The sequence below is a fragment of the Iodobacter fluviatilis genome (assembly GCF_004194535.1).
GTDB lineage: Bacteria > Pseudomonadota > Gammaproteobacteria > Burkholderiales > Chitinibacteraceae > Iodobacter > Iodobacter fluviatilis_A.
This window is the reverse complement of sequence record NZ_CP025781.1, coordinates 865,071-980,413: the sequence shown is the minus strand read 5'-3', so window position 1 is coordinate 980,413 and position 115,343 is coordinate 865,071. Positions and strand designations below refer to the sequence as shown.

Sequence of the window (115,343 nt, the reverse complement as noted above, 5' to 3'; positions counted from 1 at the left end):
GTGAGCTCATCATTAGTAGTTATGTAATGAATAATGTTTATCTGCTCTGTGGATTGGCGATTATTGCCGCCAATCTGCCATTTTTTATAGAGCAAATCTTATTCTGTATTCCTGCTAAGAAGGTCAAAGGCTTTCACTGGCGATTGTTAGAATTGTTTATCCTCTATATAGCGTTGGGTTTATTAGCCAGAGTACTAGAGGGACGTCTATCCCCCGTACACGCGCAAAACTGGCCTTTCTTTGCCACCACTTTTGCGATGTTTCTAGTATTTGCTTGGCCTGGATTTGTCTGGCGTTACTTCTGGCGCAAACCAGGTATTTAAAAGAAAAGCCCAACAATGTTGGGCTTTTTTGTGTTTAAGGTATGCTTGCTGATTGATAAGAGGTAACTATGCAGAAACTTAGCGCTGTCTTATTTATGTTATGCACTACGCTTGCGCAGGCAAACGATCCTTTGACTGCACTTAAAAAGGAAGTGGGCAGGGCGGGTTGCGAGCAAGACTCTCAATGCCGAGTCCTTGCTTTGGGGCTTAAGTCTTGCGGTGGTCCTGAGCTTTACTGGCCTTGGTCTGTGGCAGAAGGCAATGCGGACAAGATTGGTTTTCTCGCTAAACAATACGCAGAAGCGCGCGCGGAGCAGATTAAAAACAGTGGTGAGTTGTCTGACTGCAGCGTAGTGAGCCACCCAGCCGTGGTATGCAGTAAGAAGCAATGCGTATTAAAGAGTGAGAGTGCTTATTAAAAGCAGATAAAAAAACGGCGAACAAAGTTCGCCGTTTTGCTTTGTAAGTCTAAGTGTTAAATATCAGCACCCACAGTGCGTGTTACGGATGTTGCTGTTGGTAGTGGATCATTGGTTTCTACCATTAGCACGGTATTAGCTTGTGATATACCATCAATTAGGTAAGCAACGCCGCCAAGATAACGTTTACCAACCTGTAGGTTTTTCCAGCTAAACCCTATAGAGGCAGTACCGCCAACGTAGATTTTGCTTGGAGCCAGTGCTTTAAACTCTGCAGCGGTATCTCCTGTGTTAATAATCCAGCTAGATAGTGCATAGCTAGTGCTACCTCCCTTAACGCCATAACCTACTACGCAAGCCTTATAGTTACCGACAGGTAGATTAAACAGCTGCACTGTTTCGTTGGAGCCATCGGTGCCACTGTTACCCACTTTAACGCCTGCAGAGTTCATGACCAGTAAATCTAAGTCATCTTCAGCACCATGCTGAGTGTCTGAGTTATAGAGTGCAAAACGGCTAACAAGATTGTTGCTTGGAACGCTGAAACTGTGGACTTTAACGCCATGGCTGCTAATGCCCGCCGCGCATTCCGCCAAGCCATCTTTTGCGCCGTTATCTGTGGCAATTGTACCGCGGCTCACTGTTGCTTCTTTTAGGCCTCCTCTAGCCAAAGTCAATTTGCTATCGCTGCCGGTGGCAATCGTAATGACCTTGCTGCCCGAAGTTTCTTCACTATTTAACTGTGAAACTGCAGATAAAAGGCTGGCCTTAGCCGTTAGCGGAGAGCGTACGGTATGGGTGCCATCAGACCAAACCAGCGAGCCGTACTGATAAACGTTTTTTGCTGCCGTTGTGCGGCTCAGCGTTACCGTAAAGGGTTTACTCTCTCCCGGATTCAGGCTCAGCGTTGTTGGAGAGACTGTGGCAGTAAAGCCGGAGATTGCTGCCTGTGCGGTATAGATAGAGGCACGATCGCTAACATTAGTCACCGTCCGAGTAAAAGTAAACTTACCGAGAACATTGGCGGTGGTTAATGAAGGCACATTCAGATTGTAAGGCTGAATGCTGCCGATCACGCTGCATTTAGCTAGGCTTAGCTGATTTTGTCCGCACAGGTAGCGGTCATAGTCAATAGCACTCACGTCGTAGACTAGGCCAGGATCCGCTGCTACATTAGGGTTTACATGCCCAGCACCTTGAGCCCATGGCAATAAACCATTTTGTAAGCGAGGTTGTCCATCATTTAGCGTGCTGTAGGCGCTAGTCATCAGGGCAGATTTAATTGCCGCTGGTGACCATGTTGGATGCAGCTGATGCAACAGCGCGCCAAGACCTGCAACGTGTGGGCTGGACATCGACGTACCTTGCATAGATTCCCATTCTGCCGGAGCCACTGCACCATTTGCGATTTGATTACGTTGCTCTACTGAAAGTAGCGGGCGTGATGCCGCAAGAATATCCACACCAGGTGCTGTCAGATCAGGTTTGAGCACATTTGCATCCGCACGGTTTGGACCACGGGATGAAAAATCTGCCATAACCGGTGCATTGCCTGCAGATGCCGTAACCGATACACCCAATGCCGCTTGAGCCGTATTGCCTGAAGCCGCGGCATAGGCTTTTGCCGTTATGCCATCCGCATCACTTAGATGTACGGTTGGAATTGTATGTGAAAACGCGGTAATGGTTGCCGCACCACCTGCTAGGTTGGTGAGCAGCATACCTACGCCGCCAGCGCTTTTTACCGCACCACTTTTGTTGACGAGCGCTGTAGTGCCGCGATCGCACAACACAATTTTCCCTGCGACTTTGGCAGGGTCAAGCTTTGCATCGGCAGGCACTCCATCTGCTTCGCCATAGCAGCGGTCAAGCGCTGTTTTGCTGGCAGGAGACAGGCTGGCGTAGTCGGCCACACCGGCGTTTTTAGCAACAATTAAATTTGCTGCCAACGGAGTCGGGTTAACCGAGCCACCTTTCAGTACTTTCGTGCCAAGGGTAACGGTACTTTCCTGCACACGGTCGTGAGTTGATGCTGCAACGGTGGTCAGCCATGGACCGATATGAGCCACCATATTGGCAGGCCCGCTATTGCCTGCAGATGCAGCAACAAACACCCCCGCATTGGCCGCAGCCAAAAAGGCCAGATCTACCGGATCGTTGAGCTGCTCACCGCCGCTAATGGAGTAGTTTAGAATATTTACACCATCGCTAACGGCCGCTTCGATGGCTTTAATACTATCGCCGCCGTAGCAGTTGTTTTTGCCTTCAGGCTTAAATGGCTCGTTGGAAGTCCAGCATACTTTATAGGTTGCAAGGCGCGCGCGCGGTGCAATCCCCGAAAGGTAACCAATGGATGCGCCGCCAATTTTCCCTGCCACTTTGCCATTACCACCCGCTGTTGAGGCTGTGTGTGAGCCGTGGCTATCACTGTCACGTGGAGAGTTGTAGTCGCTCCAGTGTGGCACTTTTACTCCGCTGTTAACCAAGGCTTCGTACTGCGCTCTAAATTTCTTTGCGCCAATTAACTTGTTATTACAATTAGCAACAGAAAACCCTTCGCCACTTTCGCAAGAGCCTTTCCACGATGCAGGTGGCGCATCATAAACTTGGCTACCGTTAGCATCATGGGTCGCTTCACCTTTGTCATTCACGCGGTCAGCAAAAGAAGGATCTTCTGGCCATACACCGGTATCAATCACACCAATGATGATGTTTTCACCAGCACTGCCAGCGCCATTGAGCTGTGGCCATAGGCCAGTGCTTGGTTTATCCAAGCCTAAGAATTTCGGTGTGTAGTTCGTTTGGACTGTGCGTGGCTGATCAAGTGTAATCGCCACAACATCCGCGCTGTTTTTTAGCTTTCTTACTTCAGCGTCGGTCAGCATGACAGAGAAGCCATTGAAAACAACTTGATAATTATGCACAACCGGCGCATTCGCGATGGTGGCAAGTAATTTGTTTTGTTTGGTTTCGATATAGTTGATATAAGCCTGCACATCGTAAGCATTGACATCAAGCAGCTGGCCTGTAGCTGGTTTTGTGGCTTTTAAACCACTGATGTCACCGGTGTAGGAAGCGGCAGGTTTGTCAGCTAGTTGAATGATATAGGGCAAGCGTGCTTCATCAGCAAAGGCAGAGTTTGTCGCGCCAGCACCCAGCAAAGCCACCACGGCTAAATTGATAATGCTGCGCTTCATCATGATGCAATCCCTGCAGAATTGTTCTGAGCTTTATTTCGACGGCGGATCACCATGCTGATACTCGCTAGACCCAGTGCCATTAATAACCATTCTGCAGGCTCAGGAACGGCGGTGACGTTAATATTATCTAGCCCAAATTGAGCTTGGTTATTACCAAACAGAACGCATTCACCTGCCGTGGTGGTTAGGCATGCTGCAAAACTGATTTCCTTAAATACACGGTTGCTTGCTGTGTATTTAAAATCGCTGAAAGACCATTTTCCATTTGTGTTTTGGCCAGGCAGGGTGAAGCTATCACTGAAGGTTTCCCCGCCAAGCCCTGTCCCATTGACAATCAAATTGGCAACAGTAAAGGGAATGCCAACGGATACTGGGGATGCAAAGCTGCTAGAAAAACTGCTGAGCTTAAAGCCATTCTGGTTAGAAATACTCAGTCCACCATCATTCAGGCCAAGGTAGTAGGGGGTGTTATTGTTAGCTGGGCAATCAAGAACAGCACATGTGCTACTGGTGGCAATTGCGCCTGCTAGGCCATTGCCCAGCACTTTAAAACTAAACTGCGGATCTGCATTGAATAATTCTCCGCCTTGGAAAATATCGCCTTTTAATGCATCAAAGTTAATTAATGATGCTTGAACAGCAGGCACCGCTAAGCCCATGGCTGCTGCAAGCAGTGCCATCTTGAGTGATTTCTTCATATAACTCCCTGTGTGTCTCTTAGATTGGAATGAACAGCGTGCGTGCTCAAAACTCAGACATAAAAAACATTCCTAAAGGTATGGTTTTTTGCCTGATTATTTTTTTAAGGAGAGACGTGTTTGAAACGACTTACATTGCTTTTTTATTTAGTAAGCTGTGTGAATAATAACAAATAAAATTGGCGCGTCTAGATGTTATGAGCATAAATTATTAATTTGTCTCTCTTTTGCAGCAGTCTTATCGAGTACGTGCCTATAAAACGGCATATTTACAGAGCCAATTGAGCGGGTGTAATGATTTGAATTAATGTAATAATTTTTAAAGTGGAGCGTTTTTGTGGGATGGCTTACTTAGGCTGCATGTTGTGTGACGGGCTATCGTTGTTTTAAGTGGGCGTGGATGCGGCTGCTAAAATATTTAATTTTCGCTTGTGTGGTGCACAAAATTAATCTAGAATCCGCTCTCTCTGATCTTGCTGAACAAGCAAATTAGTTAAAGCGCTAGGGTTGTAGCTCAGTTGGTTAGAGCGTTTGGTCGACATCCAAGAGGTCGTGAGTTCGAATCTCACCAACCCTACCAAAAAATTCATAAGGTGTGATTTGTAGTGTTCAAGTCATGCTTACATAAGATGGAGTTAAGCCCCATGAATCGAACTAGCACCACTGCAGAGTAACTCTGGCGGCGTGTGCGTGGGGCTTGATTTATAAAAAGTGCGGCGTAAGCCGCACTTTTTTTTCGTTCATTTTTTACGGCTTCTGTTACTCTTTTAGAAAGTATTTCAACCCCTCTCTTAACGCGCAGCACAGGACAAACTATGCCTATCGTGACCCTGCCAGACGGCTCTGAACGACAATTCGACGCCCCGCTTACCGTGGGTGATGTAGCTGCAAGTATCGGTGCGGGTCTTGCGCGCGCTGCTTTGGCAGGGAAGGTGGATGGCACCTTGGTCGATACCAGTTACTTGATCGATAAAGACGTTCAGCTTGCTATTATTACTGATAAAGATGGCGATGGTTTAGAAGTGATTCGTCACTCTACAGCGCATTTGCTGGCTCATGCGGTCAAGCTGCTGTTCCCTGATGTTCAAGTCACAATCGGCCCTGTGATTGAAAATGGCTTCTATTACGACTTTGCTTATAAGCGCCCATTTACTCCAGAAGATTTGCTCGTAATCGAAAAGAAAATGAGCGAATTGGCCAAGAAAGATATTCCTGTTGAGCGTTATGAGTTATCTCGTGATGACGCGGTGGCTTACTTTAAGTCCATAGGCGAGGCTTATAAGGCTGAAATTATCGAGTCAATTCCTGCCGATCAAGCGCTGAGCTTGTATCGTGAAGGAGATTTCACTGATCTTTGCCGTGGTCCTCATGTGCCATCTACGGGCAAGTTGAAAGTATTTAAATTAATGAAAGTGGCTGGCGCTTACTGGCGTGGTGATAGCAAAAATGAAATGCTGACTCGCATTTATGGCACTGCTTGGGCTAAAAAAGACGAGTTAGAACAGTACTTGCATATGTTGGAAGAGTCAGAAAAGCGTGATCACCGTAAAATTGGTAAGCAGCTTGATTTATTTCATATGCAAGAAGAAGCGCCTGGTATGGTGTTCTGGCACCCTAAGGGTTGGGCGCTGTGGCAGACGATTGAACAATATATGCGTAAGAAGCTTGATCAGCACGGCTATCAGGAGATTCGCACCCCGATGGTGATGGATCGTTCCTTGTGGGAGAAATCCGGCCACTGGGAGAACTATCACGATGCAATGTTTACTACCGAGTCGGAAAAACGTGATTACGCGGTAAAACCAATGAATTGTCCAGGGCATATTCAAGTCTTTAATCAAGGCTTGCGCTCTTACCGCGATTTGCCTCTGCGTTTCTCTGAGTTTGGTTCTTGCCATCGTAATGAGCCATCAGGTTCATTACACGGTATTATGCGCGTGCGTGGCTTTGTGCAAGATGATGCGCATATTTTCTGTACAGAAGACCAAGTTCAGTCGGAAGCCGCATCATTTATTGATTTGCTGCAAGAGGTGTATGCTGACTTTGGCTTTAATGAAATTTTGGTGAAGCTTTCCACTCGTCCGGAAAAACGTGTTGGCACAGAAGAAAGCTGGGATCATGCCGAGGCTGCATTGGCCGCTGCACTGGATTCTAAAGGTTTGGCTTTTGAGTACCAGCCAGGCGAAGGCGCATTTTATGGCCCTAAAATTGAATTTTCATTAAAAGATTGTCTCGGTCGAGTGTGGCAATGTGGTACTTTACAGATCGATCCAAATTTACCGGAACGTTTAGGCGCTGAGTATGTTGGGATTGATAACGCAAAACATCGTCCTTTGATGCTGCACCGCGCAGTATTGGGCTCAATGGAGCGTTTTATTGGTATTCTGATCGAAAATCATGCCGGTGCTTTCCCTGTTTGGCTTGCTCCAACGCAGCTTGTGGTCTTAAATATTTCCGATGCACAGCGTGAATATGCCGTAGAAGTGACCGAAAAACTCAAGTCTCTTGGTTTTAGAGTTCAAGCGGACTTGAGAAATGAGAAGATTACCTATAAAATTCGGGAACATAGCCTGCAACGTCTACCTTATCAGCTAATTATTGGTGATAAAGAGAAAGAGGCAGGCCTAGTGGCCGTGCGAAGCCGTTCTGGTGAAGACTTGGGGCAGTTAACGATTGAAGCGCTCGTTGAGCGTCTAAAATCAGAAATGCCACAGCTTTAACTCATGGCCATCGCACGGTTTTGATTTTGAACGACTTGGAGAATCACAATAGCTTCTCAGGATAAAGAACCACGGATTAACGGTGAAATCACCGCCCGTGAGTTACGTTTGCAGGGTGTGGATGGCGAGCAGCTTGGTATCGTCAGCCTTTCAGAGGCTTTGGCTTTGGCCGAAGAGGCCAATGTTGATCTGGTGGAAATCGCACCAACAGCACAGCCGCCAGTTTGCCGCATTATGGATTACGGCAAATTTAAATATCAGGACTCGAAAAAGAAACACGCCGCCAAGCAGAACCAGAAGCAGGTCCAGGTCAAGGAAATTAAATTCCGTCCAGGCACGGACGAGAACGATTACCAGATCAAACTGCGTAATCTGACTCGATTCCTTGCCGATGGTGATAAAGCGAAGATTACTTTGCGTTTCCGTGGTCGTGAAATGGCTCACCAAGAAATCGGTATGGCTCAGCTGAAACGTGTTGAAGCTGATCTGGGCGATTTGGTTGTGGTTGAGCAGTATCCGCGTCTGGAAGGGCGTCAGATGGTGATGATGTTGGCTCCTAAAAAGAAAGCCATCTAACTATTTGCAAAAATGACCGGGCTAGCGGCTGCGTCTGGCAAGGTTGATTGTTTGTTTAAAGTCAGCCAGCAGCCGTAATAAAAACGTGGTGGCAGGTATTAAGTGCAAAGCGGGCAACCGCTATGGCGCCTGTCGCCCTATCTAACTCAGTAGTAGGAGTTCATCATGCCTAAGATGAAGACCAAGAGCGGCGCTAAAAAGCGCTTCAAGGTTCTCGGTGGTGGTGGCGTTAAGCGTAGTCACGCTTTCAAGCGTCACATCTTGACCAAGAAAACCACTAAGACTAAGCGCCAGCTGCGCGGTACAAGCATGGTCGATCCGTCGAACATGCCTTCTGTCCGTGCAATGTTGCCCTACGCATAACTAAAGGAAAAGACTCATGCCTCGCGTTAAACGTGGTGTTACAGCTCGTGCCCGTCATAAGAAAATCATCGCTCTGGCCAAAGGCTATCGTGGTCGTCGTAAAAATGTCTATCGTGTAGCCAAACAGGCTGTCATGAAGGCAGGTCAATACGCTTACCGTGACCGTCGTCAGAAAAAACGTCAGTTCCGTCGCCTATGGATTGCGCGTATTAACGCTGCATCCCGTGAGTGCGGCTTGGCCTACAGCCGTTTCATGAACGGTCTGAAGAAAGCTGGTATTGAAGTTGACCGTAAGGTTCTCGCTGATATGGCTATTTTTGATAAACCGGCTTTTGCCCAGTTTGTTGAAGTAGCTAAGGCGAAACTAGCCGCCTAATCGGCTGGTCGACAAGAGGGGGAGGCTTCTGGCCTCCCTTTTTTATTCCTTTGGTTTAACCAAGGGGCTGCTTTTACCTGACTGCTTTCGTTTAAGTTATTAGGTTGAGCAAAACAATTTGCCTGAGATTGCCGCAAGATCATGGTTGATAATGTACAAGCGATTCTGGAAAAAGGCCTGGCTGCATTAAATGCAACCAATGACCCGAACGAACTTGAAAATGCCAAGGCGCAATTTATTGGCAAGCAGGGCGAGATTTCTGCGCTCTTAAAACAGTTAGCTACCTTGCCACCTGAAGAAAAAAAATCTTTTGGTGCAATCGTTAATCAGGCTAAGCAAGCATTTGAAGCGTCGCTTAATGCTCGCAGAGAATCCATTGCCCAAGATAAGCTGGCTAAGCAATTAGCGGCTGAAGCGCTGGATATTACCTTGCCCGGCCGTGGGCTGGCTGGTGGTGGATTGCACCCAGTAACACTGGTGCGTCAGCGTATTGAAACGCTATTTCATTCTATGGGTTTCGCTGTTGCTGATGGCCCTGAAATCGAAACAGATTTTTATAATTTTGAAGCCTTGAATCTGCCGCCGGATCATCCTGCCCGCGGTATGCAAGATACCTTCTATGTAGAAGGTGGCGAAGTATTGCGCACGCATACTTCCCCGATTCAAGCGCGTTACATGGAAAGCCATGAGCCGCCGATTAAAATTATCGCACCAGGCCGTGTTTACCGTGTTGATTCTGATGCAACGCATTCACCGATGTTCCATCAAATGGAAGGTTTGTGGGTTGATCAAGACGTTTCATTTGCCGATTTAAAAAGTGTGATTGTAAGCTTTTTGCGTCAGTTCTTTGAGCGTGATGATCTGGAAGTGCGCTTTCGCCCCTCTTTCTTTCCTTTTACCGAGCCTTCGGCTGAGATCGACGTAAAGTGGTCTAAAGGCTGGATGGAAGTGGGTGGGTGCGGCATGGTGCACCCTAATGTGCTGAAAAATGTGGGCATCGATAGCGAGAAATTCACAGGCTTTGCTTTTGGTATTGGCCTAGATCGTTTTGCAATGTTGTATTACGGCGTAAATGACTTGCGCCTCTTCTTCGAGAACGATATTTCCTTCCTCGAGCAGTTCAAGTAATTGGCACGTGGTGTTTAAAAAAGGAGTGCAGCTAAAGCGTAAAGCTTGCTTTAGCTGACTTGGCTTTTTCTAGCGGATGTTTAATTCTCCGCGTGTTCGTAGGTGCGAGTGATGAAATTTTCTGAACAGTGGTTGCGTAGCTGGGTTAACCCAGCACTAAATTCTGAACAACTGGCGCATTTATTAACAATGGCCGGTTTAGAAGTGGAAGAAAATGACCCTGCAGCGCCTGAGTTTACTCAAGTGTTTGTGGCAGAGGTGCTGTCTGTTACTAAGCATGAAAATGCAGACAAACTGAATGTTTGTAGCGTGAATATTGGTGAGGCTGAACCGCTGCAAATTGTATGTGGCGCACCTAATGTGGCCCCTGGTATTAAAGTACCTTGCGCCCGGGTTGGCGCAGCTTTACCTGGCGATTTTAATATCAAAAAAGCCAAGGTTCGCGGCGTTGAATCCTTTGGCATGCTGTGCTCTGGCGATGAATTAGGCATGCCAAGCGATGTAGATGGCTTGATGATTTTGCCTAGTGATGCGCCTATTGGCATGTCGATCCGCGAATATTTACAGCTTGATGATCGCTTGCTGACTTTAAAGCTCACGCCAAACCGCACTGATTGTCTTTCGATTAAAGGGATTGCGCGAGAAGTGGCTGCTTTAACGGATACCGTGCTTAATCCGGTTGAAATTAAAGCTGTCGCACCGACGTGTAACGATGTGATGGCCGTATCGCTGAACGCGGGCGTTGCATGCCCACGTTATGCTGGACGTGTGATCAAAAATGTAAACCAAGCTGCTGTAACTCCAGATTGGATGAAGCAACGCTTAGAGCGTTCGGGCTTACGCTCGATCTCGGCGATTGTTGATGTAACCAATTATGTGTTGTTAGAGCTGGGCCAGCCTATGCATGCTTTTGATGCTGAGAAGCTAGAAGGTGGTATTCAGGCTCGCTTTGCTCAGCCAGGCGAACAAATTACACTGCTAAATGAAAAAGAGCTAACGCTTGAAGCAGACATGCTGGTGATTGCAGATAGCGTGAAGCCTTTAGCGCTGGCTGGCATCATGGGCGGTTTAGAATCTGCTGTGGTGGCTGGTACGCGCCATATCTTTTTAGAGTCGGCCTTCTTTGCACCTAGTGTAATTACTGGGCGATCACGCCGTGTTGGTTTTAGCTCAGATAGCTCGCATCGTTTTGAGCGAGGTATTGATTTTGCCAATGTGCTGAATGCACTTGAGCGTGCTAGCCAGCTGATTATTGAAATTTGCGGCGGTGAAGCCGGCCCAGTTACAGAAGCGGTGGCGGAGCTGCCGGTTCGCCCTGCTGTGGGATTGCGCGTATCACGCGTGGCCAAGGTGTTGGGTGTCTCTTTATCCGCTGACGAAATTCTCGCGCTACTGGCTCGTTTGGGCTTGCCAACGTCCGTTGCAGGCGATGTCATTACCGTGACTCCGCCATCGTTCCGTTTCGATATTGTGATTGAAGAAGATTTAATCGAAGAAATTGCTCGTCTATTTGGCTACGACAATATTCCAGTTGCACCATCTGCATCACGTCAAGTGATCTTGCCCCTGCCGGGTAATGCTCGGGCAGCTTCTGCTTTGAAAAATTTAATGGTTTCTCGTGATTATTTCGAAGCGATTAGCTACGCCTTTGTTGAAGAAAAATGTGAAGCAGATTTTGCGGGTAATAGCACCCCAATTAAGTTGCAAAACCCAATTTCTAGTCAAATGAGTGTGATGCGTTCTAGTCTATTTGGCGGCTTAATCTCAGCCTTGCAAGGCAATATTAAGCGCAAGCAAGAGCGTGTGCGCCTGTTTGAAATGGCTCGTGTATTTTATGGTAAGGATCCAAGCGCCCAGCCAGAAAAACTAGCCGGGTTAGCTTGGGGGCATCGCACGGCCGAGCAGTGGGCTAGCGCTAAGCAGCAGATTGATTTTTATGATGTAAAGGCCGACGTAGAAGCATTGTTTGCTCCGCGCCAAGCAGAGTTCCGCCGAGCCGATCATCCAGCCCTACATCCTGGCCGCGCTGCCGAAGTGTTATTAAACGGTGTCGTGGTTGGTGTAATTGGCGAGCTGCATCCTAAATGGGTGCAATCGTACGATTTAGGCACAGCGCCCGTCTTGTTTGAATTGGATGTAGCTGCGCTTGTAAGCGTTGAACCGCTTACGGCGAAGCCTGTATCCAAGCTACAAGTAGTTCGCCGTGACCTTGCCTTACTGGTTGATGAATGCTTGTCGGTGGCAACACTACAAGCTGCATTCGCCAATCTGAAAAACCCGCTCCTCATAGCATCAGAAGTGTTCGATGTCTACCGTGGAAAAGGTGTTCCAGAAGGTAAAAAAAGCCTTGCTTTCAAGATGTTAATGCAAGATACTCACAAAACTCTTACTGATGAGGAAGTCGACGCCGTCGTCGCGGATATGCTCCGTGCGGCCGAAGTAAACGGTGCGACGTTGAGAGTCTAATGCTAATGCAGTACACCCCCCTACTATGATGACTCTTACTAAAGCTGACTTGGCTGATATGTTGTTTGACAAGGTTGGCTTAAATAAGCGTGAAGCGAAAGACATGGTCGAAGCCTTCTTCGAGGAAATCCGCACGTCCCTTTCTGAGGGCGATTCGGTAAAACTCTCCGGCTTTGGCAATTTTCAGCTCAGAGACAAGCCACAGCGTCCTGGGCGTAATCCTAAAACAGGCGAAGAAATCCCCATCTCCGCACGACGCGTGGTTACTTTCCACGCCAGTCAAAAGCTGAAGGGAATGGTCGAAAGTCACTATGCAAAGCACCAGCCTCGTCATACCGACCAGTGATCTACCCTCTATCCCAGCAAAACGCTACTTCACCATCGGTGAAGTTAGCGAGCTCTGTGGTGTAAAGCCGCATGTGCTGCGTTACTGGGAGCAGGAATTCACGCAATTAAAGCCTGTAAAACGGCGCGGCAATCGTCGCTACTATCAGCACCATGAAGTGCTGCTAGTGCGGCGGATCCGCTCCCTACTTTACGAACAAGGCTTTACCATCAGCGGTGCCCGCAACCAACTATCAGCGCTTCGAGGAGATGCTGATGGCGCGGAAGAGGGAACTACAGTGACAGAATTGCGTCATGAATTAGAAGAATTACTTGCGTGGTTGGATAACTAGCCAGGCAGTGGGCCGTAAGATATAATACGTGCCTGAGTTCGGAATGTGGCGCAGCTTGGTAGCGCACTTGCATGGGGTGCAAGGGGTCGGAGGTTCGAATCCTCTCATTCCGACCAATAGTATCAAAGACTTAGCCTCGCTTATGCGGGGCTTTTTCTTTGTGGTGTACCGGATTTTGTACGGATGGAGTTTTATTTTTATGTGACAACCACACATACAAAATATTCTTACTTTCCACATGGGCTCGCTTTCGCCCAGCATCTTGATACCCGTACTGTCGACCAATCATTGCAAGCCGCTCATGCTTTTTTTGTGCCGATATGACGACCTTAAGACGTTTTTTCGTCGGCAGATCGTGCGGGAGTCAGGCACTTTCCAATCTACACTGGCGAGTTGAAGTAAGCTTTCTACAAAGCCTGTTGTTTGGCGTAGTGGCAGATTAAATAGGCACTTGATAGTTAAGCAAAACTGAATGGCCGCATCGCTAAATTTAGCTTGCTATCCCCTTATTCCTGTTAAGAGTGCATGCCATTGCGCGATTTAAGTGCCGCGTGACAGGCGCTCCAATGTGTGGGATTTGCTCGGTTCAGGTTTGCTCATGCGTTTATTCTTACGCAGCTTAATAGATAAAATCACCCGCCAATCATATAAGCGGGGAGTTTATCGGCCTGAGCAAACTTCCCAAATGCTATTCAATTTTTAGATTTTGGTGACCTTCTTTTTGAGCGCCGATCCTTGTTTCATGGTGGCCAGCTCGTTGACTGCGCGCCAGGCTTGATCGATGGCGGAGTGGGCGTAGGGGCTCCAGGCAGAGTCGGAGTTGGCGATGGTGATGTTGCCGATCGGCTGACGGCCCAGCTCCATCCATTTCTCACTTTGCACCTCATCATCAAACAGGGTGTTGGTGGCGTAGGAGTAGCCGTGGGACCAACGGTTCACCGTGATAGCAAGGATATCCTGCTCATGGTTAAAGCCTGCGCCGCCCAACATTCCTTGCAGCTGTTCGCGGATCATCTGCTCGTGCTGCTCAAAAGGCATGCCGAGGATTGTGGCGCGCCCCATGCGGGATTGCTCGCGTGCGGATAGGCCGGTATTGGGCAGGGTGGGCACATACACCATGTGCAGGCAGATGGGCTGATCTGGGTTTTTAGGATGCTCGTAGCCACCGAGGTTCACAGGGTAGTCTAGCTTGACTCGGCTGTAAGGGGCCGTCGGTGAATAGATTTCATGTACCCCGAGCTTAACGAAGGCTTGCCAGTTTTTGATCACCACATTGGCGTAGACCAGCGGTGCCTTCACATTTTGGCGTAGCGCTTCCTTCTGAGGCTCTGGTAGCTCGGGTACGATGTGGGGGATCATCATATTGTAACCGGCCATGATCGATTGCTTGGCCCGCACCCGATAAAGTTTGCCCTCCTTGATGTAGGTAACTTCGACCCCTTTGCTTTTATCCGCGTGGTGAATGTTTTTTGCCTGCAGCGCTGCGCTACCAAGGCGCAACCTTACTTTGTGCTTAGGCTGGTCGAGTTGGCTGTAGTCAAACTTGGCTAACACCACATCCTGCATGGTGTGGCCGGGGGCTACCTGCGGGATTAGCTTGCGCACCATTAGGCGTGTCAGCCCCGCATTACCATCTGGTAAGTGAAAGATGTAAGGATCGTCCAGCTCTGCTTGTTCTTCAGCATCAAGGGGTGTCAGATTCATGCCGCCAAAACCTGGCAGATCACAGAGCCGTGCATCAGAGCAAGCGGTGGCATCGATACCAACCGCTTGGAAGTCACTGGTGCGCTGCTGGAAGTAAGCGATCGCTTGCTTACTCAGGCCCACCTTGTCACGCAAAAAAGTGGTGTAGCTATTGCGGGTCACCCATAGGTCTTTTTCTTTCTGAGTCATGCCGCTCAAGTAATCGGTTTTATCTTCATGTAGCGCTAGCAAAGCGGCCTTGTCGGCATCATTTAACGGGAAGTCGCCGATAAACGCGGCCAGCGAGCGGCCGTTGAGGCGATCGCGCGGGATGTCATCGGCCACGCTGTGGCTAGGATCGCCGCTTACTATCTTGTTTACGCCAAAGTGTTTCTCATCGAAATATACGCCGCGACTCAAGCCCAGATCTGGGTAGAAGGTCTGCTGGAAGCCCTTAGCCAGCTCATCGATATTCACTTCAAGCGCCTTAAGCAGGCCTAGTGCCACTGGGCTAAAGACCGAGCGCGGGGATTGCAGGGATTCACTGCCGCCGTAGCCCAGTAGCAAGCCATCTGGGGTGCTGAACTCGTTGCGCTTGGCGTGGCCGCCGAAATCATCGTGGTTATCGAGTAGCAGGATTTTTTTATCAGCGCCCAGTAATTGCTGATAAAAGCAGGCGGCCGCTAGGCCACTAATCCCAGCGCCTACGATGACTAAATCATACTCACCTTCAAGCGGGGCGGCCTTGAAGTTGTATTGCTTGCCGCCGAGGGCGATGCTGTGTGCCGGCTCAAAAGAACCGGGGTGGTTGCCGCGCAGGCCAGTGAGGGCGGGCGGGTAGTTTAGCGTTTTGTGGGCCAGCGCATTGCCGCCTTGTGCCGCCTGCAGCAGGCTAATGGGGGCAACACCCGCCGCAATTGCTATGGCTACGCCGTTAAGAAAGTCTCTGCGTGTGATACTCATGGCAGTCCTTGTTGTATGAAGAGTTGAATAAGTAAATGGGAAGTGCTTGGCTTTGTTATGAAGAGGCAAGCTAACGCCATATCCAAGTGAAATGAGATTGATAATAACTTATTCATCGATATGAGGTACCCTCAGGCTTTAACAGCTGTTGTATAAAATGCTTATGGCAGAATCTGATTCTTTGCCTACCCCATATTTAATTTAGAATTACATCTGCGTATCTATTTTAAAATGACTTAGAATGCAAAACGCCAGAGCCATTTGTTGTGTCCGCTGTATTTGCTTATTTAACGTGATTGATTGCTGTAATTGGGAAAAAATCGGTATTGAAGTTTATTTCTCTTTGCAAGCAGGCTGTGTGGTGCGCAGCCTGTATTAAATCATCGAATGGCGTGGCAAATTTAACAGAATCAGGTTTGATCCTGCCCCTGAATATATGAGTGACCTATTAAATGAGTTGGGCAGAACAAATTCGATTGAATTGGCCTATATTCAACCCAGCAATCAGCAGCAATATGCCTATATTGAGCGCTGTAAGCCACATCCTAGCTGGTGATGATTTTGCAATGATTGCTAAAGTACAAGAAACCACAACGCAATGGTTCTGGACTTACAATAACGAGCTTTGATACATTATTTTACTTACATAGTGTGATCAATCAAGTTAGTAAATATAGATAAATAAGGTGAATTACAAAACAGGCGGTTTAAAGCTTAGTGTAATATTAGCGATCGTCATACATCGTTGATTTATCATGAATCTTAGTGATCTGCTTGCCTCATTCGCCGCTGCCTTTAATCAAGATCAGCGCCTTATCTCTCTTCAATTAGGCGATGGTGCAGCTTGGGGCCAGCAGCTCTTACCCCAGCGCGTAACCGGTAGTGAGGGGATTTGCCAAGCGTATCGCTATCAGATCGATTGTTTGTCCCCCGACGGTGCGCTTGAACTTAAATCGCTGCTTGGCTTGCCGATTGTTTTGTCTATCGCAAATGCCAATGGCGATGCGATTGAGCGTTGCGGGGTGGTGAGTCAGGTGCAATTATTAGGCTCTGACGGAGGCTTCGCTCAATATTCCCTCACCGTAGAGCCGCCTTTTGCCTTGCTCAGACACCGCCGCACTTCACGAGTGTTTCAGGATTTATCCCCAGTCGATATTGTGAAACAGGTACTGGCCGAGCATCAGGCTAAAAATCCTGTGTTTGCCTCCGTGCAAACGCTGGATTTCAAGCTATCAGGCGAATATCCACCGCGCTCATACTGCTTACAGTATCGCGAAGACGATTTTGCGTTTTTATGCCGATTAATGAAGGAAAGTGGACTTACATGGCGCTTTCAGTTCTTGGCTGGAGACTCGCCCCAAGTGCAGCTGGTGGTGTTTGATGATGTATTCTCCATCCCCGAAGCTTTAGAGCCCATTGCTCGCTTTCACAGATCATCAGCAACGGAAAAAAGTGATTCTCTTACCCAATGGAATACCCAGCGGCAAATTGGCAGCAGCTCAGTTTCCCTTGCCAGCTACGACTATAAAGCGACCAGTACCAGCCACAGTTCAAGTGAAAGCGCGATTGATCAGGGAGATGGCGGGCAGCAAATCCAAGCCAGCCTAGAATATTACGATCCGCAAACGCATTACTACGCCAGCGATGTAGACCAGTTCAACAACGATGCCAAGCTGCGCCAAGATGCAATGGATGCGCAAAAGAAATCGTTTACCGGCTCTGGTACATTACGCAGCTTACAAGCCGGGCAATGGTTCCGCTTAGAAGATCACCCTGCGCACGAGTGGGATAACGCGGAGCAGCGAGAGTTCGCCATCACCGAGCTTAAATTCACCGCAAACAATAATTTTCCGGTGGATCTAACCCGTGCATTACTCCAAGCTGCGCCTAGCCTGCTTGCCACTTCCGCCAAAGATAACGCGCCTTACCAAGCGGACTTCACCGCGCAAAGACGCGGCCAGCCTGTGCTTAGCCATCTGGGGGAGCAAGAATTTACCAAGCCCACCAGCCTAGGCTTACAAACCGCCACGGTAGTTGGCCCCGCCGGATCAGAGGTGCATACGGATGAGCACGGCCGGATAAAAATTCAATGGCATTGGCAACGTACTGCCGAACACCCTGAATTTGGCGCAAATATGGATGACAAATCATCCTGCTGGGTTCGCGTCGCCTATCCATCAGCAGGCGCGGGCTTTGGGCATCAGTTTATCCCTAGGGTGGGCCAAGAGGTGACTGTAAGCTTTATAGAGGGCGATATCGACCGCCCAATTGTAACAGGTGTTACCTATAACGGCAGCCATTCAGTGCCCGCGTTCAGCGGTGCTGGCGCTCTGCCTGCCAACAAAACCCTATCCGGCATCAAAACCAAAGAGCATGAAGGTGGCCAGTATGGCGAGCTGTTGTTTGATGATACCAAGGATGAAGTTCGCACTAAATTATCGAGCGAGCACGGTAAAACCCAGCTCAACCTTGGTTATTTAATCCATCCACGTACCGATGGAAAAGGCGAGCCACGCGGCGAAGGCTTTGAGCTGCGCACCGATATGCAAGGCGCAATCCGCGCCAATGGTTTACTGATTAGCACTGAAGCCAAAGGTGGCGCTAGCGGCAAGCAGCTAGACCGCAGCCCCGCCCAAAGCCAGCTTGAATCAGCCCTTTCACTGGCCCAAAGCCTAGGCGAAACGGCCACCCACCAGCTTGCCGACAGCATAGAAACCGGCGACGAAGGCAAAACTGTTGAGGCTGATAACAGCGCAGGCAGCACCGCCAGCACTGGCCATCTTTATCACCACGTACACGCCAGCAAAAGCTTTGAAGCAGGCAGCAATACGGATAAAGACGGCAAAACAAAATCCAAAGATCAAGCAGGTCAGCAGAATATCATCCTGCTGCACGGGGAGGACGGCGTTGCCATCACCAGCCCGCAAAGCCAAACCCTTACCGCAGGCACCAACTTAGATCTGGTCGCGCAGCGTGACACCAATCAAACCTCTGGCCGCCGCTGGATTCACAACGTAGGCCAGCACATCAGCATGTTTGTGGCCGGGGTAAAAGACAAAGTTGCGCTCAAACTGATCGCAGCCAAAGGCAAAATCCAGCTGCAAGCTCAAAATGATGATATTGAAATCACTGCCGATAAAAACGTTAAAATCACCGCCTGCAAAGAAAGCATTATGGTAGTGGCCAAAAACGAAATCTTGATGACCGCTGGTGGCGGCTATATCCGCATAAAAGATGGCAATATCGAGATTCATTGCCCCGGTGCGGTCACGATAAAAGGTGCGAGTCATGAAATGAGCGGGCCAGCAAAAATGAACCCGTCTTTGCATATTTTTCCAGGGGAAGCGTGTATTACTTGCCTATTACGCGCAGCGAAAAATGCGGCCCCTTTTATTCCAAGGTAACTTATTATGCAATTAACTACATTACCTGCTTTTTTATCTGAGCAGCATGAAAGTATTAAATTAGATTTACAAAAGAATAATATCGCTACGCCTATATATGCTCTAATTGATTTAGCAAATACAGATAATCCAAGGCGGTGGCTACGGATTATGTTGGCTGATAAGGGTTATTGCTTGTTTGATGGCACGCCTGAATCAACGGCAAGGACAGAAGCCCCTTGGTTAGTACGTGTAGATCAAAATGAGTTTTTGCTGAATGAAACAATTACGGCTTCTTTATTGGGGGATTGCTGCAGTTGGATTTGCTCTGGATTACCACCAGCAGAGCTGGCACAGCGTTTAAATGCACGATTAGACGTGAAGTTAGAAGGCCAGCTTGCCTTATTGCGCTTTTATGATCCACGCATTTTGCCTAGCTTATTGGCCGTGCTAGCAGCGCCAGTGCAAAGAGATTTTTTAGCGCTGGGGGAGCATTGGTTCTGGTTGGGGCGAGATGGTTTGTTATTTAAGCAGGCAATTGATGAAGATGAGCATGATTTATTAAAATGGCCATTGGCGCTATCTGATAAGCAGCAAGAGCCTTTAATTAAGATGGCCGAAACAGATCAATTGCAGGTGCAATTAGGTGAGCAACTTCCTTCATTGTTTTATCCAATGACTAGAGCTGCTCGGTTTCAATTTGTGCAAATGCAGCGCGATCAGGCTATTCAAAATGGATTCACGCAATTTAATGATCAACTTGATTACTGTGCATTAGCTTTAGCGTGGGGCCCGCACTTTTTTCATGAAGAAAAATGGCAAGCTGTGCTGGCTGAAGGCCGGGTACACACATTGGAATTAGCGATTAAAAATGCAAAATAAGCTTTTCTATACCGTCAATATCATCATTAAAAATAATGCATAAGGGAAGTGATGAGCAATATTAAATATTGCCTAAGCCTGCTCGGGCTAATTCTTGCGGGCTGCAGTAGCTATGCTTCAGAAAGCGTTTCGCTTACCTTGCACGGATATAACTATACCAATCGCTATATCGATAGTTATGAAATTAATGGCCAAGGAGGGGGAAATATGGGTTTAAGCACCTCTACATCAGGTGGGGGAGGAGGTGTTTGCTGCGGGAGCTGGTGGCCGAATAGCCGCTTGCCGATTAAGGTAAAAGTGAAGTGGGTGGGGGATTCTTGTGAATACAAAACAATCAATTCGAGAGGAGAAGTGTTTTATTCAATACGCAATTTCTGGAAAGAGGCCGAAGCCTTGATTACCACGCCACCGCCTGCCGATGCCCGCTATTTAGAAGCGCATATTTATGAAGATGGCCATGTAGAGGCGGCAATAACCAATACCTTTTCACCGCCACGGCTTATTTTGCCTTTTAATGAAAAAACGCAGAGCCGTACAGGGGAGCCCTATGTGGTACCAATGTGCACCGCTGCCCAGTTAATTGACCCAAATGCCTACCCAAGATTGACTGATCGGCAGTTGAAAAATGCAGGGATAAACCCATGATTAAAATCAAACAATGCCTAAGCCTGCTCGGGCTAATTCTTGCGGGCTGCAGTAGCTATGCTTCAGAAAGCGTTTCGCTGACCTTGCACGGATATAACTATACCAATCGCTATATCGATAGTTATGAAATTAATGGCCAGGGAGGGGGGAATATGGGCTTAAGCACCCAGACAGCGGGAGGGAGTAAAAGTACTTGTTGTGGTAGTTGGTGGCCGAATAGCCGCTTGCCGATTAAGGTGCAAGTGAAGTGGGTAGCAAATTCTTGTGAATTTAAAGAGTATTCTTCTACAGGCGAGGTTTTTTCCTCTCTACGAAATTTCTGGAAAGAGGCCGAAGCCCTAATTACCACACCACCGCCTGCCGATGCCCGCTATTTAGAGGCGCATATTTATGAAGATGGCCATGTAGAGGCGGCGATTACCAATACCTATTCGCCGCCACGGCTTATTTTACCTCGTGATGAAAAAACACATAGCCGCACAGGGAAATCCTATGTGGCTCCAATGTGTACTTGGGCACAATTAATCGACCCAAATGCGTACCCAAGATTGACTGACCTGCAATTAAAAGAGAGTGGGGTTACACCATGAGTAAAATCAAACAATGCTTAAGCCTGCTCGGGCTAATTCTTGCTGGCTGCAGTAGCTATGCTTCAGAAAGCATTTCGCTGGCCTTGCACGGATATAACTATACCAATCGCTATATCGATAGTTATGAAATTAATGGCCAGGGAGGGGGGAACCTTTTCCTTAGTACCTCGACTGCAGGAGGAAGTAAAAGTGCTTGTTGTGGTAGTTGGTGGCCGAATAGCCGCTTGCCGATTAAGGTAAAAGTGAAGTGGACAGGGGATTCATGTAAATATAAAACAATCAATTCGAGAGGAGAAGTGTCTTATTCAATACGTCGTTTTTGGAAAGAGGCCGAAGCCTTGATTACCACACCACCGCCTGCCGATGCCCGTTATTTAGAAGCACATATTTATGAAGATGGCCATGTAGAAGCGGCGATTACTAATACCTTTTCACCGCCACGGCTTATTTTACCTTTTGATGAAAATACACAGAGCCGCACGGGGGTGACCTTTGTCTCTCCAATGTGTACCGCTGCTCAGTTAATCGACCCCAATGCATACCCAAGATTGACTGATCGGCAGTTGAAAAATGCAGGGGTAAACCCATGAGTAAAGTACGTAGCCCCTCGCTAAGAATTCAAGCCATCCCCTTGCAGGCCAGTGCAGATTTTGCCAAAGAAGAGGGGGCGGATTCGGTTTCTGCAGCAATCATGCCAGTATTGCCTATGGTGAGCACGCCTACTTTTAAGCCCGCGCAGGGGCTTAAATGCTGTATTACCCTGAATTTGGCGTTTTTCTTTGATGGTACGGGGAATAATGTAGACGCGGATGTGGGGACTTTTGAGCATAGCAATGTAGCCCGCTTATTTCGTGCCCACCCGCTGAGTGATAAGACATTGGGTATGTATGGTTTTTATATTCCTGGCTTAGGTACCTATTTTAGAGATATTAACGACAATGGGGGCGGCACCTTGGGGCTGGCTTTTGGTGGCGGTGGCAGAAAACGTTTGGATTGGGCCGAAGATCAGTTTAAGGCGGTGGTTGACCATACTCAGGAAGAAATCACTGAAATACGCGTGTCATTATTTGGCTTTTCGCGCGGGGCTGCTTTGGCACGGGCTTTTGCGCTGATTTTGGATAAGCTGTGCCCTGGTGGCTTGTATAAATTGCCCAATGGTAAAGATGCGCCATTCACTATTTATTTTATGGGCTTGTTTGATACCGTGGCTGCGGTTGGCTTACCCGCAGGCTCTGGGGTGGAAACCGCCTTGGCGGCTAGCAATGCCACCGCAGCCAAATGGGCTGCGTATGAAAAAAGCTTGGTTTCCCGCAGGGATAACCATAGTAATGGCTTGGCCAAGCTGGCCTTTGGCGAGCCAGGGGCCGATCCTAGCCCTACTTGGGCCGATGGCCATATGGAGTGGGCGAATGATTTGCGTATTCCACTCTCTGGTTTGGTGGCTTATTGCGTGCATATGGTGGCGGCGCATGAGCAAAGGCATTCTTTCCCGAGTGATAGCGTGAGAGTGGGCCAGCATTACCCTAGCAATTGTATTGAAATGGTTTACCCCGGCATGCACTCTGATGTGGGTGGCGGCTATCGCCCTGGTGAAGAAGGTAAAAGCTTGGGTCAAGATGAAATATTGGGGCAGATCCCCCTATTGGCGATGTATCAATTAGCCATAGAAAAGGGCGTGCCCTTAATGAACATGGAAAAGCTAAAAGAAAGTGAGCTGGATAAAGATTTTGATGTGTCACCAGATTTTTTAAAAGCCTATAGCAATTATCAAGCTAAAATTAGCAATAGCACCCTAGGTAGAACGGTGCTTTCACATATGTATTATTATTTTTTATGGCGATTTTTTAGAATAAAAAATTCACGGGCTGCGCAATTAAAAACCAATGAAGATCAAGAAGCCGAGTTTAAAATAGATCACGAAGAATTAGGAAAAAAAGTCGGTGATTTAGAAGGAAAATATAAGCAGGCGCATAAAAAAGCACAAAAATACAGCCGCCCCGTGCAAAACCAACGCAATATGCAGGCCCGTGTAGGCGGAGAAATAGACCCCCAGCTATTGCAAGATGAAGCACAGGCTAATAATGAGCTAGCAATTGCCAAAGACAATTGGCTTAAAGAAAAAGCAAAGCTAGATAGCTTGCCCAGTATTGGCAAAACAGGGGCGAGTTTGCCTATGTATGATCGATTGCTAGTACAAGAAACACAGCAAATTATTAAATTGGCTCAATCAGGCCAAAAATTGCGCCCGCACTATCAAAGCTTATTAAAAGCTTGGCAAGATGCCCAAGAGGGTAAAGGATTAGATGAAACAAAAGATGCCGAGCTGATTGGTTTTTTTGATCACTATATGCACGATTCGCTGGCTGGTTTTGCAACTGATTTAACCCTGCCCTCTGATCCACGCTGCATCTATGTGGGTTTGGATGAAGAGGCAAGGTATGCGGGTTTAATCTCGACCATAAAAACGCGCACGGCGTAAGGCATTGATGGGTCTATTTTTTTAAAGCGGCTTAGGTGGAGTAGGGAAGGGGGCGTGCTGCTGTGCAGCATGCCTCTGCCCGCTAGCCCGCTCACCCGCTGGCAAGTACGCCGCTAGGCTCCCGCCCAAACTAAGCATCCAGCAGCGCCTCTTGATAGAGATAGCTGTATCTTTTAGCGAGCATATCGCCATTGGTGGCGCTTAGGATATCGCTCATGCTGGTGATTTTAAATTTGAATTTACGCTGGCTATTGAGTTGCAGCGGCGTGTTTAGCGCGTGGGATGCGCCAAGTTCAAATAGCCAGTATTGGCCGGTGTCTGTGTCTTTGTTAATGCTTGCTTTATCGTTTTTTCCTGATTGCTCAGCAGTAATCTTGTGGCGCTGCACTAGTTTTACGGAGCGCACGTCATACACATAGTTGATCACTGAATGTTTGCCCGTGCTATGAATGGCAATTGCGCAGTGGGCGATGTCTTGCATGATGGCGTGCGAGGTTTGCTGCTTGTTAATGGTAGCAATGGGGATGTGATACCAGCGGGCTGTGCCTTGCCTAAAGCGCTCTAGATAAGCTGGCGTTCGGCCACCACCCGCTGGGGCAACAAACACCAGCTGGGCATTACGGCGCAGGTATAGCCCAGAAGGCGCGATGCGTACTGAATCTTGGGCAAGGTATTCGTCGGGCGCTTCGATTCGGTATTCGATAGCGTTTGGCTTGCCGCCTAAATGTTGCCGCAAAAACGCCGCCAACCAGCCATTTTCTTGCTCTGGCAGGGCGGGGAAAGCGCCGATGCCCACGGCCTCGATTGCTTGATGGTAAGGATTACCTTGGGGGTATCTTGCAGCGGATGCCAGCCCGGATACAGCACATAGGCACCGACTACAGGGCGGCTTTTTAGGATTGCGCCTTCAGGCGATTGGCTAAGATGAATCAGGGCATCGCGGTAGCGGTGCATTTGGTTTAGCGCATCGTCTGGGGCAAGGTCTGGCGTGTTGGGTTTATCTGACTGATCGATACGGTACTTAGCATCAAAAATCCAGATAATTTGCTCCCCATTGGGGAAGGTGGCTTCTAGCAAAATATCCGGCTTTTGCGTGGCATTCCAAGAGTAAATTTGGTTAAAGCGGCTGCCGGGTTTGCCAAACAAGGGCTCATGGGCCAAGCGTAGCTCTATGCCATCGCTGCGGCTAAAGGTAAAGGACGCGCCTAAGCCATTCTTTAAGACTTTTTCTAGGTTTTTTTCATCAAGCAATGCCTTGTTACTGGCCTGCTCTACAAAGCCAAGCGCGTGTAGTTGGCGGCGTAGTTCAAGCAGGCACCAGATTTCATACAGCTCGGAAACCGGCTTAACAGAGATCGCGGCATGGCGGCCAAACACATCGAGATAAAGCTTTAATTGCTGCCAGATTCGATAAACCCCGGCATAGCCAGCGCGTTGGTGCAGCACCAGTGATTCGCGCTCCATGCCATTAAAATGGCTGACTTCATCAAACAGTGGATGGGCAAGGCGCTGGGCTAGCTGCTTTTGCCATAGGGCCAACTCGGCAAAAAATGCGGGCGAAATCCGCTGGCGATCAGGGGCGGTATTGTGTGCTGCTGCGCCGCTGGCAAAGCGGGCCAAGCTGCGGCTGCTGTATTCTAAAACCATGCGAATAAATTGGTTTTCTGGGGTATCCACAGAAAGGCGTTGGCTGCTGGTTTTAAAGCGGCGATGCGTATCCCCTATGGCCAGTGCTTGGGAGACTTTTTCTTCTAAACGATAGGCCATCTTGCCATGCAGGCGGTCTGCACGTAGCGTGCGGTGGCTTGTTTGCAGCCGATTATGCGGGGCGTTGCAGATATAGTGGATTTCTTTATGTAAGGCCTCGCGCAGCGCGGTAAATTGCGCCAGCCATAGCAAGGGGAAGCGTTCATGCGGTTTTTTGGATTGGGCTAGCTCGTGATCGGTCTTTTGCGCTAGGGCAAAGCGCCAGAGTGGATAGCTGTGATCAATGGCGGCATTGATTTTTTCTAGATCATCCACCATCAGCATTTTAACCGGCAGCACTTCAAACGCCAGCGCCGCCTCTTGCCATTGGCCGTGGCGGCAGTAATGCAGGCCCAAGCGCAGCCAACCTACATCGTTGCCGGTGTTTAGCGTGCCACGCAGTGCGCTACCAGTGAAGCGAAATGCATCGCAAATGCTGGTGAGCCGATGGCGGATTTCTGCCGTGTCCATCGCTTGGCTAAAGGTAAATTCAAATTCGTAGCTGCGGTTTTCAAAGAAAATAGGCTCGCGCAGCAAAAGCACGTGTTCTGCAATGCAAGGCAGTGGGGTGCAGCTTTTAAATTTAGAGGGCCGCAGCTGAATCGCCATAGGCTGGGCCGTGGCTTGCCTAGCGGCCAAGGTGGCCGAGAGCTGCTTTTGCGAGGGCGCAATATCGCGGCTCCACACATTAAGCGACCAATCGCTGGTTTCTAGCTTAAGCAGATCAGGCATGGCTAGGGCCAGAAGCAAGTAAAGCGATCGCGCTCAAGGCGCTCGCTCATCCAAATCAGCTTTTTAAGCGAGCGAAATTCAATCTGCGGCGGAACATCATTCTGGGTGTTAAAGAGATCAGGGCGGGTGGTATGGCCTTGAAACTGCGCGCTTAGTAAGGCTTGTAATTGGGTCAGTATATTGCCTTCTTTATTGCTGAGCTTGTCTTCGTCGCCCTCTAGCCGGGGTAGCAATTTAGCCATTAAAAAATCATCCCACACGGCATACAGCGCCGATTCATCTGGCGGTGAAAAGCATTTCAGCATTAGCAGCAGCTCGTTAAGCGCACGAAATGCCAAGGAAAAAGGGCTACCTGCCAATTTTTGATTGATCTGTTTTAAAAACTGGATACTCTTTTGGCCATCAGAATCTGCTTGCACTTCGGCCAGCTCAGTAGGGCTGGCGATGCGTGAATCAAGCGGAAAGCTTAGCGTGATGGCCTGTAATTTTGGCTCAAAGTAATCGTTAAATTCATTGGGGAAAAACTCGCCAAAATCGATGCTAAAGGCGCGATCAATTACCTTGCGTGAAAACCCATGCGTGGTTTCATCCATATTGACCGTGCCCGCTACAATCAGGTTGGGCGGCAGCGGCATTCCATGCTGCAGAAAATACGCCCACAGGCCATCCCATGCTGCATCGGTAAATCCTAGATCAGCGCGTAGCTTGCTGATGACCTGGGGCGCTTCAGATTTCAGCAGGGCGCTTGGCGCAAAAATAGCCTCGCTTGTGTAGCCTTGCTGATCCCATTGCCGCGTTTCTAATACCGATAAGTAATCTGCAAAATATTGCTCAACCGGCGCTAAATTCATTTCATCTAAGCAAGCCCAAAATGGGGTGATGTGGCTGCTGTCTTTTAATACATAGCCCGCAGCAGGCTGCACCGCATCCCGCCAAGCCGCCGCCATAAACTGCAAAAACGGTGTAGCCACATAATGCGTGCCGCCAATTCTGGAAACATAACCTAGCAAATCAGATGGCTCATGCCAATCTGGCCGCACCGGAATCAGCGCGTAGTTTATTGTGCCAGCAGGGCAAGAAGAGCGCGCCTGCTCCCGAACAAACCGAGTTTTCCCCGTGCCGGAGATGCCAGCGAGGAGGAGGAATGGTTTGGGGAGGTTTTGTGATTTTGTGTTTACTAAGTGGCTGAGCGGATTGTTAATACAGTATTCGCAAATGGCCTTAATCGTTGATTCATAACCAAGAATAAAAGGATCGTGATCTAGTTTTAATTTTTGAAATAACTTTTCCGATTCGTTGTCGTCTCTTTTTCTATTAATCTCATCGGTTGACATCTTTTTTTCTGAAATAGCTTTCAGTAAGTCAATCACGACAATCGCCGGAATTAAACGCAAAGTGCCATTGGCATTTTTTGCATTAGGCTCAGAGCGAAGATAGATTAATTCTTGAGTCGTTTTTTCAATTGTATAAGTGGGTGATCGAGAGCCAATTTTTGTTCCTGGCTTCAAATAAAGGCTTAAATTATTCATAACCTGGTTTTATTGACCCTAGAAAGTTGAGAGGCTTTATTTTTAATTAAATTATCTTTTGGATTGTACTTGATGAGCGGTATTGAGCATAGCGGTTCAATTTTGCTTACTAGATTCTATTCAGTAAATTATTTTTAGTGCTTTCAGCACGTTAATTTTGGTGCGGGTGCCCCCGCGTGGGCCTCACTTTCTTGAACGGCCAAGAAAGTAAGCAAAGAAGGCCGCCCCACGAAGCACGAAGGCCCCTCGCTGCGGATAATCGGCTCGGCGACAAAGGCTGCGCGCTCGCTGCCTCGCTACCCCTTTGTCGAAACCCCGATCCGCTTATTCCTCGCTCGGCGTGCTTCAAGGGGATTTTTAAGCCCCGTGCCATGAATAGAGATAAAAGCCCGATCAGTGGGCTTGAAAATATTTTAATCAACAGAATACATTTTCTCGTAAAACGAGGTAAACCCAATCCGATTAACATGATCACTTGTAGCGGGGGCACTCGCACCAAGATCAGCGTGCCGAAGGCACTGAAAATAAACTGCTCTTGCCCACTAAAGGCGGCAGAGGCACTTTATATATTGCGCCATCTGATTTATTGCAGCGATTGGTGTAGTAACGATGTAAAACTTAGGGTGGGTAGGCAGCACCCACCCTAATGAACCATTACATCCCTGCTTCAACCAGCATTTCGCGTGTCAGCAAGAATACAAAGCCATCGCCACTTTCAGTTTCTAGCCATACAAATGGCAGATCTGGGTAGCTGGCTTCTAGCTCGTCACGGTTGTGGCCGATTTCTACGACTAAGACACCAAGCGGATTAAGGAAGCGGGTGGCTTCTTCCAGAATACGGCGGGTAATATCTAAGCCATCTTCACCGCTGCCAAGGGCCATTTCTGGCTCGTGCAGATATTCGGGTGGCAGCTCTTCTACCGAATGCGCATCCACATAGGGTGGGTTAGAGATAATCAGATCATATAACTCGCCTTCAACCGCGCTAAAGAGATCCGAATCCATTAGATCAATGCGCTCGCCAAGGCTGTATTCCAGCACATTGATTTCTGCCACATCAAGCGCATCTGGGGATAAATCCAGCGCATCAATAGCGGCATCAGGGAAGGCATCGGCCATCACAATTGCCAAGCAGCCCGAACCTGTGCACAGATCCATCGCGCGGTGGATGAGCTCTGGGTATTCGATCCACGGCGTTAAGCCACCTTCACGGATAATCTCGGCAATAAATGAGCGCGGCACGATGGTGCGCTCGTCCACGAAAAATTTATACTCGCCCAGCCACGCTTCTTTTGTAAGGTAGGCGGCGGGTTTGCGGGTTTCTACGCGCTGTTTAAGAATATCGAGCACTTGGGCTAATTCTTCGGGTAAGAGCTTGGCGTCGTACACCGGCTCTAAGCGATCAAGCGGCAATTTAAGCGTGGATAAGATTAAATAGGCGGCTTCGTCCCAAGCATTATCGGTGCCGTGGCCATAAAACAGCTCAGCAGCGTTGAAACGGCTGACCGCAAAGCGATGTAAGTCGCGCACGGTGCTTAAATATTGAGAAGCGTGATCAAACATGGCTTTATCTCGTCAGGTTTAAAATGGCGCTAGTTTAACTGATTGGCGGGCTGACAGCCTGCTAAGCTGCGGGCCCTTTGTCAGCTAGCAGCCTGTCGGACTTAAGACTGATCTACTTCGGAAAAGCCGGATTTGGCCATATTCAACGCATTTTTTCGTTGAATAGCCAGCTATTCGCCTCAAAAATCCGTTAAATCTGCCTCAAACCGGGCTTCCCCTCGCTACGATCGCTTAAGTCCGACAGGCTGCTAGGGTATGCAGGGAGGCTGGCTTCGTGTAAATTGGAACGTTGTTCTTAATTTTTCGGAAAGAAACACGCATGACATTCTCATCGCTCGGGCTGGCTCCGGAAGTGCTCAAGGCAGTCGCCGAGCAAGGTTATGAACATCCGACGCTGATTCAAGCGCAGGCCATCCCTGTTATTCTATCTGGGCGCGACGTGCTTGGTGCCGCACAAACAGGCACCGGTAAAACCGCCGCGTTCACCTTGCCGATTCTGACTAAAATCGCTAAGCATGCCAATACCAGTGCATCCCCAGCTCGCCACCCGATTCGCGTTTTGATTTTAACGCCAACGCGTGAGCTGGCCGATCAGGTTTCTGAAAGCGTCACCACCTATAGCAAATATATGCCACTGCGTAGCCACGTAGTATTTGGCGGCATGGATATTAAGGCGCAGATTCCTAAATTGCGTGAAGGCGTAGAGATTTTAGTCGCTACGCCAGGGCGCTTGCTAGATCATATTCAGCAAAAATCGGTGAATTTATCCCAAGTTGAAATTCTGATTCTGGATGAAGCCGATCGTATGTTGGATATGGGTTTTATTCTGGATATTCGCAAGATTTTTGAGCTTTGCACTAGTCGTAAGCAAACGTTGTTGTTCTCCGCAACTTTTGCGCCAGAGATCAAAAAGCTGGCCGAAGATTTTATGCACGACCCAGAAGTCATCGAAGTGGCGCGCCAAAATTCTGCCAATGAATCGGTAAAGCAAGAGCTGCATCCGGTAGAAAAAAGCCGTAAGAAAGCCCTCGTTGCCCATTTGATCCGCACGCATAATATGAGCCAAGTGATTGTTTTTTGCCGCACTAAAATTGGCGCAGAGCAATTAGGCCGCGAGCTAAAACGCACAGGTTTTTCTGCCGAAGCTATTCATGGCGATCGCACCCAGCAATCTCGTTTAGAAACGCTAGCTGCATTTAAAGATGGCAGTTTAAAGGTATTGGTCGCTACCGATGTGGCCGCGCGAGGCTTGGATATTAACGAGCTGCCGTTTGTGATTAACTTTGAGCTGCCAACAAATCCAGAAGACTACGTACACCGCATTGGCCGTACTGGCCGTGCTGGCGCTACGGGTATCGCAATTTCTTTGGTGGCCCCAGAAGAAGAGAAAGCTTACCTTGGCATTCAAAAAATGCTCAAGCGTGATCTGCCTTTGATCCCAGTACCGGGGTTTTCTCCTGGCACTACACCACTAGAAGTGGCTGCTGCGCCCCGCCGCGAGCGTGCGCCAACGCCTGCTTCCCCGGCGGTTGCTGCTTTAACTCGCAACCCAAACGCAGCACCAAGCAGCCGTGCTCGCGCACAAAGCTATGACAGCATGCCAGATGCGCCTTTATCTAAATTAAAGCGCGCACCGCAAATTGCAGCACTGTTCTTACCGCCTAAGTATCAAGTGGCTAACTAAAGCGATATGAACGATTTCTCCCAGCCTGGACCACACGGCTTCATCAGGGCTTGCCCCTGTTAAAAGCCATGCAGGTTCAGTTACTGGGGGATCAATCATGCTGGTCGCCCCTTACTGCCCCAATCAAAATGATCACAATAGCGTTTTTGGCGGCAGTATATTCAAGCGGGGCATTTAGTTGCCGCTAGAAAAATGGATCAACAATTACGGCCATTGATTAAATTACTTTTTGCCGAGCCTAATCTAGCAGCCTGTCGGACTTAAGTGATCGTAGCGAGGAAAAGACCGGTTTGAGACAGATTTCACGGGTTTTTGAGGCGAATAGCTGGCTATTCAACGAGAAAATGCGTGAAATATGGCCAAATCCGGCTTTTCCGTAGTAGATCAGTCTTAAGTCCGACAGGCTGCTAGGCCCCGTTAAAGCGGCTTTAGCTATGCAAGGTTTAATTCATGAAGAATTACGTTTGCCGATGACGGTTGTTTCGGCGGCAACAAAAGCGTAGTTAGCGCTTTTACTTGAAAGAGATAATGGCGATTTAACAAGAGCTTGTTGGCGTTTGATTTACGATTACTCGCATGCTGTGAATCAAGCCTTTGGGGGCCGAAATCCTCGGGTTTGTTTCGGCTTATTTTTGGGGCTGCCATTTGGCTTTTATTTGCTTTATTTTTTCATTATCAGTAATGGCTTTATAGCCTTCTTCAAATTTTTTCAATGCCCATAATCCCTTGGGATGTTGAGGGCTAAAGCCAATAAACACATCTTGTTTACTGCTAAAAAAGGTGGTTTCAACTTGGGCGGTTACCCCCGCGTTATCGGCCCAATACTGTGGAGTTTGTATTTCGCTGGCCATCACTAAGGCTGCGTTAATACTACCAAGCGCGAGTTGTTTTAAATTGATTTGTTCATTTTGGCCCTGTACAAAAATAATGCCTCGTTTGGGTAATTGACTGGCACTTGGCGGATATTCATAGCCACTGACCACGCCAATTTTTAAACCAACGCTAAATTCGGCTTCACTTTTAGCGCTGAGCGGGTGGGCTTTATTTTGAAAATAAATGGGGGTAACGGTATAGAGCGGCATACTAGGAAATTTAATTTTCCCAGCCATCGCAGGTTCCCAAGCCATATTAAAACAAGCAATCGCTTTGGCATCTAGTACCATTTTTTTGCAGCGGGAGTAGGGTACGACCTTTAGCTTTGCTTCGATCCCCACGGCGGCAAAGGCGGCAACAACTAAATCATTGGCGTAACCTGTGCCATCCGCTCTTGAGAAAGGCTCTGCAGCATTTTCAACGAGAATTTCTAGTGGCGTAGCTAAGCTGTGCGTACTACTTAGTAGGCTTATAACGCCAGCAATAAGGAAGCGGCTCTGTGTTGCATGCATGATTTTGCCCTCTTTGCTCTTGGCATTAAATCCAGGGTCTGTTGACGTTTCATTCACGGCTGCGTTTGGCCCAGTTTTGGGGCTGAACAAGGAGAAAATTGCGACATGGTACGAGTACCATCAGCGATTTTTAACGCCGTGCAGCCCCAAAAATGGGCTAAACCCGAAGGGCTGAGCCGGAAAATGGCCATTCACTGCGTTATGCTCCTCGACAATAACCCGTTATTGCCTTCGTCACATGCCTTGTGCCTGGCCGTTTTCCGGCTCAGCGCAATGGCGAATGAAACGTCAACAGACCCTAGACAAAATTGCTGTGCAAAGCCAATTAACCTGCAGCTTTTACAGACTAGCGCGGCTATCTAATGAGCAAAAGATAGCCGCGCGTGAAAGAGAGTAGATTTATTATTCGGGATTTGAACTGCAGCGGCGATTTAAGTATTCATCAACCGACCATTTTCCTGCGCCATAAATCGCCAATACTAGTAGCAATATTCCCCACAGATAATGATCTTTAACCGCAATAGGCAGTAAGGTGGGATAGGAAATAACCGCAACGGCATTGAGTATAAATAGCCCCACTGCAGCAAATCGCCCTAGCGTGCCACTAATCAGTAAGATGGGCAGCAATAGCTCACCACCTGTGCCCATGATTGCGGCGATTTCTGGTGGAATAATAGGAACTTGGTATTCGAAATTAAATAAAAATAAAGTGCCTTCCCAATTGCGGATTTTAGTTAGGCCAGACATAAAAAATACCTGTGCCAGATAAAAGCGTAAGCCTAAATTAAATAGCGGTGCGATATGGGCAATGCATAGTTTTTCAGCACAGCGATAGCTGCCGTAAAGTTGGCATATTAGTTTTTTCATTTGAATCACCTTAAATAAAAGGGGTTTATTTTTGTATTTGGCATACCAAGCCACAGCTAAATAGCTGTGCTAAGAGGGGGCTAGTGTCATCATTACTTGCCAGCATTGCCGTTTCAATATAATCGCCAGCCAATAAGCGCTCTAAAAATAGCGCCTCACTGCTTGAGATGATTTGCCAATGATCTCGCCATACCCAAACTTGCTCGCCACCTGATTGCAGGTTTGCTGGGCTTTCGCCGTGGTGCATCATTAAAATTTGGTAAATGGGCCATAATATCGATTGAATCACAGCACAGGCTGGATGTAATATAAGTTTTAATTGCCCAAATTGCTCTGCGGTATAGCTTTGTAATTGGCTAATATCGATTGGGGCCAGATCAATACTGTAATGCGCCTGATGAATGGCCCAATCTAATCTGGCCACATCGCTTAAATAGGGGAGATCGGCTACATGGGGAAAAGTACTTAAAAAGGCTGGAAAACCTACACCATCATCATGCAAATTACCCGAGTGCGCCGATGTTTCGGCTATATATTTAGCCGCCAAGGCGGCAAAGAACTCATCGCCCACTAATTGCACAATAGTGGGATAGGTGTTGGCTAAATTAGCACTGCGATTAGCTAAAACATTATTACGATATACATCTAAATAAGGCTGGCTTTGGGCTGTAATAGTAGCTGGCAGATAATGGGGCTGTTTAAAGATTTGGCTAAAATCTTTTAATGCATTAGCGTATATCATGCCAATGCCTCGATGGATTGTTTGGCGATTTGGCTTTGCAATACGCCGTATTCATCGAGTAAGCCTTCAAGCGTGGGCAGATTGGTATCGCGCTCCAGCAACACGGGCTTGGGGCCGGTTAGTTTAAGCGCGTCTTCTAGTAGCTTCCACACTGCATTGCAAACTGGTGCGCCATGAGTATCAATGACTAGGCCATCGCAGTATTCAAAGCCCGCTACGTGGATTTCGGCAACTCGGTGTAGCGGTAAGCGTGCCAGCTCGGCCCTAGCATCAATGCCATGGTTAAGCTGATTTACGTGCATATTATTGACATCCAGTAACAGGCCGCAGCCGGTGCGCGCTACTAGCTCGGCCAATAGTTCGGCCTCACTGAGCATTTCATCGCTAAAGGCGATATAGCTGGAGACATTTTCTAGCAAGATAATGCGCTTTAAGCGGCTTTGTACCAGATCGATATGGTTGCAGAGGGTATCAATCACGCCGGCATAGCGCGGCACGGGCAAGAGATCATTAAACCAAACGTCACCAAAGCGATTCCATGCTAAATGCTCTGAAATAGCGGCGGGTGTAATGCGCTGTGCAAGATCCGTTAGTTGCTTTAAATGGCGTTCATCTGGGGGCTCGGCATTACCCAGCCCTAGCCCTACACCATGTAGGCTAACGGGGTAATCTTGGCGAATTTTTTCTAAGGCGGCGGGTGCTGCACCGCCGCCAAAGTAGTTTTCGCTATGCACTTCCCACCAAGCTACCTTGGGGCGTGTAGCAAGAACTTCGGCCAAATGCGGCGAGCGAAGCCCAAGCCCAGCTTGGATGGGAAGTGTAGCCATGATGCTGATTCCTTAAGCCTTAGGTGCCATCAAGGAGCCGTTCATTTTTTCACAAGTCCCTTTTTTAACGGCTTTCCATTCGCCTTTATCCATGTCTTTGGTGCTCATACCGGCACAAGCATGGCTATTACCAGCGCAATCGTTTTGGCCTGCTTTGGCAATGCCATAGCATTTTTCCATTTTTTTCATTTCATCGGCACTGGGCGCTGCGCTGGCGGTATTGATAGCGGCGCAGCCAATCACGGCGGCAAGGGCGGAAGATAGCATTAGGGATTTTTTCATCGGTATAGCTCCATGTAGTTGATTGTGGTGCTGTTTGGGCACCTGCAGACTTTGTCGTGCAGCTGCTTTACTTCTGACAAAAAAAGATAAAAATATTTTTATGAGGCGGATTTACTCCCAATGAGCCGGGGCTCTGGCCGCATCACGCATAAATTGTAGTTGACGATTAAAGTTTCTGCACTTATTACAAAGCAATAAGTGCAGGCGCAAGCGGCTGCGTTGGCTCAATGTGAGAGGGCCATCTTGTTGGGCTGATAATAAAATGGATGCTTGGCGGCAATTCATCATGGCGTGTTTCCAAACCAGTTTTTTTCTAAGCAAAGACGTAAGCTCATGCGGGCGCGATAAAGCATGGCTGAACAATTAGTCGCAGTAATTTCTAATTGTTGACAAATTTGCTCAATTTCTAAGCCTAGCTCTTCGCGCATGGCAAATACCATCGCGGTACGGCGAGGCATAAGCTGGCTGCAGCGGCTGTAGGTGGCCCAGAATTGTTTGTCTTCTAAGCTGGCTTCGGGTTTTTCCCAGCGCCGTGGTGCGTCGCTCCCCCAGTGACCGGTTTTATTAAATAGCACATCAAAATCGCTATTATCGTCTTCGCCATCCACCGCTGCGACCAGCAGAGGATCACGGTAAATTCGGCGTTGAGTATCAATAATCTTGAATTTTAATATGCCGGTTAGCCACGTTTTTAAAGACGATTGGCCATGAAAGGAATCGGGTTTTTCTAGTGCTGCCAGCAGCGTTTCCTGCACTACATCTTCGGCGCTGCTGCTGTGTTGCAGCTGAAATAGCGCAAAGCGGTAGAGGTAATCGCGAAGGGGCTCTAGGTCTGTTATGCAAATGGCCATGGTGCTCTGCGTGGTAAGCGTTACTGGTTTTAGTGTATATGACTTTGCGTTAGTTACAAAGTAAATGAGAACTATTATTGTTTATTGACTTACATATCAAGTTGTTGCTGGCTCTCTACAGCGAGCAGCAAGCTGGTTTTATATTCTTTGACCACCGTTTGCCAAGGCAGGCTGCTAGCAGCCTGTCGGACTTAGCATCAGTCAGCTGCAAAATCACCTGATCGGCCTATATTTCACCAGATTTTTGACCTATAACTCGTTATTGGCGCTGCAAATCCGGCAAAATCTAGTCTCGACCATGCGATTTTTCGCTTCGACCGTCTAAGTCCGACAGGCTGCTAGTGCGTAAAGTAGATTTAGACTAGCTTGGGGATGGGGTTTTTTTGATTTGAAGATAGGTTTTAACCACACCCAAATCAAGTCGCCCTTGAATCGCAGTGATCCCTGCAGCTGCCAATATGGTTTCAGATTTGGGGCCATGTTGGCAAGAGTGCTTATTTGGCATAGGGCGTTAGTTTAGGTTGACCGGTTTAGGAAGGCTGCGTGGGCAAGAGAAAGCATCTTGCCCACTCTACAGATTGTAGGGCGCTCCCGAAATACTGCGTGCTATTCGCTTAGGCTGTTTTTTCTTCCAGAATGTATTTAGCGCCCTTGTTTTGCCCTAATACTTTTACTAGATAGGGCATGGTTTCTCTTAGGGTATTGGCAAGTGTCCACGGTGGGTTAAGGATAAACATACCGCTACCGTGCATGCCAAAGCCATCTGCAGATGGGCTTTGCACTGATAGCGCAACGTGCAGCCAGCTATTTACTCCTAGTTTTTTCAGCTCTTCGGGCAGCTGCTTCGCTTCTGCACGTTGCAATTGTGGGTACCAAATGGCGTAAGTGCCAGTGGCAAAGCGGCCGAGCGCCTCGTGCAGCATATCAATGACGTAATCGTAGTCATTTTTATCTTCATAAGGCGGATCAATCAGCGTGACGCCACGGCGTGGTGGTGGCGGTAATACGGCTTTAATCCCTGCAAAGCCATCCCCTGCAATCACTGCAACTCGGCGGCCTGATTCGGCAAAGTTGGCCTGCAATAGCTTGCTATCTGAGCTGTGCAGCTCAAATAAACGTAATCTATCGGTTGGTCGCAGGATTTGATCGGCCACATAGGGCGAGCCAGGGTAGAGAGTCAGCTTGCCATCAGGATTGAGTGCACGTACTACATTTACATACTCGGCGAGGGATTCGGGTAGATCGTCACGATTCCACAGCCTAGCAATGCCGCTTTCAAACTCCGCATTTTTAGTGGCGTAGCCTTCTGTCAGCGAGTAAACCCCCGCGCCAGAATGGGTATCGATATACCAATAGGATTTATCTTTTTGGTTAAAGTAAGACAAAATTTGCGTTTGGATATAATGCTTAAGCACATCGGCATGATTGCCGGCATGAAAAGCGTGGCGGTAGCTAAGCATAAAAATCTCTTTATTAAATCATTAAATAAAAATCAAAAACTTCAAAAAAAATCACAAGTCTGTGGACAAAAAGTAAGGGGATAACACAGAGCGCACTGAGAAAACTAAAAATTAAATTTCATTGCCTGAGGCGTTGGGTTTTCTTAGTGGCACTCTGTACCCCCTGTGTGTTCTGTGGTTCAAGCGGTAGCCATGCTATTGCTCACACAGATCCATCCATTGTTGCAGTATCTGGCTGGCAGAGTAGTGTTTTGCGCGCTGTTTTAGCCATGAGGATAATTCTGGGCGATGCTGGCTAATGATCAGCGTTGCCAGTGCTTCACCGCTGGCGGTGTTGGTGACAAACTCGGCGCGGCGTTTGCCAAATAGCTCGTACACCCCTCCGGCATTGGTCGATGCCACTACCACGCCCAGCGGCATGGCTTCTAGTACAACGAGCGGGCAGCCTTCAAAGTTGGAGGTCAGCAGCAGTACATCGGCGCTGGCTAAGTAAGCGCTGACATGGTTTTGGTGACCGGCAAAGCGGATCTGGCTGGCAAGGCCACGCTGGTGTGCCTCGCTGCGCAGCCATTGCTCCATTGGGCCATCGCCAACAATGGTCAGCTCAGCTTGCACGCCACGCTGATTCAGGCTGGCTAAGGTATCTAGCCATAAATGCGGTTGTTTCTCGCTGGCGATACGGCCAACGAAGAGGAGCTGCAATGCTTGGGAGGATAACGATTGATGGTTTTCGTTGGGCGGGCAAAGCGGCGTATCTTGCCCACGCGGTTCAAGCGCTGATGTAGCACTTATCACCCCTTCATCCACAAAATTAGGCAATACCCGCCAGCCATCTTGTATCGGCTGCTTTAACCAACGTGCTAGCGAGTCTCTGGCGTGCTCAGAGACAAAGATCAGCTCGTCCAGCCGCCGGTAAATAAACTGGCAGGCGTGGCGGTGGATGGGATTCATAGTGGCAAATCGGTCTAGCTCATAGAGCGGCCCATGCACCCATCCCATGATGCGGGTATTTTTTAATCCACGTGTTGCGGCATAAGCCATATAGAGCGGCATTAAAAAAGTGGCGGGGATGACCAGATCAGCGTCTTTGATAATTCGTCTTGTTGCCAGCCAGCCAGCCAGCCACGTCCACGGTTTTTTACCCTGCCAAACGTTGGATAAATCAATGACTTTAGCTGTGCCAGTGCGCGCAGCCCATAGATTACGGCTGCCGCCTAGCATCACAATGCTGACATCCATGCCACGGGCAATTAGTCCTTCAGACACTAGTGCCACACAGCGCTCAACCCCACCAAGACCTAGGTCTCTGACTAGGAAAACGATCTTCATGCGCGGGCTCTAATCAAAAAATGTGGCACAAGCAAGTATATCGCCTTGTCCCGTTTTGGCAGAGGGCTAGGGGGAAAAGGGGGACTCATGGTGCAGAGCGTCATGATTTTTTTACTCGTTTAAGCCATTGCCACAGCGTGTCACCAACAAAGCAGCGGATCAGCTGACGCTTTAGTTTAGGCCGCTCGCTGGCAGGCACTGGCAGGGCCTTGCTTAATGAGTGGATTTTAGCCAGCAGAAGCAGGTTGCTACCTGAGGTGCGTTGCAAGGTATCTACCCAGACTTCGCCTAAGATATCGCGGCTTGCTGGCCAAGCGGCGGCCAACGTTAAATAAAAATTACACATCCAGTCAAACTCAGTACGGGAAAGTACTCTTGCTGGTTCAGCGAGCTCTACAAAGTGAGCCGCATTTTTTTGCAGTGCGGCGGGTAGGGTGCGGGCGGCGTATTTACTGCGTATGCCCTGAGCCGTGCTGCGTAGCTGGTCTTTTTTACTTTGGGTGATTTGCCCTGTATGGCAGCGGTAATCCAGCAGCACTTCTGGCACGGCGGTAAAGTGCGCTCCCACCTCGGCGAGCAGGCACCAAAGCGCGTAATCTTCTGCGTGCACGGCGTGTGGCGGGTAAGGATACATTTTTAACAGCGTTGTACGGGCTATCACGCTGGGATGGGCAAAGGCGGAGTTAAATAACAGCATGGCTTTGATTGCGCCATCTGTGCTGGGAGTCATCCACTCACCGCTTTTGTCGCCAAAAAAACGAATCCAGCTGCCGCACACATCGCTGCCGGTGGCTTGCAAGCGCTGGAGTTGTTTCTCTATACGCTGTGGGTGGCAAATATCATCCGCATCCATGCGGGCAATCCACTCGCCTTTAGCCAGCGCAATGGCTTCATTTAGCGTGGCAATCAGGCCACGGTTTTCCCGCGTGATAATCGCAAAACGCGGGTCTTGTTTGGCGTGCTGTTGCAGTATGGCTAAGGTATGGTCGTTTGAGCCATCATCAACGGCAATACATTCAAAATCTTTAAAACTCTGCTGGCTGATTGAATCCAGTGTGGCTTGTAAATAGGCTGCGGAGTTATAGCAGGGCAATACAAAGCTGACTTTGGGAAGAGGCGTCATAGCGGTTTAATCTCTTTATAAATTTTTCTTGCCCGCCACCAGAATGCCAACACAATAAAGCCCTCCACCGTCAGCACGCTTTGCGCCGCACGCAGTGCCGCTTGGGGCGAGCCTGGCACCCACCAGCACATTAATGTCACATTTAAGAGGCCTGCTGCAACCAGTACTCGGCTGAAATAGCGCTCAAACCCAAACACGAGGAGTGTTTGTTGGCCGTATACCAGCGAGACTGCGCCGAGCAAGATCACCGGCGAGAGCCAAATCATCACGTCTTGCGAGTGACTTAAGGCCAGAAACGCTCGTGATAAGCCGAAATCAGCACCAAAGACTTGCACCACTAGCGGGGTAAAGAGCGGTAAAAACAGCGCCAACCCTAGCGTTAGAGCAAGCCCCACCGCGCCCTGTATGCGGAAGGATTTTTTAATCAGTTGCAAGGCGGCGGGCTTATTATTCACCGCCAAGCTGGCAATGCGTGGATAGGTGGCTTGAACCAGCGGGCCAATTAAGCCTTGGGCGATATAAACCAACTTATTGGCGGCGGCAAACAAGCCAACCTGTAGGGGGGCCGAAAACATCCCCAGTAAAACGGTGGTAGAGGTTGTGTAAAGGCTGGTAGAAATCGCAGATAGAAAAAATGGCCAGCTGGCGCGTAATGCGTCTTTTAGCTCGTGCCATTGCACCCGCACCCACTGCGGTTTTGCTACGCCAAGGCCGGTAAACCACCACAGCAGTCCGGCCAATATTTGCGGTGTGGCTTGTAAAATAACCGCTAGCGCCACGTCTTGCGGGCCGCTCACCCATATTAGTAAAAAGCCCAGCGTGGCGGCTCTGGCTAATACCATCAGCCCTGCGGCTAGCTGTAGTTTTTCAAGGCCTTGGAAATACCAGATAGGAAATAGCACCGAGCTAACAATATAAAGCTGGCTCCAAAGGAAAATACTGGAATGCGCCTCCCAACTGCCCAAGGTAAAGGTCAGTACTAACAACAGCAGGCTGGAGGCGATCATTAACAGTGATTTGGCCCAAGTAACCCGCCAGAAAATACGCGCAGCTTTTGCTGGATCATCTTTTGCCTGTGCCACATCACGCACGGCCGAAAGATTAAAGCCAAAATCAGTTAGCAAAACGCCGTACTGAATCGAGGCAAAAGCAAAGTTCATCACCCCAAAGCCTTCTGTTCCCAGCTGCACCAGCAGAAAAGGGAAGGTGACAAACGACACCAAATAATTCAGCCCCTGCACCAAGTACAGGGCAAAAATATTGGATTTAAGGCGAGAATCGAGCGACATAGCGGCGCATATTAAAAAATGAAGTCGCGATTGTACCGCATCGCGGCATCGCACTTGGCGGGCGCTCGCTTTTTAACAATTTGTGCACAGGCACTTATTGCTCGCGCAATTTATTGCATTGGCTTACTTCATCCTGATCTATGGCATTTTACCCCTAACAACACGCTATCGCATTGGTGTGTCAGGTTTGATCTGTGTTGATATTCTAATGCCATTACGTATTAAGACAGGAATTAGCAAAATGAATCAGCTCTTTGCCCATTGTTTGGATTTTTTGGCTCTTAGGCATGCTGATTGCCGCTGCAATGGGGCTGCTCGGCAAGCCTGAATTAGCACGTTTTAATGCCAGCTATTACACCGTAAGCCTGAAGGGTAGCGGTGTGCTTTTGTTGCTGAAGACGCTAAAAAAATGGCGACTGCATGTTGTTTTTGTTTGGCTAGTCAGGCGGATGTTGTGTAGGCTTTTACCAAGCCTGCCACCGGAAGCCACCATGCGTCTCTTGCGCTTACAAATCACTAATTTTCGCGGAATTAGCCAGATTGATTTGAGCCTAGAGCGAGAGCGGACCGCGTTGTTTGGTGAGAATAACTGGGGTAAAACCAGTTTGATTACCGCGCTTACCCGCTGCCTAAGCGAGGCCGTGCCGCTGGATACTTTGTTTACGCATGAAGACTTTCACCGCGTAGCCAATACACGGGCAACGATTGCGCGGCGCTTAAATATCACGTTGTTTTTTTGTGGGGATGGTCTAGCTGCTTTACCAGACTCTACATTAGAGGATTTAAGCTGGCAGGATGAAGCGGGCTGTACTTGGCTGGCGCTGCGTTTCTCGGCCGAGCGTTATGGCCACGGTGAGGTGCGTAGCCACCGCAGCTTTGTGGATAAAGTGGGTGCAGAAAGGCCGCATGCCGATAGTGATCTGCTGGCGGTGTTATTGATCCGCCATCATCCAGTGCTGCGTTTTCGCGATATGCAGCTGACCGATTGGTTAGAGCATCCGCGCCTCGCGCAAAAAAACCGATCGGATGATCCGCCCCAGCCCGCATCTGCCGCAGTGCAGGCTGTGTTTGAGCGCATTCTTACTTTACCGCACCAGTTACACCCGCAGGAGCTGACTCAAGGGCTTGATGCGGTTGAAGCTTTTCTTTCTGAACACGCCGAGCTACTGCAAGCCCCCGTGCCTTTGCAGCGCCTTGCCAAGCAAATTGCCAGCACCCCGTTTAATTTACGTGATGACGATAGCCTATTAGATATCGCCGGTAGGGCGGGCTCTAGTCAGCGGCGGGTGGCGCTCTTAATGCTGCTGGGGGCACTGATTAATGCCCGTGGTGATCTGCCTTTGCAACAGGGCGCTCATCCGATTTTACTCATGGAAGACCCAGAAACCCATTTACACCCGATTCAGCTAGCGATGATGTGGGGGCTGATCGAGCAATTGCCGCTGCAAAAACTGATTACCACCAATCATGGCGATTTGCTTGCGAGTTTTCCGCACCAAGCCTTACGTCGCTTAGTGCGCCGCCATCAGCATGTGCACGTTTATCAGGTTGGGGAACAAGCTTTATCGGCCAGCGATGCGCGCAAAGTGGCATTTCATATTCGTGCTAATCGCGCCAGCAGCATGTTTGCCCGAGTTTGGCTGCTGGTTGAAGGTGAAACTGAATTTTGGCTGATGCCCGAGCTTGCGCGGATTTACGGCGTGAATTTCCCTATGGAAGGCATACGCTGTGTGGAGTTTGCCCAAGCAGGACTCACGCCTTTGATTAAATTTGCTGATCGCTTAGGTATAGTCTGGCACTTGATTGCCGATGGCGATGAAGCGGGTCAGCGCTATATTGCCAAGGCCAGAAGCCTGCTCAATGGTAGGCCCGATGCCCTGCATATTACCGCCATTAGTTGTCGCGATATCGAGCATTATCTATGGGATAACGGCTTTGCCGATACTTACCGTAATGCTGCTAAGCCTAGGGGCCCGCTTAATCATTGGCACCAAGCCGCTATGGATGCTGCGCCCCCTCGGCCTGACGAAGAAATCATTCAACGTGCCCTGCGTTACCACTCCAAGCCAGGGATGGCTTTAGAAATTGCCGAAGCAGCGGAAATTGCCGGTGCAGAGGCCATCCCGCAAGAACTACAGCAGATGTTTGATACCTTGCAGCAGTTGGCGAGTTATAGCGAGTAAGTGCAGTAGGTAGATTTGAAAACCTCAAGTTTTTTTATAATAGGAGGATGAATTATGTTTTGGATTTTATTGTGGAATAATTCAAGCAGCTTATCTTTATGCATGCTCTTTCATTAACTCTAGCATTGCTTGTTTTAATAACGCAGGGCGTAATGGTTTAGTTAAGAATACATTCATTCCTGCTTCCATACATAAGGCTTTATCTTCTTCTAGGGCATTGGCGGTGAGCGCCATAATTGGTAACTGGCTAATAAATGGATTGGAGTGGGCGCGAATCCTACGCGTGGCTTCTAGGCCATCCATCTCAGGCATTTGCATATCCATTAAAATCAAATCCACTTTTTCATTATTTAGAAAATCTAAGGCAAGCTGGCCATTTTCTGCGCTAAATACGGTATGCCCTTCGTTTTCTAGTAATCGTGTTGCCACTATGCGGTTGATAGGATTATCTTCTGCCAAAAGCACCTTTAATTTGTGCGGCTGCTGTTGCCCTTCTGGGCTTAATGTTTCAATAATAGGCATTGCTACTTTGGGGCACCGTAATGTAAATTGAAATTTCGAGCCACTGGCCAGTTTAGATGTGGCAATTAAATCACCTCCCATTGCCCGCACTAAGCGGCGTGCAATGGTCAGGCCCAAACCCGTTCCGGGGTATTCTCGTGTTGAAGAGCCATCTGCTTGCACAAAGGCATCAAATATATAAGGTAGGCGATCTGCAGAAATACCAATTCCGCTATCTATAACCGCAATATCTATTTGATAATCTGTGGCTATTTCTTTTACATTAATATGTAACGTGATTAATCCTTGGTGGGTAAATTTTATGGCATTACCTATTAAATTAACCAATATTTGCCGCAAACGTAGGCCATCGCCAAGTAGGGTGATATCAATATTTCCATTATGCTGTAAAACAATATTTAAGTCTTTGCTTTTGGCTGCTTGCTTAAACATATTGAGTATTTCATTGCTTAAGCTGGCTAAATGAATGGGCTGAGAAGAAATTTCTAGATAATTAGCCTCTATTTTAGATAAATCGAGTACATCATTAACCAGTGCCAATAATAAATCCGCCGAGGTGCAAATTACATCAACTGTTTCTTTTTGCTTAGTTGATAAAGGGCTTTGCGCTAATAAATTTGCCATGCCTAATATGCCATTCATTGGGGTTCTGATTTCATGGCTAACATTGGCGATAAATTCGCTTTTAGATCGCGTTGCCATTTCTGCTTGGTTACGCATTTTGGCTAAGTCTTCAGCAAGGCGAGTTTGGCCAAGCTCTAGAATAAGGCTTTCTACAATTGTATCGTGATAAGAACGAGCACTTTTCATCAAGGTAAAAAAGAAAAATAAATTCATTCCGCCTAAGAGCATGTCCATTTGTGTTGGCAGGGTGCAGGCATTAATTAAAATGGGCAATACCATTAAAAAAGCATAAACACGCATTGCAGGAAGCATTGGTCCTAAAATAGGTAAAGAGCCAACAACTAATCCAGAAAAAACAAAGGCAGTAAACATCTTGAGCAAAATGGTGCTGCTGAGCATAAAGTAAATGCCACCTGTGCACCATAGCAAGCCAGTAAGGCATACACCGATTAAATGAATTCGTCGCCAATAACTAAAATGATACCTGGCCGCATTCTTTGCATATTGATTAAAAATAGAGAGGCGAAAGAGTGCTAAAGCACAAGTGCTAAGCCACCACGCAGCCAGAATATAAATTGAATGATCGCTACGGTGGGCAATAAGTAAAATGCTTGCAGCAATAATGGCAATCACTTGTCCGCTATGTGCATTGCGGTAGCTAAGGGCTGTGGTGCGCTGTAAGATGGTTGGGTCGTTTAAATTCATAGTGCTTTCATTATGTAGTGCTACAAGCGCGATGCTTGGTTACGTTTTTATCGCAGATACTTAATATAACACAATGAAATCATTACATAAAGATTAAGCTGTTGTACTGCACTGGGTTAGCTTGTACTTTTCATTTGATTGGTGCGAGGATTGAAAAAATAATATTCAAAAAAAGATCTCACATACACAGTAAGTGTTTAGTTTTGTACAGCCTTACTTCCATTTCTTGCTGGCCCTTACTCCTTGATTAATACGCAGGCCTTATTCCTAGCGTAAGTCAGCCAAGCCAATGTGGATTATACTTTTGTAGTTACCGGCTCACAGGTACAAGTCAATCCGTAAGCTACAAGAAAATATCCAGCAGTTCCTCGTCATTGGGCAGCCTAGCTCCAGTGGACTGTTAGTGCTGAGTAATCTGTTGAAATACAAGCGTTTTTTTAGTGTCTGTGGATGTTTCATTTGCAATTGCGCTGAGCCGAAAAACGTCAACAGACCCTAGCAGCCTGTCGAACTTAAGCGATCGTAGCGAGGGAAAGACCGGTTTGAGACAGATTTCGCGGGTTTTTGAGGCGAATCTGGCTATTCAACGAGAAAATGCGTGAAATATGGCCAAATCCGGCTTTTCCGCAGTAGATCAGTCTTAAGTCCGACAGGCTGCTAGGTGTTAGCTGTGGTTTTTTTATGGGGTAAATGATGAGGTCAGTAAAAAGGCGCATCAAAAGATGCGCCTTTGCTTATTTATCCGGATTTAATTAAAGCCATTCGGGTTTTGGCTTTGCCATTTCCAGCTATCTTGGCACATATCATCAAGGGTTTTTTCTGCTTGCCAGCCTAATATGGCGAGCGCAGATGCTGGGTTGGCGTAGCAGGCGGCGATGTCGCCAGCACGGCGTGGCACAATTTGGTAAGGCACGGCGTTGCCAGAGGCTTTTTCAAAGGCTTTCACCATATCCAGCACTGAATAACCCTGGCCTGTACCTAAGTTAACGGTAACAAGACCTGGGCTGGTGGCTAGCTTTTGCAAGGCTTTCACATGGCCACGAGCTAGATCGACCACATGGATGTAATCACGCACGCCGGTGCCGTCTGGTGTGGGGTAGTCATCGCCAAATACGGATAGCTTTTCACGCTTACCCACGGCCACTTGGGCCACAAAAGGCATTAAATTATTAGGAATGCCCTGTGGGTCTTCACCAATTAGGCCGGAGTGATGTGCGCCAACGGGGTTGAAATAACGCAGCAGGGCAAAGTTCCAGCGGGTATCGGATTTGAAAATATCTCGCACGATATCTTCAACCATCAGCTTAGAGCGGCCATAAGGATTGGTGGCCGATAATGGGAAATCTTCGGTAATGGGCACGGTGTAGGGGTCACCATATACCGTGGCGCTGCTGGAGAATACGAGGTTTTTAACCCCCGCTTCAACCATCGCTTCGAGTAGGCGCTGGGTGCCAACCACATTATTATCGTAATACATCAGGGGTTTTTCTACGGATTCGCCAACGGCTTTTAAGCCAGCAAAATGAATCACGGCGTTAAAGTCATAGCGTTGAAATAGTGCTTTTAAAGCGGTGGCATCACGGACATCGCCTTCTACAAACTCGGCAGCTTGACCGGTAATGGTGGCAATTCGGTTTAATACTTCTGGATGAGCATTATATAAATTATCAAAAATAACCGGTTTAAAGCCCGCGGCCATTAATTCAATATAAGTGTGCGAGCCGATATAACCCGCGCCACCAGTGAGTAAAACGTACATGGAAAGCTCCTATTCTAGGGGGCGGTTTTGCCCACACGTCGATGGTAGTTAAATGAGGTGATGCATTCGTTATTTCTTTTCAGCGCATTGGGCACTTTATTTTTGCTGCCGTTTTTTGCGACGTCTTTTCGTTTTTAAATTGCCCAGGAAATGATTTTGCCATGTTGGCTTAGTACTTTTCTAATCGTTAGGATTTTAACGCCGCTCTTGCCGCCATAACATGAACGCCGCAGCCGATAAAAACAGTAGGGTGGGAATTGATACCACGATCGGTGGTGGCCAGCTATATAAGTCGCCTAGATAAACCACAATTTGGTTTAAAAAGTGAAAAATTAAACCACAGGCAATACCAATAAAAATGCGTACCCCAACATTACTACTGCGTCTTTGGCTTTGGGCAAAGGGCAGGGCAATGAGCACCATAGATAAACAGGCGAGGGGGTAAAATAGCTTGCCCCACAGGGCTAATTCATAGCGTGATGTTTTTTGTTTATTGCGCTTTAAGTGCTCGATATAGCTCATTAAAGAGGTGGCCGACATTTGTGCTGGCTCTACCAGCAGCACGGCGAGCATGGCGGGCGATATCGACGTTTGCCAATTAAATGCACTTGGTTTACTGAGTAAAACGCCTGCGTGCTCAGGTAAAAACTGAGTAATGGTGGCTTTTTGTAGCGTCCAATTGCCTTTGCTTTGAAACCGGCCATTATGGCCTTCAATGATTTTTTCTAGTGTGAGTGTTTGGCCAAATTCGTAAATCCGTGCATGTACTACGGTTAGATCTGGCAGCATTTCGGCGATATTTACGATTTGCTTGCCGTCTTTAATCCATACACCAGATCTAAAATCACCCACTAACATCGATTGCGTGGCCGCTAGCCGATGTTGATTGGCCATACGATTACCCGCAGGGGAAATATACTCCCCTAAAAGTAGGGTGAGCGTGGCATAAAAGCTGCCTATTAAGCACAGCCAAAGTAATAAGCGCCGTAGCGATACGCCAGAAGCGCGCATTACGGTGAGCTCGGATGAGCCCGATAAATGCGAGAGGCCAAAAATGCCGCCAATCAGTACCGCAATTGGCAGTAGCTCATAAGCATTGGCGGGGGTGCGCAGGGCAACATAAATTAGAGCGTCTTTTAGCCCATAGCCGCCTACGCCTAAATCACCTAATTCGGCGATTAAATCAAAAAATGTATAGAGGCCCAATAAGCCAATCAGCGCGAATAATATAAATAAGGATAATTCGCGCATCAGATAACGAGACAATTGGGTCATATTAATTTCCCCTCAGCTTGCTGCGCCATATAAATAAACCAAAGGTAATCAATCCCGCCAGCCCATGTAGGGGCCAAATCCCCAGCATGGATGAGATCTTGCCATCTGCTATCCATGCTTGGGCAATATTGATACAGTTGTAATAAAAGAAATAGGCAAATACTGCGACTAATAAATTGGCCGCGCGTCCTCCACGCGGATTAAAAAACGCCATTGGAATGGCTGCCAAACTTAATATAAGCGCTGAAATAGGAATCGCTAAACGCCAAGCTAGCTCGGCCTTGTGCTCGGGCAGGCTACTCTTCCAAAGGGCGAGGGTGCTGGTGGCTTGGGTGGTGGGACTAGAGCGGGGTGTTTCGCCCGCTTCGATACGTAATCTGGCCGAGGCAAACTCTAGGGTTTCATACGATGCGGTACCGGGTAGGCCTTCATAAGAGCGGCCTTTGGATAGCCATAGCCAGCGTGAGCCATCGCTATCTAAATAGAGGCCGCCTTTTTCCGCCAAAATGACGGTGAGTTTGTCATCACGGCGCAGCTGTACAAAAACATTATTGCCATTACCGCCGGTAAAATTTTCCACAAAATAAACCCGATCGGCCGCAGGGGATTCGCGAAATACACCGGGGGATACTTGGGTGACTTCTTGGCGTGATAATGATTTTTCTTTGTACTCTTGGCCTTTTTCTAAGGCCCAAGGTGATAGCACCATCGATAGCAAGCCAATCAGCACCACTACGGGCAGGGTAAATTCGAGCACTGGGCGGATAAAGTTAACAATGGAGCGACCACTGACAAACCAGATCACCATTTCGTGGTCTTTCCACATCCGAGTTAATACGGCTAGGATCGAGAAAAATAACATCAGCGACAGCAGGATGGGTAAGTAACGCACGGCGGCAAAGCCCATCATGGCCCAAACCGCAGAACTAGCGAGAGCACCAATAGCGGCTTGGCCGAGCAGGCGTACAATTTGCGTGGTCATGATTAGCATGAGCAGCACAAAGAATGTTCCAAGGGCAACCCAGGACATTTCTTGAATTAGGCTTTTACGAAACAACATGGGCGTTTTTGACTTTTGGGGAGCTTTGGATTTGTCCAACAGCTAGGAAATAATTGAGCAAACAAACGCTCTTTTGTACCACTTTTTTTACAGAAATGTGGAGAAACCTAGATTCACATTACAAAATGCCTAAAAAACCTTATTTACAAGTGTAAACTTGGGTTTTGCTTAAAGCATGCGCAGTTAACTGCCATTGTAAAAAACGGAGTAATCAGCCCTAGGCCAACAAAAACCGCAGTATACCTGTGTAGATCGATGTTTTTGCGGCACTTTTAGCGAGTAATTGGCTTGATTGCCGTTTTTTAACGAGTAGCAAAACGCTGATGTCCTTTTCAACCACTGGTTCATCTTAGAAATAGGAAGCAATAATGGAATTTAGCATAAATCTATCCGTACCCGAAAAAACCGCAGCGGATTGTCTGGTGCTGCCTGTATTTGGTACACACTTATCCGCACTTGCTGCAGATTTGGATCACGATGGTTGGTTGGCAGAAACATGCAATGAACTAGGTGAGGCCGTGGGCTCCACATTATATATTCCATTGCCAGGCCGTCGCGTTTTGCTGGTGCAATTGGGGAGCGAAAAAAACCTAGATACCGAGGCGCTACGCAAGGCGGCGCTTGCCACTGCTAAGGTTTTGCTGGCTGGAAAATCAACTTCTGCTGATATCTTTTTAGCCATTGCCGCTGCTAAAGCTGTGGGTTTAAAAGATGCCGCTGCTATTATTTCTCAGGCATTGGTGTTTGAGGGTTATCGCTTTGTGCAGTTTAAATCGGAGCCAGATGCACCCGCTGCTCTGGTATCTGTAAATATTGCCGTAAGCAAAAAATCTGAAGTAGAAAAAGCCGAGCAAGGCTTGCAAATTGGGGTGGCGTTAGGCCACGGCATGAACTTAACCCGTGATTTGGGTAATCTGCCAGGCAATGTTTGCACCCCTACTTATTTAGCGAATGCTGCGCATTTATTGGCCGCCAGCTACAAAATGAAATGCACGGTGCTAGAAAAGCCAGAAATGGAAGCGTTGGGCATGGGCTCGTTTTTGTCGGTGGCACAGGGCAGCATCGAGCCGCCTAAGCTGATTTGCCTTGAGTACCAAGGGGGCAAAAAATCAGAAAAGCCTATCGTATTGGTGGGTAAAGGCATTACTTTTGATTCGGGTGGTATCTCGCTGAAACCTGGTCCAGAAATGGACGAAATGAAATACGATATGTGCGGTGCTGCCACGGTAATGGGCGTGATTCGCGCTATTGCTGAGCAAGGCTTGGCCATTAATGTGGTGGGCGTGATCCCAACATGTGAAAACATGCCATCTAGCAATGCCGTCAAGCCAGGCGATATCGTTACCTCTATGAGCGGCCAAACGATTGAGATTCTGAACACTGATGCTGAAGGTCGTTTGATTTTGTGTGATGCGCTGACCTATGTGGCGCGTTACGAGCCAGAATTGGTGATTGATATTGCAACCTTAACGGGTGCAATCATTATTGGCTTGGGCCATGTTGCAAGTGGCTTGTTCTCTAATGACGATCAACTGGCGGATGATTTACTTAAAGCATCGCGTGAAACCGGTGATAAAGCGTGGCGTATGCCATTGTGGGATGACTACCAAGAGCAGCTTAAATCCAATTTTGCGGATATGGCAAATATTGGCGGCCGCCCAGCCGGCTCTATTACCGCCGCTGCTTTCTTAAGCCGCTTTACCAAAGAATACACTTGGGCTCACTTGGATATCGCTGGCGTTGCACATAAATCTGGCGCAGCCAAAGGCGCAACCGGCCGCCCTGTGCCACTGTTGGTAGAATTCTTAACTCAGCGTGTCGCAGCTAAGAAAAAATAACGGTTAATTTAGATGTAAGAGGCATGGCTTGCCGTGCCTCTATGTGTATTAGCTAAAGCGATTATCACCAGTAAATACTATTTTTACTAAGGTGATATCGTTATTTTATGGCGGGTAAAGCCCGCCATTTGCGTTTTAAGGCTTAAATCTGGCGGGTTTCACTCCCCACACGCGATTCACTCTGTATGATATTGGCTGAATTCAATGCACATAGGGCACCGCATGCTTTGCCCCTATCCTCATAAGCTAGGGTCTGTTGACGTTTCATTCACGGCTGCGTTTGGCCCAGTTTGGGGGCTAAACCTGAAGGGCTGAGCTGGGAAATGGCCATTCACTGCGTTATGCTCCTCGACAATAACCCGTTATTGCCTTCGTCACACGCCTTGTGCCTGGCCGTTTCCCAGCTCAGCGCAATTGTAAATGAAACGTCAACAGACCCTAAGCCTATGACCGAAATCTCATTTTATTTTAATGTCCCTAATCGCGAGCACGCGCTTTGCCAGTTGGTGAGCAAAGCCTTAGCGAAGCATTTGAGCATAAATATCCTGACCAGTAGCCAAGCAGCGGCTTCGGCTTTGGATGGTTTATTGTGGGAAGTGCCACAAACAGGCTTTTTACCGCATTGCTTGGCTGATGATGCGATTGCTGCGGATACGCCAATTTTGCTCGATTACCGCCCTGAGCTATTACCTGTTCGCGATGTCTTATTTAATTGGACCAATGGCTTAGCGCCAGGTTTTGAGCGCTACCAGAGGGTTATGGAAGTGGTTTCGCTGGATGATGAGGCACGAACGCTTGCGCGTGAGCGTTGGAAAGCTTATGTGGCACAAGGCTTTAAGCCCACTTCTTTTGACATGATGGATAGGGCTGGATGAACGCTGCTACTGATCCTTCCCCGCTCTTCGATAAAATGGATGCGCTACTGGCGCGCCATCGCGGAGCCGGCCACTCTGAAGCTATTCCTGTGCTCTTGGATGAGGCAGACGATATTCCGGTACTGACTGAGGCTTTAGAGGAAACCGAAGCTGATGTAGCTCCTGTAGAGGAGCTAGCACTCGCATCGTTCAATCTAGAACTGGAGTCAGAACCAGAGATTCCTGCGCTAGATGTCCCCGAAGTGCTTAAAGAATTTATGGATTTGCCCTTGCTTGATTTGGATGCGCTATCCCAAGTCAACCCTTGGGGCAATCATGTGGATTTTGTAGAGATAAAGCCTGCTCCAGAGCAGGAATACCTTATCCCTACGCCAGTAGCTACTGAGACATCAATGCAGATTGTGGTCACTGAAGTGCCGTGGAGCGATGAGCTGATTTTTGATTTGCCAGTGCAGGATATCTCCGAGCCTGCAGTAGCCGCTCCCTTGCCACGGGATCCGCCTCTGAGTGAGCGGGCGATTGCAGAGCTAAGCGCCACCGTTGCCGCACAATTAGGCGTTGAAATTGCGACTGAGGTAGAGCAACTTACCCGACAGCATTTCGCCAGCTTGATGAATGGCTTTTATGAAGAGACGCTGAAGCGTTTAATCACAGATATGAGCGCCGAAGTAGAAAACAAACTCTTGCCACGGGTAGAAAAACTAGTGAAAGAGGAGTTACGTAAATCTGGGCATTAGGGGCTGTTGATGTTTCATTCGCGGCTGCGTTGGCTGCAATTTTGGGGCTTAACAAGGCAAGCCGTGTAGCTCCAAAAATATAGCCAACCCTTAGCGTGCGAGGGTTTTTTCCTCGCTCAGCAATGAGGCTGGGCCGGAAAACTGCCATTCACGGCATTATGCTCCTCGGAAATAACTTGTTATTGCCTTCGTCGCATCCCTTGTGTTTGGCCATTTTTTGGCTCAGCGCAATTGTGAATGAAACGTCAACAGACCGTGCTGATTTATTGGGTAGTTTGATAAAGGCGAGCCACGGTGCTCGCCTTTTTTAATTTTAATCACTGTGGCCAACATGGATTTTGCTGGGGTATTGGGCAGTCTGAGCTAAAATGGCTTATTCGAAGCTTTATAAATTCATATGAATCACTCTAACTTACTGGCACGAAGCTTAGCTGCGGTATGGCATCCATGTACGCAAATGAAGCGGCATGAAAAATTTCCGCTGATTGCAATCGCCCGCGCCCAAGGGGCATGGCTCTATGATGTGGACGGCAAGCGTTATTTAGATGCGGTTTCTAGCTGGTGGGTAAATTTATTTGGCCATGGTGAGCCTAGGATTAAAGCCGCGATTAGTCAGCAAATGGATAGTCTAGAGCATGTGATGCTGGCGGGGTTTACTCACCAGCCCGTGGTGGAATTATCCGAGCGCTTAGCCAAACTGACTGGTTTAGGCCATGCTTTTTATGGCTCTGATGGTGCTTCGGCGATTGAAGTGGCCTTAAAAATGTCGGCGCATTACTGGCGTAACCAAAATCAGCCGCAAAAAAATCGCTTTGTGTATTTAGAAAATAGCTACCACGGAGAGACGGCAGGGGCTTTGTCCGTGACCGATGTGCCTATTTTTCGGGAAGCTTACGCACCTTTAGTGCGAGATAACTTTGTAGTGATGAACCCTGATGCACGTCAAGCAGCAGAAGGTGAGTCGGCAGCAAGCGTGGCCGAACGGGCAGCTCAGTCGCTAGAAGCCACACTCACCGCACATCATCAAGAGATAGCAGCGCTGATTGTGGAGCCGCTGGTGCAAGGTGCAGCAGGGATGGCGATGTATGACGCGCTTTACTTACAAAAAGCCCGTGCTCTGTGTGATTTTTATGGTATTCACTTGATTTGCGATGAAATTGCCGTGGGTTTTGGCCGAACAGGGTCTATGTTTGCTTGTGAACAGGCTAATATTAAGCCGGATTTTCTTTGCCTTTCTAAGGGGATTACCGGTGGCTTTTTGCCTTTGGCTGTGGTGCTGACTAGAAATGAAATATATGCCGCTTTTTATCATGATGATATTAGCCGCGCATTTTTGCATTCTCACTCTTATACCGGCAATCCCTTGGCTTGTGCCGCTGCTTTGGCGGTGTTGGATATCTTTGAAGCGGATGACATTATTGCTCGTAATACCAGCAAAGCGCTGCGTTGGGATGTCATTTTTTCCCCACTGGCTGCGCATCCAAGGGTAAGGCATTATCGGCGCACAGGGATGATTTGGGCCTTTGATGTGATCGATGTCGCCCCTGGCTTTGCACAACGTTTTTTTGCCGCAGCATTAGCACAAGAGTTATTACTCAGGCCGATTGGTAATACGGTTTATTTTATGCCACCTTATTGTGTAACTGACGAAGAAGCGGCGCAGTTATTAGTGGGTACATTGGCAGCACTTGATGCTGCAGAACAAGAGAAGTCGGAGTTGATTGATGTTGCTGTCGCTTAAATTGCCGGTTTGCGATCCTAATCTCGCAAGTAGTGTGGAAACGAACCCCAAGCGGCTACGTGAGTGGTTGATCGCTTTGCCTATGGCCAATCCACTTGGGGCAGGCCGGCAGATGTGTGATGCACTGACGGCGTGTAATCGGGTAAAAATTGCCCCTGACGATAGAATTAAATTATTGGATGAATACGCTACTGCCTTGGAGCTGCTGTCAGGTGGTTTGGAGCGGGCCTATCGCGTGCCAGGTTTGCCATTAAAAGATCAAGGGCAAACGGCGGCCTTATTGGCGCGTCGCCTGTGTTTGGAATTGGCAGATGGATATAAAGTTGCCCTGACCGATCGCTTGGATAAACGTTTTGCCTTTGGCAATACCAAGCTGGCCCCTGTGCTGATTCAAAAAATATTAGCGCAATATTATCGTCTCTCTCAGCTTAGCTATCGGGTGTATATGCCTATGCCTGAGGGTATTTGGCTAGAGATGCATAAGCTTTTTCGCTATGCCGTTGAGTCGCAGCTGATTGAGCAAGCCTCCACCGACAAAAACGCCCCAAGCGTGGCACGTACGTATAAATATATTTTGTTGCTGGCTTTATCTGAGCCGCAGCGCTTTTCTGGGCTTGAGCTCGATAAAGTCATTGATATTGTTGAAAGTTATGCGGGTTATGCGCATTTTCAACCGGTATCCCAATTGGGCAGCTCGGCTGGTTTTTTCCTAGTTAGCTTGGATGAAGATAAGGCTCCGCAATATATCGGCGCTCGCACTATGGAAGGGTATTTAGGCGGGGGAGTCTTACTGGATACTTCAGAATTAGTGCGGCAATTGCATAAATCCTTGGTGGCTTTAGATGTTAAAGTGCCTTTGGCTAGCGATCGCAGCAAAGTTTTGATGTGGATGGAAATCCTGCGTCGGGTCTGTAGACAGTGGACTATTTCTGCCAAACGAACTTTCCAAAGAATTGACTCTGATACGCCGGTGGATATTTGTATCGGTATTCGTGCTGCTGTGCTGTGCGTGAACGCAGGTCATGCACTGCTCGAGCCAGAAGAAAACTTACTGGAAGACGCAGAGCCGAGTAGCGCCAATGAAGAGCTACCGATTACGCACTGGAAAGTGTTGAATGAAAGCCCTGGTGGCTACGCTGTTTCCGCAGAGCATATTCCCGTTGAGCGGGTACGGGCCGGAGAAATCGTGGCGATGCGCGCGCAGGGTAGCGAAAACTGGATGATTGCATCGGTGCGATGGTTGCAGCAAATGAATAGTCATGAGCTCGAAATTGGCTTGCAAATTATGACCGTGCGTGCTTCTGCCGTGATGTTTAAGCCAACGATAGGCTTAGCTGGGGTGAAATATCAGCCGGGCTTGCTGCTCCCTGAAGTCCCCGCTTTAAAACAATCGGCCATGATGCTTACGCCTAAGGGGAGTTATATTGCTGCCAAGCGTGAGTTATCTGTTTTAACTGTAAATGGCGAAATCCTGATGCGAGCAGGTAAGCTAATAGAGCAGCAAATGGGCTACGATTTATTTGAATATCAGGCCGAATAAGGCTGCAAGCTTGCCGTTTAATCAATGAACTCATGCTGGCTGTATCGCTTATGTTTGCGTGCTACTTGCTCACTTTTGTTGCCAATATTGTTTTTGCTTTTATAGCGGTAAATCGGCAATTAAAACTTTAGCTAAAAGGTCAAGCCGAATTATGCAGAATGGCATTCGCCACTTCACCGTGAGTTGCTTACCGTTTCAGGGTAAAATGGGCGGTTTTCTTTCGCTCGCTGCTGATAAATCCCTATGAACCTGCTTGTTCTCGGAGTGAATTACCATACTGCGCCTGTAGCAGTCAGGGAGAGGCTTGCGTTTACTCCAGCAGAATTGCCGACCGCGCTTGCCATGCTCAGCGCGGAACATGGCGTGACAGAAGCGGCCATTGTGTCGACCTGTAATCGCACCGAGCTTTACTGTAATACGCGTGATCCACAGCAAGTTTTGGCATGGCTGGCACAAACGCGTGGGCATAGTGTTCAAGATATTGAGCCGCATTTGTATTTGCTCAATGGTGGCGAGGCGGCAACGCACGCGTTTCGGGTGGCCAGTGGTTTAGATTCTATGGTATTGGGTGAAACGCAGATTTTAGGCCAGCTTAAAGACGCCGAGCGCTTTGCGCGTGATGCGGGCACGATGGGCGTGTTACTCAATGGTGTGTTTCAACGTGCGTTTTCTGTGGCGAAAGAAGTGCGCTCGCAAACCCGTATTGGCGCGGCATCGGTTTCTATGGCCGCCGCATCGGTGCGCTTGGCGGAGCGATTATTCCCCTCCGTGGCATCCTGTAAGGTGCTGTTTATCGGCGCAGGCGAAATGATCGAGCTCTGCGCTACGCACTTTCATGCTCGTAATCCTAAGCATATTGCCGTGGCCAATCGTACCATTGAGCGCGGCCAAGCACTGGCCAAGCAGTTTGGTGGCGAGGCCATTTTGCTTTCTGATTTACCCTTTCGATTAGCCGAATTTGATATTGTGGTGACCTCTACCGCCGCACCCTTGCCAATTGTGGGTAAGGGTATGGTAGAGCGAGCACTCAAAGAGCGTAAGCGCCGCCCAATGTTTATGGTGGATTTAGCCGTGCCTCGCGATGTAGAGGCCGAAGTCGGCGATTTATCCGATGTTTATCTGTATACGGTGGATGATTTGGCAGAGGTAGTCCGCCAAGGCCAAGAGTCTCGGGCGGGCGAAGTAGAATCTGCCGAAGCGATTATTTTCGAGCGGGTAGGTGATTTTCATCGCTGGGTAGCTAGCCGCGCCCTAGTGCCTACCATTCGTGATTTAAAAGATTACGCCGATAGAATTGCACGGCATGAATTAGAAAAAGCGCATAAAAAATTAGCCGCAGGCGACAATGCCGCAGCGGTATTGGAAGAATTTTCGCGGCAAATGGCGAATAAATTTATGCACGCCCCACTGGCAGCCTTAAATAATGTGCTCCCCGAAGATCAAGAAAACACCCTCGCCACTGTACGCCGCCTATACCGCCTGCACGAGTAGCTGCGCTTTCATTCGCTTTAAAAAAACTGTAGACACAGAGAACATTAAGAACACAGAGCACACAGAGAAAAGCATTAAGAATCTGTCTAGACAGCCTGTCGGACTTAGCATCAGTCAGCTGCAAAATCACCTGATCGGCCTATATTTCACCAGATTTTTGACCAATAACTCGTTATTGGCGCTGCAAATCCGGCAAAATCTGGTTTCGACCATGCGATTTTTCGCTTCGACCGTCTAAGTCCGACAGGCTGCTAGCTCGAAATAAATCCCGTAGTGACTTGTCAAACCAACGCGTCATCCCCGAGTGTTTTAGTCGGGGATCTAGCCGCGAAGCTGGATTCCCGCCAAAGGCGCGCGGGAATGACGACGTTTCGTAGCGGGAAATTAATCTGAATCAGATCCTAAGTGTTTTTCTCTGTGTGCTCTGTGCCCTTACTTCAGCTCTGTGTCTACAGATCTGCTTTTAAGATTACTAAATAATTTCGTGGAACTAAAATGAAACCTTCTATTGCTGCCAAATTGGCGCAGCTTGCTGACCGTCTTGAAGAAGTTGATGCCTTACTGGCGACCGAGGAAGCCACTCGCGATATGAATAGCTATCGCAAGCTCACCAAAGAGCGTGCCGAATTAGAGCCAGTGGTGGCGCTTTATCACCGCTTTACCCAGATTGAAGCCGATATGGCCGACGCTGCCGAAATGCTGAGCGATCCTGATATGAAGGATATGGCCGAAGAAGAAATCAAAGAAGGCAAGGTGCGCATCGAAGCTTTGGAAGTCGAGCTGCAAAAAGCGCTGCTGCCTAAAGATCCTAATGACGAGCGCAATATCTTTTTGGAAATCCGTGCGGGTACGGGCGGGGATGAAGCGGCACTGTTTGCAGGGGATTTATTCCGCATGTATAGCCGCTTTGCCGAGCGTAATCGCTGGCAGGTAGAAGTGGTGTCCGCCAGTGAATCTGATCTGGGTGGCTACCGCGAAATTATCGCCCGCATCGTGGGCTTTGGTGCTTATTCATGGCTGAAATTTGAATCCGGTGCGCATCGTGTGCAGCGTGTGCCGGCCACCGAAACACAGGGCCGGATTCATACCTCGGCATGTACAGTCGCGGTGATGGCCGAAGCCGATGAAGCAGAAGAAATCTACATTAACCCTGCCGATTTGCGCATCGACACCTTCCGCGCCAGCGGTGCGGGTGGTCAGCACATTAACAAAACCGATTCGGCCGTGCGGGTCACGCATATTCCAAGCGGTATTGTGGTGGAATGCCAGGATGATCGCAGCCAGCATAAAAACAAAGCCCGCGCTTTATCTGTGCTGGCCGCCCGCATTAAAGACGTACAAGACCGCGAACGCCACGCCGTAGAGGCCGCACAGCGTAAATCACTGGTGGGCTCGGGGGACCGATCCGAGCGCATCCGCACCTACAACTTCCCGCAGGGCCGTATGACCGATCACCGGATTAATCTCACGCTGTACAAGCTCGATTACATCATGGATGGCGACATGAACGACCTTACGCAAGCCCTGGTCAACGAGCATCAAACCGAGCTGCTGGCGCAATTGGGCGGGGCGGAGTAATTCCACAAAACCCAAATCTTGAACTACGAAGAGCACGGAGTTTTACGGAGAAAACCTAGTTTTTATTATGTTTGTCTCCGTGGTCCTCCGTGTTCTGCTTTTTCTTTGCGGTTTAAGATTCGGGTTTGATGAGGGCAGGCTTATCACCAGCAAGCGACGTAGGGCGGACCTTGTTATAATGCTTGGCTAAATCAATAAATGAATGCTGGCGGCTTGAGAATGAATGTTTTTTTTGAGGAAGATGGTAATTTCAAGGTAGCCACGATCAAGGAAGAGCAGGCTGCTAGCCTGATGCTTGAAGATACCCGTGGTAAACGTTTTAAAGTGAAGGCGGCGAATGTGCTGCTGCGCTTTGAGCGGATTAGCTTGGATGACTTTCTAAAAGCGGCTCAGGTCGCCGCAGATGAAATTGATATCGATTTTCTGTGGGAATGTTGTGGTGTGGAAGAGTTTGCGTTTAATGATATTGCCGCAGAATACTTTGGTGCTAACCCATCGGTGCAGCAGCAAGCGGCAGCGTTGATTCGTTTACACGCAGCGCCTATGTATTTTTACCGTAAGGGGCGTGGCCATTATAAGGCTGCCCCTGAAGAAAATCTAAAGGCCGCCTTGGCCGGGGTCGAAAAAAAGAAAAAAGAAGCCGAGCAAATGGCCATTTGGCAAGCCGAGCTGCAAGCTGGCGCTTTGCCCGAGTCATTTATTCCTTTGGCGAGCAAATTACTGCATCGCCCAGATAAAAACACCATTGAATGGAAAACACTGGCTGCCGCTGCGGACGCTATGCAAACGTCTACCTTGCGTTTGATGGAAAAAATTGGCGCGATTCCTGATGTGGCCGATTATCTACTCGATGGTTTCCTCGCTGAATCCTTCCCTAAGGGCCGTGGTTTTGCCCCAACCGAGCCGGTGACTTGCCCTAGCGATTTACCGCTGGCCGATGTGCGTGCCTTTAGTATTGATGACTCTACCACCACAGAAATTGACGATGCTTTCAGTCTGAAGCGTCTGCCTAATGGCAATTGGCAGGTGGGTATCCATATTGCCGCGCCTGCTTTGGGGATTGTGGCGGGCTCGGATGTCGATAAAATTATTCTGGATCGCCTGTCTACCGTGTATATGCCAGGCGATAAAATCACTATGTTGCCCAACGAAGTGGTTGAGGTGTTTACCCTGCAAGAAGGGAGAACCTGCCCCGCGCTAAGCATGTATTTAGAGTTGTCTCAGGGCTTTGATGTGCTTTCACATCGCAGTATCGTAGAGATGGTGCCGATTGCTGCCAACTTACGTCATGAACAGCTTGAGCCAGTGTTTAATGAAAACACCGCAGGTAAAGCGGATGCGCCCGATTTCCCTTGGAAAGAAGAAATCACCTTCTTATGGCACTTTGCCGGTGCATTAGAAGGCCGCCGTGGTAAAGCTGACCCGACTGCACCGCTAAAGATCGATTACAGTTTTTACATTGATCAGGTAGACGGCGAAAAACGTGTGCGGATTGTGCCGCGTAAACGTGGCGCACCGATGGATAAGCTGGTGGCCGAGCTGATGATTCTGGCCAATAGTACTTGGGGCAAGGATTTGATGCAGGGCCAAGTAGCGGGTATTTATCGCGGTCAAAATGGTGGGCGTGTGCGCCTCACCACGCAGGCGGGCCCGCATATTGGGCTGGGTGTGGAGTGCTACTCTTGGGCGTCTTCCCCTTTACGCCGCGCTGTGGATTACGTGAATCAGCTGCAACTTTTGGCTTTGCTGGGCAATACCAAGCCGCGTTTCCAAAAGAACGACGCCGAGTTGTATTCGATTATCGGGAGTTTTGACACTGCTTATGCAGCTTACGCCGAATTACAAGATAAGATGGAACGATACTGGTGTTTGCGTTGGTTGCAGCAAGAGAAAAAACGCGAAATGACTGCCGTGGTCATAAAAGAAAACTTGGTGCGGGTAGATGGCATGCCTTTAGTGATTCGAGCAGGTATACCGGAACTACCAGCGGGCACAACGGTCAGTCTACAATTGATGAAAATTGATTTATTAGAACTGCTACTTGAAACGCGTATGGCAACGATTTAAAGGCGGGGAGTAGGGCGTGAGCAAAATAGTGAGCATTCGTACTTAACTTTTTGCTCACCCCTTCGCATTTTCAAAGTCGTATAGCAATGATTTAAAAGCGGGGATAATGCGGGCGTGGAGGGTGGATTTTGTGCCCCGCTCTTTGCTCCCCACTCCCTGTTTAACACACCATGATGATCATAAATGCTACCTAATCAACGTCTTAAGCAATGTCTGCCATTAAAATTTAAAAATGGTGCGCTGGTTAAACAATTCTCTAAGCCCTGCGTGAGCTGTGGAGAAATGTTACAAGCCAATGATATGCTCGGTATTGCGCGTTTGGTAGAAAACCATATTGCCATCGCCGCCAAAGCGCATTGCCCTAAATGCGATGCAGAGTTCGGTGTGTGCTGCATTATTGATGATGAAAAAAAAGTACGTCGGCTGATCTTGCCGCAATTTGCTTTTAATTTATATTTACGTAATTTGCCGCTGCAAGCGGCCGAAATTGAAGCCGCTGCTGCGCCGCGTGAGGTTGAAACTACACCTGTGGTGGCCAGCCCAGCGCCTCGAATTATAAGCCCCGCAAATATTCAGCGTGCCATTGAAGTGATCGGCAGCTATCAAGCAAAGCCTATCCCTGCATGGGTGGTGGTTGATGGTCAGCAATTAAATTTTGACCGTGTCTCCCCCGATGCTCGCGTGGCGGATGGTGAGTTTTTGCTAGATGGTTGTTTTATATATCGAGGCTAAATTTACTGTTTGAGTTTGAATCGCATCCATATTATCAATTGCTGCGCTGCGTCAATTGATTTAAACCTTACCCTGTCCAATCGTCGTTTCTGGGATTATAATCTGATCCCTTCTGAAACAGCCCTGCCCAGAAACGGGCTGGAGAAACATCATGCAACGCTCCCTGCTTAAATCGAAAATTCATCGCTGTACCACTACTCATTCAGAGCTGCATTACGAAGGCTCGTGTGCGATTGATGAAAACCTGCTTGAAGCCGCCAATATCTTGGTGCATGAGCAGATTCATATCTGGAATGTGGATAACGGCGAGCGCTTCTCTACCTACGCTATTAAGGCTGAACGTGGTTCGGGGATTATTTCGGTTAATGGCTCTGCGGCGCGCCGAGCTGCAGTGGGTGATTTACTGATTATCGCCACCTTTGCTCAGTTTGAAGAAGCCGAAATCGCTAATTTTCACCCGCAGCTGGTGTTTGTGGATGGCGATAACCGCATCAAAGAAATTAAGCATGATGCGCCAGAGCAAGCGGCTTAATGCTGGCTTGTATGCCCATGATGAACAGGCTGCCTTAAGGGGCAGCCTGTTTTTTGCGCGGCATTAATGGCACGGTATGCCGTGCCGCTACAAAAATATAGGGATAATAATGAATTCAACTGCCGTTAAAGATTACCTCCTCAGTCTGCAACAAAATATTGTCGCCACCTTAGAGCAGCTCGATGGTTCTACTTTTCATACCGATCAATGGGAAAGAGAGGGCGGTGGCGGCGGTATGACGCGGGTGATTGAAGGCGGCAATTTATTTGAGCGCGGCGGGGTGAATTTCTCTCATGTGATGGGCGATGCCCTGCCACCATCAGCCAGCGCCGGTCGTCCCGAGCTGGCGGGGCGTGCTTTTGAGGCGATGGGCGTATCGTTGGTGTTGCATCCACGTAATCCTTATATCCCTACCGTGCATATGAATGTGCGCTTGTTCCGAGCCTATAAAGAAGGCGAGCAAGATGTATGGTGGTTTGGCGGTGGTATGGATCTCACCCCTTATTACGGGCTAGAAGCAGATGCGGTGCATTTTCATCAAGCTTGTAAAGACGCGCTTGATCCTTTTGGCACGCAACTTTATCCAGAGTTTAAAGCTTGGTGTGATCGTTACTTCCACTTAAAACACCGTAATGAGCCACGTGGCATTGGCGGCGTCTTTTTTGATGATTACAACGCCGCTGGCTTTGAAGCCAGCTTTGCCATGATGCAAAGCGTGGGCAACGCCTTTTTACCCGCTTATGTGCCGATTGTGGAGCGCCATGAAGACGCCGAATACGGCGCGCGTGAGCGTGATTGGCAATCTTACCGTCGTGGCCGCTACGTAGAATTTAACCTAGTGTTTGATCGCGGCACGCTATTTGGTCTGCAATCAGGTGGCCGTACCGAATCCATCTTGATGTCTATGCCTCCGGTGGTGAACTGGCGCTATGATTACCACCCGGAGGCAGGCAGCCCAGAGGCGCGTTTATATAGCGATTTTTTGTGTGATAGGGATTGGCTAGCAGCCTGTCGGGCTTAAGCGATCGTAGTGAGGGAAAGACCGGTTTGAGACAGGTTTCGCGGGTTTTTGAGGCAATAGCTGGCTATTCAACGAGAAAATGCGTGAAATATAGCCAAATCCGGCTTTTCCGTAGTAGATCAGTCTTAAGTCCGACAGGCTGCTAGGTTTGGTTTAAGCTTTCTCTTTAATTGAGGAGGTTTCCTAGGACAGTGCCCGCGCTGGCATCAGAAACATGCCCAGCCTCAAGGCTGCTGATCACAAAATAGGTAGATGCGCACGGTGAGGAGAATACTGAGTACACAGATAAAACTAAGCTTGCGCCGTACTTCTGGATATTTCACCCTAGTTTTAAATCATTTTTCTCTATGAAATTCTGTGCTGTCTGGGCGCAAGATTTGGGTTTTGCGGCAAAAAAAATCAGCTAGTAAAACTAACGCAATGGAAACAGCATGGCTGCGAGCCCGATTGGTTTTGATTTAAAAAGTTTGGAAGTTTTCGCCGCGATTGTTGAGGCGGGTGGGATGACAGCGGCGGGGCAGCGGCTGGGGATGACGCAGTCGTCCGTTTCCCAAAGCATAGCCAATCTTGAAGTGCAATTGCATGTGCAGCTACTTGATCGCTCGCAGCGCCCACCCATGCTAACCCCATTGGGGCGTAAGTTTTATGAGCAGGCGGAGCGCTTATTAAGCGAGGCTCGACGCGTAAGTTTGGAGTTTCGTCGCCAAGAAGCCACGCCGCTTAAGCATGTGCGGATTGCGCTAGTGGATTCGTTAGCGATTAGCGTAGGTAAAGAATTGGTTGCGGCGATTAAGCACCGCACTGCGCATTGGTCGATGGTTACAGGGCAATCGCATCTGCATGCAGATGCCTTACTTAATCGCCGAGTTGATTTGATTTTAACTGACGATGCAGTGAGTGGGCATGCAGAGCTTTTTCGCCGCCGCCTACTACGCGAGCCTTTTATTTTAGTGCTGCCGCTTGATTTTAAAGGGCCTGTGAATAGCTTACGCACGCTGGCGGCGGCATTGGATTTTATTCGCTACAACCAATCCACCGTGATTGGCCGCAGCATAGAAAACCAGCTGCAAACCTGGAGTATTCATCCACCATTGCGCATGCAGCTGGATAATTCCTACGCGATTTTACAAATGGTCAAGGCAGGCCTAGGCTGGACTTTAACCACGCCGCTATGCCTATTACATGGCGGCATTAAAACGGGTGACGTGCAATGCTTACCCGTGCCTGAGGGCGAATTTTGCCGCGAGCTAACCCTGCTTGCGCGGAGTGATGAATTAGGTCATCTCCCCGAGTTGCTTGCTGACGATAGCATTGCACTGATGCGGGAGCGTTACCTGCCTGTTATAGCCACCGCAGCTCCATGGCTATTGCCACGGATCGTGCTGGGCTGAGGTGTAAGTTGCCCCAGCCGCTTCGTCATTTTATTAAGAACAATTGCTGATCTGCAGTTGTGCACCCTTAAGCTGACTGTTGAGCTTTTCTAGTTTTTGTTGCTGCTCTGGGGTAATTTTACGCAGCGTAAATACGGTATGGGATGGGCTGTCGTCACGTTCTCTTACTACTGCCGATTTTACCCCTTGGCTTTTTAATTCATTCAAACGTCTTTCAGCACCTTCACGGCTGCTGAATACGCCGAGTGAGATGGCGTTTTGCCATCTACCACCATTATTAATCACGTAGTAATCTTGCACGCCCTGGCCGCTAAGCTGCTGGGCTTTACGATTAGCCAGCTCAAAATCTGTTTGTGGTGGAATATAGACCCAAACTTTACCGCTGATATTGGTTTCGCTGCTGGTTAAGCCGAGCGATTTAAGGCGCTGGCGCATGGTGTCGCTTTGCTCTTGCCCTGTGCCACTCCAGCGCATGCATACCGTGATTTTTGGTGGTGGGGTAGGGCGTGGTGTTGGCGTCGGGCCTGGGCTCGGAGTAGGTATGGGGTCCGAGAGTGGTGCTGCTTCAGTATCCGGTGTTGGGCTAGGGCGATTCACCACAATCATGGGCAGGCTAGCTATCAGTTTTACTTTATCGGCATTAATCTGCGCATTGGTTCGAGTACTGATGTGCGTGGTTTGCAATGAGTTGTAGCCCCAAAGGGTAAAATTGGCAGCAAGGAGCAGTGCGCACAACCATTTCATTGATAAATATCCTGAGCAAGTGCAGCTAACCCGTGTAGGACGAGCTGTTCGGCGATAATGGGTTGATTAGGTAAATGAGGCGCGATCAAGGCGGCATCGCCTCCAGAAATAATACAAAGCGGTGTATCGCCTCGGCGGGTTAAGCGCGTTTGCATGGCAATAATGCTGCCCGCCATTGCGCTGATACAGCCCGTTTCGATGGCATCGGTGGTGCAACGCGGAAAATCATGGAAAGCACCTTCACTTAAAGTGAGCCTTGCTGTTTGCTGGGCAAGAGCAGATTTCATCAGTCTTAATCCGGGCAAAATCATGCCACCTAGATACTCGTTCTCTTCGGTGAGTGCATCCACAGTAAGCGCGGTGCCCGCGCTAGCAATCACCAAAGCGCGCTCTGGAAACAAGCTGCGTGCGCCGAGCACTGCCGCCCAACGATCTGGGCCTTGTTGTTCTAAATGGCGATAGGTATTGTGTATTCCCAAAGCATTGCGGCTTACTTTTAGCCATTGAATGCTGTGACCCCATTGCTGCTGGCAAAATTGCTCAAGCAAAAGGGCAGCAGCGGGTTGGCCAACCGTACAGCCATGAATGGCATCGGGGCGGGGCAGGGTGAGCAGTTGCTGAAGCAATTGGGCTACGTCTGCGGTAAAGCTATAGCCCACAGAGGCCCAAGGGTGATCACCATAGGCCCATTTGATTCGGCTATTTCCAAGGTCTATTAGTAGTAAGCTCACGCTGCGGTCACCTTACGTAAGCTAATGTCTCCAGCATAAACCACTTGCAAGCCATTTTCCCCAGCGATGCGCAAGGCGCCATCATCGGCAATGCCAATGATTTTGCCACTGCTTTCTAGGCCGTCTGGTGATATTAATCTTGCTTGCTCGCCCTGCCAGATATGTCGGTCTTCCCATTCTGAGCGTAAGGGGGCAAAGCCGCTTTGATCAAAGCTTGGTAATAGCTCGGCTAGCTCATTTAAAATGCGGGCGAAAAGCAGATTACGTGCAGGGCTGGGGCCGCTGCAATCGCTTAAGTCTGCGGCATGATTGGCGTTTAGACGTTCGCTTTGGGATAGGCGTAAGTTAAGGCCAATTCCAATCACCGCATCTACGGGGCCTAAAGTATCGCCAGATAGCTCGATCAAAATGCCCGCCAGTTTGCCTTTGGCGCAGTGTAAATCATTGGGCCATTTCAACCCTATATCTTGATAGCCTTGTTTTTCTAATGCTCGGGTCAGTGCAATACCCACGGCAAGGCTTAAGCCAGCCAAACGGCTGATTCCGCCATTAAAGCGCCACACCACAGAAAATAATAAGCTACCGCCTAAGCTTCCTACCCAGTGGCGGCCTAGGCGGCCACGGCCCGCTGTTTGCCATTCTGCAGCCAATACTGAGCCAGTAGTGGCGCATTCTTGGCGTAAAGTGCGATTAGTCGATTCAATTTCGTCGATTAAATTCAGACTAAATGGGCTATGTCTGTTGAGCGCTTGTTTGATGCTTTCGGCATTTAGCCATTCAATGGGTTGGGTGAGTTTGTAACCTACGCCATGGCGCCGCTCTAGCTCAATACCAAATTCGGCACTGCGGTTAAGCGCGGCTGAAACCGCTGAGCGTGAGACGCCCAATTGTTTGGCAATCACTTCGCCAGAGGTGAATTCATCAGCATTGAGCTGACGTATGATTGTAAGTGTATGTAACATGGCGACATTCTAGCAGCTTGGCGGACTTAGGCGGTCGAAAGCGAAAAATCTCATCAACGAGGCTAGATTTTGTCGGATTTGAAGGCCATGCTGAGCCGCTAAACGTGTTTTTGGTCAAAAAAATGATGAAATATGGGCTGTTGAGGTGGTTTTTCAGCCGATTGATGCTCAGTTCGATAGATTGCTCGTGGTTTAAAGCAAAATCATGAACTGTAGAGCTAAAGAATCTATATAACAGCTTAAAGCTGTGAGGACTAAAGCCGGTGTTTTGGCTTTGCCTAAAGTAAAGCAAGCGTGAACAGCCTCTAAGGTTGTTGTTCTCGTAAGATTCGCTCAAGTAAACCGCGTACTACGGAGGGTTCGAAAGGCTTATCGCAGATGCCTGATACGCCTGCTTGAGTAACGGCGGCAAGCCGGCCACCATCACTTTCGGATGAAACCATTAGGATAGGGATATTGCTTTGCCAGCTATTTTTGCGTACAAATTCAATTAATTCTTTCCCATCCATTTCGGGCATATTGTAATCAGTAATTAATAAATCAAACACGCTCTCTTCTAAAAGCTGTACTCCTTCATGACCATTGCCAGCTTCTTTGATATTACGCACGCCTAGGTTTTCCAATACTTTGCGCATGTAATTGCGTGCGGCTTTAGAATCGTCAACTAACAATACGCGCAGCTTATCCAGCTCAAAATCGTCTTGATCTAACGTTAAATCTTCGGATAAATAATCCAGCGATACACAAAGTGCATGGTCTAGGTTTTCTGAGGTAAATGGCTTAGGGATAATTGCGCAAGCGCCAAGTTGCCGAAGCGGCTCTAATACTTTGGGTTGGGTTTCGCTAGAAATTAAAATAAAAGCGATGTCTTGCGTATCGGGGTTGTTGCGCAGCTGGGTAAGTAGCTCGATCCCTGTCATATCTTTTAAATACATGGCACTGAGGATCAGATTAGGGCTGCTATCCACTTTTAAGGAGGCTAGGGCTTGCGAACCCTCCCCAAAAGCAATGATATCGCCAATGCCAAGTAGTTTTAGTTTAGAGGTAATCAATTTATTTTGCGCTGGAGATGGCTCTAGCAAAATAACGCGTAGTTCGCCAATAGAAAAGTGTTTTGCCATGATGGATCGCCGCCTAAATTTACATCTCTTTATAGCTGGCTATGGGCATTTTGTTGGACAACATGATTTACGGTGGAATGATTGCCCTTAGATTTTTTAAAGGGGAGAATTGGCTAGCAGCCTGTCGGACTTAGCATTAGTCAGCTGCAAAACCACCTGATTGGCCTATATTTCACCAGATTTTTGACCAATAACTCGTTATTGGCGCTGCAAATCCGGCAAAATCTGGTCTCGGTCATGCGATTTTTCGCTTCGACCGTCTAAGCCCGACAGGCTGCTAGGCTCTGTTGACGTTTCATTCGCCATTGCGCTGAGCCGGAAAACGGCCAAGCACAAGGCGTGTGACGAAGGCAATAACGGGTTATTGTCGAGGAGCATAATGCAGCGAATGGCCATTTTCCGGCTCTGCCCTTTGGGTTCAGCTCCAAAACTGGGCCAAACGCAGCCGTGAATGAAACGTCAACAGGCCCTAGATGAAAGTGAGCATGCTTAATACATGATGTGTATTTAATACTGATGTAACAAGTAGGTTGGTGCTGAGCATGTGAAGCCCAACATTCTGAATAGAATTGTTGGGCTGCGTTTCACTGAGTACCAGCTACGCCAATTGAACCTTTAGCTTACATTGTTTCAATTGTATGGTTTTGATTGGTATATATACAAATATCGCCGGTGATTTCTAGCGCTTTTTTAACGATGACATCGGGAGCTAAATCGGTGTTTTCTAGGAGCGCTCTGGCAGCAGATTGCGCAAATGCACCGCCAGAGCCAATCGCCGCAATGCCGTGCTCGGGCTCTAGCACATCGCCATTGCCGGTGATAATTAGCGTGGCGGTTTTATCGGCCACGATCAGCATGGCTTCTAAACGGCGTAGCATGCGATCGGTGCGCCAATCTTTGGCTAGCTCTACGGCGGCGCGGGTTAGGTGGCCTTGGTGCTTTTCTAGTTTTGTTTCAAAGCGCTCAAACAAGGTGAAAGCATCTGCCGTGCCCCCTGCAAAGCCAACGATCACTTTATCGTTGTAAAGCTTACGCACTTTGCGTGCTGTGCCTTTGATAACTACATTCCCCAGAGTGACCTGACCATCGCCGCCTACTGCAACTAAATCCCCACGGCGTACAGAGACAATCGTGGTGCCATCAAATTGTTCCATCTTAAGCATCCTTAATAAGCATGTAGAACAGATGGCGGCTTGGGCTGCAAAATACAAGCATGATTGCGCTTGTAGCCAAGAAATACCTTTTCACGGGGGAGCTTGGGGGGCTTTATTAGCTAGATAGCGTCACGAGCTCAGTAATGCCCATAATCCGAAACAAGGCAACGACTAAGGCATTGGCATTGCAAAGGGTGATTTGCTGTGGCTTATCCATACAAAGACCCAGCAATTGCCCTGCGGAATCAAAATCTACTCGGCGTACATTACTAAAATCAAGCACTGGGAACTCGCTTTGCTGGATGTAATCGCGAATGGCCGCAATCTGTTCAGGCTTAGTATTTAGAATATCGCTTTCAATATATAAACGATCTTGCTTTTTGACGGGCTCAATTGGGGCCGCTGAGATAGGCGCAGCATGCTTATTAGGCTCGATCCAAGAAGGTGGCGAGACTTCAAAAGTGATCGCGTAATCAACGGCTAAATTTTCAAATTCATCCTGTAAACCTTGAATTTGCTGTAACTCAATCAAGAGCAACCAAAGTGGCGCTTCAGCAGGAATAGCTCTTGATGTTTGAATTCGGCTGCGCAGCAGGGTTTCTATTTCGTGATTGCCTAATAGCTGTAAGCGTATACCTTTTTTAACGCTACGCTGCCAAACTGCTAATAGTTCTGCCGCCGCAATAGTGTCTATTTCTTTGATTTTTGCCATATCAATACGCAAGCTGCTACAAGTTTGTAGGGCGGCGTGGAATGTGATGAGTACTTTATCGATATTATTATGGTTGAGGATGGCAGGAAACTGATAATAGTTTTGTGCTTCGCTACTGGCTTTTGCTGAATGTTGGTGCCAAGTTGGGGGTGTTTTTTCAAACTCTAAAACAAATAATAGGGCTACTTTATCGAACTGTTGTTTATCATTATTCTGCTGTAAAAGCTCAAAAAGCATGAGCCATGCTTCAGTTTGGTGTAATCCTGCTATTTTTTTTAGTTCTGAGTGCAGAATTTCTGCAGCAGCTACGCTTTGGCCGCTGGCGTGCAGCATGGCCACTTCTTCTTGGATGGGGGTAAGGAGTGAATCGTTATCAATCACTTCAATACTGAGCTGGTTTAAGTCAAAACTAGACTCCTCTGCAACGATGGGTGGGGTATCACTCTCGTTTTCTAAAGTGGTATTGCTTGAGGTATTTGGCGCAATGATTTTGCGGATAAATGAAAAAGCCACTTTTAGATTCCATTAAAATAGCTAATTTTTAAATATGCTAATTATAAATTATATCTTATTTTGTATGGTGATAGTCTTATTTGCAAGTAGTTTATTAATTAATAATTGCACTTTATTCTAATTTTTTTATTTTTAAATTGTTGTTGATCTTTCTGTTTTTTAACAACGAATATTAAATTTATGTTGTTTGTTTATGAAAATAAAGCACAGGGGTAACTGAATCATTATTGCAAATTATACAATATTTACCCATAGATAATTATAGTATTTTTTTGCATAAATTAATACGTACATTGAATTATGTATGAAGATTTATGATCTGCCATGCTTTTTTAGCATGCTTGCAACAAGGATGGGCTCTAAAAGCGAAAAGCCACAGTTTTTTCTCGGGTAGTTGCAGCATGTCAGCTCTTAATCTGGCACGCTGCTGGTTTTAGAGTTTATGCAGGATTTTTATCTGGCACCAAACACCATCCGCTTGGTAAAGCCTTTACGCAGGCTATCCATCTGATCCATCGCAATCAGCCCTAAGCTTCGGCCATGTTTAAGTAGTGGCCCTGGCTGGTCAAAAATGGTGATTAAGCCATCGGTAAAGTGGGTGACTAAACTGGCATCTTTTTTGCGTAAACGTGCATAGCGGGCCAGTTGTTTGGGCTCGCCTAATTCATCTTGGCGGGAGCAGATTAATAGTTCGGCCAAAGTGCTGGCGTCGCGCAGCCCCAGATTTAGCCCTTGGCCAGCTACAGGATGTAGCGTTTGCGCTGCATTGCCGATTAGCACTACTCTTTGCCCAACTACAGAATCTAAGGTTTTAAGCGCTAGAGGCCAGCTGGCTCTTGAGCCTACGCTAGAAAACCCTGCTAGACGCCCAGAAAAACGCTGCATGACGGCGGTGATAAAATCACTCTCACTCATGGCTAGGCGCTCGGCTGCAAGCTCTGGCGATTGCGGCCAAACCAACATAAAGTCTGGTCCATTGGGTAGTAGCGCCAGCGTGGCATCGTCCGCAAAGCGCTCATAAGCCATGCCGCAATGCGGTTCTAGCGGGGTTAATCTCGCCAGAATAGCGTGCTGTTGATAAGACTTAATCGTTTGCTTGATGTCATCAAGCTGGCTAATCAGCTGGCCTCCATCGGCAAGAATCACTAAACGAGCGCTGAGCTGTTCTTCGCCATGAGGGCCACTTACGTTGATTTGGGCGAAGCGGGCAAGGCGTTTGATACTGTTTACACGAAAGCCTAATGCGGCCTTAGCTGGGCTTTTGCTGAGCGTATTAAAAGCGTGGCTGGCGAGTTTATCGTAAGCCACTACAAAGCCTAGTGCAGGCAGGCCCAGCTCTTCGGCCTTTAGCTCGGTGCGGCCTATGCTGCCTTGTTGCGAAATATGTACGTGTTTAATGGCCGTAGCGTTTAAATCTTCCCCCCATAAATCCACCCGATTAAGCGCCTCAAAGCTGGCCCAAGAGAGTGCTAGGGCGCGTGGATCAGCGTCGATTTTAGGTTTTGCATCAACGAGCAAGGCATCAATGCCCGCTTGCGCCAGCCTTTGCAAGACCAGCGTGCCCACAGGGCCGCCACCAACAATCAGCACGTCTACATGAAGGGGAAGTTTTTCTAAAAGCATGGTTAAAACCTAAAGCTTGAATCACGGTGGCTATTGTAGGGCGATGTAAGCTTTTTGCCCATGAATAAGGGTGGGAATATTCTGTGGCTTTAATAAAGTGCGTGGATTTAGCATGGGCAAAACGTTTTTTTGCCCACGCGAATGCATAGCTGCAATGTGTGGGTACACCCACTTTATAAATCAGCTAACTACCTCGCCATTACCGCTTCAATTTCTGCTACGGTTTTAGGGCAAGAGGCGGTGAGGTTTTCCATGCCATTTGGGGTAATGAGTACATCATCTTCGATACGCACTCCGATGTTTTCAAAGTGCTTGGGTACATTGGGGGCTGGGCGGATATAAAAGCCTGGCTCTACCGTCATAACCATGCCCGCTTCTAGCTTGCGCCATTCACCTTGGATTTTGTAAGCGCCTGCGTCGTGCACATCTAGCCCCATCCAATGACCTGTGTTGTGCATATAAAACTGCTTATAGCTGAGCGATTCAATGGCTTCATCCAAAGAACCTTGGAGCAGGCCCAAATCGAGCATACCCTGCGTGAGCACCCGAACTGCTGCTTCGTGTGGGGCGTTCCAGCTTTGGCCAACGCGGCAAGCGTCTAGCGCGGCGTATTGTGCGGCTAGGGTGATTTCGTAAACGTCTTTTTGCGGGCCGCTATATTTGCCATTCACCGGAAAAGTACGGGTGATATCAGATGCGTATCCTTCGATCTCGCAACCGGCATCAATCAAGATTAAATCGCCATCCTGAAGTCGTTTGTTGTTTTCGCCGTAATGCAGGCAGGTGGCATTTGCGCCTGCGGCCACAATGCTGGAGTAAGCAGGGAAGCGGCTACCTTGACGATAATAATCGTGCAGAATTTCGGCTTCTACTTCGTATTCCATTTGGCCAGGGCGGGCAAAGCGCATGGCGCGGGTGTGAGCTACCGAGTTAATCAGCCCCGCTTTACGCAGATGCACTAGTTCAAATTCATCTTTAAATAAGCGCATTTCGGCAATCGTGCCGCGCACATCATGGATTTCATTGGGGGCGGTAACGCCACTACGCACCTTGGCACGCACTCCGTTTACCCAGCTGCTGACTCGGCTATCCCAGGCGGCATTGTGGCCAAAAGGGGTGTGAATGCGGGGCTGATTTTGTAAAAGCTCGATCATTTTATTATCGAGCTCTTCAATTGAATAAGCGGCATCAAAGCCAAACAGCTTGCTGGCCTCTTCTGGCCCATGACGATGGCCATCCCAGATCTCGCGTTCTAAATCTTTAGGGCGGCAGAACAGAATATTTTGCATGCTGCCTGCTTGATTTATTTGCACAAAAATAGCATCGGGCTCGTTAAAACCCGTGAGGTAGTAAAAGCTCGAATCATAGCGAAATGGATAAGTTGTATCGGCATTGCGAATGATTTCTGTCGTATTCGGCACAATAACCACACCAGCAGGTAAGCGTGTGGACAAGGTTGCACGGCGGGTTACGTAAGGCTGCATGGTGTCTTTCCCAAAGAATGGTAGGCAGATTATACGGCGAGGCGTAGTGCAGCACGTGTTTTTACTTACTTGTGGATTTTACTTATTGTGTTGGGATCGGAGAAGTCCGCATGTGCGCTAACTAAAGTCAAAAGACTTTTTATTAGTGCCTTCGGCACGTTGATTTAGGTGCGGGCGTCCCGCTGGACCTTCCTTTCTTGTGTGGCCAAGAAACGAAGCCAAGCCACAACTTCAAAAACACGAAGGCTCCTGCGCTGTGGACAATCGAGGCGGCGGCGGGCGGGATTGGCTCGTTCCTCGCTCCCAAGCGATCCCCCGCCCCGCTTGTTCCTCGCTCCGGCGTGTTTCAAGGGGACTTTAAAAGGCCCTATGCAAATAGCGTGGCTATTATGCTTTTTCGCTGTTTGCTAATACAAAAAGCTATGTGCTTAGCGCGTATGGGGTTTCACCCGACCTACATGGTGGGGCCTATTTTTTTGCCGTACCTAACGATGCTTTAATGGTTTGAAAGCGTTTGGTGCTTTCTGCTCCGCCGGCGTAATTTTCTAATTTGTCGCCAATGACGTTTTCAATGGTGTTGAGCCTGTCGCTTGGGCTGGGATGGGTGCTGAACATCAGCGCCACTGTGCCCTCCGCAGGGTTGATGCTGCCTAGTGTTTGCAATACCGAGACTAAGCCGTAGGGGTTGTAGCCTGCTCTGGCAGCTAAAACCATGCCGCCGATGTCGGCTTCAAATTCATCACCTTTGTCTAAGCCGCGAACGAATAGCTCTAAAGCGCCTCGGCTACTGAGCGATACCAGCTGAGAAGCGGCACTGTTTTTAACGTTATCAGCACCCGCTTTGGCAACATTTCCGCCTACTTTTTGCCATTTGCCAGATTCAATCGCCTGCATGTGATGGCGTTTCAGTGTGTGGGTGATTTCGTGGGCTAATACGCCTGCTAGTTCTGCTTCATTGCGAAAGGTATCAAACAGGCCTTTGGTCAGCAGGATATAGCCGCCGGGTGTGGTAAAAGCGTTGATGTTTGGGCTATCTATTACGCCAAAGTGGAACATCATTGTGGGCTGCTCTGATTGCTTAACTATCCACATGCCAACTTGGTTTACATATTGTTGCAAGGCTGGCGAGGCAACGAGTGGGGCTGCACCGAGTAAGAGCGAAGCGGCTGAAGAGCCAATTTCTTGCTCTTCAGCAGGGGTGGCTTTATGAAAGGCGTCGGCGGTGTTTTTTACCCCGTCGATTAAATTACTGATATCCAGTTTGCCAAAATCAAAGGCAAAGGCTGCAGCAGGGAATAAGCAGGCCAACATCATTAGACGGATACGCATGATTAGTTTCTCCTGTTTTTTGTGTTGCTGTCATCGCTGCTAGAGGCTTTTTCCATGGCGATATACGCCACTTCTTGTGCGATCAGCTTTTCTTTAGCGGCGCTTTTTTGCGCATCTGAGTCACTTGCCGTGTAGTTTTTTAGCTTGCTAAGTTCTTCAGGATTGGGCTGGGCATTTTGCAGCTGCTCGGCGGATAGCCCTTTTACGCCGGTGGTGACGGTGCTGCCAGAAGAGCCCGTTTTAAATGGGTTTAATGAGGCTAAGCTGGTGCTACTCTCGCCTGCTTTGCCTGTTCTAACATTGAGCAATTTAATCCAGCCGACGAGTTTGCTATCGCTCTTGACCTGCATCCATGCGCCTTGGCGCATTTGGATATCCACCACATTGTCTTTTTTAAGCTGGCCAATCACCGTTGCGTCCAGAAAAGGCTTGTCGCGTAAATCAGAATCGCGAATCACGCTGGCGGGCTCAGCCCAAGCGCCGCTGCTTAGGGCAAGTAGCAGCCATAGTCGTTTTTTCATGATGTTTTCCTTACGAATTTAAACGGGGTTCAAACAGCTCGACTTCTTGCTCGCGGCCTTTCACATGAAAGCTGCCGTGCGGTACAAATTGAAAATGTTCATTGCAGGCCAGCCTCGTGGCGTCAGATACCAAGACGCGGGAGATGCCCTTAGTCAGGCCTTCGATTCGTGACGCGAGGTTGACTGAGTCACCAATAATCGTGTAATCCAAGCGCGCATCCGAGCCAATAAAGCCGACCACGGCGGGGCCGGTGTGCAGGCCAATGCCGATATCAAAGTCAGCGCCTAAATCGGTTAGCTCGGTTTTAAATTTGACCAGTGCAGCCGACATTTCAATGGCGGCGGCAACGGCGTGTTTGGCGTGCTCGCTATCATTCATGGGCGCGCCCCAAAACGCCATAATGGCATCACCGATAAACTTATCTAAGGTGCCGCCGTGGCGAAATATAATCTCGACTTGCTGCGAGAAATAGCGGTTGAGCAAGCTGACAATGTATTCAGGGCTGCGGGTTTCAGATAGCGTGGTAAAGCCGCGAATATCAGAGAATAAAATGGTGAGTTGGCGCGATTCTGCCTGCTGGCTGGTATTAATTTCGCCTTGTGAAACCAATTGCTTCACCACGCGTTGGTCTAAAAATCGCCCAAAGAGGCTGATGGCTTGCTCGCGCTGGGCTTTTTCAGCCAGATAAGCAAATAGCGCCGCTAGCCAGTAATAAATCCAAGCCCATGTGGTGGCTGCGGCGATAGACCAATATTGGTTTCGGCTTAGCCCAAACCAAAATAGGGCTAAGCCCGCTAGCGTAATAAGCGTTAAATAGCCGCCCAAATACAGGGTATTTACTTTGTGCTGAAAGCCTAAAAACAACATGGCCATCAGGAATAAGCCTAGCGGGGCAAATTTGCCTCGATCCGGCGTTTTTAGCCAGTCGCCGTTACGCAGATTATCAATCGCGGTGGCAAGGATTTCTACCCCAGGAAAATTGGCCGATAAAGGCGTAGGGCGCAAATCTTGCAGGCCAGGAGCGGCTGTGCCAATGATGATGATTTTGTCTTTTAATTCATCAATGGGGCGCTGGGGTTTTTCGCGGTTGAAATCTAGATATAGATCGCTGTAGCTGATATGCCGGTGCATTTTTGACCAATTTAGCCGGATATCGGCCCCACTGGGCTTGGGCCAAGCTAAATCTGATGCTAGGCGCTGCGGCATGGATGGAATCCGCCAACCTGCGGTTTCGATATACATCCAATAATGGCGGCCAATGCCGTCGCGGTCTTCTTTGAAATTAATTAGCCCGCCGCGCCAAGATTCAGGTGGTAAAACTAAGGGCAAGAGCAGGGGGGCGCGGGCATCCAGCTTGGCTTGTTTGGTTTTTTGTAAGCCATAAATAGCAGGTAAATCGATCAACTTAGTGCCAATGCCATCCACCAAAAGCGTACTGGGTAGATAAATATTGTGCTGCTGCGTAACCGTGTCTCTAAAGAGCTGATCGCTGTCCGCACGAAAGCTGTCTGCTTCATTAAACAGCACATCAAACACGATGGCTTTAGGTTGGTGGGCGGCAATTGCGGTGAGTAGCTCGGCATGAATTGCCCGTGGCCAAGGCCAGCTACCCGCCACTTCATTCATAACTTCTAGGCTTTTCTGATCAATATCGATAATGACAATATCGGGTGCAGCGGCCCGCTGGCTGGCCGTTTTTGCCAACACCCAGTCGCCACCACGATCATCAATCACCGCAGTAAAATTCAGCCAGCCGTAATCCAATAACAGCAAACTGCTGAGTAAGACAAGAATTGAAAGGTAGGAGAAACGTTGCAGCATGAAGCGCTCGTCAGAATGTTTCCTGATCTTTATAGCGCATGAATGAAAAAGCCCGCATTAGAGCGGGCTTTCATTGTTGATATGCGGATGGAAAAACATGTAAACACCGCATAGGTGTTACCGATTTTTTTAGGCCTTAGCAATCATCAATCTTCTTCGTCCATCACTGCGGTGGTGTAAACCGCCTGTGCGTCATCGAGGTTTTCTAACATATCTAAAAGTTTTTGCATTTTTGCCACATCGTCACCCAGAATTTCGGTTTCTGCCTGTGGTTTCATGGTCACTTCGCCCATTTCTGCCTTAAAGCCGGCTTTTTCTAGCGCGTCTTTCACGGTGATAAATTCGTAAGGCGGGGTGATTACTTCGATGGAGCCATCGTCATTAGTGATGATGTCGTCCGCTCCTGCTTCCAGAGCCACTTCCATCAAGGCGTCTTCCGGTGTACCAGGGGCAAAGATCAGCGTGCCGCAGTGTTTAAACTGAAACGATACGCAGCCATCTGCACCCATATTGCCGCCGCACTTGGCAAAGGCATGACGCACTTCTGCCACTGTACGAACGCGGTTATCGGTTAGGCAATCAATCATGACTGCTGCGCCGCCAATACCGTAGCCTTCGTAACGGCATTCAACGTAATCTACACCTTCCAAATTGCCCGAACCACGCTCAACCGCGCGTTGTACATTGTCTTTAGGCATATTTGCGTCGTAGGCTTTATCAATGGCCAGACGTAAACGCGGATTGGTTTCAATTTCCGGGCCGCCCATTTTGGCTGCCACGGTAATTTCTTTAATCAGACGAGTAAAGAGCTGGCCGCGTTTGGCGTCCTGGCGACCTTTACGATGCTGAATATTTGCCCACTTTGAGTGACCTGCCATGCTCGAATGTCCTGTTAAAGCCAAAGTTTAATGGCGGATTTTAGCAGAGAGAGGGCAGAAGGAGGAGAGGGGGATTCTTTGCTTGTAGCGGATTTGGCAAAAAAGCAGCGCCATTTGCTTGATCTGGGGCAAATAGTGATTGATCTTTGGGTGTTTACAGCATGTCGCCTCAATAGTGGAATGTGGTTTTGAGTGCCATGTATTTTCGGGTTGCACTGGGTTAACGGCCGCTAATCAAATACTGGCAGGCTCTGCTTATATTTTTTGCGTAATGAAAAATATGATTGCTTTGGTACGCGTAGAAAAAATGAGCGGGATAAATAATGAAGTTCTTTTTTACTAAAAAGAGGGGCGTTGTTATTTTAGATGAAAAATGGAAAACGGCAGTGAATCTGCCGTTTTCCATTTTGTTTACTATCAATTACTTGGTATTTTGTTTGAGTACAGCAAAATGATCAAATGCAAGCATCCATCGACCATTTTTTTTAACCCATTTTTCTTCATAAATATCGCCGCCGCCAATATTCATTGACCATTTGGCAGAGATTAAAACCGTTTTCTCATCAACTTGCTCTGCTTTAATTGCTTCATATTGCAGATTGTTGGCCCCTTTTTGAATTAAATCGGACCAAAATGCCTGGATAGCGGGACGTCCCTTGTATACGCCGAATGGTTCTGCTTCCATTACAGCCTCTTCCATATAAGTCTCTGCGCATTGAATAGCATCTCCCTTGTTGAAGGCTGCAATCCACTGACGGCTTGCTTCCAGGGCTTCATTAAGTGCAGCTCTATTTTCTGTTTGAGTTTGCACCATATTGTTTCTAAGGCCTTCTGCATAAGTTGGAAGTGATATTGTGCTGATAGATAATAAGCAAATGGCTAAGGTTTTTTTTATCATCGTTTTGTTTCCTGAAAAATAAATTATATTGTTTATTTAAGGCTATGCCATAACATGGCATACATGATATTTTTTAATTTATCGATAACAGAAAAATTGTGATTGCTTTATCTTGATTAATCAATAAATTAATTTGTTTGCTGATCAGGTTTTAATTATTTTAATAAAATAAAGTCGTGTCATGAGTACGACTTTATTTCTAGATAAAGATAAACCCAATGGGCAGATGTTCTGATTTTTTTATAGAACAGCCAGCGTGACTTCAATATTGCGGCGAGTGGCGTTGGAGTAAGGGCAAACTTCGTGCGCTTTATGCACAAGTGCTTCGGCTGCGCTGCGATCCATACCTGGAATGGATACATTCAGCGTCACTTGTAAGCCAAAACCACCTTTGCCATTTGGGCCGATTCCTACTAAGCCATTGACTGAAGTGATTGCTGGCAGCGTGATTTTTTCTGCTGCAGCTACAAATTTCATTGCGCCGATAAAGCAGGCTGAATAACCTGCTGCAAACATTTGCTCAGGATTTGTCCCTTCGCCACCTACGCCGCCTAGCTCTTTGGGCGTGCTTAACTGCACATTCAATTTTTCATCATCAGAAGTGGCGCGGCCATCACGGCCGCCAGTTGCTGTTGCATTGGCTGTGTAAAGAATTTGCATCGGATGCTCCTTGGTTTTTATATAAAAGTAGCGGCCCTGTCAGGTCGATGAGTTAACTATATTACACAATTAAATTGTGCACAACTTAATTGTGTAAAAAACCCCTGTAAAAGGGAATAGGTGGGGACTAGATGGCGGATATAGTCAGCAGAAACACACTTTTTAGCGCAGTGTGTTTAGGCCATCACGGATTTGGGTCAGTTGGCCGCATAGCTGCACTAGCGTTTCAGTGCTTTGCCCGCTGGCGCATAAAAGCTGCCCAGGAATCGTTTGAGCCGCTTCTTTAAGCGCTTTACCATGAGGGGTGAGGGTGATACGCACCTGGCGCTCGTCTGCTTTATCGCGCTGGCGAGTCAGTAAAGCGGCGCTTTCCATACGTTTAAGCAGCGGCGTTAAAGTGCCTGAATCTAGAAAAAGCGCTTTACCGATGTCTTTAACTAATACATCGTCGTGCTGCCACAGTACCAGCATCACCAGATACTGCGGATACGTGAGGCCTATTTTTTCTAGTAGCGGCTTGTAAGCTTTGGTCATCGCCAGCGAGGCAGAGTACAAAGAAAAGCACAATTGCTTATCAAGGCTAAGTAAGTCTAAATCAGATTTCATATCGTCTTTCAGGCAGGGGTGAAGAGGCAGCTGCTAGTTTAGCGTGCTTGGTGTGAGTAACACGATCAAATTTATACAGAGGGCCAACTGATCATGCGGCGATGATGGTTGGCTATCCATTTTACGGGTAGCCACTTATTGGCACCCGCTGCAAAGGGACTTGAGAGTTAGGCAGCAAGCAGATGACGTTAAATGCTTTCGCCGAGTTTAATCATTTATTATTCTACTTTTGTTTTAACTAGCCATTCTCTGCCTCGTAATAGTCCATGCCAATACACAATGGCTAATAGATGGCGTTTGATAAACCAATTAAATCTTCTCGGGATATGTGGAGCCAGAAATTTAAATGTAGGATCAAGTACGCCATTATAGGCAAACTCAGCTAATACAATTTTGCCATTTTCTACCGTAAGTGGGCAGCCGCCATAGCCATTATAAATAGCTTTACTGCTTAACCCAGATAAATAACTGATGATATTAATGGCAACAACTGGTGCTTGTTTACGAATGGCTGCAGCTGTTTTGGCATTGGGGCTGGATGCGGCATCGCCTAATGAAAAAATATTTGCATAGCGTATATGCTGCAAGGACTGAGGGTCTATCTCTACCCAGCCTGCTGCATTGGCCAGCGGGCTATTAGCAATAAAAGGGTGGGCGCATTGTGGTGGCACAACATGCAGCATATCGAATGCTACTTCGGTAGATACAATACTGCCATCGGCATGAGTATGGGCAAAAGTAGCTACTTTTTTTGCGCCATCTACTTTTGTTAACGTGCTAGAAAAATTTAAATTAACACGGTAGCGATCCATATATTTATTAAGGATGGGAATAAAATAAGCTACTCCAAATAACGTTGCACCTGCATTATGAAACTGCACCTCAATATTGTTGAGTATTTTATGTTTTTCCCAGTGTGAACAAGATAAATAAACGGCTTTTTGTGGTGCGCCAGCACATTTAATTGGCATGGCTGGTTGGGTAAATAAAGCCACGCCACTTTCTAATTTTTTTACTAATTGCCATGTATAAGAAGATAAATCACTGCGATAATTGGAAGTGACTCCATTTTTCCCCAGTGTTTCTTCTAATCCTTCAATCGCAGACCAATTTAAGAATAAGCCTGGGCATACAATTAAAGCGCGGTATTGCAATATATTATTATTCTCTAACGTGATGCTATTTTTATCTGGGTGAAATATCTTTGCCGCTGATTGAATCCACTCTACAAAGCGTGGCATGACCTGACTCATGGGCTTAACGCTTTGCTTAATATCGAACTCCCCAGCACCCACGAGTGTCCAAGCGGGTTGATAAAAATGTTGTGTGGTCGGCTCCACAATCGCAATTTTTAACCCTTTCTGCCGTTTATTAATAGCTTGCGCCACGCCCAAGCCTGCAGCACCACCGCCAATAATCACAATATCAAACATATTTTCTCCTTTGTTACATGAGTAGTCAGTTTTATTGTTTGTAGCTGGTAAATGTGCCATTGTGTTGAAAGAGTTATCTTTAAAAAGGCTATTATTTTTTAAAATGATGATTTGTTTTGAAGGGATGCTGATTTACAGCATGCTTAATTTGTTGGCATTCAGTTATAGTTGGGAGCTATCTGGTTTTTTCTTTTGATCTACTCGATTAGAAAGTCTCTTTGTTTTTCACAAATTTTCAGCTTTTAGCTAACTGCCCATGAACCCAGACATTATCCTCCCGCCCTATCCCGGTATTTTGCTTAGCCATGTGCATCTGGTGCAATCCTTGCAAGAAGCAGAGCAGGCTTGGGGTACATTAAAAAACGCCGATGTACTGGGCTTTGATACCGAATCCAAGCCTGTGTTTTTTAAAGGCCAACAATCCAACGGCCCCCACCTTATTCAGTTAGCAAGCGATACCGAGGTATTTTTATTCCCCATTTTGCATGCCGGCCAAACTACGACGGTAGTAAAGGCCTTGTTGGAGTCCCCGCAGATTTTAAAAGTAGGATTTGGCTTAAGTGATGACCATAAACGCTTACACGCCAAGCTAGGGATTATGCCAAATCATGTTTTAGATTTATCCAGAGCCATGCGTGAAAAAGGCGCAGGGGATTTGGGGGCAAAAACAGCGGTGGCCCAATTTTTTGGCATGCGCTTACAAAAATCCAAAAAAGTGAGTACTTCCAACTGGGCGGCCTCACCCTTAAATGAGCGGCAAATGAAATATGCCGCTGACGATGCTCAGGTCGCACTCTTGGTGTATCGCAAATGGCTGGCTTTGAAAGCCCTTAACTAAAGGGATATCCGCTGCCTATGGGGAACGTGTGAGATTTTTTAATCGCGGGGTGATTTATTTAGGGCTATCTTTTTTTTGATTTTGCTAAAAACTAGAATTGAGCTGGGTGCGGGAGAGATTCTCTTAGCACCCAGAGTGATTTAGCTAGCAGCCTGTCGGACTTAGCATCAGTCAGCTGCAAAATCACCTGATCGGCCTATATTTCACCAGATTTTTGACCAATAACTCGTTATTGGCGCTGCAAATCCGGCAAAATCTAGTCTCGACCATGCGATTTTTCGCTTCGACCGTCTAAGTCCGACAGGCTGCTAGTGAGTAGAATACGCTCTACTACTTTGCGTGAAATGTCGGGTCTCGGGTAATCATACCCCCATGCGTAGTTGGCCCTTGTTCATGGCGAGGGACATCATGCATGATCTGATTAACCAACGGCCCCCCAGACAACATGCACCACTCCCCGAGTACGGGCTGAAATCCAAGCATCATCATTTTCTGTCGACGCGCTAGCCAAACAGTACAACCTTACCAAGACTACCGTGCGTAAATGGAAATCACGTACCGATACACAAATCGATCGCATTGCCCGCATACGCTTTACACCACGCTGGCACCTGCGTAGGAAGTTATTGTGGTCTAGCTGCGTCGATTGCTGTTGCTGCCCGTGGATGACATGCTGGTGATGACTAAAGAATTCATCAATCCTGCGGCGTCCCGCGCTGGCTTGTGTTCATGTTTTTCGCGTTATGGCGTGAACCAACTCAAAGAGCTGAGGCCGGTGGATGAGTTTGAGGTTAAACCCAGCAAGACCTTCAAAAGCGATGATCCGGGCTATCTGCACGTCGACATCAAATATCTACCGAAGATGCCCGATGAAACGCAGCGTAGCTATTTGTTTGTCTTGGTAAACTCGTTTCAAACTTCGCCCATACGCGGCGAAAATCTCTGATTGAATTAAACCCCGCTAATTCGGCAATTTTCTCTAGGCTATGGTTGGGATTATCCAGCAGTTTCATGGTGATTCCTAATGGACAGACGCTCAGCTTATAAGGTAACTGCTCTCTGTATAAGCTACAGAAAGGCATAAATTGATGGTAGCAGCAGGGCTTATACCCACTTAGTTTTAGCGGGCAGGGTGTTTGACCCTGCCCATGCCCTGCTTATAGTGAATTGATGCAAGCTTTGCTACTGACAATATTGGCAAAGCGCCCAGCCAGTACCACTTCGGTTCTTTCTTTGATCTCTGCGGCGCTGAGGGTACGGCCGGTTTGCGGGTGGCTCATGGCAAAGGTGAGCGTTGCGTCTGAGATAAAATCGACTTCATAACCTATATCACTGCCTACTCTGGCGGTGGTTTCGCAGCATTGCTCGGTGCGGATGCCAGTAATGAGCAGCTTAGTGATCTTACGTTTACGCAGCCAGTAATCTAAGCCAGTATCGCTAAAGGCGTTGTGTACATGCTTATGAAATACCACATCGTGCTGCGGTGGCAGCCAGTCTAGTGGGGTAACCAAGCCCGATTCAAGGGCAAACGGGCCTCCTGCAACATGAAAAATACGCACGATAGGGACATTTTTTGCCACGCAGGCTTCGATCAGTTGGCTGATGTTTTGCTGAAACTCTGGTACATCGTCTTCTACCCAGAATGGGCGTTGCAGGAAGGATTGTTGCACGTCGATCACGATCAGCGCTGTATTTGGCATGGTTTATCTCTCTGTAGTGCGTTGGGATGAGTGAGAGATTAAACCTGCATGCTTGCCTTGCTAATGGGCGGATTGGCCAAATTAGGGACGGATTACGCCAATATATCTTTATAGAAAATAAATGCCGTAATCCGTCTTAAGCGTGCTTCGCGGATGTTGGTTTATAAAGCTTATGGCCACTTAGGTGATTGAAAAACCAGCGTTTTGCCATCGGGCATGATTGCCAGCACGCTTAGTGCGGCAATGGTGTGCTCGCCTTCTTTAAATATGTCACTGCCAAAGTTAGCAATCAGGCGGGTGCCGTCGCTAAATATCGTTTCTTGCACGCTGCCAGCGCTGTTTTTCCAGCTAAAGCCGGTCATGGCCTGATAGGCCAGCCGCTGATGCATTGGGCGGAAGAAGGCGTCTAGCTGTTTGAGATAGGGTAGGCGTTTGGCGTTGGTTTCCAAGCTTAGATTAAGCAGTGGCGGCACATTGTAAAGCTGCTGCATTAACTCGGTACTGGCACGGCTTTGTTTGAACTTTAAGCTGTCGAGCGTCCAATGATGAGTGGTAATCACGCTGTCGTGAAACGCGGCTTGGAATAAGGGCACGCGTTTAGCTGGGTCAAAAAATAGTGATTGGTATTCTGGCTTAATAGAGACTGTTTTAAAGAAATACTCCGGTTGTTGGCTGGGCCACCAGCGGCCTAGGTAATAAGGTGAAGCCGTGTTTTTACGCATATCGGCATCGGTCCAGCCAAAGCCGCGTGTTTGTGTACCGTGGGCAAAAGCCACTTGGCTATTGGCAACGGCGTGGCCGTCTTCAGAGCCCACGATGATGCCCAGCTTTTTTGCTATCCATGCCATACCGTCTTCACGGTTTTTGGCGTCTTGTGCTTCTGAAGTGGGCTTGGCTGGGTCGTAGTCGTCAAAAATCATGCCGGTGGCGGCTACGTCTAAAAACCAGCTGTTATAAGGGCTGGCGGCTTGGATTTTTGGCACACGTTTTTCTAGTAGCGGGCGAACGCAATCTTGATTTACATACACGCCTTCGCCTTGAAAGCCCGTTTTACGCTTACCGTTTTTTAGCATAATGCCGCAGCGTAAAAACGCGTCTTGGCCAAGTTGGGCTGAGCGCCAGCTTGGGTTGTTATTGCCATCGGGCAGGGCAGTATCGTAAGAATCATAAGGGCCAACTAAATAGCCCGCCAGACGCGCCGCTGCAACCGCCTCTGGGTTGGCGTAGCCTGCTTCCCAATCGGGCAGGCCTATCCATAGTTTGGGCAGCCCAGCTTTTTCTAAGGCTGTGATCATTTTTGTAGAAGCGCCTTCGCCCCACTGCTTAGGATTGGTCAGCGCCTTGCTTAGATGCTGGCTTAGCCAGCTTTTACGCGTACTAAATTGCGCTGCATCGTGGCCAGGGATTTGCTGTTTAAGCGCTTCATCTAGGCTATTGAGCAGCACTCCCTGCTCGTAGTGGTTTTGTTTTAAATCTTTAGCCAGTAGCGCTTTGTGGCCCGTGCTGTCTAGTTTTAAATCTGTAGCGATGATGGCTTTTGCGAGCTGATTCCAATCTGTTACATCTGCCGTGCTCAGCAAACGCTGGCCCCATACATAAACATGGCTGGCCCCAAGCAGCTTTTCACCCTCTTTTGCTGCGGCTAGTTTTTCTTTTAATGAAGTAAACTTACCGTTGGCTATGGCCCATGCACGGTAGCGTTTGGCTGGAGATAACCAGTCTTTACCATTTAAAGCAATTTGCACTTCGTATGGGCGCTGAAAATCTAAGCGACTAAATTCATGTTTAGCGGAGATGGCTATCCCTTTGGCATCGGGGGCAAAACTCAGCTCATTATTAAATGGGTTAGCAAATAAAACAGACACGATATGCTGACCGTAATCCAAGCCTAAAACCGGCAGGCTTAAGCCTTCTGTGGTGTTGATTCCTGAGTATTCTTGGCCTAATGCCTTGCGCCAAGCCGCATCTTGCGTAGGAATATAACTGCCTTCAAATAGAGGCAGTAGCAAGCCTTTAGCCCCAGAAGGGATCAAAGGCCAACTGATTTGGCCGCTTTCTGTGTGGCTAAATTTAACGGAAAGCACCGCGCCATTAAGCTGAGTTTCTACTTTTACCCTATTGCCCCATAACCAGCTGGCTTGTGCTGCTGTTTGCTTAAGCTCGGTAACGCTGACGGCCTTGCTTGGTATTGAAAGCGTGAGCGGCGAGCCATCAGCCAGCTTTGCGGTTGCTGCCAACGTGGTTGGATCGATATCGATTGTCCAGTCGCTGCTGGCTAGGGTAAGGGCTTGAGCCAGCGGGCTAAGTGCCAGCAGTGGAAGAATAAAGTAGCGCATGGAGCCAGCCTGAAGTGAGGAGAGATCTGATTGTAGGGAGCACACGCAGGCTGGCAAGGGGACTAAGTTACTATTAACGCTAATTTCTCTGAGTGCTTGCTTAAGCTTGTCTAATTGACCAACTGCCACTGCAACTGCCAGCACAGTACCCAGTGCTAAGCCACAAGACGCGCAGTATTTTCCGGCCCAGCCCTTCGGGTTGCCTACATTTTTGGGGCGGAACGAAAGTTAAAAATCGCTCATGGAACTCGTACCATGTCGCAATTTTCTCTTTGTTCAGCCCCAAAACTGCAGCCAAACGCAGCCGAGAATGAAACGTTAACAGACCCTAGCAGCTTGTCGGGCTTAGACGGTCGAAGCGAAAAATCGCTTGGTCGAGATCATATTTTGCCGGATTTGCAGCGCCAATAACGAGTTATTGGTCAAAAATCTGGTGAAGTATAGGCCGATCAGGTGATTTTGCAGCTGACTGATGCTAAGTCCGACAGGCTGCTAGGAAGGGGCGAATTTAAACGCTATGACTGTGGTTATTTTATTTATTCAAGCCGCTGTACTTTTCCATCTCGCAGGCTTACTTTTTCCTTATTATGGTCTCTTGCTCAGGAACCCTTGATTTAGCCATTCGCGCGGCGTAAAAGTGAACGAACGTTCTACTTTGCGGAGGTGAATCATGCCCATTAATGGCATCCAGATGCAAAAAGGCCTGTCTTTGCCTGAGTTCATCCAGTTGTACGGCTCAGAGCAGCAGTGCGAAGACGCATTGCAAAAAGCGCGCTGGCCACAAGGGTTTCGCTGCCCAAAATGTCATAGACAAAATGCCAGCACATTTATACGCGGCAAAACGCGTATATGGGATTGTTGTCATTGTTCGCATCAAGCCAGTTTGACGGCAGGAACCATGATGCACCAGTCGCAACTTCCCCTGACCAAGTGGTTTCTGGCTGTTTATCTGGTGACGCAATTGAAAACCGATATCGCTGCTTTATCGCTACGCCGACAACTTGGAATCACTTGGAAAGCCGCATGGTTGCTGAAACATAAGTTGATGGAGGCCATGCGCCAGCGTGAGTCAGGCCGCCCCTTGAGTGGAGACGTTCGGATTGATGACGCTTATCTGGGCGGCGAGCGTAACGGAGGTAAGCGCGGGCGTGGCTCTGAAAATAAAGTCGCTTTTGTGGCGGCGGTCGAAATGCGTGATGGCCTTACTCATCACCAAGCCTTGCACTTACTATTTGAATTCACGCAACGTATTTGAACCAAGAGAAAAAGTCCCCCTCAGTCTGCAACCGACAGGGAATCCAGCATCAATACTAGATTCCCATCCATTGCACTGACGAATGACGATTTGACTCCAGCCGGCTGAAAATATAGAAAGTATTAAATCAATCCAGCAACATAATTAATATTGGCAAAATACCAACAATTAAACATTTATTATCTAAAGGGTCATCAGGAAATGGGTTCGATGAACATGAACGATATGGATAATCAGCCTTTAACAAGGAAGGGAAACCTATCTCATTTGGTGCATCTATCCCTGGTGATAAAGGGCCAATAAACATAGAACGAAATAAAGACTCCCTTACCTCTTTACGCCATGGCACAAAACCAGCGGGGCTTGCATATGAAGCAGACGCTGTATATGGCACACCCATCGCATTAGGTCGAGGGGGTGGGGTAGGCATCCATTGATGGTTGCCATCAATACTAGTTAATGACCCCGCCAGTATATTATCAGTTTCAAAAAATACCGATTTACCATTTATATTCAGCGGTGCACTTGCAATTTTCGCAAATCTAATCAAGCCCTCTTTATCAAGCAAAGATAACTTTGCTAAAGTGATGGCATTACTTACGACAGCATACTTCTGGGGATCAAAGGCATTATTTTTAATTTTCATTTCTGCACGTACCCGTGCCGAAATATCTGGAATACTTAATAATCCTTTGCTAATGCCATTTTCTGGCTTTGAAAAATAGGAATTTAAAGCCTGATCGTTCATGTCCTGGCTAAATAACTGCAAAATATCTCGAGCTTCTGCTGGTAATAAATCCTCAGCCCTTTGAGCAACTTCAGAGAGTAATCGCTCTTTAGCACGCTGCAACTGCGCATCACGCCAAGAACGAATATCCGAAGGCGATGGAAGATTTAACAGCGCCCCCGCAAAGCTCAAATCATCAGCCAATTTAAGTACGCGATCTACAGCCCAAAAAGCTTTCATCGCTCCATCACGTATTTCACAGCCAGATAGCTCTTGTGCTAGGCCAATAATACTTAAGTGATAACACCCAAACCACTGTCTCATAGGCGCAAATGCACTCCCAGAAGGCTCGGTCGTGTTTAACAACGATTGGCTTGTTGCTTTAACATACTCCCTCATCGCAATATCAATATCATTCCGCCACCCAATCAATGCGCTCTGAATAGGCGAAGTGGATTTCCCCATACGCTGACCAAAATCAATATGCGCATTGGTGATAATAATCATTAATTGCTCTGTTTTTTTAGTTGCATCGCGTAAAGCAACTACTGTCTGTAATAGCTCTTCTCTTTTTTTATTTTTACCCTGCTGCAAAGACCCAACAGCGCTCCATAATTTCTGATTCAAGCTATCAATTTCATCATTTAATTTATTACACAAATATTTCCCACCAGGATCCCACCAACCTGGGCAAGTACTTGTACGGCGAATTTTACTTTCTTCATTACTAATCTGAATATGTATCCTAAGAATCTCATCTTCCAGACTTAAAAGTTGCTGAGTAAGCCCCTTTACCTCTAAAAAAATATTATTGTCTAATCTCTGAACAATCGCATTTATTTCATTAGCCTGTGCTTGAATATTATCCTCACCACGCTGTAATTTAGAAATAACCTGATTAGTTTTCTCTATAATAATTTGTGCATTTTTTGTTGATAAAGGAAGCCCTGCTGAAGAAGAAAATAATTTTAAAACCTCTACATCTAATTTCTGCCAAAAAGGATCCTGAGCAATAGCATCAATCGTCCTGCGATATTCATAATATGCAGATAAATGACGCCCATAGCGACTGCGGTTATACTGATTTTGAACAGTATCATTCATTACAAGTGTATCGCGGACAAAAGTCCCAAATGCATCCGTAGGCTTAACTAAAGCCGACACACTTCCTAATGGCCTTCCCGTATGATCAAGCAGAGGCGGCGTCAATTTACTGATAAATCCTTCTAAAGCAATATGGCGTTGCTCCACAAGAGTTTCATCCGCCAAGTTGAACACGTCTCCTGCATACTGATTCACATAAGTATGTGCAAACATATCTGCAGCAGCATGGCCTAAATAACCATAGGTATAAGATTTACCTGCAGGGTTGTTTTTTGAGCTTTGTAATAGAAACTGTAACCAATCACTTGTGCTCCATGCCCCCTCAACCCCAGGATGAACAATTGTCTGACCAACCATTAAATCAGGCGCTGAATCAGGCCCCATATTGCCTAAAAGATATTCAGTTTTATTAGCAAGAATGGCTGCTTTTACATCTGCAGGAACATCAAGCACTATGGGCTTACCACGAAGATTAATCGTAATTTTCCCATCGTCTGCTAAATCATTAATAACCTGTTGCCCTACCCAAATATGCGTATCAATTTTAAACGCATGTGCAGTTCCTGATCCCAAAGAAAAAAATAAAGAAATATAAAAAATTCGACAAAATCGTAGCAAAATATCAAGCCTTATCATTTGATAACATTGTTGTTAGCCATTTAATTAAAAATATAAATATTTTTCAATTTGTAAGCTCAATAAAATACGCACTAGGCTGAGTGCTCCATTGCCCAATTTGAGAACAGGATGTCAAGCCAGGATCATTGTAATAAATCGTAACAGATCTACCTGCTAACTGATTAGCTAAAAGCGCCCCATAAAACATTCGGCATGCCTGAGGATTTATTTGATAATTTCCTACAGGAGTAATGCTACATATCGTATTTATTCCTGATCCATTAGCCAGGATAACCTGCCCAGCCTGATCCATACCGAGATACGCCACCTTACCTGCACAAGAAAGATTCGCGGAAGTTATAGGCGAAAGAAAAACAATCATAGCAATAAAAAATAATTTAATTATACTCATAATAATATCCTAATATGGTGAATTCTAAAACGAAGCTATCGCCAAATTAATAAAGTAAATGTAATGAATTTAAATACAGCACATCATTATAATTCATTTTCGTTTCCTCTGCGAATAATTCAGCAGGTGTTTTGTATCCAAGCATTTTTCTTGGCCGATGGTTTAGTTTGTTTGTTGAGTTTAATATTTGTTGTTCATCTATTTTTTCAAAACCACTTCCCTTTGGGAAATATTGGCGAATAAGTCGGTTTGTATTTTCATTACTTCCACGCTCCCAAGAGCAATAGGGTTTTGCAAAATAAGCATCAGATTTAAGTGCTGCGCTTACGAATTCATGCTTTGCAAACTCCAAACCGTTATGCATCGTGATGGTATGGACAAATTCTTTAACCGGCGAAAGTAATTGAATAATTCCTATAGCAATAATATCGGCATGCTTACTCGGGACGAATTTTTGTAACGACAACCCTGTCCGTCGTTCATTGGCGGTAATGATCATTCCTTTGTGATTTGCGCCAATAACCAAATCTACCTCCCAGTCGCCAACTCGACTTCTTTTATCAAAAATATCAGGGCGTTGGTCAATATCTACTCGGTTTGGTATCTTGTGTCTGCTGGGGGACTCACCAAGGTTTGACCTATACGTCGGTCGCTTTGAAACTTCTATCTCGACCAAAAGAAGGCGTTTCAAAGTGAAAGAATATCAAAGTTTGAGCCACACGAGATGGGACTGTAAATATCACATCGTGTTTATTCCAAAGCGGCGCAAGAAAGTGATTTATGGCGCGTTGCGTAAGCACCTCGGAGAGATATTCCGAGAGCTGGCAAAGCAACGGGAGTGCCTCGTTGTTGAGGGCCATTTGATGATTGACCACGTGCATATGTGCTTGAGCGTGCCGCCAAAGCATTCGATATCGAATGTCGTTGGGTTTATTAAAGGGAAGAGTGCTATTTCAATTGCACGTCAGTTTGGTGGGCGGCAACGAAATTTCACGGGAGAGGTATTTTGGGCTCGAGGATATTTTGTATCGACAGTTGGATTGGATGAAGAGATGGTTCGATCCTACATTCGTAATCAGGCAAAAGAGGATGATCGTTACGATCAAATGAAGCTAGGCCTCTAGCCGCCTTTAGGCGGCTCCTGATTTACCAGCGCCTTCGAGGCGCCCCAGCAATAAACCTCCGGCTTTGCCGGAGGTAATTTAATTCTGCCTGCCACTGGGCCAGCCCACTATCCAGCTGATTAATCGCAAGGCGGCTGGCAAATAGCATGCGGATAAACACCGGTATGGAAGCAAGCCAGCGCCAAGGGCGCTTCGGCATGGCTGGCGTGCTACCGCCAATTTCACGCGCATATTGCTGGCCATCCATGCCCCAGTCGGCCATTCTGGCAAGGAATAGATCGCTATTGATATAGCTTGCATCATTAAAAATGGCCGTAAAGGGCTCATTATCATCCAGCACCCGCGTGTCCCAGCGGGCGTAGACCTGAGGAATGCTGGCAGCTGCTCCCCGTTGTGCCATTTCCATCCACTGGCTGGGGGATTCGGGCAGGATTTCATCGATATTGGCCGAAGTGAGCCAGCGTTGCCACGGGTAAATCGTCACGGGCCGCGCCTACAACATCCAGAACTGCTGGCCATCCCATGCCCATTCGATATCTAGATGTGCTTGGTGAAACGTTGCCACAATACTTTGTAGAAAATCCCATAAGCGGCGCGGATCGGGGCCTACCTGATTAAGTATTTTGGCTTGCTGCCCCCATGCGCCACCTATGCGAGATAGCAGCATGGTGTGAGGGCTGGCTGTGCCGTCCACTAAGGCTGCTAAATGGCCTTCTACCCATTCAATATGTGCGGCCAGCGGGCGAACAAAGGCTACCCCCGATAAAACCGGCTCGATCATTGCTTGTACGGCAACGGTTCTAACACCACTCGCTAGAATATCTGCACTCTTCGCGGCGACATCACGGCTGGCAACGCGCAGAAAAGTCTGGTGGCGTCCGGCATTGGCAATATCAATGCCGTCTTCGTCGTCTCCTGATGAGCGCACGGCCCAGCCATGTGGCGCATCCGTTTGTAAAAAGGCGGTTAAATTAGGGTCATTCGCGTGTTGAATGCTGATTAAAGCGGGCACGGGCAGCCCCGCATGACGGGCAAGTTGTAAACGCCCAGCCTTGGTATGCGCTGCAAAGCCTGGCGGGCCTTGCTCTAGCCATTGCACAAAGGCGGCAGGCTGCTGCCAGAAAGGATAGTGGCCCCAGCCTGGCTGCAAGGTGACGGTTAAATTGGCGCGGCAGAGCACGGCCTCCCATGCTGCCGCGTGTGCGGGGCTGACAACCTTGTCATTTGCTCCCCAGACTAGCTCGATCGGATCATTGATCTGCTCAAATAAAGTCAGCGCCGAATCGGGCTGTACCCAGCCAAAGTAAGCTTGAAAAGCGCGGCAGCGACGATATCCGCTGGCGATTCTTTGATAGTTGGGTGAAAAGCCAGCGGCGGCATATTGGCGGTGAAACAGTTTGGGGTAGCGGGAGAGCAAGGTGTGTACCAGTGCTAATACACCAGGCACGGCCATTAGCCGAGGTAAACGCCGTTTCCAAAGTAAAACGCCTACCGGTGAAAGCAAAACCACGCGTGAAAAAAAGCCGGGGCGGCGCACCAGTAAATGCAAAACGGGCAGCGCACTAATGCCGCTGGCCAAAATAGCATGGCCAGGTTCTAGTTGTTTTTCTAACGCAAGCGATAGCGCTTGCAAGGAATCAGGCAGCGGCTCGGTATTGTCGCCAAAGCTGGGCAGCTCTATGGTCTGTGGCAGATAGGCTTCAAAATGCGGTAAAACATCGTCCCACCAGTCGCTTGCACTGCCATTACCGGCAAGTAGATATAGTTTTTTCATAGGTTTCTTTGTTTAAACGGTGGCTGACTGTTTTAGCTCGCCGGTGTAATGCAAAATCATGCCGCCTCGTTTGAAGCTTATTTCAACGTCAAAATACATCTTATCAGCGATGGCCCATTCCTTAGCCTGTACGTGTAAGGGCAGCGGCAGGCCAAAGTAGCGGGCTTGTTGGCTGATTTGTAGCAGCTGGCCGTTTATAACTTGGCTATGTAATTGCAGTGCCAACGGGCCCATTTGCTCCCAAAGCTGGCCATTGCGCCAGTTTTGGCGCGATTGCATTGGGTTTTTTGCAAAGCGGCGTTGCCAAGTTTCACCTTGGGCATCTGGGCTAATTCTTACTTGGCAGGGCACTTTGCACCCTTCTGCGGGCAAAATACGTAGGAGCATCGCCAAGCCAAGTAGGCCACGGATAAGCCGTGGCTTACCCCATTTTATATCGGCTTGCCCTTGCCAGAGCTGCTGCCCATTCAGGTGTAGGGTTTGCAGTAGGGGGCTCAGTAAAGAAAAATCCCTGCCGAGGGCTTGCTGATAAAGTGAGGCTTGGCTCATTGTTGTTTACCAATCTGCGCTTGGCTCATTTGGATTTACTAAGCTGCGCTTGTAAAGCGCTGACTAAGTCTGGGTATTTAAAGCGGTAGCCCGCATCAAGCAAGCGCTGAGGAATGATCCGCTGGCCCTTGGTAAACAGCGCGCCCATTTCACCAGCCAGTGCGTCGATCAGCCACGCAGGCGTAGTGAAGAAGCTTGGGCGGTGCAGTAGGCGAGCGGCTGTTTGGGCAAACTGGGCTTGAGTGGGGGCTTCGGGGGCGGTAAGGTTGTAAGCGCCATTAAAGCGGCTATCGCTGAGTGCTTGGGAGATGATGGCCAGCACATCATCTCGGTGTATCCAGCTGATTACCTGACGGCCATCGCCCATGCGCCCACCCAAACCAAAGTAGTAAGGCATTAAGAGCTTAGGCAGTGCGCCGCCTGGGCCAAAGACGAGCCCAAGCCGCAACCGTACTACCCGTAGACCAAAGGCTTCTGCTTGGCAGGCCGCAGCCTCCCATTCGCGGCAAAGTTGCGACATAAATTCATCTTGTGGGCCGGCATTTTCATCTAGCGGCTCATCGCCACGGCAGCCGTAATAGCCAATGGCCGAGCCATTAATGAGTACGCTGGGTTTGTGCGCAGCGCGGGCTAGCCAACCCAGCAGGCCTTCGGTTGTGGCGACGCGGCTGGCGAGTAAGATTTTTTTTCGCGCAGCGCTCCAGCGCGGGCCAACGACTGGGCTACCGGCTAAATTGATAACCGCGTCAAATCCCTCATTGGATGACAGCGCCTGCCAACTAGAAAAAGCCCGTACTCTGCCCTGAAAACGGCTATAGGTGGCCTGTGGATGACGGCTGTATAGGCAGAGGCTATGCCCGGCGGCCAGCAGTTGCTCTGTTAGCTCTGCGCCAATAAAGCCGGTGCCGCCAGTGATTAAAATGCGTTGCTGTGGCAGGTTAAAAAAGGGATTGCTTGTCATGATCTGTGCCTCCTTAAAAATTTTCCAGCTGGCAAATCCATCCCGAATGCCAGATAAACCCACGCCAAGCGCAAACAGGCTTAATACCCAGCTAAAGATGCCATAGCTTACAAAGTGTAAATCACTACTCTGGCTGGCCCAAGTTGGGGCAATACTGATGGCCCAGTGCCCAAAGAGCGCGCCGCCATTCATGGCTAAAACGGTGTGGGTGACCCGCTCGGTGGCGGGTAAGAGGCGGCTTTTGTCTTCTTCAACAAAATCGCAAAGCGTTAATATAATTTCGATCAGAATCAGCGCCGATAAGCCCCATAGCCACAGGCCACGCCATTCAAACCAAGCAAGGCCAGCAAATACCCCTGCATAAAGTAGCGAAGCGGACCGCATGTAAACAGAGCTCGTGCTGGGCGGATTTTTCGCTTGGCAAGGCCACGGTTAATTCATGGTGGTAGAGGGTATCAAACGCCCCCATCAGCCCTTGGATGACTAATAAATACAGAACGATGGTCATGGCTTACTCCTCGCAAGCGTTAATTTAAAAAGGCTTATTCACCATCAGCCAATACACCACGATCAGGCTAATAAACGCTGGGAACCCCAGAGCCGTCCAGATGCGCTCATAGCGCCAGTATTTGGCTGGCAAGGCGCTGTTATCTTGGGCTGCGCTTTGTGCCATATCGCGCATTCTGAGCTGAATCCACACTACGGGCAGCCAGCAAGCCCCTGCCAGTGCGTAGAGCGCCATAGAAATCCATAGCCAGTTTGCGGTCAGTGGATAGCCTGAGGAGTAAGCCATCAGCAGCCCAGAAATTGGCTGAAAAATTACTGCTGGCGTGGTAAATAACCAGTCCGCACGCACAACCCAGCGGGAAACCACGGCTATCGCCTGTACATTGCCGCTGCGATTGGTCACAAACATATAAAACGCAGTGCCAAGGCCAGTACCAAACATCAGCGTGGCGGACAAAATATGCAGAAACTTGAGGGTAAGGTAGTAGTTCATTTCTCAGGCCTTTTAAGATATGCAAGCTGATCAAACAGCATCAGCAGTGCCAGGATCGGCAGGTTTTTAAGCAAAGGGCCAAAGGGATGCCACAGAAACTCTGGCAGCTTGCAGGCAATAATGATGCTGTAAGCCAATACGAGGTAGAGCTGCATACGCCAGCCTTTTCCCAGTAGGCAAAGCACACCAAACAGGGAGTCCATTGCCACTGATCCATAAAAAAGCAACGGCTGCCACGCGCTTGGAATACCTGTCTTGCCAAGCAAGGCATAGCTTTCTGCACGCGGCCACGCCCATAAGCAAACTGCAGCGGTACAGAGCCAGACTAGAGCGACAGATATTTGTAAGAGCGGTAGCAGCCAGCCCAACAGAGCATGACGCTTTACCTCGGTTTTATCTTGTTGAGTAGGAAGGGCGGGCTGTGGAGCTCTTCCCAGCAAGGTGGCAAAGAGCTGCGAATCGGCGCTATTACCGCTGCGCAGCATGGTGAAGCTATCTGTGGTGAGTAAGGCACTTGGTAAGCATCTGGCCGCCATATTTTGTAGCCATGGTGCAAGTGGAATACTAAAGGCTGGGGCTAGCCCCATTGCCAGCCGTAAACTTTGCCACCAGTGGCTGAGTGGCATGGCTTCAGGCCCTATGGCGTTGATCACCTGTTTGATAGCAAGTGCTTGCACAGTAAGCTTGACTAGCAGCGTAATCAGGTCATCGATATGCACCGGCTGCACATTTGCCGCGCCGCTTAAGTTGGCAATACAGGGTAGCGTGACTAGGCTGCAAAACACTCGGCAGCTGGCCCCTTCCGGCGCATAAATCAAAGACGGCCTGATAATCGTCCAGTCTAAACTTGATGCTGCAAGGCTGGCATCGGCAATACCTTTGCTGCGCCAGTAGGCTGTAGGTGCATTAGGTGCTGCACCTAGTGCGGAGACTTGAATCACCCGCCGCACACCTGTCAATTCGCAAGCGGCAAATAAGGCCTGTGGTGCTGCAATATGAATATCGGCAAATTTTTGCCTTGCAGATTCAGCAAAAATGCCCACCGCGTTAATCACAATATCAATGCCTGCCAGATGGGGTAGCCAGTCATCAGCGCTTTGCAGCGCTGCAAAATCGGCCTGAATGTAAGTGTAATCAGCCGCGTTGCCTGCGCTGCGGCTAAGTAGCGTGAGGTTATGCCCCGCTGCTAATAAGGCCTTGCTTAAGCGGCTGCCGATTAGCCCGCTACCACCGAGTAATAAGATGTTCATTGCGTTTTACCTTAAAACAATTTTGGGGCGAGATTAAACGTATAAATGCACGTCACGACGGAGCAATTTTTGCTGGATGATGGCATTTTTTCTTTTGTTTCTGTATTAAGAGAAATACATGCATAAATTTTTACAGTTTGCAAACGCCATCGCGGCAGGCTGGGTTAAAGCCAAGCAAAACGCTAATGCCATAGCGATGGCGGGCGATGCGGGCGTAAATCCAGCTGGCTAAACCACGCGTTGCGGGCCAGATGAGCGGGCCAGTCCACCAGCCCTTGCCTATTGCACGGTAAAGCGTGGCAATGGCTTCTACTCCGATTAAAACTAGCCCGTCATCACGGCGGATATGCAGCAGGGCCTGCATTTTTTCCATACTGGCTGGGGCGGTGGTTAACTCAAAATCAGGCGCGCTAATATTACTCAGCGTAAAGATATTCAGCTTATCCAGCCGTTTAAGCCGTAGCATTTCATGGCGGCACATTGGGCAGGCATGGTCATAAAAAAGAGTGTAGGCAGACATTTTCTATTCCTTGTATCTAATCGTTGCTATGTAGTGAGGCAAAAAAATAGGAGCTTGGTGCTAGGGTCTGTTGACGTTTCATTCGCCATTTTCCGGCTCAGCCCCAAAACTGGGCCAAACGCAGCCGTGAATGAAACGTCAACAGACCCTAAAAGAAGCTTTGAGATATGATCAAAATGTTGGGCTTCGCCATCCTCAGTGCCAAACTATGCTGATTCATCTTTCCCAAACATCGCCGCCAGCTGGCCGATTTTTCCGCCCATTTTTAACAGTTTTAGCAATACGCTGGGCGGGAGGTTTTTAAAGTCGTCGTAGCCATGCAGCAGCACTTCTAAAAACTCCAGCACTTGATCCATTTTTACACGGGTGGCAGCTTCGATCGCCGTATCGGTTTCGGCTTCAATCGCACACTGGCGGAGCACGGTGAGCGTGGGATCTAGCTCGCGTTTTTTACGCTCTTCGGTGATCACACGGAATATTTCCCACACATCTTGCAGGGCAATAAAATAATCGCGCCGCTCGCCCAATATGGGTTGATCTTTTTTGATAAGCCCCCAGCTTTGCAATTCCTTTAGGCTATTACTGACATTGGATCGCACTAGGCTTAGGGTTTCACTGATTTCTTCAGCAGTTAATGGCTGGTTTACCAAAAACAGCAGCGCATGAATCTGCGCCACACTGCGGTTCACCCCCCATTTAGTTCCCATTTCGCCCCAGTGAGCGATGTATTTCTCCATAGTTGGGCTGAGCTGCATGTCATTTCCTTTGTTTCTGTCTTTAGAGAAATTATACTCCGAATGTAGATGAAATGCAAGTGAAAGATGTATGGGCAGAGGGAGGTTGCGGCTTGCTGCTAATTAATAGGTAATCTTGGTTGCTAAGGGATCGCTCCTCACCACCAATGCACTAATCTTGCCAGTGCGTAGACACAGACCGTGGCGAGGCCAACTAAGGCGGGGGTTTGCCATTGTCGGTTGACAAGGTAAGTGGCTGCAATTAGCAGCATGCAGCAGATCATCCAGCCCCAATCAGCGGGTAGTAAGCCTAGTAGCCAGGCGCAAGGCAGCAGGGGGATGAGCCAGCTGCAAGCTTTAAACGATTTGGCATGGCGGCTGCCCGTGGGTGGGATGAGCTCAGGTAGGTGTTTTTGTAACGAAGCGATAGCGTGTACTGACTGTTTGCGTAAGTCATGAAGCAGCTGTGTGGCAAGGGTTGGCGCTAAGCCCTTTGCAATTAACAAGCCATATAGACCAAGGCTGGCTTCAGCGCCGGGTAGGCTGTGTGGTGCTGGCTCGATAAAAGTAGCGCGCGCTCGCCAAGTTTGCCAGCCAACCCCACCAATAGCGAGTAGCCAGAGGGAAAACTGCAGCGATGCAGTAAGCCGCTCAAAGCCCGCCAGCAGGGCTAATAGGCTAACGTTAAGTAAGATAGTGTCGTTTAAACTCTGGCAGATGAGTTGGTAGCGATGTTGGGCGGCGTTTTGATAGAGTATTGCGCCGTTTAAGCCGCGTTTAATCAATGCGGGTGTAAGCAACGCTGGTCCTAACTTTGCCAGCAAAAAAATCCAAAAGCGTGCCCGTTTAGAGCGCGGCTCTTTTGCCTCTAGTGCGGCCAGCTCTAAGAAATACCATTGGCGGGGCGAGCCTGATTCATGATCAGAGAGCACAAGGTAGATGGCGGCTTTATCGCTGGAGGAGAACATAGATATAAATTGTAGGGGCGCGGCGTGCCCTATGTGAGCTTCATTGAAGCTATTGGTTTGGCTAATAAGGCACGGCATGCCGTGCCCCTAAGCTTACTCTTCGGTATCGCACATCAAGGCGGCTTGCACTACTTTGCGGCTTAAGTGCGGGGCAAATAGCTCAATAAAATCGTAAGCATAGCCACGTAAATAGGCATCTTTGCGGATACCGATGCGGGTGGTGGAATCGGCAAACAGATGCGACGCATCGATGGCAACGAGCTGTTGGTCACGCTCAGCTTCAAAGGCCATGCTAGCTAAAATACCGATGCCTAAGCCAAGCCCTACGTAAGTCTTGATGACGTCTGAATCGATGGCTGTCAGCACAACATTAGGAGTGAGATTGGCTGTTTCAAAAGCTTGGTTAATTTTATTACGGCCTGCAAAGGCAAAGTCGTAAGTAATCAAAGGCCAAGCAGCCACGTCTTCCAGTGTGATTGGTCGATCAAGTGTGGTTAGCGGGTGGCCAAGCGGCACCACAATGCTACGGTTCCAGTTGTAGCAATCCAGCATGGCCAGCTCAGGATAATGATCGATCCCTTCTGTGGCAATCGCAATATCGGCAGAGCCTTCAACCACCATTTCACTAATCTGGGTAGGGCTACCCTGCTTAATTGAAAAGCGCACTTTAGGGTAACGCAGCATAAAGTTATGAATGGGTTCTGGCAGGGCGTAACGTGCTTGGGTGTGGGTGGTGGCAATAGTCAGGCTGCCGCCTTCCACATTAACAAAATCTTCGCCGATTCGTTTTAAGTTTTGGGCTTGCATCAGCATGCGTTCAGAGATGCGTAAAATTTCTTTACCTGGAGCGGTAATATCTACCACGCGCTTCCCATTGCGAATAAAAATTTGTACGCCTAATTCGTCTTCTAGCAGGCGAATTTGCTTGGAAATGCCGGGTTGAGAGGTGTGGAGTTTTTCGGCGGCCTCTGAAACATTCAGGCCTTGTTTAGCCACTTCCACTAAATAGCGCAGTTGTTGCAACTTCATGGCAAATCCTTTCACAAAAATATCATCACAGAATAGGGGGCAAGTTGCCTTCCCTGATCCGCAAAACACGCGTCCTGCAAACCATAATAACTCATTCGTATAAAATCTTAACATATTCGTCTATGGGATTATAAAACCAGTTGCTATGCTGGCGAGCTGTTTTGCTTTTAGGCAACATCATGGAATTCGGATATATCATCGCAGGCCTGCTGGTCGGTTTTATTGTTGGTATGACAGGCGTGGGCGGCGGCTCCTTGATGACCCCTATCCTGCTCTGGTTTGGTATTAGCCCCGCTACCGCAGTGGGCACGGATCTGCTTTATGCCGCGATTACCAAGGGCAGTGGTATTTTTGTTCACCATAAAAAGAAAAATATTGATTGGAAAATAACGGGCTGGTTGGCTGCAGGTAGTGTACCTGCTGCGCTTGTTACTCTATTTATTTTGCACCATCTGCATTCCGATCTTCAAGCCATCAATGCGTTGATTAAACAATCCTTAGGTATTGCGCTGCTGCTTACTGCGATTGCGATTGTTTTTAAACCCCTATTGCTTAAATGGGGGCAGCAGCATGCAAAGTCTTGGTTTCATTTGCCTGCCGCTAGGCTAAACGGCTTGACCTTAGTTGTTGGGGTGATTTTAGGGGCGATTGTTACGCTTTCTTCAATTGGCGCGGGGGCCTTGGGCACGGTGGCTTTATTTTTGCTTTACCCATTGATCTCAACATCACGCTTGGTTGGTACAGAAATCGCCCATGCGGTTCCGCTGACCTTGGTGGCAGGTTTGGGTCATGCTGGTTTGGGGCATATCGATTGGCATCTTTTATCGTTTCTATTAATGGGGTCATTGCCTGGCATCTATTTTGGCAGCCATTTAACTGGCCGTGTACCTGAAGCAGTCTTACGTCCCTGTTTGGCGCTGATGCTGGCTTTGATTGGTAGTAAGCTGGTATTTTGAAATCAATTATTCACTAAGCTAAACACCAAAGGCAGGAGTAAAAGCAGCGAGTACTGGGGATACTATCTTGGTTTTTCTCTGTGATAGTTCTTGCATTTTGTGTGCTCTCTAGTGCAAAAAATAGTTTTTTGCTGAGCCATCTCGGCTCTTAATTAAGGGTTAATCACCATGACTTTTGAAGAAAAATTGGCCGAGACGATCGCGCTACTGCATAAAATTGCCGGTGAGTTTAGCCCCGCAGTATTTGCCAATTCATTTGGTGCAGAAGATATGGTGATTACCGATTTAATCGCTAAATCACAAGCAAATATCGATATATTTAGCTTGGATACTGGCCGCTTGCCAGCGCAAACCTATGCATTAATGCAAAAGTCAGCTGAGCAATATCCAAGTCAGCCGATTAAGGTGTTTTTTCCACAAACAGCGGCCACAGAAAATTTTGTAAATCAGCACGGAATTAATGCTTTTTATGAATCAGTTGAGCTACGTAAAGCTTGTTGCCAGATTCGTAAAATCGAGCCTTTAAAGCGTGCTCTAGCGGGAAAAAAAGCGTGGGTAACGGGGCTGCGCCGTGAGCAATCACCTACCCGCACCGATTTGGGCAATCAAGAATACGATAGCGGTAATGGCTTAGAAAAATTTAACCCATTGATTGAATGGACAGAAAAAGAAGTTTGGGCCTATTTACGAGATAACAACATACCTTACAATGCCCTGCACGATCAGCATTATCCTTCGATAGGCTGTGAGCCCTGTACCCGCGCTATTTCTATTGGCGAGGATGTACGAGCAGGCCGTTGGTGGTGGGAAGATCCAGCAAATAAGGAATGTGGATTACATGTGAAAAAATAAAACGATACCCGCTGCTGCGGGTATTTTTTTTCTGTTTCAATCCCATTAAAATGGTATTACTCTCTGCTTAAATTGGTGCTGTAACAAATGTCACTTGATGGCTAAATATCTAATTTATTAGGTATCAGGCGTAATTTCCTTGAGTAAATGGTATTAATTTGTATACTTAATTGGTATTAAAATCAAACAGGTGAAAACCCAGATGAGCAAAATTCAATATCTAATTGGTGTAGATGGCGGTGGCACGGGTACTCGCATCTGTATTGCGGGCTTGGATGGTGTTGAGAAAATTCGTAGTGATGGAGCCGCATCGGCTTTGGGCCAGGGTATTGATAAGGCTTGGCTGCATATTACTCAAGCGATTAATGCTGGTTTTGCCGCACTAGGAATTCAAGCGCCAAACTATGCAGAATGCGCGCTGGGCTTGGGGATGTCGGGCGTACATAACGCTGCGTGGGCTGCTGAGTTTGCGGAAAAAAATCCAGGCTTTGCCAAAATCATTGTGGAAACAGATGGTTTTTCTACTTTGCTAGGTGCGACCAATGGCCAATATGGCGGCATTATCGCTATTGGCACAGGCTCTATTGGTGAAGCGTGGCTACCCGATGGTCAACGGCTAGAGGTCGGTGGCTGGGGCTTTCCAACGTCAGACGAAGGTAGCGGCGCATCTTTGGGCTTTAAAGCAATTAACCATGTGCAACGCATCATCGATGGTCGTCGCCCAATCACTGATTTTGGCCGAAAATTACTCACGATTACGGGTCGCAGCAAGGCCAAAGTTTTTGCTTGGATGGGAAAAATGAAGCAGGGTGAGTGTGCTTCTTTATCGCCTGTTGTGGTTGAATTTGGTTTGAGTGATGAATACGCAAGGGCATTTTTGCTTGAGGCTGGGCAAGAAATCGAAGCAATTGGTAAAGCGTTGCGGGCGAAGCACCCCTATCTGCCGCTAGCAATTTGTGGTGGTGGCTTATCAGAAGCGATGCGGCCTTATATTTCTGCTGATTTTTTGGCGACAACCACTCGAGCACAAAAAGACTCATGTTCTGGTGCATTAATTTTAATTTATCAGTCGCTGGCTCATTAATTGTTAAGTAGGCAAGTGAGTGGTCTGTAAGTATTGGAAATAACTTAGGACAAAAATACTGTATTTATTCATTTATTACGCGTTTTTTGATAGGCTAGCTTAAGTTTGTAGCATGCTGTGTACTATTTCGTTTGATTAAGTGCTGTGTTAAGTTGCAAATCAAATATCAACAGAGCTTAGCAAAAAGCACTAAAACGAGAGGAGGGCTTTTAGCTCTCCTTTATTTTGAACTGTAATTGATGCTGGGCCGAGCCTAAAACGAGGCTTCACTCACGTTTGAAAAATTTTAAAAGCCTGAAGCCCCTGTTCATTTAGCCTACGGATGAAGCGATATCAGGATTTGCCGTGGTTTTAGCGTTTTTAGTGAATGAAGTCTTTTGGGTGAATGCAGCTGCGCTGGCTCAAATCGGCATAAACGCTGGATATTGGTATTTTCTCGCGTTCATCACTATAAAATGTTCGCATTATTTCTAAAATAAATCGCCGTAAAGAAGATCGATGATGCTGCCACAACAAAAACTACTTGCGCTTCGCCCTGACGCAGATAGCTCAACACCCCTTTATTTACAGCTTGGGCATAAATTAGCTGCGGCTATTCACGCTGGTTTTTGGCTGGCGGATGATCCGTTGCCTTCAGAGCGCAATTTATGTGAAATGCTTGGTGTATCAAGGGTGACAGCACGCAAGGCATTGGATTTACTTTTAGCTGATGGCTTGATTATTCGGCGTCATGGTGCAGGCACCTATATCACGCCAAAACTAGAGCAACCACTAAATAAGCTAACCAATTTATCTGAGATGCTTAAGCAGCGTGGCTTTACGCCAGGCTCTCGTTGGCTTAAACGGGAGGTGGCGCTGGCAAATGCAGAAGAGCAGCTCAAGCTTAATCTTGCTGCGAATTGTAAAGTCAGTCGCTTACAGCGCGTGCGCACCGCCAATGATGTGGTGATGGCCTTAGAGGAAACAGCATTGCCTTTTTTACTGGTGCCAGACCCCTCGCTTATTGGGGATTCTCTGTATGAATATATGCGCAGTGTACGTTTATCTGTTGTAAGGGCGATACAAAATATTGCAGCAATCAATGCAACCGAAGCATTATCTCAACTTGTTGATGTGGCACCTGGCGAGGCAATGTTGCATTTAACTCGAGTTGGATATCTAGAGAATGGAGTGGTTTGCGAGCTAACACATTCCTATTTTCGCAATGACTACTACGATTTTGTAGTTGAGCTACATAAGTAAGCTATTGTTGTGTATTGGTATATTTATTTAAATGATATGAATTAATGTAGTCATTTTAAAATATACCTTGTTGTTGCCTACATTTCTGTTTTGTGGGCCACTTCTGCCTTTTTCCGCCTCTCTGCTTCTTCCCCCTTCTTCCTTTGACTTGGGCTATTCACGATTACGGTAATTTGTTGTAATCTGGGTAGGTGTAAGTAAAACTATAAGTCCACTTTCTAGGTGTTTTTACATAATAAATGAATAAAAATCCTTATTTTTAGCCATTTTTTGGAGGTTGGTTGCTCGTTTGTTGATACCACTTTTCTTGTGATTCAAATTTTTAAAAGGTAGTCAATGGGGGCTTTTACCGGCATGGATATGCCTTGAATTGGCTGTTGGCCGTTGTACATAAATGAATTGACGTATAGCGAGATTGTTCATTATGGTAACCGCGCCCGAATAAGAAATAGCTAGCTCTGGCAGGTACTTACAATTTACTTTGGAGATACAGTAATGAAATTGAAATTCATTTTGGTCGTATCCGCTGCAGTTTTTTCTGTAACAACGATGAGTGCTTTAGCCGCTGAAAAAGTAAAGGTTGAGTATTGGTCTAATAGCCTGTCACCAAAATTTGATGGCGCAATGAAAGAGCTCACTACTAAGTTCAATGCTTCGCAAAGCGAAGTAGAAGCGGTGTGGGTTGATGTAGGTTGGGATGCCTTCCAGCAAAAGGTCATTACGGCTGTAGCCAGTGGCAATGTACCTGGCTTGGTGAATTTACCTAAGCCTTGGATGGATCAGCTTGCCCAATCAAAAATGATTGAGCCAATCACTAAACAAGTTGCCAGTTTTAAAAATGTTTACACCGAAGGTGCTTTGAAAGATGCAACTTACGCGGGTGATAAACAAATTTACGGTATGCCTTGGTACCAAGTGACTGGTGTGCTGTTTTATAACAAAGAGTTGCTGGCTAAGGCCGGTGTAAAAGAAGCGCCAGCCACTTTTAGCCAACTGCTGCAAGTGGCAAAGCAAGTTAAAGAAAAAACCGGCGTAGCGGGCTTTGCTCCTAAAGTAAACGAAGAATTCTCTGCTTGGTTTTTGTATGAAGGGCTAGATGTTGTAAAAGACAATAAGGCTGTTTTCAATAGCTCTGCACACATTAAACTGATTGAACAATTTAAAGATGCATATGCTTCAGGTGCGTTTCCAAAAGACGTGTTCAAAATGCAATTTGAAAATCGCATTGCAGCGTATGGCGCACAAAAAATTGCTATGTTTACCGATGGTGCACATGCTTTGAAACGCACTAAAACTGATGCGCCTAAAGTTTACAATGGCACAGGCGTAGCAGGCTTTCCATTAGCGGGCGGTGCAACACCATTTGGTGGTTTCTTATTTATGTGGTCTGTGCCTAAAGGCGCAAAAAATGTAGATGCAGCCATTAAATTGGGTAAATTCCTGACTAATGATGAATCGCAATTGGTATTTGCTAAAGCGTCATCAACTTTTCCATCAACGAATAAATCGCTGGATGATGCTTATTTCCAATCAGGTGCTCAATCAACTGATCCGGTAGAAAAAGGCACGGCGGTGGCTGCAACGCATATCAAAATTTCACGCACTCTTTCAGTGAGCGGATTGCCTGATGAAGCGGGCATGAATAAAGCGCTGGATGCTGCTGTTTTAGAAGCGGTAACAGGCCGCAAGCCAGTTAAAGCAGCTTTAGATGAAGCGGTTAATTTTTGGAATAAAAAATTGGCAACGGTTAAGAAGTAAAGATAAATTTGATTCTGCTTTGAATAAAATTCATCTGAGTCATTTCTGTTAGGGTTACTCAGATGAATAAAAAAACCACAATATTAATTGAGAATAAAATTAATTTAATGTGGTAATAAAAGTAGTGGAATATATTCCAACTAGATTGGTCGAAAACCCCAAGAGGAAGACAAGATGAAACTCAAAAAAATGTTGATTGTTGGCACGGCTTTGTTTGCTGGCGTTCATGCCCAAGCTGCAGATATGGAATTGGAATTCTGGACTATGAACTTAGCTAAGTTCAATACTTACTTTGATCAAACCATTGTTAAGTTCAATGAAGCCAATCCAGGCCTGAAGGCTAAATGGGTTGATATGAACTGGGATCAAATTCAGCCTAAGCTGATTGCTTCTATTGCTGCTGGAAATCCACCTGCACTGGTTAATTTTAATGTGCCTTGGGTACATGAGTTTGCTGCGCAAGGTAATATTTTGCCTATTAATCAATTCCTTGGTGCAAACAAAGCAATTTACTCTACAAATGCAGTGAAAGATGTACAAGTTAAAGGCCAAATGTATGCCTTCCCTTGGTACAACTCCACACAAATTATTGCTTATAACAAAGATATTTTTGCTAAAGCTGGTATCAAAAACGCGCCAAAAACATTTGACGAATTTATTGTAATGGGTAAACAAATTAAGGCAAAAACTGGCGTAGCCGCTTTCGCTCCTAAAATGAGCGATATGATCGGCTTCTTCTACTATGCAGGTTTGCCAGTTATTACTGATGGTAAGGCCGTATTTAATTCGCCAAAGCACGTTGCATTTATTCAAAAATTTGCTGATCTGTATAAAGCGGGCGTCATGCCTAAAGACGTTTTCAAAATGGCTTTTGAGCAAGAAATCGCTGCCTATAACAGCGGCAAAATAGCCATGATGACTACCGCTGCGCAAGGCCTGAAGCGTACAGAAACAGACGCTAAAGCCATCTACGATAAAACTGAAGTTGCTCCATTCCCACTTGATGCAGGTAAGCTGAACTTGGGTTCATGGATGATGGATTTCGTTATCCCTAAGGGCACAAAAGATCCAGCAGCTGCGGCTAAACTGGGTATTTTCCTGACTAACGATGAGCAACAGCTTGCTTTCTCTAAAGCCACTGAATCCACTATGCCTTCTACAAAGAAAGCTAACTTGGATCCATACTTCCAATCTGGCGCTAATAGCGCAGATGTAGTGGATCGCGCACGCTCGGTTGCTGCTAAATCAATGGACAATGCACGTACATTGACTCTGACTCCAGGCATATTGCCAGATGAAACAGTGATGACTAAGAAGCTGCAAGATGAAATTCAAAATGCAGTTGAAGGCCGTAAATCTGTGAAAGAAGCGTTGGATACAGCTGTAGCTGCTTGGAACGAAAAGCTAAAGAAGTAAAAATAATTAGCTGTTCTATGTTCTAATGAACGGAGTTACCCGCTTGGGTAATTCCGTTTTTTTCCCGAATATTAAAATTATAGTTGAGTAGCGCCGTGAAAAACTCCAGCAGCTATACAGGTATTGCCTATTTGTTTTTGGCGCCTGCTCTTATTCTGATGGGTATATTTACCTTTTGGCCTGTAGGGTATAACGCGTATTTGGCGTTTAACAATTACAGTATTGCAGATGGTGTGGCTACTTGGAATAACTTTGAGCATTTTAAATATATTGCTCATGAAGAGTTATTTCATAATGCCCTTAAAAATTCTTTGATTTACCTTTTAATTGTCCCCGTGATTCAAATTGCTGCTCTTTTAGTGGCTAAGCTGGTTAATAACAAATTGCCAGGAATGACTTTTTTTCGTGCTGCTTTTTATATCCCAGTTATTACTGCCGTTTCAATTGCCGGTGTGGTTTGGGTAAACGTTTATAAATACGACGGTATTCTGACCTGGTTTTTGCAAATGCTGCACCTGATTCCACAAGGATCGGATGGCCAAGTGGATTGGTTAGGTAATCCTGATTTCGCCCTCTTTGGTGTAATGATGTTTACCTTCTGGAAAGGGATTGGCTGGTTTATGGTTTTATATCTTGCAGGTTTGCAAGGTATTCCTAAAGAAGTAGAAGAAGCGGCTATTTTGGATGGCGCGAATGTATTTCAACGCTTTTGGAAAATAACCGTACCGATGGTTAAGCCAACCATCTTGCTTTGTACGCTGATGTCGACCATTGCAGCGATGAAAGTGTTCCAAGAGGTTGCCATTTTAACCAAGGGACAGGCCGATACTTATACCGCTATGTTCTACGTTTACGATCAAGCTTTCCGCAATTACAACTTCGGTCGTGCTGCTGCGGCTGGTCTGGTTGTGACCTTTTTCTGCATGATTCTTGCGGCCATTCAATTTCGCTTCTTAGGCGAAAAGAAATAATCGAGGAATAAGAAATCATGGCAATGGGTAAACAACTACAAACCGTCTTGACATTATCAGGGCAATACGCGGGTTTGATTGCGTTTGGTATCTTCACTACATTTCCGTTTATTTGGGCTTTGTCAGTGGCTTTATCGGGAGATCCTTCTAATACATGGCTTTTTCCACGCTCATTTATTCCTACAGATGTGAGTCTGATGTGGTTTAAACGCGTGTTCGATGAAATGCCATTTATGACGTATATGAAGAATTCGACCTTAATGACGATTGAAAGTATTTTGGGCGTTTTAATTGTGTCGATTTTAGCTGGCTATCCGCTAGCGCGTCTTAAGTTTCCAGGCCGTAACTTTATTTTTGTTTCGATTCTAGCCACGATGATGTTGCCATCTGAAGTGGCGATTATTCCTAACTTTATTACTTTAAAGCACATGGGCTTATTGGATACGCATTTAGGGGCAATTATTCCTAACTTTGCCGCGGCGTTCGGTATTTTCTTGATGAAGCAAGCTTTTGAAGCCGTGCCGCAAGATTTAGTTGATGCAGCCCGTGTGGATGGTGCTACTGAGATGCAGATTTTATGGCGGGTAATGGTGCCTGTAACTGGGCCATCTATTGCTGCGCTGGGGATTTTTTCGCTAGTGAATGCTTGGAATGATTATATTTGGCCATCGATTGTCATTTCCTCTCGGGATAAATTGCCATTAGCGGTTGGGGTGTTTAATGACCTAACTGGGCCATTTGCCACCTCATATAGCATGGTGATGGCTGCAATTATTATGACTGTGATTCCTGTATTGATTTTCTTTGCCTTTACCCAGCGTTTCTTTATCGGCGGCATGGATGGCGCGGTTAAATAAAAAATAGCGCCTTATTGGCATGAAATCACCTGCTTATTCGCAGGCCCCCTATTTAGACAGTTTGCAAGGAATCGAGAAATGGCTTCGGTTACGCTCAGTAAAATTAAGAAAAACTACACTAAAGACGTTTGTGTGATTAAAGGTGTAGATCTAGAAATTCAAGATGGTGAGTTTGTAGTGTTTGTTGGCCCTTCGGGCTGTGGTAAATCCACTTTGCTACGCATGATTGCTGGCCTAGAAGACATCACTGAAGGTGAGTTAAGAATTGGTGAGGTAGTGGCCAATGATTTACACGCCTCCAAGCGTGGCATCGCGATGGTGTTTCAGTCTTACGCCCTTTACCCGCATATGAGCGTGTATGAAAACATGGCTTTTGCGCTGAAGCTGGCGGGGACGGATAAAGCGGAGATTGATCAACGTGTGAAAGGTGCTGCCGAAGTGCTGCAAATGACCCACTTGTTAGATCGCAAACCTAAGGCTTTATCAGGTGGACAGCGTCAGCGTGTGGCGATTGGCCGCGCAATTGTTCGTCAGCCTAAAGTATTCTTGTTTGATGAGCCTTTATCTAACTTGGATGCGTCTTTGCGCCTGCAAATGCGTGTTGAGCTCTCTAAGCTGCACCAAGAACTTAAAACCACCATGATCTATGTGACGCATGATCAGGTAGAAGCGATGACTTTGGCGGATCGTATCGTGGTGTTTAATGCGGGGATTATTCAGCAAGTTGGTAGCCCACTAGAGATGTATGAAAACCCATCGAATCTTTTTGTGGCGGGCTTCTTGGGCTCGCCTAAGATGAATTTGCTAGAAGCAGATCTCGTTGCCATTGAAACAGGCTCGGCGCACGTTCGTTTGCCAGAAGGCATTCAGATTCGTGCGGCAGTGAATGCATCTACCTGCAAAGTAGGCGATAAAGTTACCATCGGTATTCGCCCAGAGCATATGCAATTGTCGACAGTGGATGCCGTTAATGCGGTGCCTGCTCGTGTTGATTTGGTTGAGCATTTGGGCGATATCGTGCTGGCTTATATCCAAGTTAAAGGCATCAATGAAATTCTTTGCATGAAGCTGCCTGCTGAATCGGGTTTAATTAAATTCGGTGATTCAATTCATGTAGTATTCCCTGAAAAGAATTGCTTGCTATTTGATGCGCAGGGCTTGGCGCTTAAGCGTGTTTAATTTTTTAAATTGGATATGCAAAAAAGCCCAGCAATTGATTTGCTGGTCTTTTTTTATTGTGCGTTATATTGATGGCGAGCTGTTGGCTGGAGCAAGAAAACTGAGAATGGATTTAACTTTGCTCTGACCCTAGTTATTTAGTTATTCTTTTCTGATCTTGCTTATTACTGGGTATTTTTGTAGAAGAAGCCAAGGCCAAGATCTATGCACTTCCCAGTGCAGAAAGTAAACTAATTACGTAAAGATAACAGACTAGGCAGTACGTTTACTAATTGTCTAAACAGTAAGTGAGGCTTAAAATTTCTGTACTAATTTCGATTCCTCATAGGTAACAAGCGTGAAAAAAGTAATACGTGAAGGTGACAGAACCAGCCACGGCGGCTTGGTGGTTAGCGGGGCTGCACACAGTAACTTTTTTGGCAAAGCCGTTGCACGAGTTGGGGATATGGTTAGCTGCCCTATTCCTGGACACGGCGCTTGCCCAATTATTGAGGGTGACCCTTCGTGGAATGTTGGCGGCAAGCCCGTTGCGTTAGAGGGCCATATGACGGCATGTGGAGCCGTTCTATTCTCCTCTATGCCAGAGGTAGATCGTTCGTATGAAGGCAACGGTGCGGCCTCATCAGGCTCAGCTAGAGCAATAGTCGCTAAAGCACTAACTGCCGCCTCAGCTCTTGCCGCCACATCCGGTAAATTCGACCAACACTTTCTATTGCATGATGAGATAACTGGCGCACCGCTAGTAAACCGGATGTACCGCATTAAGTGGAGCGGCGGGACAATAGAGGGCCGTACCGATGAACATGGCCATACTCAGAAAACCAGTAGTGGCACAGCTGAAGAAATCACCATTGAAATATTCGCGGAGAATGCTTAATGCTTCCCTTTGTGCCTATTGCAGTAATCACTGCCACAATGACTTTAAAATCTGACACATCGCCTGTAAAGGTTAAAGTTAATAAACCCAGAGGAACTTTATATTGGGGTGGAGCTGGGCTTGATGGTGATTACGTTAAACCTCAAATAGCCGCATTCATAAAAGCAGGAATTACACACTGTTTTGTAGGTAAAACCAATTCAAGCACGCAAACAATAGGCCAACTCGGAACACTTGTAGACGCACTACGCGCGGGTATTGATATTAGGTATGAGGATAATGGCCCTTGGACACTTGGCGGTATGGATGCTCCTGCGGAACAGTTCAATATGATAGGTTATTCATACGGCTCTTTACTCGCGGCACAAACAGCTAATTTTTATGCAAAACATGGACACTCAATTGACCACCTAGTCTTAATTGGTAGCCCGATTGATTTAGGTTTCTTAAATACCCTAAAAGAAAATAAGAATATCAAGAAAATTGTAATCATAGATTTAAAGCAACATGGCGATCCTATTTACGCGGGAATTACACAGTTTGAACTAATAGAAAATGCCATCACATTAAAAACACAAATGGGCAGCAATAAAGGAGAAGGACACTTCTACTACGCCCATGTGGTAGCAGATAGTTCGCGACGGTGGGAAGAACTCGCTAAACGCCTATATGGTGAAGGTTTAAGATGATGGCTACATTACCTCGTGGCGTAATCCCGTCTTGGCTTAGCATAGTAACTGGATGCTTATTAGTCCCTCTAACCGTCTGGTATATATTTTATTTATTAGGTGCGGAAATGACTAAGGGTTCTGTATACACGGGGCCGGTCGGTGCAACGAATGCCGTTTATTTCTTTTGCGGATTAACCCTCAGCCTTGTATCTACTTTTTCCGCTTACCTTGTATATATGCTTGCTAGCAAAGGCTCTAAAGAACGTGCTAGGACTTGGAGAGTTTGGCTAGGCTCTCATACTATATTTGTAATAGGCTCGATTACTGGGGGAATGATTATTAATTTTCGTATGGTATAAGGCCGTAAGTCGCAATGCATTTGTAGGGCGTAATAAGTCTGGTGATTTTTCCAGACGCATTACGCCGTATGAGTTAAATCGAAACGCCGGTGTTGGATTATTCCGCACTGGTTTTTTTATCGTGTGTAATTAAATAAAAAAGATTTATATGTTTAGTGCCTTCGGCACATTGATTTAGGTGCGGGAGTCCCCCGCAGGGGACTCCCTTTCTTGAACGGCCAAGAAAGGAAGCAAAGAAGGCCGCCCCACGAAACACGAAAGCCCCTGCGCTGCGGACAATCGAGTCGGCGGCGGGCGGGATTGGCTCGTTCCTCGCTCCCTTGCCGAAACCCCGCCCCGCTTGTTTCTCGCTACGGCGTGTTTCAAGGGGAGACTTAAGCCCCGTGCGATGAGTTGAGGTATGAAGTCACTGGAGTGAAAATATGTCAAAGTCAAAGTCCTGTGGAGGGGTAGATTTCTCAATCCCCGCTGAACGATGGTGGAGATGCAACAAAGCCCTTGCTTATTTACTGATTACCTAGCTGAATACTCCGCCAATTGAGGGTTAGGCCTCCGGCTAACCCGCCCTCAGGGCTCGTCAGCAAACCGCAGCAAGATATAATAACCACACTCTTTGCGCTGGGGTTTATACCCCCCTTGAAGCACGCCGAAGCGAGGAATAAGCGGGGCGGGGTTTTGGAAAAGGGGTAGCGAGGCAGCGAGCGAGTAGCCTTTTTCGCCGAGCCGATTATCCGCAGTGAGGGGCTTTCGTGCTGTTTGGGGCGGCCTTCTTTGGCTTCGTTTCTTGGCCGTTCAAGAAAGGAAGGCCCCTGCGGTGGCTACCGCTCCAAAATCAATGTGCCGAAGGCACTAAAAAGGTCTTTTTGCTTAATGGCAATGCAGCGGGTAAAAGCGGTGCGCAAGAAAATCGACTTGCACACCTTACGAACATTAGGTTTTAGTCCTTAATCCGTTCCACCAAATAAGCCTTAAGCGCCGCCACATTTGCTTCCAGTACATCAAAGCGTTGCGGTAAGTCTTCGAGGCCGACCAGTGCGGCTGGGCGCTGCGGTTTTTGGCCGATGGCTTCCAACATGGTGTCTTCAAACTTGGCGGGAAGGGCCGTTTCTAGGATCACCATGGCGATGTTTGCATCGCGATGCTCTAGTGCCGCTTTGAAACCGTCGGCGGTGTGTGGATCGATCTCTCGGCCATAGTTTGCAAATACGCTGCGGATATTACTCAGCCTATCGTCATGCGTGCTGCGGCTTGATCTAAAGCCATATACATCGTGCATTTTGCTAAAGTTTTCTTTAGATAGCTGAAAACCCTTGCCTGCATCAATGCCCGACCATAAATCGGCCAGCGTATCGGCATCGCGCCCTAGTAAATCAAATACAAAGCGCTCTAAATTAGAAGCCTTGGTGATATCCATCGAAGGGCTGGAGGTTTCATAGGTGCGATCCAAACCACGCGGGTGGTAGCCACCGCTGCTAAAAAACTCGTCTAGCACGTCGTTTTCATTGGTGGCTACAATCAGTTTGCGGATCGGCAAGCCCATTTGCCTTGCCATATGGCCCGCACAGATGTTGCCAAAGTTGCCGGAGGGCACGCAAAAATCGACCGGCTCGCCAACGGTTCTTGCCACAGCAAAATAGCCCTTAAAGTAGTAGCAAATTTGCGCAACTACACGGCCCCAATTGATAGAATTTACCGCGCCAATTTTATATTTTTGCTTAAAATCAGCATCGTTATTGATGGCTTTTACCATATCTTGGCAGGCATCAAACATACTTGTAACCGCAATATTATGGATATTGGGCTCTTGTAGGCTGAACATTTGGGCACGCTGAAAAGGGCTCATTTTGCCAGCGGGGCTGAGCATAAATACATTCACGCCTTTTTTGCCGCGCATGGCGTATTCGGCTGCGGAGCCGGTGTCGCCTGAAGTAGCGCCAACAATATTGATCTGCCGGTTGTCACGCGCCAGTACGTATTCAAACAAATTGCCCAAGAGCTGCATTGCCATATCTTTAAACGCCAGCGTTGGGCCGTTGGAAAGCTGCTGCAGATAGAGGTTTTTTTCGAGAGTAATCACCGGCGTAATGTCGGCAGAGCCAAATACTTCGCTGGTGTAAGTTTTTGCGACGAGGGCTTTAAGATCTGCTGCCGGAATATCATCCACAAACAGGCTGATAATCTCAAACGCTAGCTCGGGATAGGGCAGGGTAGCCAGCTGCGTAAGCTTGGCAAGATCTAGCTTTGGGCAGACTTCAGGCATAACCAAGCCGCCATCAGGAGCAAGGCCACCCAGCAAGATTTCAGAAAATGATTTAGGCGGCATACCGCCGCGAGTAGAGATATAGCGCATGGTTGCCTCTGATTTTTTAACCTTAAATCC

At 47.7% G+C, this 115,343-nt stretch carries 104 protein-coding genes, 2 tRNA genes and 1 pseudogene (1 of these 107 only partly in view); 49 read left to right on the top strand and 58 right to left on the bottom strand.

The features are described from left to right. The 3 genes from nuoN to C1H71_RS04245 all read left to right on the top strand — a co-directional run. A protein-coding gene (nuoN, locus tag C1H71_RS04255; RefSeq protein ID WP_130105461.1) for an NADH-quinone oxidoreductase subunit NuoN crosses the window boundary here: on the top strand, positions 1–27 show its final stretch. It extends 1,428 nt beyond the left edge of the window; 27 of the gene's 1,455 nt are visible here — the last part of the coding sequence; the start codon falls outside the window, past its left edge; its stop codon occupies positions 25–27. Then, a complete protein-coding gene (locus tag C1H71_RS04250; protein ID WP_130105460.1) occupies positions 27–323 on the top strand; it encodes a DUF2818 family protein in 297 nt (98 codons plus the stop codon). The genes nuoN and C1H71_RS04250 overlap by 1 nt, the downstream gene beginning before the upstream one ends. 68 nt (positions 324–391) lie before the next feature. Continuing rightward, on the top strand, positions 392–742 hold the full coding sequence (locus C1H71_RS04245; protein WP_130105459.1) for a hypothetical protein: 351 nt from the start codon (positions 392–394) through the stop codon (positions 740–742). A 56-nt stretch (positions 743–798) separates the two neighbouring features. On the opposite strand, the gene C1H71_RS21760 is transcribed toward C1H71_RS04245, so the two are convergent. Further along, positions 799–3,942 (bottom strand): S8 family peptidase, encoded by a 3,144-nt coding sequence (locus tag C1H71_RS21760; protein WP_130105458.1) that lies wholly within the window; start codon positions 3,940–3,942, stop codon positions 799–801. Continuing rightward, positions 3,939–4,640 carry an NF038120 family PEP-CTERM protein gene (locus C1H71_RS04235; protein WP_130105457.1) on the bottom strand — a complete coding sequence of 234 codons (702 nt, stop codon included), beginning with the start codon at positions 4,638–4,640 and terminating at the stop codon, positions 3,939–3,941. Before C1H71_RS04235 ends, C1H71_RS21760 begins: the two co-directional genes overlap by 4 nt. A gap of 503 nt (positions 4,641–5,143) precedes the next feature. Here C1H71_RS04235 and C1H71_RS04230 point away from each other — a divergent pair. From C1H71_RS04230 to C1H71_RS04185, 10 genes are all read left to right on the top strand, one after another. Continuing rightward, positions 5,144–5,220 (top strand) — tRNA-Val (locus C1H71_RS04230). Between the two features lie 235 nt (positions 5,221–5,455). After that, positions 5,456–7,360: a threonine--tRNA ligase gene (thrS, locus tag C1H71_RS04225; RefSeq protein ID WP_130105456.1), complete on the top strand. Its 1,905-nt coding sequence runs from the start codon at positions 5,456–5,458 to the stop codon at positions 7,358–7,360. A 42-nt stretch (positions 7,361–7,402) separates the two neighbouring features. After that, positions 7,403–7,936: a translation initiation factor IF-3 gene (infC, locus tag C1H71_RS04220; protein ID WP_374704451.1), complete on the top strand. Its 534-nt coding sequence runs from the start codon at positions 7,403–7,405 to the stop codon at positions 7,934–7,936. A 165-nt stretch (positions 7,937–8,101) separates the two neighbouring features. Further along, complete coding sequence (gene rpmI, locus C1H71_RS04215) at positions 8,102–8,299, top strand: 50S ribosomal protein L35 (protein WP_046352269.1); 198 nt, start codon at positions 8,102–8,104, stop codon at positions 8,297–8,299. A gap of 16 nt (positions 8,300–8,315) precedes the next feature. After that, positions 8,316–8,675: a 50S ribosomal protein L20 gene (rplT, locus tag C1H71_RS04210; protein ID WP_130105454.1), complete on the top strand. Its 360-nt coding sequence runs from the start codon at positions 8,316–8,318 to the stop codon at positions 8,673–8,675. Positions 8,676–8,816: 141 nt separating this feature from the next. Beyond that, complete coding sequence (pheS, locus tag C1H71_RS04205; RefSeq protein WP_130105453.1) at positions 8,817–9,803, top strand: phenylalanine--tRNA ligase subunit alpha; 987 nt, start codon at positions 8,817–8,819, stop codon at positions 9,801–9,803. Between the two features lie 111 nt (positions 9,804–9,914). After that, positions 9,915–12,269, top strand: a complete 2,355-nt coding sequence (pheT, locus tag C1H71_RS04200; RefSeq protein WP_130105452.1) for a phenylalanine--tRNA ligase subunit beta — start codon at positions 9,915–9,917, stop codon at positions 12,267–12,269. Positions 12,270–12,297: 28 nt separating this feature from the next. After that, a complete protein-coding gene (locus C1H71_RS04195; protein ID WP_046352592.1) occupies positions 12,298–12,615 on the top strand; it encodes an integration host factor subunit alpha in 318 nt (105 codons plus the stop codon). Further along, complete coding sequence (locus C1H71_RS04190) at positions 12,581–12,946, top strand: MerR family transcriptional regulator (protein ID WP_130105451.1); 366 nt, start codon at positions 12,581–12,583, stop codon at positions 12,944–12,946. The genes C1H71_RS04195 and C1H71_RS04190 overlap by 35 nt, the downstream gene beginning before the upstream one ends. Before the next feature lie 39 nt (positions 12,947–12,985). After that, a tRNA-Pro gene (locus C1H71_RS04185) sits at positions 12,986–13,062 on the top strand. A 109-nt stretch (positions 13,063–13,171) separates the two neighbouring features. Here C1H71_RS04185 and C1H71_RS04180 read toward each other — a convergent pair. Then, positions 13,172–13,480 (bottom strand): annotated as a pseudogene (locus C1H71_RS04180) (transposase); the annotation flags it as partial. Between the two features lie 165 nt (positions 13,481–13,645). Continuing rightward, positions 13,646–15,592: an NAD(P)-binding protein gene (locus C1H71_RS04175; RefSeq protein ID WP_130105450.1), complete on the bottom strand. Its 1,947-nt coding sequence runs from the start codon at positions 15,590–15,592 to the stop codon at positions 13,646–13,648. A 452-nt stretch (positions 15,593–16,044) separates the two neighbouring features. Between C1H71_RS04175 and C1H71_RS20595 the strand changes: the two genes are divergently transcribed. From C1H71_RS20595 to C1H71_RS04145, 7 genes are all read left to right on the top strand, one after another. Beyond that, a complete protein-coding gene (locus tag C1H71_RS20595) occupies positions 16,045–16,221 on the top strand; it encodes a hypothetical protein (RefSeq protein WP_188053581.1) in 177 nt (58 codons plus the stop codon). Between the two features lie 126 nt (positions 16,222–16,347). Further along, positions 16,348–18,996 (top strand): type VI secretion system Vgr family protein, encoded by a 2,649-nt coding sequence (locus C1H71_RS04170; RefSeq protein WP_130105449.1) that lies wholly within the window; start codon positions 16,348–16,350, stop codon positions 18,994–18,996. A gap of 6 nt (positions 18,997–19,002) precedes the next feature. Next, a complete protein-coding gene (locus tag C1H71_RS04165) occupies positions 19,003–19,857 on the top strand; it encodes a DUF4123 domain-containing protein (RefSeq protein WP_130105448.1) in 855 nt (284 codons plus the stop codon). A gap of 51 nt (positions 19,858–19,908) precedes the next feature. Beyond that, the gene (locus C1H71_RS04160) at positions 19,909–20,502 is read left to right on the top strand and encodes a DUF3304 domain-containing protein (RefSeq protein WP_130105447.1); all 594 of its coding nucleotides are present in this window, start codon (positions 19,909–19,911) and stop codon (positions 20,500–20,502) included. Beyond that, entirely contained in the window at positions 20,499–21,092 is a 594-nt protein-coding gene (locus C1H71_RS04155; protein ID WP_130105446.1) for a DUF3304 domain-containing protein, read from the top strand. The genes C1H71_RS04160 and C1H71_RS04155 overlap by 4 nt, the downstream gene beginning before the upstream one ends. Then, entirely contained in the window at positions 21,089–21,682 is a 594-nt protein-coding gene (locus C1H71_RS04150) for a DUF3304 domain-containing protein (RefSeq protein WP_130105445.1), read from the top strand. The genes C1H71_RS04155 and C1H71_RS04150 overlap by 4 nt, the downstream gene beginning before the upstream one ends. Next, positions 21,679–23,571, top strand: coding sequence for a T6SS phospholipase effector Tle1-like catalytic domain-containing protein (locus C1H71_RS04145; protein ID WP_130105444.1), 1,893 nt, complete (start codon positions 21,679–21,681; stop codon positions 23,569–23,571). The genes C1H71_RS04150 and C1H71_RS04145 overlap by 4 nt, the downstream gene beginning before the upstream one ends. A 130-nt stretch (positions 23,572–23,701) precedes the next feature. Here C1H71_RS04145 and C1H71_RS04140 read toward each other — a convergent pair whose 3' ends face one another. From C1H71_RS04140 to prmB, 4 genes are all read right to left on the bottom strand, one after another. Next, positions 23,702–24,367 (bottom strand): hypothetical protein, encoded by a 666-nt coding sequence (locus tag C1H71_RS04140; protein WP_130105443.1) that lies wholly within the window; start codon positions 24,365–24,367, stop codon positions 23,702–23,704. Next, positions 24,292–26,049 (bottom strand): DUF2357 domain-containing protein, encoded by a 1,758-nt coding sequence (locus C1H71_RS04135; protein ID WP_130105442.1) that lies wholly within the window; start codon positions 26,047–26,049, stop codon positions 24,292–24,294. Before C1H71_RS04135 ends, C1H71_RS04140 begins: the two co-directional genes overlap by 76 nt. Positions 26,050–26,051: 2 nt before the next feature. Further along, positions 26,052–27,578 (bottom strand): McrB family protein, encoded by a 1,527-nt coding sequence (locus C1H71_RS04130; protein ID WP_223145983.1) that lies wholly within the window; start codon positions 27,576–27,578, stop codon positions 26,052–26,054. 654 nt (positions 27,579–28,232) lie between these two features. Further along, entirely contained in the window at positions 28,233–29,141 is a 909-nt protein-coding gene (prmB, locus tag C1H71_RS04125) for a 50S ribosomal protein L3 N(5)-glutamine methyltransferase (protein WP_130105441.1), read from the bottom strand. Between the two features lie 319 nt (positions 29,142–29,460). On the opposite strand from prmB, the gene C1H71_RS04120 reads away from it, so the two are divergent. Beyond that, the gene (locus C1H71_RS04120; RefSeq protein ID WP_130105440.1) at positions 29,461–30,825 is read left to right on the top strand and encodes a DEAD/DEAH box helicase; all 1,365 of its coding nucleotides are present in this window, start codon (positions 29,461–29,463) and stop codon (positions 30,823–30,825) included. Positions 30,826–31,451: 626 nt separating this feature from the next. Here C1H71_RS04120 and C1H71_RS04105 read toward each other — a convergent pair. The 11 genes from C1H71_RS04105 to C1H71_RS04055 all read right to left on the bottom strand — a co-directional run bounded on the left by C1H71_RS04105 (position 31,452) and on the right by C1H71_RS04055 (position 40,980). Then, positions 31,452–32,210 (bottom strand): substrate-binding periplasmic protein, encoded by a 759-nt coding sequence (locus tag C1H71_RS04105; RefSeq protein ID WP_130105439.1) that lies wholly within the window; start codon positions 32,208–32,210, stop codon positions 31,452–31,454. 402 nt (positions 32,211–32,612) lie between these two features. Continuing rightward, on the bottom strand, positions 32,613–33,077 hold the full coding sequence (locus C1H71_RS04100) for a DoxX family protein (RefSeq protein ID WP_130105438.1): 465 nt from the start codon (positions 33,075–33,077) through the stop codon (positions 32,613–32,615). Between the two features lie 25 nt (positions 33,078–33,102). Then, a complete protein-coding gene (locus C1H71_RS04095; RefSeq protein WP_130105437.1) occupies positions 33,103–33,819 on the bottom strand; it encodes an HvfC/BufC N-terminal domain-containing protein in 717 nt (238 codons plus the stop codon). Further along, positions 33,816–34,646 (bottom strand): MNIO family bufferin maturase, encoded by an 831-nt coding sequence (gene bufB / locus C1H71_RS04090; protein ID WP_130105436.1) that lies wholly within the window; start codon positions 34,644–34,646, stop codon positions 33,816–33,818. The genes C1H71_RS04095 and bufB overlap by 4 nt, the downstream gene beginning before the upstream one ends. A 12-nt stretch (positions 34,647–34,658) precedes the next feature. Next, complete coding sequence (locus tag C1H71_RS04085; protein ID WP_130105435.1) at positions 34,659–34,928, bottom strand: BufA1 family periplasmic bufferin-type metallophore; 270 nt, start codon at positions 34,926–34,928, stop codon at positions 34,659–34,661. A gap of 111 nt (positions 34,929–35,039) precedes the next feature. Then, positions 35,040–35,213 carry an anti-sigma factor family protein gene (locus C1H71_RS04080; RefSeq protein ID WP_262488434.1) on the bottom strand — a complete coding sequence of 58 codons (174 nt, stop codon included), beginning with the start codon at positions 35,211–35,213 and terminating at the stop codon, positions 35,040–35,042. Beyond that, on the bottom strand, positions 35,213–35,779 hold the full coding sequence (locus C1H71_RS04075) for a sigma-70 family RNA polymerase sigma factor (protein WP_130105433.1): 567 nt from the start codon (positions 35,777–35,779) through the stop codon (positions 35,213–35,215). Before C1H71_RS04075 ends, C1H71_RS04080 begins: the two co-directional genes overlap by 1 nt. A gap of 614 nt (positions 35,780–36,393) precedes the next feature. Continuing rightward, positions 36,394–37,239 (bottom strand): 23S rRNA (adenine(2030)-N(6))-methyltransferase RlmJ, encoded by an 846-nt coding sequence (locus C1H71_RS04070; protein ID WP_130105432.1) that lies wholly within the window; start codon positions 37,237–37,239, stop codon positions 36,394–36,396. A gap of 195 nt (positions 37,240–37,434) precedes the next feature. Beyond that, positions 37,435–38,568 carry a glycosyltransferase gene (locus tag C1H71_RS04065; protein WP_130105431.1) on the bottom strand — a complete coding sequence of 378 codons (1,134 nt, stop codon included), beginning with the start codon at positions 38,566–38,568 and terminating at the stop codon, positions 37,435–37,437. Positions 38,569–38,668: 100 nt separating this feature from the next. Beyond that, positions 38,669–39,691 (bottom strand): glycosyltransferase family 2 protein, encoded by a 1,023-nt coding sequence (locus C1H71_RS04060; RefSeq protein ID WP_130105430.1) that lies wholly within the window; start codon positions 39,689–39,691, stop codon positions 38,669–38,671. After that, complete coding sequence (locus C1H71_RS04055) at positions 39,688–40,980, bottom strand: oligosaccharide flippase family protein (RefSeq protein WP_130105429.1); 1,293 nt, start codon at positions 40,978–40,980, stop codon at positions 39,688–39,690. The genes C1H71_RS04060 and C1H71_RS04055 overlap by 4 nt, the downstream gene beginning before the upstream one ends. 287 nt (positions 40,981–41,267) lie before the next feature. Here C1H71_RS04055 and C1H71_RS04050 point away from each other — a divergent pair, with 287 nt between their 5' ends. Beyond that, complete coding sequence (locus C1H71_RS04050) at positions 41,268–43,163, top strand: DUF2813 domain-containing protein (RefSeq protein ID WP_130105428.1); 1,896 nt, start codon at positions 41,268–41,270, stop codon at positions 43,161–43,163. A gap of 96 nt (positions 43,164–43,259) precedes the next feature. Here the strand turns inward: C1H71_RS04050 and C1H71_RS04045 are convergent, their stop codons facing one another. The 4 genes from C1H71_RS04045 to lptF form a co-directional block, all read right to left on the bottom strand. Continuing rightward, positions 43,260–45,014: a response regulator gene (locus C1H71_RS04045; protein WP_130105427.1), complete on the bottom strand. Its 1,755-nt coding sequence runs from the start codon at positions 45,012–45,014 to the stop codon at positions 43,260–43,262. A gap of 748 nt (positions 45,015–45,762) precedes the next feature. Next, positions 45,763–46,773: a UDP-glucose 4-epimerase GalE gene (gene galE / locus C1H71_RS04040; protein WP_130105426.1), complete on the bottom strand. Its 1,011-nt coding sequence runs from the start codon at positions 46,771–46,773 to the stop codon at positions 45,763–45,765. Between the two features lie 195 nt (positions 46,774–46,968). Further along, a complete protein-coding gene (gene lptG / locus C1H71_RS04035) occupies positions 46,969–48,048 on the bottom strand; it encodes an LPS export ABC transporter permease LptG (protein ID WP_130105425.1) in 1,080 nt (359 codons plus the stop codon). Between the two features lies 1 nt (position 48,049). Further along, on the bottom strand, positions 48,050–49,108 hold the full coding sequence (lptF, locus tag C1H71_RS04030; protein ID WP_130105424.1) for an LPS export ABC transporter permease LptF: 1,059 nt from the start codon (positions 49,106–49,108) through the stop codon (positions 48,050–48,052). A 368-nt stretch (positions 49,109–49,476) separates the two neighbouring features. On the opposite strand from lptF, the gene C1H71_RS04025 reads away from it, so the two are divergent. The 12 genes from C1H71_RS04025 to C1H71_RS03970 all read left to right on the top strand — a co-directional run bounded on the left by C1H71_RS04025 (position 49,477) and on the right by C1H71_RS03970 (position 64,651). After that, the gene (locus C1H71_RS04025; protein ID WP_130105423.1) at positions 49,477–50,946 is read left to right on the top strand and encodes a leucyl aminopeptidase; all 1,470 of its coding nucleotides are present in this window, start codon (positions 49,477–49,479) and stop codon (positions 50,944–50,946) included. 446 nt (positions 50,947–51,392) lie between these two features. Continuing rightward, positions 51,393–51,821, top strand: a complete 429-nt coding sequence (locus C1H71_RS04020) for a DNA polymerase III subunit chi (RefSeq protein WP_188053579.1) — start codon at positions 51,393–51,395, stop codon at positions 51,819–51,821. After that, a complete protein-coding gene (locus C1H71_RS04015; protein ID WP_130105421.1) occupies positions 51,818–52,558 on the top strand; it encodes a hypothetical protein in 741 nt (246 codons plus the stop codon). Before C1H71_RS04020 ends, C1H71_RS04015 begins: the two co-directional genes overlap by 4 nt. A gap of 397 nt (positions 52,559–52,955) precedes the next feature. Next, on the top strand, positions 52,956–54,299 hold the full coding sequence (gene bioA, locus C1H71_RS04010) for an adenosylmethionine--8-amino-7-oxononanoate transaminase (RefSeq protein WP_130105420.1): 1,344 nt from the start codon (positions 52,956–52,958) through the stop codon (positions 54,297–54,299). Beyond that, complete coding sequence (locus tag C1H71_RS04005; protein ID WP_130105419.1) at positions 54,283–55,839, top strand: hypothetical protein; 1,557 nt, start codon at positions 54,283–54,285, stop codon at positions 55,837–55,839. The genes bioA and C1H71_RS04005 overlap by 17 nt, the downstream gene beginning before the upstream one ends. A gap of 243 nt (positions 55,840–56,082) precedes the next feature. Next, positions 56,083–57,330, top strand: coding sequence for a glutamyl-tRNA reductase (hemA, locus tag C1H71_RS04000; RefSeq protein WP_130105418.1), 1,248 nt, complete (start codon positions 56,083–56,085; stop codon positions 57,328–57,330). 495 nt (positions 57,331–57,825) lie between these two features. Continuing rightward, complete coding sequence (gene prfA, locus C1H71_RS03995; RefSeq protein ID WP_046350276.1) at positions 57,826–58,908, top strand: peptide chain release factor 1; 1,083 nt, start codon at positions 57,826–57,828, stop codon at positions 58,906–58,908. A gap of 219 nt (positions 58,909–59,127) precedes the next feature. Further along, the gene (locus C1H71_RS03990; RefSeq protein WP_130105417.1) at positions 59,128–60,975 is read left to right on the top strand and encodes a ribonuclease catalytic domain-containing protein; all 1,848 of its coding nucleotides are present in this window, start codon (positions 59,128–59,130) and stop codon (positions 60,973–60,975) included. Positions 60,976–61,158: 183 nt separating this feature from the next. Next, a complete protein-coding gene (locus tag C1H71_RS03985) occupies positions 61,159–61,707 on the top strand; it encodes a hypothetical protein (protein ID WP_130105416.1) in 549 nt (182 codons plus the stop codon). A gap of 151 nt (positions 61,708–61,858) precedes the next feature. Further along, positions 61,859–62,239 carry an aspartate 1-decarboxylase gene (gene panD, locus C1H71_RS03980; RefSeq protein WP_130105415.1) on the top strand — a complete coding sequence of 127 codons (381 nt, stop codon included), beginning with the start codon at positions 61,859–61,861 and terminating at the stop codon, positions 62,237–62,239. A gap of 109 nt (positions 62,240–62,348) precedes the next feature. Next, a complete protein-coding gene (hemF, locus tag C1H71_RS03975; protein ID WP_130105414.1) occupies positions 62,349–63,260 on the top strand; it encodes an oxygen-dependent coproporphyrinogen oxidase in 912 nt (303 codons plus the stop codon). A 431-nt stretch (positions 63,261–63,691) separates the two neighbouring features. Continuing rightward, the gene (locus tag C1H71_RS03970; protein ID WP_130105413.1) at positions 63,692–64,651 is read left to right on the top strand and encodes a LysR family transcriptional regulator; all 960 of its coding nucleotides are present in this window, start codon (positions 63,692–63,694) and stop codon (positions 64,649–64,651) included. Positions 64,652–64,684: 33 nt separating this feature from the next. Here the strand turns inward: C1H71_RS03970 and C1H71_RS03965 are convergent, their stop codons facing one another. From C1H71_RS03965 to C1H71_RS03885, 17 genes are all read right to left on the bottom strand, one after another. Continuing rightward, on the bottom strand, positions 64,685–65,395 hold the full coding sequence (locus C1H71_RS03965; RefSeq protein ID WP_130105412.1) for an SPOR domain-containing protein: 711 nt from the start codon (positions 65,393–65,395) through the stop codon (positions 64,685–64,687). Continuing rightward, positions 65,392–66,126, bottom strand: coding sequence for a type III pantothenate kinase (locus C1H71_RS03960; protein WP_130105411.1), 735 nt, complete (start codon positions 66,124–66,126; stop codon positions 65,392–65,394). Before C1H71_RS03960 ends, C1H71_RS03965 begins: the two co-directional genes overlap by 4 nt. Beyond that, on the bottom strand, positions 66,123–67,088 hold the full coding sequence (locus tag C1H71_RS03955; RefSeq protein WP_130105410.1) for a biotin--[acetyl-CoA-carboxylase] ligase: 966 nt from the start codon (positions 67,086–67,088) through the stop codon (positions 66,123–66,125). Before C1H71_RS03955 ends, C1H71_RS03960 begins: the two co-directional genes overlap by 4 nt. 305 nt (positions 67,089–67,393) lie before the next feature. Further along, a complete protein-coding gene (locus tag C1H71_RS03950) occupies positions 67,394–68,209 on the bottom strand; it encodes a response regulator (RefSeq protein ID WP_130105409.1) in 816 nt (271 codons plus the stop codon). A 198-nt stretch (positions 68,210–68,407) separates the two neighbouring features. Then, a complete protein-coding gene (locus C1H71_RS03945; protein WP_130105408.1) occupies positions 68,408–68,605 on the bottom strand; it encodes a hypothetical protein in 198 nt (65 codons plus the stop codon). Between the two features lie 224 nt (positions 68,606–68,829). Continuing rightward, positions 68,830–69,363 (bottom strand): ATP-dependent protease subunit HslV, encoded by a 534-nt coding sequence (gene hslV / locus C1H71_RS03940; RefSeq protein ID WP_130105407.1) that lies wholly within the window; start codon positions 69,361–69,363, stop codon positions 68,830–68,832. 115 nt (positions 69,364–69,478) lie between these two features. After that, entirely contained in the window at positions 69,479–70,588 is a 1,110-nt protein-coding gene (locus C1H71_RS03935) for an STAS domain-containing protein (protein ID WP_130105406.1), read from the bottom strand. 453 nt (positions 70,589–71,041) lie between these two features. After that, positions 71,042–72,211 (bottom strand): FAD-dependent monooxygenase, encoded by a 1,170-nt coding sequence (locus tag C1H71_RS03930; RefSeq protein WP_130105405.1) that lies wholly within the window; start codon positions 72,209–72,211, stop codon positions 71,042–71,044. Between the two features lie 188 nt (positions 72,212–72,399). Continuing rightward, the gene (locus C1H71_RS03925) at positions 72,400–73,695 is read right to left on the bottom strand and encodes an aminopeptidase P N-terminal domain-containing protein (protein WP_130105404.1); all 1,296 of its coding nucleotides are present in this window, start codon (positions 73,693–73,695) and stop codon (positions 72,400–72,402) included. Positions 73,696–74,163: 468 nt separating this feature from the next. Then, the gene (locus C1H71_RS03920) at positions 74,164–75,024 is read right to left on the bottom strand and encodes a M48 family metalloprotease (protein ID WP_130105403.1); all 861 of its coding nucleotides are present in this window, start codon (positions 75,022–75,024) and stop codon (positions 74,164–74,166) included. A 2-nt stretch (positions 75,025–75,026) separates the two neighbouring features. Then, positions 75,027–75,545 carry an SH3 domain-containing protein gene (locus tag C1H71_RS03915; protein ID WP_130105402.1) on the bottom strand — a complete coding sequence of 173 codons (519 nt, stop codon included), beginning with the start codon at positions 75,543–75,545 and terminating at the stop codon, positions 75,027–75,029. 10 nt (positions 75,546–75,555) lie between these two features. Further along, on the bottom strand, positions 75,556–77,367 hold the full coding sequence (locus C1H71_RS03910) for an adenylate/guanylate cyclase domain-containing protein (protein ID WP_130105401.1): 1,812 nt from the start codon (positions 77,365–77,367) through the stop codon (positions 75,556–75,558). Between the two features lie 146 nt (positions 77,368–77,513). Next, entirely contained in the window at positions 77,514–78,245 is a 732-nt protein-coding gene (locus tag C1H71_RS03905) for a YebC/PmpR family DNA-binding transcriptional regulator (RefSeq protein ID WP_130105400.1), read from the bottom strand. 421 nt (positions 78,246–78,666) lie between these two features. Continuing rightward, on the bottom strand, positions 78,667–79,143 hold the full coding sequence (locus tag C1H71_RS03900) for a YybH family protein (protein WP_130105399.1): 477 nt from the start codon (positions 79,141–79,143) through the stop codon (positions 78,667–78,669). Positions 79,144–79,383: 240 nt separating this feature from the next. After that, positions 79,384–79,803, bottom strand: a complete 420-nt coding sequence (locus tag C1H71_RS03895) for an organic hydroperoxide resistance protein (RefSeq protein WP_130105398.1) — start codon at positions 79,801–79,803, stop codon at positions 79,384–79,386. A 162-nt stretch (positions 79,804–79,965) separates the two neighbouring features. Then, positions 79,966–80,409 carry a MarR family winged helix-turn-helix transcriptional regulator gene (locus tag C1H71_RS03890; protein ID WP_130105397.1) on the bottom strand — a complete coding sequence of 148 codons (444 nt, stop codon included), beginning with the start codon at positions 80,407–80,409 and terminating at the stop codon, positions 79,966–79,968. Positions 80,410–80,627: 218 nt separating this feature from the next. Beyond that, positions 80,628–81,842: an NAD(P)/FAD-dependent oxidoreductase gene (locus tag C1H71_RS03885; protein ID WP_130105396.1), complete on the bottom strand. Its 1,215-nt coding sequence runs from the start codon at positions 81,840–81,842 to the stop codon at positions 80,628–80,630. Between the two features lie 256 nt (positions 81,843–82,098). Between C1H71_RS03885 and C1H71_RS03880 the strand changes: the two genes are divergently transcribed. Next, positions 82,099–82,680: a 3'-5' exonuclease gene (locus C1H71_RS03880; protein ID WP_130105395.1), complete on the top strand. Its 582-nt coding sequence runs from the start codon at positions 82,099–82,101 to the stop codon at positions 82,678–82,680. 845 nt (positions 82,681–83,525) lie between these two features. On the opposite strand, the gene C1H71_RS20590 is transcribed toward C1H71_RS03880, so the two are convergent. From C1H71_RS20590 to C1H71_RS03870, 3 genes are all read right to left on the bottom strand, one after another. Further along, positions 83,526–83,693, bottom strand: a complete 168-nt coding sequence (locus C1H71_RS20590; RefSeq protein ID WP_188053575.1) for a hypothetical protein — start codon at positions 83,691–83,693, stop codon at positions 83,526–83,528. Positions 83,694–83,837: 144 nt separating this feature from the next. After that, entirely contained in the window at positions 83,838–84,380 is a 543-nt protein-coding gene (locus C1H71_RS03875) for a cysteine hydrolase family protein (RefSeq protein WP_130105394.1), read from the bottom strand. Between the two features lie 170 nt (positions 84,381–84,550). Beyond that, complete coding sequence (locus C1H71_RS03870) at positions 84,551–86,716, bottom strand: glycoside hydrolase (RefSeq protein WP_130105393.1); 2,166 nt, start codon at positions 86,714–86,716, stop codon at positions 84,551–84,553. Between the two features lie 255 nt (positions 86,717–86,971). Here C1H71_RS03870 and C1H71_RS20585 point away from each other — a divergent pair, with 255 nt between their 5' ends. Together C1H71_RS20585 and C1H71_RS03865 are read left to right on the top strand one after the other, a co-directional pair. Then, positions 86,972–87,127 (top strand): hypothetical protein, encoded by a 156-nt coding sequence (locus C1H71_RS20585; RefSeq protein WP_188053573.1) that lies wholly within the window; start codon positions 86,972–86,974, stop codon positions 87,125–87,127. Between the two features lie 259 nt (positions 87,128–87,386). Beyond that, on the top strand, positions 87,387–87,971 hold the full coding sequence (locus C1H71_RS03865; RefSeq protein ID WP_130105392.1) for an IS1595 family transposase: 585 nt from the start codon (positions 87,387–87,389) through the stop codon (positions 87,969–87,971). A 127-nt stretch (positions 87,972–88,098) separates the two neighbouring features. Here C1H71_RS03865 and C1H71_RS03860 read toward each other — a convergent pair whose 3' ends face one another. Genes C1H71_RS03860 through C1H71_RS03850 form a run of 3 tightly spaced genes read right to left on the bottom strand, consistent with a single transcriptional unit; the run spans position 88,099 to position 91,523 of the window. Further along, complete coding sequence (locus C1H71_RS03860) at positions 88,099–90,438, bottom strand: zinc dependent phospholipase C family protein (RefSeq protein WP_130105391.1); 2,340 nt, start codon at positions 90,436–90,438, stop codon at positions 88,099–88,101. 46 nt (positions 90,439–90,484) lie between these two features. Then, a complete protein-coding gene (locus C1H71_RS03855; protein WP_130105390.1) occupies positions 90,485–90,832 on the bottom strand; it encodes a hypothetical protein in 348 nt (115 codons plus the stop codon). Between the two features lie 46 nt (positions 90,833–90,878). Further along, positions 90,879–91,523, bottom strand: a complete 645-nt coding sequence (locus C1H71_RS03850; RefSeq protein WP_130105389.1) for an IS30 family transposase — start codon at positions 91,521–91,523, stop codon at positions 90,879–90,881. Between the two features lies 1 nt (position 91,524). Here C1H71_RS03850 and tnpA point away from each other — a divergent pair, with 1 nt between their 5' ends. Then, complete coding sequence (tnpA, locus tag C1H71_RS03845; RefSeq protein WP_130105388.1) at positions 91,525–91,956, top strand: IS200/IS605 family transposase; 432 nt, start codon at positions 91,525–91,527, stop codon at positions 91,954–91,956. 22 nt (positions 91,957–91,978) lie between these two features. Here the strand turns inward: tnpA and C1H71_RS03840 are convergent, their stop codons facing one another. The 11 genes from C1H71_RS03840 to cysB all read right to left on the bottom strand — a co-directional run bounded on the left by C1H71_RS03840 (position 91,979) and on the right by cysB (position 100,741). Further along, positions 91,979–92,440: a hypothetical protein gene (locus C1H71_RS03840; RefSeq protein WP_130105387.1), complete on the bottom strand. Its 462-nt coding sequence runs from the start codon at positions 92,438–92,440 to the stop codon at positions 91,979–91,981. A 9-nt stretch (positions 92,441–92,449) separates the two neighbouring features. After that, positions 92,450–93,730, bottom strand: a complete 1,281-nt coding sequence (locus C1H71_RS03835; protein WP_130105386.1) for an alpha/beta fold hydrolase — start codon at positions 93,728–93,730, stop codon at positions 92,450–92,452. Positions 93,731–93,742: 12 nt separating this feature from the next. Beyond that, positions 93,743–94,279 (bottom strand): DUF4166 domain-containing protein, encoded by a 537-nt coding sequence (locus C1H71_RS03830; protein WP_130105385.1) that lies wholly within the window; start codon positions 94,277–94,279, stop codon positions 93,743–93,745. A 25-nt stretch (positions 94,280–94,304) separates the two neighbouring features. Continuing rightward, the gene (locus C1H71_RS03825) at positions 94,305–95,624 is read right to left on the bottom strand and encodes a TIGR01777 family oxidoreductase (protein ID WP_223145982.1); all 1,320 of its coding nucleotides are present in this window, start codon (positions 95,622–95,624) and stop codon (positions 94,305–94,307) included. Further along, positions 95,569–95,748: a hypothetical protein gene (locus C1H71_RS20920; RefSeq protein WP_223145981.1), complete on the bottom strand. Its 180-nt coding sequence runs from the start codon at positions 95,746–95,748 to the stop codon at positions 95,569–95,571. The genes C1H71_RS03825 and C1H71_RS20920 overlap by 56 nt, the downstream gene beginning before the upstream one ends. Before the next feature lie 24 nt (positions 95,749–95,772). Further along, positions 95,773–96,240, bottom strand: a complete 468-nt coding sequence (locus tag C1H71_RS03820; protein WP_130105384.1) for a DUF2269 family protein — start codon at positions 96,238–96,240, stop codon at positions 95,773–95,775. Continuing rightward, entirely contained in the window at positions 96,237–97,490 is a 1,254-nt protein-coding gene (locus tag C1H71_RS03815; RefSeq protein WP_130105383.1) for an SDR family oxidoreductase, read from the bottom strand. Before C1H71_RS03815 ends, C1H71_RS03820 begins: the two co-directional genes overlap by 4 nt. A gap of 130 nt (positions 97,491–97,620) precedes the next feature. Further along, positions 97,621–98,010, bottom strand: a complete 390-nt coding sequence (locus C1H71_RS03810) for a thiol-disulfide oxidoreductase DCC family protein (RefSeq protein WP_130105382.1) — start codon at positions 98,008–98,010, stop codon at positions 97,621–97,623. A 206-nt stretch (positions 98,011–98,216) separates the two neighbouring features. Further along, the gene (locus C1H71_RS03805; protein WP_130105381.1) at positions 98,217–98,765 is read right to left on the bottom strand and encodes a GbsR/MarR family transcriptional regulator; all 549 of its coding nucleotides are present in this window, start codon (positions 98,763–98,765) and stop codon (positions 98,217–98,219) included. Positions 98,766–98,902: 137 nt separating this feature from the next. After that, the gene (locus C1H71_RS03800; protein ID WP_130105380.1) at positions 98,903–99,790 is read right to left on the bottom strand and encodes a hypothetical protein; all 888 of its coding nucleotides are present in this window, start codon (positions 99,788–99,790) and stop codon (positions 98,903–98,905) included. Between the two features lie 15 nt (positions 99,791–99,805). Then, entirely contained in the window at positions 99,806–100,741 is a 936-nt protein-coding gene (gene cysB / locus C1H71_RS03795) for an HTH-type transcriptional regulator CysB (protein ID WP_130105379.1), read from the bottom strand. A 179-nt stretch (positions 100,742–100,920) separates the two neighbouring features. On the opposite strand from cysB, the gene C1H71_RS03790 reads away from it, so the two are divergent. The 11 genes from C1H71_RS03790 (at position 100,921) to C1H71_RS03740 (ending at position 112,622) form a co-directional block, all read left to right on the top strand. Beyond that, a complete protein-coding gene (locus C1H71_RS03790) occupies positions 100,921–101,697 on the top strand; it encodes a sulfite exporter TauE/SafE family protein (protein ID WP_223145980.1) in 777 nt (258 codons plus the stop codon). A gap of 168 nt (positions 101,698–101,865) precedes the next feature. Then, on the top strand, positions 101,866–102,549 hold the full coding sequence (locus C1H71_RS03785; RefSeq protein ID WP_130105377.1) for a phosphoadenylyl-sulfate reductase: 684 nt from the start codon (positions 101,866–101,868) through the stop codon (positions 102,547–102,549). A 202-nt stretch (positions 102,550–102,751) separates the two neighbouring features. After that, complete coding sequence (locus tag C1H71_RS03780; protein ID WP_130105376.1) at positions 102,752–103,633, top strand: BadF/BadG/BcrA/BcrD ATPase family protein; 882 nt, start codon at positions 102,752–102,754, stop codon at positions 103,631–103,633. Between the two features lie 498 nt (positions 103,634–104,131). After that, the gene (locus C1H71_RS03775) at positions 104,132–104,875 is read left to right on the top strand and encodes a GntR family transcriptional regulator (protein WP_262488389.1); all 744 of its coding nucleotides are present in this window, start codon (positions 104,132–104,134) and stop codon (positions 104,873–104,875) included. Between the two features lie 495 nt (positions 104,876–105,370). Further along, entirely contained in the window at positions 105,371–106,633 is a 1,263-nt protein-coding gene (locus tag C1H71_RS03770; RefSeq protein ID WP_130105375.1) for an ABC transporter substrate-binding protein, read from the top strand. A gap of 174 nt (positions 106,634–106,807) precedes the next feature. After that, on the top strand, positions 106,808–108,049 hold the full coding sequence (locus tag C1H71_RS03765; protein WP_130105374.1) for an ABC transporter substrate-binding protein: 1,242 nt from the start codon (positions 106,808–106,810) through the stop codon (positions 108,047–108,049). Positions 108,050–108,144: 95 nt separating this feature from the next. Further along, positions 108,145–109,020 carry a carbohydrate ABC transporter permease gene (locus C1H71_RS03760; RefSeq protein WP_262488388.1) on the top strand — a complete coding sequence of 292 codons (876 nt, stop codon included), beginning with the start codon at positions 108,145–108,147 and terminating at the stop codon, positions 109,018–109,020. Positions 109,021–109,037: 17 nt separating this feature from the next. After that, positions 109,038–109,877, top strand: coding sequence for a carbohydrate ABC transporter permease (locus C1H71_RS03755; RefSeq protein WP_262488387.1), 840 nt, complete (start codon positions 109,038–109,040; stop codon positions 109,875–109,877). A gap of 78 nt (positions 109,878–109,955) precedes the next feature. Beyond that, a complete protein-coding gene (locus tag C1H71_RS03750) occupies positions 109,956–111,056 on the top strand; it encodes an ABC transporter ATP-binding protein (RefSeq protein WP_130105373.1) in 1,101 nt (366 codons plus the stop codon). Positions 111,057–111,393: 337 nt separating this feature from the next. Beyond that, complete coding sequence (locus tag C1H71_RS03745) at positions 111,394–111,933, top strand: PAAR domain-containing protein (protein WP_130105372.1); 540 nt, start codon at positions 111,394–111,396, stop codon at positions 111,931–111,933. Next, positions 111,933–112,622 carry a hypothetical protein gene (locus C1H71_RS03740; protein WP_188053571.1) on the top strand — a complete coding sequence of 230 codons (690 nt, stop codon included), beginning with the start codon at positions 111,933–111,935 and terminating at the stop codon, positions 112,620–112,622. The genes C1H71_RS03745 and C1H71_RS03740 overlap by 1 nt, the downstream gene beginning before the upstream one ends. A 1,278-nt stretch (positions 112,623–113,900) precedes the next feature. Here the strand turns inward: C1H71_RS03740 and thrC are convergent. Then, positions 113,901–115,313, bottom strand: a complete 1,413-nt coding sequence (gene thrC / locus C1H71_RS03735) for a threonine synthase (protein WP_130105371.1) — start codon at positions 115,311–115,313, stop codon at positions 113,901–113,903. Between the last annotated feature and the right edge of the window lie 30 nt (positions 115,314–115,343).

Bases quoted from the DNA above. Each gene is read 5' to 3' on its own strand.
- thrC (WP_130105371.1), bottom strand. From the start codon at position 115,313: ATGCGCTATATCTCTACTCGCGGCGGTATGCCGCCTAAATCATTTTCT.
- hemF (WP_130105414.1), top strand. From the start codon at position 62,349: ATGAATTCAACTGCCGTTAAAGATTACCTCCTCAGTCTGCAACAAAAT.
- C1H71_RS03915 (WP_130105402.1), bottom strand. From the start codon at position 75,545: ATGAAAAAACGACTATGGCTGCTACTTGCCCTAAGCAGCGGCGCTTGG.
- C1H71_RS03775 (WP_262488389.1), top strand. From the start codon at position 104,132: ATGATGCTGCCACAACAAAAACTACTTGCGCTTCGCCCTGACGCAGAT.
- C1H71_RS03740 (WP_188053571.1), top strand. From the start codon at position 111,933: ATGCTTCCCTTTGTGCCTATTGCAGTAATCACTGCCACAATGACTTTA.
- C1H71_RS03825 (WP_223145982.1), bottom strand. From the start codon at position 95,624: ATGCGGTCCGCTTCGCTACTTTATGCAGGGGTATTTGCTGGCCTTGCT.
- C1H71_RS03860 (WP_130105391.1), bottom strand. From the start codon at position 90,438: ATGATAAGGCTTGATATTTTGCTACGATTTTGTCGAATTTTTTATATT.
- C1H71_RS03835 (WP_130105386.1), bottom strand. From the start codon at position 93,730: ATGAAAAAACTATATCTACTTGCCGGTAATGGCAGTGCAAGCGACTGG.
- C1H71_RS20920 (WP_223145981.1), bottom strand. From the start codon at position 95,748: ATGACCATCGTTCTGTATTTATTAGTCATCCAAGGGCTGATGGGGGCG.
- C1H71_RS03890 (WP_130105397.1), bottom strand. From the start codon at position 80,409: ATGAAATCTGATTTAGACTTACTTAGCCTTGATAAGCAATTGTGCTTT.
- C1H71_RS03930 (WP_130105405.1), bottom strand. From the start codon at position 72,211: ATGCTTTTAGAAAAACTTCCCCTTCATGTAGACGTGCTGATTGTTGGT.
- C1H71_RS04135 (WP_130105442.1), bottom strand. From the start codon at position 26,049: ATGCCTGATCTGCTTAAGCTAGAAACCAGCGATTGGTCGCTTAATGTG.
- C1H71_RS03945 (WP_130105408.1), bottom strand. From the start codon at position 68,605: ATGGCCATTCGCTGCATTATGCTCCTCGACAATAACCCGTTATTGCCT.
- C1H71_RS04045 (WP_130105427.1), bottom strand. From the start codon at position 45,014: ATGAATTTAAACGACCCAACCATCTTACAGCGCACCACAGCCCTTAGC.
- C1H71_RS04075 (WP_130105433.1), bottom strand. From the start codon at position 35,779: ATGGCCATTTGCATAACAGACCTAGAGCCCCTTCGCGATTACCTCTAC.
- cysB (WP_130105379.1), bottom strand. From the start codon at position 100,741: ATGAAGTTGCAACAACTGCGCTATTTAGTGGAAGTGGCTAAACAAGGC.
- C1H71_RS03820 (WP_130105384.1), bottom strand. From the start codon at position 96,240: ATGAACTACTACCTTACCCTCAAGTTTCTGCATATTTTGTCCGCCACG.
- C1H71_RS03965 (WP_130105412.1), bottom strand. From the start codon at position 65,395: ATGAAATGGTTGTGCGCACTGCTCCTTGCTGCCAATTTTACCCTTTGG.
- C1H71_RS03985 (WP_130105416.1), top strand. From the start codon at position 61,159: ATGCTACCTAATCAACGTCTTAAGCAATGTCTGCCATTAAAATTTAAA.
- C1H71_RS04095 (WP_130105437.1), bottom strand. From the start codon at position 33,819: ATGATATACGCTAATGCATTAAAAGATTTTAGCCAAATCTTTAAACAG.
- C1H71_RS04160 (WP_130105447.1), top strand. From the start codon at position 19,909: ATGAGCAATATTAAATATTGCCTAAGCCTGCTCGGGCTAATTCTTGCG.
- C1H71_RS04050 (WP_130105428.1), top strand. From the start codon at position 41,268: ATGCTGATTGCCGCTGCAATGGGGCTGCTCGGCAAGCCTGAATTAGCA.
- C1H71_RS04005 (WP_130105419.1), top strand. From the start codon at position 54,283: ATGTTGCTGTCGCTTAAATTGCCGGTTTGCGATCCTAATCTCGCAAGT.
- C1H71_RS04080 (WP_262488434.1), bottom strand. From the start codon at position 35,213: ATGAATTGCCGCCAAGCATCCATTTTATTATCAGCCCAACAAGATGGC.
- C1H71_RS04245 (WP_130105459.1), top strand. From the start codon at position 392: ATGCAGAAACTTAGCGCTGTCTTATTTATGTTATGCACTACGCTTGCG.
- lptG (WP_130105425.1), bottom strand. From the start codon at position 48,048: ATGACCCAATTGTCTCGTTATCTGATGCGCGAATTATCCTTATTTATA.
- C1H71_RS20595 (WP_188053581.1), top strand. From the start codon at position 16,045: ATGAGTTGGGCAGAACAAATTCGATTGAATTGGCCTATATTCAACCCA.
- prmB (WP_130105441.1), bottom strand. From the start codon at position 29,141: ATGTTTGATCACGCTTCTCAATATTTAAGCACCGTGCGCGACTTACAT.
- C1H71_RS04165 (WP_130105448.1), top strand. From the start codon at position 19,003: ATGCAATTAACTACATTACCTGCTTTTTTATCTGAGCAGCATGAAAGT.
- C1H71_RS04105 (WP_130105439.1), bottom strand. From the start codon at position 32,210: ATGCATGCAACACAGAGCCGCTTCCTTATTGCTGGCGTTATAAGCCTA.
- C1H71_RS03990 (WP_130105417.1), top strand. From the start codon at position 59,128: ATGAATGTTTTTTTTGAGGAAGATGGTAATTTCAAGGTAGCCACGATC.
- C1H71_RS04195 (WP_046352592.1), top strand. From the start codon at position 12,298: ATGACTCTTACTAAAGCTGACTTGGCTGATATGTTGTTTGACAAGGTT.
- hemA (WP_130105418.1), top strand. From the start codon at position 56,083: ATGAACCTGCTTGTTCTCGGAGTGAATTACCATACTGCGCCTGTAGCA.
- C1H71_RS03855 (WP_130105390.1), bottom strand. From the start codon at position 90,832: ATGAGTATAATTAAATTATTTTTTATTGCTATGATTGTTTTTCTTTCG.
- C1H71_RS03780 (WP_130105376.1), top strand. From the start codon at position 102,752: ATGAGCAAAATTCAATATCTAATTGGTGTAGATGGCGGTGGCACGGGT.
- C1H71_RS03925 (WP_130105404.1), bottom strand. From the start codon at position 73,695: ATGCAGCCTTACGTAACCCGCCGTGCAACCTTGTCCACACGCTTACCT.
- C1H71_RS04055 (WP_130105429.1), bottom strand. From the start codon at position 40,980: ATGTCGCTCGATTCTCGCCTTAAATCCAATATTTTTGCCCTGTACTTG.
- C1H71_RS04020 (WP_188053579.1), top strand. From the start codon at position 51,393: ATGACCGAAATCTCATTTTATTTTAATGTCCCTAATCGCGAGCACGCG.
- C1H71_RS04065 (WP_130105431.1), bottom strand. From the start codon at position 38,568: ATGAAGATCGTTTTCCTAGTCAGAGACCTAGGTCTTGGTGGGGTTGAG.
- C1H71_RS03830 (WP_130105385.1), bottom strand. From the start codon at position 94,279: ATGAGCCAAGCCTCACTTTATCAGCAAGCCCTCGGCAGGGATTTTTCT.
- C1H71_RS04175 (WP_130105450.1), bottom strand. From the start codon at position 15,592: ATGAGTATCACACGCAGAGACTTTCTTAACGGCGTAGCCATAGCAATT.
- C1H71_RS03865 (WP_130105392.1), top strand. From the start codon at position 87,387: ATGCCCATTAATGGCATCCAGATGCAAAAAGGCCTGTCTTTGCCTGAG.
- C1H71_RS03910 (WP_130105401.1), bottom strand. From the start codon at position 77,367: ATGCTGCAACGTTTCTCCTACCTTTCAATTCTTGTCTTACTCAGCAGT.
- C1H71_RS03900 (WP_130105399.1), bottom strand. From the start codon at position 79,143: ATGATAAAAAAAACCTTAGCCATTTGCTTATTATCTATCAGCACAATA.
- C1H71_RS04170 (WP_130105449.1), top strand. From the start codon at position 16,348: ATGAATCTTAGTGATCTGCTTGCCTCATTCGCCGCTGCCTTTAATCAA.
- C1H71_RS04145 (WP_130105444.1), top strand. From the start codon at position 21,679: ATGAGTAAAGTACGTAGCCCCTCGCTAAGAATTCAAGCCATCCCCTTG.
- C1H71_RS03875 (WP_130105394.1), bottom strand. From the start codon at position 84,380: ATGCCAAATACAGCGCTGATCGTGATCGACGTGCAACAATCCTTCCTG.
- rpmI (WP_046352269.1), top strand. From the start codon at position 8,102: ATGCCTAAGATGAAGACCAAGAGCGGCGCTAAAAAGCGCTTCAAGGTT.
- C1H71_RS03955 (WP_130105410.1), bottom strand. From the start codon at position 67,088: ATGTTACATACACTTACAATCATACGTCAGCTCAATGCTGATGAATTC.
- C1H71_RS04120 (WP_130105440.1), top strand. From the start codon at position 29,461: ATGACATTCTCATCGCTCGGGCTGGCTCCGGAAGTGCTCAAGGCAGTC.
- C1H71_RS20590 (WP_188053575.1), bottom strand. From the start codon at position 83,693: ATGAAACTGCTGGATAATCCCAACCATAGCCTAGAGAAAATTGCCGAA.
- C1H71_RS04100 (WP_130105438.1), bottom strand. From the start codon at position 33,077: ATGAAAAAACTAATATGCCAACTTTACGGCAGCTATCGCTGTGCTGAA.
- C1H71_RS04085 (WP_130105435.1), bottom strand. From the start codon at position 34,928: ATGAAAAAATCCCTAATGCTATCTTCCGCCCTTGCCGCCGTGATTGGC.
- C1H71_RS04155 (WP_130105446.1), top strand. From the start codon at position 20,499: ATGATTAAAATCAAACAATGCCTAAGCCTGCTCGGGCTAATTCTTGCG.
- C1H71_RS20585 (WP_188053573.1), top strand. From the start codon at position 86,972: ATGTCGCAATTTTCTCTTTGTTCAGCCCCAAAACTGCAGCCAAACGCA.
- C1H71_RS04060 (WP_130105430.1), bottom strand. From the start codon at position 39,691: ATGACGCCTCTTCCCAAAGTCAGCTTTGTATTGCCCTGCTATAACTCC.
- prfA (WP_046350276.1), top strand. From the start codon at position 57,826: ATGAAACCTTCTATTGCTGCCAAATTGGCGCAGCTTGCTGACCGTCTT.
- galE (WP_130105426.1), bottom strand. From the start codon at position 46,773: ATGTACGTTTTACTCACTGGTGGCGCGGGTTATATCGGCTCGCACACT.
- bufB (WP_130105436.1), bottom strand. From the start codon at position 34,646: ATGGCTACACTTCCCATCCAAGCTGGGCTTGGGCTTCGCTCGCCGCAT.
- C1H71_RS04025 (WP_130105423.1), top strand. From the start codon at position 49,477: ATGGAATTTAGCATAAATCTATCCGTACCCGAAAAAACCGCAGCGGAT.
- C1H71_RS03790 (WP_223145980.1), top strand. From the start codon at position 100,921: ATGGAATTCGGATATATCATCGCAGGCCTGCTGGTCGGTTTTATTGTT.
- C1H71_RS03755 (WP_262488387.1), top strand. From the start codon at position 109,038: ATGGCAATGGGTAAACAACTACAAACCGTCTTGACATTATCAGGGCAA.
- C1H71_RS03905 (WP_130105400.1), bottom strand. From the start codon at position 78,245: ATGGCAGGTCACTCAAAGTGGGCAAATATTCAGCATCGTAAAGGTCGC.
- panD (WP_130105415.1), top strand. From the start codon at position 61,859: ATGCAACGCTCCCTGCTTAAATCGAAAATTCATCGCTGTACCACTACT.
- C1H71_RS03785 (WP_130105377.1), top strand. From the start codon at position 101,866: ATGACTTTTGAAGAAAAATTGGCCGAGACGATCGCGCTACTGCATAAA.
- C1H71_RS21760 (WP_130105458.1), bottom strand. From the start codon at position 3,942: ATGATGAAGCGCAGCATTATCAATTTAGCCGTGGTGGCTTTGCTGGGT.
- C1H71_RS04070 (WP_130105432.1), bottom strand. From the start codon at position 37,239: ATGCTTAGCTACCGCCACGCTTTTCATGCCGGCAATCATGCCGATGTG.
- lptF (WP_130105424.1), bottom strand. From the start codon at position 49,108: ATGTTGTTTCGTAAAAGCCTAATTCAAGAAATGTCCTGGGTTGCCCTT.
- C1H71_RS04150 (WP_130105445.1), top strand. From the start codon at position 21,089: ATGAGTAAAATCAAACAATGCTTAAGCCTGCTCGGGCTAATTCTTGCT.
- C1H71_RS03880 (WP_130105395.1), top strand. From the start codon at position 82,099: ATGAACCCAGACATTATCCTCCCGCCCTATCCCGGTATTTTGCTTAGC.
- C1H71_RS03800 (WP_130105380.1), bottom strand. From the start codon at position 99,790: ATGCCGTGCCTTATTAGCCAAACCAATAGCTTCAATGAAGCTCACATA.
- C1H71_RS04015 (WP_130105421.1), top strand. From the start codon at position 51,818: ATGAACGCTGCTACTGATCCTTCCCCGCTCTTCGATAAAATGGATGCG.
- C1H71_RS03895 (WP_130105398.1), bottom strand. From the start codon at position 79,803: ATGCAAATTCTTTACACAGCCAATGCAACAGCAACTGGCGGCCGTGAT.
- C1H71_RS03810 (WP_130105382.1), bottom strand. From the start codon at position 98,010: ATGTCTGCCTACACTCTTTTTTATGACCATGCCTGCCCAATGTGCCGC.
- C1H71_RS04235 (WP_130105457.1), bottom strand. From the start codon at position 4,640: ATGAAGAAATCACTCAAGATGGCACTGCTTGCAGCAGCCATGGGCTTA.
- C1H71_RS03885 (WP_130105396.1), bottom strand. From the start codon at position 81,842: ATGTTTGATATTGTGATTATTGGCGGTGGTGCTGCAGGCTTGGGCGTG.
- rplT (WP_130105454.1), top strand. From the start codon at position 8,316: ATGCCTCGCGTTAAACGTGGTGTTACAGCTCGTGCCCGTCATAAGAAA.
- C1H71_RS04130 (WP_223145983.1), bottom strand. From the start codon at position 27,578: ATGAATAATTTAAGCCTTTATTTGAAGCCAGGAACAAAAATTGGCTCT.
- bioA (WP_130105420.1), top strand. From the start codon at position 52,956: ATGAATCACTCTAACTTACTGGCACGAAGCTTAGCTGCGGTATGGCAT.
- C1H71_RS03870 (WP_130105393.1), bottom strand. From the start codon at position 86,716: ATGCGCTACTTTATTCTTCCACTGCTGGCACTTAGCCCGCTGGCTCAA.
- pheS (WP_130105453.1), top strand. From the start codon at position 8,817: ATGGTTGATAATGTACAAGCGATTCTGGAAAAAGGCCTGGCTGCATTA.
- C1H71_RS03815 (WP_130105383.1), bottom strand. From the start codon at position 97,490: ATGAACATCTTATTACTCGGTGGTAGCGGGCTAATCGGCAGCCGCTTA.
- C1H71_RS03765 (WP_130105374.1), top strand. From the start codon at position 106,808: ATGAAACTCAAAAAAATGTTGATTGTTGGCACGGCTTTGTTTGCTGGC.
- C1H71_RS03770 (WP_130105375.1), top strand. From the start codon at position 105,371: ATGAAATTGAAATTCATTTTGGTCGTATCCGCTGCAGTTTTTTCTGTA.
- C1H71_RS03805 (WP_130105381.1), bottom strand. From the start codon at position 98,765: ATGCAGCTCAGCCCAACTATGGAGAAATACATCGCTCACTGGGGCGAA.
- C1H71_RS03950 (WP_130105409.1), bottom strand. From the start codon at position 68,209: ATGGCAAAACACTTTTCTATTGGCGAACTACGCGTTATTTTGCTAGAG.
- thrS (WP_130105456.1), top strand. From the start codon at position 5,456: ATGCCTATCGTGACCCTGCCAGACGGCTCTGAACGACAATTCGACGCC.
- hslV (WP_130105407.1), bottom strand. From the start codon at position 69,363: ATGGAACAATTTGATGGCACCACGATTGTCTCTGTACGCCGTGGGGAT.
- C1H71_RS04250 (WP_130105460.1), top strand. From the start codon at position 27: ATGAATAATGTTTATCTGCTCTGTGGATTGGCGATTATTGCCGCCAAT.
- C1H71_RS03970 (WP_130105413.1), top strand. From the start codon at position 63,692: ATGGCTGCGAGCCCGATTGGTTTTGATTTAAAAAGTTTGGAAGTTTTC.
- C1H71_RS03750 (WP_130105373.1), top strand. From the start codon at position 109,956: ATGGCTTCGGTTACGCTCAGTAAAATTAAGAAAAACTACACTAAAGAC.
- pheT (WP_130105452.1), top strand. From the start codon at position 9,915: ATGAAATTTTCTGAACAGTGGTTGCGTAGCTGGGTTAACCCAGCACTA.
- C1H71_RS04190 (WP_130105451.1), top strand. From the start codon at position 12,581: ATGCAAAGCACCAGCCTCGTCATACCGACCAGTGATCTACCCTCTATC.
- C1H71_RS03920 (WP_130105403.1), bottom strand. From the start codon at position 75,024: ATGCGTATCCGTCTAATGATGTTGGCCTGCTTATTCCCTGCTGCAGCC.